The organism is Streptomyces sp. SD31 (assembly GCF_052068475.1).
Lineage (GTDB): Bacteria > Actinomycetota > Actinomycetes > Streptomycetales > Streptomycetaceae > Streptomyces.
Genome location: NZ_JBQHCX010000013.1, coordinates 170,219 through 282,794 on the forward strand (window position 1 = coordinate 170,219; position 112,576 = coordinate 282,794).

A 112,576-nucleotide genomic window follows, 5' to 3' on the forward strand; every position below is an offset into this window, starting at 1 on the left:
GAGGGCATGACCGAGGTGACCGCCGCCGACTTCGCCTCCGCGAAGAACATGGGCTGCACCATCAAGCTGCTCGCCATCTGCGAGCGGGCCGGGGACGGCCAGTCGGTCACCGCGCGCGTGCATCCCGCCATGATCCCGCTGACCCACCCGCTGGCCTCCGTGCGCGGCGCGTACAACGCCGTGTTCGTCGAGTCCGACGCCTCCGGGCAGCTCATGTTCTACGGCCCCGGCGCGGGCGGCTCCCCGACCGCGTCCGCCGTACTCGGCGACCTCGTCGCCGTATGCCGCAACCGGCTCAGCGGGGCAACGGGGCCCGGCGAGTCGGCGTACGCCGCCCTGACCGTGTCGCCGATGGGCGACGTCGTCACGCGCTACCACATCAGCCTCGATGTGGCGGACAAACCGGGTGTTCTCGCCCAGGTGGCGACCGTGTTCGCCGAGCACGGAGTCTCGATCGATACGGTTCGCCAGCAGGGCAAGGACGGCGAGGCCTCCCTTGTCGTCGTCACCCACCGTGCGTCCGACGCGGCCCTCGGCGGGACCGTGGAGGCGCTGCGCAACCTCGACACCGTGCGGGGTGTCGCCAGCATCATGCGGGTTGAAGGAGAGTAACCAGCAATGACCCACCAGTGGCGCGGAATCATCGAGGAGTACCGGGACCGGCTGCCCGTCTCCGACACCACGCCGGTCGTGACGCTCCGTGAGGGCGGCACGCCCCTCGTGCCCGCGCAGGTGCTCTCCGAGCGCACGGGCTGCGAGGTCCACCTCAAGGTGGAAGGCGCCAACCCCACCGGGTCCTTCAAGGACCGCGGTATGACCATGGCCATCACCAAGGCCAAGGAGGAGGGCGCGAAGGCGGTCATCTGCGCCTCCACCGGCAACACGTCGGCCTCCGCCGCCGCCTACGCCGTACGCGCGGGCATGGTTTCGGCCGTTCTCGTCCCGCAGGGCAAGATCGCGCTCGGCAAGATGGGCCAGGCTCTCGTGCACGGTGCGAAGATCCTCCAGGTCGACGGCAACTTCGACGACTGCCTCACGCTCGCCCGCGACCTGAGCGACAACTACCCCGTGGCGCTGGTCAATTCAGTCAATCCGGTGCGTATCGAGGGGCAGAAGACGGCCGCCTTCGAGATCGTGGACATGCTGGGCGACGCCCCCGACATCCACGTCCTGCCGGTGGGCAACGCGGGCAACATCACCGCGTACTGGAAGGGCTACACGGAGTACGCCGCCGACGGTGTCTCGAAGCAGACCCCGCGCATGTGGGGCTTCCAGGCCTCCGGCTCCGCGCCCATCGTGCGCGGCGAGGTCGTCAAGGACCCGTCGACCATCGCCACCGCCATCCGCATCGGCAACCCCGCGTCCTGGCAGTACGCGCTCGCCGCGCGGGACGAGTCCGGTGGCTTCATCGACGAGGTGACGGACCGTGAAATCCTGCGCGCCTACCGGCTGTTGGCCGCGCAGGAGGGCGTCTTCGTGGAGCCCGCGTCCGCCGCGTCCGTCGCCGGTCTGCTGAAGGCCGCCGAGCAGGGCAAGGTCGACCCGGGCCAGACGATCGTGTGCACCGTCACCGGCAACGGCCTGAAGGACCCCGACTGGGCCGTCGCCGGCGCCCCGCAGCCCGTCACCGTCCCGGTCGACGCGGTGACGGCGGCCGAGCGGCTCGGACTGGCGTAAGCGGGGCCACACCCCGTCGTAGCGGCGCCCGATCCCGTCGTACGGGGCTCGTGTCCGCGCGTAAGAGGGCGCTTACCCGGGGGACTTCCCTACGGGGGGTGCACAGGGGGTATACGACACGCATCGTGCGCCTCCTGTGCGCCCTATGTCGCCACAGAACCCACCTTCGATAGGCTGTACTGAACCCGCCCGCCGCATATGCCTCCGCATGGGGCGCGGTGCCGCGCCGTCTCCGCGGCCCGGAAGCGGCCCCAGGGGTCTTCGTACGTCATCGAATGTCGTCACCGAGTGTCTTCGACAATCACGCAGCTCAAGGAGAGTCATCGAGCGATGGCCGGTCCAGCCTTCCGCGCCGCCGCCGTCCGGGTGCGCGTCCCCGCCACCAGCGCCAACCTCGGCCCGGGCTTCGACGCCCTCGGCCTGTCGCTGGGGCTCTACGACGACGTGGTCGTCCGGGTGGCCGACTCCGGGCTGCACATCGACATCGCGGGTGAGGGCAGCGAGACGCTGCCGCGTGACGAAAAGCACCTTCTCGTACGGTCCCTGCGCACCGCCTTCGATCTGCTGGGCGGCCAGCCGCGCGGCCTGGAGATCGTCTGCGCCAACCGCATTCCGCACGGCCGGGGCCTCGGCTCCTCCTCGGCCGCCATCAGTGCCGGCATCGTCGCCGCCCGCGCCGTGACCATAGGCGGCGAGGCCAAGCTCGACGACACGGCCCTGCTGGAGCTCGCCACCGAGATCGAGGGCCACCCCGACAACGTGGCGGCCTGTCTGCTCGGCGGATTCACCCTGTCCTGGATGGAGGCCGGTGCCGCGCGGGCGATCAGGATGGATCCCGCCGATTCCATCGTTCCGGTGGTTTTCGTGCCCGGAAAGCCGGTCCTCACCGAGACCGCGCGCGGCCTGCTCCCGCGCACCGTGCCGCACGTGGACGCCGCCACCAACGCGGGCCGTGCCGCCCTGCTCGTCGAGGCCATGACCAGGCGCCCCGAGCTGCTGCTGCCCGCCACCGAGGACCGTCTCCACCAGGAGTACCGCGCGCCCGCGATGCCGGAGAGCGCGGCGCTGGTGGAGCGGCTGCGGGCCGACGGCGTCCCGGCAGTGATCTCCGGCGCGGGCCCCACCGTTCTGGCGTTGGTCGACGACGAAAGCGCCGACAAGGTGGCCCATCTGGCAGGAGAGGGGTGGGCCGCGAACCGGCTCGACCTCGACGCTCAGGGAGCGAGCGTGCTGCCGCTTGCACCCTCCGGTGACTTTTAAAAGCGTACGGTTGCCGGATTTCGAGAGGGGGAATGTTTGTTGGATCCGGTAGTGTTAACCTCAAGTCTGCACCCGACCCCACCATGGCGAGGTGCTTCGTGTCCCCGTCCGGGACAGACATTCTTCCGGGAGCCTCCCAAGCCGCACTGTGTTTCGTACGACGTACGCGGGCAGTACCTCGTACGCGGGCACTGAGCGACTTGCCGGGCACGCTCCGGAACCGGTGCGACCGAGCCCAGTGACACAGACACTCAGTGCCACGGCTCTGGGAAGCGCCATCACCAGCAGATATTTCCTCCGCCGCTTCGGCGGAACACCGCCCCGGCACGGTCCACACACCAAGGACCGAAGCCGGACAGCACAACCGGTCGCCGAGCCAGACAGGCCGACGTCCGCTCCAGGGAAGGACCCTTCGTGAGCGACACCACCGATCTGATGGGCGCACGTGTCGAGGAGACCGCTGCCGCGCCCGCCACGGACGCCTCCGCGCCTGCCACCGGTGCCGGCTCCCGGCGGCGCCGCGGTACCGGCCTCGAGGGCATGGTGCTGGCCGAGCTGCAGCAGGTCGCATCCGGCCTCGGCATCAGGGGCACCGCGCGTATGCGCAAGAGCCAGCTGATCGAGGTCATCAAGGAGGCGCAGGCCGGGGGAGGTGCCGCGGCTCCCAAGGCCGCGTCTTCCTCCGCCGGGGACGCCACCGAGACCAAGCCCAAGCGCCGCGCCACCTCCAAGGCCCGTACCGGCGAAGCCGCCGAGAAGAAGGCGGACAAGGCTGAGGCCCCCGCCGAGAAGGCCGTGGCCCAGCAGCAGATCGAGATCCCCGGCCAGCCGGCCAGCGACGAGGGCCCGGCCGAGCGCCGCCGTCGCCGCGCCACCGCCGACGCCGGTGCGCCCGCGGCGGCCCCCGAGACGGTTGCCGCCGAGGCGAAGAGCGAGCCGAAGGCCGAGACGCCCGCGCAGTCGCAGGCCCAGCAGGGCGATGCCAAGGGCGACGCCGGTGAGGGCGGCGAGGGCCGCCGTCGTGACCGCCGTGAGCGCGGCCGGGACCGCGACCGCGGTGACCGCGGTGACCGTGGCGACCGTGGCGACCGCCGCAAGGGCGACGACCAGCAGGGCGGCGGCCGTCAGGACCGTCAGCAGGGCCAGCAGCAGGGCGGTGGCCGTCAGGACCGTCAGCGCGACAACGCCCCGCAGGACGACGACGACTTCGAGGGCGGCCGCCGTGGCCGTCGCGGTCGTTACCGCGACCGCCGTGGCCGCCGTGGCCGCGACGAGATGGGCAGCGCGGAGCCGCAGATCAACGAGGACGACGTCCTGATCCCCGTCGCGGGCATCCTGGACATCCTCGACAACTACGCCTTCATCCGTACGTCGGGCTACCTGCCGGGCCCCAACGACGTGTACGTCTCCCTCGCCCAGGTCCGCAAGAACGGCCTGCGCAAGGGCGACCACATCACCGGTGCGGTCCGTCAGCCCAAGGAAGGCGAGCGGCGCGAGAAGTTCAACGCGCTGGTGCGTCTCGACTCCGTCAACGGCATGGCGCCCGAACACGGCCGTGGCCGCCCGGAGTTCAACAAGCTGACCCCGCTCTACCCGCAGGACCGCCTCCGCCTGGAGACGGACCCGGGCGTGCTGACCACCCGCATCATCGACCTCGTGTCGCCGATCGGTAAGGGCCAGCGCGGTCTGATCGTGGCCCCGCCGAAGACCGGCAAGACCATGATCATGCAGGCGATCGCCAACGCGATCACGCACAACAACCCCGAGTGCCACCTGATGGTCGTCCTCGTCGACGAGCGTCCGGAAGAGGTCACCGACATGCAGCGGTCGGTCAAGGGCGAGGTCATCTCCTCGACCTTCGACCGCCCGGCCGAGGACCACACGACGGTCGCCGAGCTCGCCATCGAGCGTGCGAAGCGGCTCGTCGAGCTGGGCCACGACGTGGTCGTCCTGCTGGACTCCATCACGCGTCTGGGCCGTGCCTACAACCTCGCCGCCCCCGCCTCCGGCCGCATCCTGTCCGGTGGTGTCGACTCGACCGCGCTGTACCCGCCGAAGCGCTTCTTCGGTGCCGCGCGCAACATCGAGGACGGTGGCTCGCTCACCATCCTGGCGACGGCTCTCGTCGACACCGGGTCCCGCATGGACGAGGTGATCTTCGAGGAGTTCAAGGGCACCGGCAACGCCGAGCTCAAGCTCGACCGCAAGCTCGCCGACAAGCGCATCTTCCCGGCGGTGGACGTCGACGCGTCCGGTACCCGTAAGGAAGAGATCCTGCTCGCCCCCGACGAGCTCGCCATCGTCTGGAAGCTGCGCCGGGTGCTGCACGCGCTCGACCAGCAGCAGGCGGTGGAGCTGCTCCTCGACAAGATGAAGCAGACGAAGTCGAACGCCGAGTTCCTGATGCAGATCCAGAAGACGACGCCGACGCCCGGCAATGGCGACTAAGACGTCGGGTCTGCGGGTTGTTCGTCGACTGCGGGTGGTTCGTGGTTGATCGCGCCCACGCGGCGGAGCCATAAATCGCTACAGTCCCGCGCCCCTTGGGGCGTAACGGCCGCTCCCTGTCACACAGTGACGGGGAGCGGCCTTTTGGCGCTGATAGGGACGGGCGTATCCATGCGCCCCTTCCTACTCTTGTGTCTCTGGGGGGACCTTCTTGACCACCACCCTGTCCGGCAGCGGTCGTCACAGACGCCGGATCCGTTTCGGGCTGCCCATCGCCGCCGCCGGCGTCGCCGCGGCCGTCGCCGCCGCGCTGCTGACCTCGTCCGCGGGCGCCGCGACCGCGCTGCCCCAGCCCACCGTGAAGCCCACCACCAGTTCGGCCTCGCTCGCCGAGCTGGAGCGGCGCGTCGCGGGGGCCATCGCCAGTGACGACACCGCGGGGGAGACGGCGAAGGAGTCGTCGTACAGCGCGAGCACCAGCAGCTCCTCCGGTGACTCCACCGCGAGCCCCATGGTCATCGGTGGCACCGACACCACCATCACCTCGGCGCCCTGGATGGCGCAGCTCTGGTACTACGACGACCGGGGCACCGCCGACGAGGCCGACGACCTCGGGTTCTTCTGCGGTGGCGCCGTCGTCGCGCCGACGAAGATCCTGACCGCCGCGCACTGCGTCAAGGGCCGCGACTGGTCCAACTACGGCGCCGTCATCACCGGCACCGCCCAGCTGCCCACCACCGACGACGCCGGCAACACCGACCTGCACGGCGGCACCGTCACGCTGCCGCACCGGCAGTGGAACCACCCGTCGTACAGCTCGACGACGATCGACAACGACATCGCCGTCATCACGCTGGCGAACGCGGTCAAGGCGACGCCGATCCGCATGACGACGTCCGGTGACACCGCCTCGTACGCCGCCGGGACGAGCGCCAAGGTCTACGGCTGGGGCCGTACCAGCTCCACCAGCCAGGACATCTCCGAGACGCTGAAGACAGCCACGCTGCCCGTCCAGTCCGACAGCACCTGCACGGGCTACTACGGCAGCAAGTTCATCAAGGGCCACATGGTCTGCGCGGGCCCGCCGGCGAGCGGCAGCGACAGTGGCACCACCTCCGCCTGCAACGGCGACTCCGGCGGGCCGCTCGTGGTGAACGGCCGGATCGTCGGTGTCGTCTCGTGGGGCATGCAGAACTGCGTCGCCGAGGGCGCGTACAGCGTGTTCGCCAAGGTCAGCAGCTATGTCGGTGCCGTCTACCCGCGGGTCGACGACACCAACATCAGCGGTGACCACCGGGCCGACATGTGGGTGCGCAACGCGTCCACGAAGACCGGCTACTCGAAGAACTCCAACGGCACCTCGTTCGCCGCGCGCGAGTCCTGGGGCGACTGGAGCGGAGTGAACCTCGTCCTGCAGACCGACCTCGACCGGGACGGCTACCAGGACCTGGTGTTCCGGCGCAGCTCCGACGGTGCCATGTTCTGGGCGCACTACGTGCAGTCCAGCGGCTCCTGGGCCACCAAGACGATCTTCAGCAACTGGAAGACCCGCACCCGCATCGTCGCCCCCGGTGACGTCACCGGCGACTACCGGCCCGACCTGATCTCGGTCGACTCGGGCGGCGCCCTGTGGATCTACCCGGGCAACGGCAACGGCACCTTCGCCAGCCCGGTGAAGTCCGGCACGGGCTTCAACCAGTACAACTCCCTGCGCGGCCACGGCGACTTCACCGGCGACGGCAAGACCGACCTGATCGCGCGCAGCTCGTCCGGCGGCTACATCTACCTGTTCAAGGGCACCGGCAAGGCCGGCACGGGCGCCTTCGCCACCCGCGTCAAGGTGCGCACCTGGCCGACGTACACCGGCTTTGACGCCGTCGGTGACGTCACCGGCGACGGAAAGGCCGACTTCCTGGCCCGCAACTCCTCCGGCACGCTCTACCTGTACCCGGGCACCGGAAAGGCCACGAGCGAGATCTTCAGCACACCGAAGTCCGTCGGTACCGACTTCAAGCAGTACGACATCTTCGGCTGAAAACGCAGGTGAGACGGGTATACCCGGTATCACCGAATACGCCCCGTGCCCACCGCTCCTCGGCGGTGGGCACGGGGCGTTGTGCAACCCTTCTCCGAGTTTCCCCGTCTGACCGGACGGGGTGACGATGGTGTGGTACGGGCCAAATGGTCACGCCTGACCCTGAAAACAGGGGGTAACCGACCGGACGAGAACCGAGGAGCATTGTGTCCGCCGAGAGCACGCCGGAGCCCGGCATACCGGGCGAGACCGGCACCACAGGTCCGCGCCACCGCGCCAAGGGCCGCCGTCGCAAGCCCCGTGACAAGCGCAAGAGCCTGCTGATCACGGCCTGGACGGCCGCCGGGATCGTGGTCCTGGGCGGCACCGGCGCCGGGTACCTGTACTTCAAGCTCAACGGCAACATCAAGAGCGTGAACATCGACCAGGCCCTCGGCACCAACCGGCCGCAGAAGGTCGACAACGGCTCGGAGAACATCCTCGTCCTCGGCTCCGACACCCGCTCCGGCAGCAACAAGGCGCTCGGCGGCGGCACCGACGACGGCAGCGCCCGCTCGGACACGGCGATGATCGTGCACGTCTACGAGGGCCACAAGAAGGCCAGCGTGGTCTCCATCCCGCGCGACACCCTCATCGACCGCCCCCAGTGCACCGACACCGACGGCAAGACGCACGACGCCGCGTCCGGGGTGATGTTCAACGAGTCGTACTCCACGGGCGGCGCCGCCTGCACCGTGAAGACCGTCGAGTCCGTCACCGGCATCCGCATGGACCACTTCCTGGAGGTCGACTTCTCCGGCTTCCAGAAGCTCATAGACGAGCTCGGCGGCGTCGAGGTCACGACGACCAAGGACATCAACGACCCCGACAGCCACCTCGACCTCAAGGCCGGCACCCACCAGCTCACCGGCAAGCAGGCCCTCGGCCTGGTCCGCACCCGGCACGGCGTGGGCGACGGCTCCGACCTCGGTCGCATCCAGCTCCAGCAGGCCTTCATCAAGGCGCTGATCAACCAGGTCAAGGACATCAACCTCTTCGGCAACCCCAAGAGGCTCTACGACCTGGCCGACACCGCCACGAACGCCGTCACCACCGACTCCGACCTCGGCTCGGTCAACAAGCTCATGTCCTTCGCCAACGGCCTGAAGGGCATCAGCTCCAAGAACATGAACATGGTCACGATGCCGGTCCGGTACGACCCCGCGGACCCGAACCGGGTCCTCGTGGCGAAGGCCAAGGCCCAGCTGGTGTGGGATGCCCTGAAGAACGACAAGGCGATCCCGAAGGCGGCCACCGAAGGCACGGCCACAGGTGATGCCAAGGGCGTGGTGAGCTAGTCGGGGGAGCCTCGGGGAATACCCCGCAGCCACCCCCGGTTTTGGCTGATGGACACCAGTCCTGGCAGACTGGTACGTCGGCTCCGGTTCACGCGGCAGCAATCCGCAGCTGCGACCCGGCGCCCTCCCGAAACTAGGAGACACCTTGAAGCGCGACATCCACCCCGAGTACGTCGAGACGCAGGTCAGCTGCACCTGTGGCGCGTCGTTCACCACCCGTAGCACGATCGAGAGCGGCACCATCCGTGCCGAGGTCTGCTCCGAGTGCCACCCGTTCTACACGGGCAAGCAGAAGATCCTCGACACCGGTGGCCGTGTGGCCCGCTTCGAGGCCCGCTTCGGCAAGGCAACTGCCGGCTCCAAGAAGTAGCGAGCTCCAATTCGCCGGTCCACGGTTCGCGTGCCCTCCCGCAAGGAGGAGCCCGCGCCGGGACCGGCGTTTTTGGTCGCCCGCCCTTCACCCACGTACGTACAGGAGCCCAAGATGTTCGAGGCCGTCGAGGACCTGGTCGTTGAGCACGCCGACCTGGAGACGAAGCTCGCCGACCCGTCGGTCCACGCCGACCAGGCGAACGCGCGCAAGCTGAACAAGCGCTACGCCGAGCTCACCCCGATCGTCGCCACGTACCGCTCCTGGAAGCAGACCGGCGACGACATCGAGACGGCGAAGGAATTCGCCGCCGCCGACCCGGACTTCGCCGCCGAGGTCAAGGAACTGGACAAGCAGCGCGAGGAGCTGACGGAGAAGCTCCGCCTGCTGCTCGTCCCGCGCGACCCCAGCGACGACAAGGACGTCATCCTCGAGATCAAGGCCGGCGCCGGCGGCGACGAGTCGGCGCTGTTCGCCGGCGACCTGCTGCGCATGTACCTGCGCTACGCCGAGCGCGTCGGCTGGAAGACCGAGATCATCGACTCCACCGAGTCCGAGCTCGGCGGCTACAAGGACGTCCAGGTCGCCGTGAAGACCAAGGGCGGCCAGGGTGCCACCGAGCCCGGTCAGGGCGTGTGGGCGCGGCTGAAGTACGAGGGCGGTGTGCACCGTGTGCAGCGTGTGCCGGCGACCGAGTCCCAGGGCCGTATCCACACCTCCGCGGCCGGTGTGCTGGTCACGCCGGAGGCCGAGGAGATCGACGTCGAGATCAACCCGAACGACCTGCGGATCGACGTGTACCGGTCGTCCGGCCCGGGTGGTCAGTCCGTCAACACCACCGACTCCGCCGTGCGCATCACGCACATTCCCACCGGAGTCGTGGCCTCCTGCCAGAACGAGAAGAGCCAGCTGCAGAACAAGGAGCAGGCTATGCGTATCCTGCGCTCCAGGCTGCTCGCAGCGGCGCAGGAGGAGGCCGAGAAGGAGGCCGCCGACGCCCGCCGCAGCCAGGTCCGCACGGTCGACCGCTCCGAGAAGATCCGCACCTACAACTTCCCGGAGAATCGGATCTCGGACCACCGCGTCGGCTTCAAGGCGTACAACCTGGACCAGGTCCTGGACGGCGACCTCGACTCGGTGATCCAGGCCTGCGTCGACGCGGACTCGGCCGCCAAGCTCGCGGCCGCGTAAGGCACGTACGAGTACGACCGGAGGACTTGCGTGCAGCAATTCATTGGGGGGCGATCCCCAAGCCCCCGCAGCGTGCTGCTCGCGGAGGTGGCACAGGCCACCCAGCGGCTGGCCGACGCCGGCGTGCCCTCGCCGCGCAACGACGCGGAGGAGCTCGCCGCGTTCGTGCACGGCGTGAAGCGGGGCGAGCTGCACTCCGTGAAGGACTCGGACTTCGACGCCCGCTACTGGGAGGTCATCGCCCGCCGTGAGCAGCGCGAGCCGCTCCAGCACATCACCGGGCGGGCCTACTTCCGGTATCTCGAACTCCAGGTGGGGCCCGGCGTGTTCGTGCCCCGCCCCGAGACCGAGTCGGTCGTCGGATGGGCCATAGACGCCGTGCGCGCGATGGACGTCGTCGAGCCGTGCATCGTCGACCTGTGCACCGGCTCCGGCGCCATCGCGCTCGCCCTCGCCCAGGAGGTCCCGCGCTCGCGCGTGCACGCCGTGGAGCTGTCCGAGGACGCCCTGAGGTGGACCCGCAAGAACGTGGAGGGGTCCAGGGTCGACCTGCGGCAGGGCAACGCCCTGGACGCCTTCCCGGACCTCGACGGCCAGGTCGACCTGGTCATCTCCAACCCGCCCTACATCCCGCTCACCGAATGGGAGTACGTCGCTCCCGAGGCGCGGGACTACGATCCCGAACTCGCCCTGTTCTCAGGGGAGGACGGCCTCGACCTCATCCGCGGCCTGGAACGGACCGCACACCGGCTCCTGCGCCCCGGCGGTGTCGTCGTCATCGAACACGCCGACACCCAGGGCGGGCAGGTGCCGTGGATCTTCACCGAGGAGCGGGGCTGGGCCGACGCGGCCGACCACCCCGACCTCAACAACCGCCCGAGGTTCGCGACCGCCCGCAAGGCGCTGCCGTGACCACCCCCCAGAGTCTTTTCCCGAAGTACGTGTACGAGGAGGCCCGCTAGATATGGCACGGCGATACGACACCAACGACGCGACCGACCGCACGACGGGTCTGCGTGAGGCAGCGTCCGCCGTCCGCCGTGGCGAGCTCGTGGTCCTCCCGACCGACACGGTGTACGGCATCGGCGCCGACGCGTTCTCCAAGGAGGCCGTCGGCGACCTGCTGGAGGCCAAGGGGCGGGGCCGCAACATGCCCACCCCCGTGCTGATCGGCTCCCCGAACACGCTCCACGGTCTCGTCACCGACTTCTCCGAGCTGGCCTGGGAGCTGGTCGACGCGTTCTGGCCGGGCGCGCTGACCCTGGTCGCCAAGCACCAGCCGTCCCTGCAGTGGGACCTGGGCGACACCCGGGGCACGGTTGCCGTGCGCATGCCGCTGCACCCGGTCGCCATCGAGCTGCTGACGGAGGTCGGCCCGATGGCGGTGTCGTCGGCGAACCTGACGGGCCACCCCGCCCCCGAGGACTGCGACGCCGCGCAGGAGATGCTCGGCGACTCGGTCTCCGTCTACCTGGACGGCGGCCCGACCCCCGGCAACGTCCCGTCGTCGATCGTCGACGTGACGGGCGAAGTGCCCCTCCTCCTGCGCGCGGGCGCCATTTCCGCGGAAGAGCTGCGGAAGGTCGTACCCGACCTCGAGGTGGCGAATTGACAGCCCCTGAGGCGGGGCGTGGCATAGGCAACGGGGAACGTGCCGCGGAGATCACGACGACGTTCGTCGGGCTTCCGCGCGACAGCTTCCGCATCCTCCACGTCAGCACCGGAAATGTCTGCCGCTCGCCGATCACCGAGCGGCTGACCCGTCATTTCGTGGCGCAGCGCCTCGGTGTGCTCGGCGGCGGGCTGATCGTGGAGAGCGCGGGCACCTGGGGCCATGAGGGCGCGCCCATGGAGGCCAACGCGGAGACGGTCCTCGCCGACTTCGGCGCGGACGCCGCCGGCTTCGTCGGCCGCGAGCTCCTCGACGAGCACGTCATCCGCGCCGACCTGGTCCTGACGGCGACCCGCGACCACCGTGCCCAGGTCATCTCCATGGGCCATTCGGCGGGCCTGCGCACCTTCACGCTGAAGGAGTTCACCCGCCTGGTCCGCGCGATAGACCCGGCGACCCTGCCGCCCCTGGAGGACGGAGTGGTGGCACGCGCGCGTGCACTGGTCCGGGCCGCGGCGGCTCTACGCGGGTGGCTCCTGGCGCCGACCGCGGAGGCGGACGAGGTGTACGACCCGTACGGCGCCCCGCTGCCCTTCTTCCGTTCCGTCGGGGACGAGATACACCAGGCGCTGGATCCGGTGGTGACGGCTCTGACCGGAGTACCCGCGAGGGCGTAACAACCGGGCGTCCCTGTCGCCCCGGGCCTACATTGGACGTACGTCACCGTCGACGCCCGGAGCCCACCATGACGGTTGCCCATGCCATCGAGGCCGACGTCCTGCGCCGCCAGGACCCGCAGCTCGCCGACATCCTGCTCGGAGAGCTCGACCGGCAGTCGACGACGCTCCAGCTCATCGCCGCCGAGAACTTCACCTCGCCCGCGGTGCTGGCGGCTCTGGGGTCGCCGCTCGCCAACAAGTACGCCGAGGGGTATCCGGGCGCCCGATACCACGGTGGCTGCGAGATGGTCGACGTCGCCGAGCGGCTCGCCGTGGAGCGGGCCAAGCTGCTGTTCGGGGCCGAACACGCCAACGTGCAGTCGCACTCGGGGTCTTCGGCCGTCCTCGCCGCGTACGCCGCCCTGCTGCGCCCCGGCGACACCGTGCTCGCCCTCGGGCTGCCGTACGGCGGACACCTCACGCACGGCTCGCCGGCCAACTTCTCCGGGCGCTGGTTCGACTTCGTGGGCTACGGCGTCGACGCCGAGAGCGGGCTCATCGACTACGACCAGGTGCGCACGCTGGCCCGCAACCACCGGCCCAAGGCCGTCGTCTGCGGGTCCATCGCCTACCCGCGCCACATCGACTACGCCCTCTTCCGCGACATCGCCGACGAGGTGGGCGCGTATCTCATCGCCGACGCCGCCCACCCGATCGGGCTCGTCGCCGGGGGAGCGGCGCCGAGTCCGGTGCCGTACGCCGATGTCGTGTGCGCCACCACCCACAAGGTGCTGCGCGGGCCCCGCGGCGGCATGATCCTGTGCGGCTCGGAGCTCGCCGAGCGGGTCGACCGCGCCGTGTTCCCGTTCACCCAGGGCGGCGCGCAGATGCACACCATCGCCGCCAAGGCCGTCGCGTTCGGCGAGGCGGCAACACCGGCGTTCACGGCGTACGCCCATCAGGTGGTCGCCAATGCGAGGACCCTGGCGGCGGGGCTGGCGGCGGAGGGGCTCGTCGTCACCACGGGCGGCACCGACACCCACCTCATCACCGCCGACCCGGCACCGCTCGGCGTCGACGGCCGTGCGGCGCGCGGGCGGCTCGCGGCGGCCGGGATCGTGCTGGACTGCTGCGCGCTGCCGCACGGCGACGCCCGCGGCCTGCGCCTGGGCACGGCGGCCGTGACCACCCAGGGCATGGGGGAGGAGGAGATGGTGTGGCTCGCCGCGTCGCTGGCGGGTGTGCTGCGCGGGGAGACCGAAAGTCAGAAGGTTCGTGAAGAAGTGCGGGAGCTGGCCGGTAGATTTCCCCCGTATCCCGGCTGAGGCGGGGTAGACGCACCGGAGCACACAGCCACGCGTGCAACCATCGTCGCTACCCGGAAGTCCCCGCACATATGCGTCGCGTATGTGTACGTCGCTAGGGTGTGGGGCTGAGATGGCCAGCGAGACTTGTGGGGAAGCCTGTGCGTGAATACCTGCTGACGCTCTGCATCACGGCCGCGGTGACGTATCTGCTGACTGGGCCGGTGCGTAAGTTCGCGATCGTGGCCGGAGCGATGCCGGAGATCCGGGCACGCGACGTGCACCGGGAACCCACTCCGCGGCTCGGCGGGATCGCGATGTTCTTCGGCCTGTGCGCGGGCCTGCTGGTCGCCGACCATCTCACCAACCTCAGTGCGGTCTTCGAGAAGTCCAACGAACCTCGGGCGCTGCTCTCCGGAGCGGCGCTCATCTGGCTGATCGGCGTCCTGGACGACAAGTTCGAGATCGACGCCCTGATCAAGCTGGGCGGCCAGATGATCGCCGCCGGCGTCATGGTCATGCAGGGTCTGACGATCCTGTGGCTGCCCATCCCGGGCTTCGGCTCGGTCGCGCTGACCCAGTGGCAGGGCACCCTGCTCACCGTCGCCCTGGTCGTCATCACCATCAACGCGGTCAACTTCGTCGACGGCCTGGACGGCCTCGCGGCCGGCATGGTGTGCATCGCCTCGGCCGCGTTCTTCCTCTACGCCTACCGGGTCTGGGTCTCGTACGGCATCGAGGCCGCCGCCCCCGCCACCCTGTTCGCGGCGATCCTGATGGGCATGTGCCTGGGCTTCCTGCCGCACAACATGCACCCGGCGCGGATCTTCATGGGCGACTCCGGCTCGATGCTGATCGGCCTGGTGCTGGCGGCGGGCGCCATCTCCATCACCGGGCAGGTCGACCCGGACGCGCTGAAGCTGTTCGCCGGCTCCGAGAAGGAGGCCGTGCACCAGACGGTGCCGGTCTACATCCCGCTGCTGCTGCCGCTGACGATCATCGCGATCCCGGCCGCCGACCTGGTGCTGGCGATCGTGCGCCGCACCTGGCGGGGCCAGTCGCCGTTCGCCGCCGACCGGGGGCACCTGCACCACCGGCTGCTGGAGATCGGCCACTCGCACAGCCGCGCGGTGCTGATCATGTACTTCTGGTCCGCGCTGATCGCCTTCGGTGCGCTCGCCTACTCCGTGAACTCGGCGTCGATGTGGATCGTGCTGAGCGTGGTGTTCCTCAGCGCCATCGGCCTCGGGCTGCTTCTGCTGCCCCGCTTCACGCCGCGCGCCCCGCACTGGGCCGAGGCCTTCGTGCCGCCGCGCTACCGCCGCCGCAACGCCGTCGCCGAGCCGGCGGCCACCACGCCGCAGACGGCTGCCGCCGAGGTACCGGCCGGCGTCGACTCCCTGGCCGAGGGGGCGCCGCGCACCCCGGTCGCCGCCGGTGTGGCCGGGGTCAATGGCGCGACCGCCATCGGCGCCCGTTCGCGTTTCCTGGACCGGCGCAAAGCCGGAACGTCGCGCTGACGGTCAGGGTAAGAGCGCGGCCAAGGTAAGAATCTGACTAGAGCATTGCCAAGTCATGGGGGAACGAAGTGCCCCTATACCAGACAAACCGGCCGCGTTTCTGCACAGACGCGCACTGTCACTCTCATGTGTGACACCGCGCACACCTCCAGGTAAAGACCTCATCAAATAGTTTGTGATACGGTTCACGAGAACCCCCGGATAGAGCCGAAGGGCCGCAGTGCGACGGCTCATTGGCGTGAGGTTCCCTCTCATCCCGGGACTACGCTCGTCCATGACGACACCCTGCCCCCACCGTGAAAGCGGAGTTGCCGCCATGCCGTCCAATGACGCCCGGATTCTCCTTCAGGCTGCCGTGCCCACGGCTGCCGTCGGCGCGATTGCCGCCGTCGTCAGCGGTGTGGTCGTCGGCGGCAAGGGGGCGATCGGGGCCGTCGTGGCGGCGGTGCTCACGATCCTCTTCATGGGTATCGGGCTCTATGTTCTGCAGCGCATTGCCAAATCGCTTCCGCATCTGTTCCAGATGATGGGCCTGATGCTCTACGCGGCGCAGATCCTGCTGCTGTTCATTTTTCTGAGCGTGTTCAAGAACACCACGCTGTTCCATCCCAAGGCTTTCGCGATCACTCTGATCGTCACCACCCTCGCGTGGATCGCAGCCCAGACCCGGGCCCACATGAAGGCCAAGATCCTCTACGTCGAACCCGACTCCTCGGGCGACAAGCCCGAAAAATCGGGGCACTCGTCGTGAGGGGTAGGGCTGAGATAAGTGCGTGTGAGAAGTCCTGCTATCGTCCGGTGCCAACTGCGGCATCGCGGGCGCGGGCATCTGAGCTGACGCCTGCTCATTCGCGAGGCTTGATGCCCCACAGCCGCCCCCACATCTGTAACACCAGTCCCGTGCCGAACCGCGGCTACGCGCCGCGCCGACACAACGAGGTTGCCGTACCCATGCGTCACGCCGAAGGAGCCCGCGGTGAGTGCTGACCAGACCCAGCTCGCCTTTGACTGGAGCTGTCGGATCATGTCCGACAACGGCTGTGGCTTCCCGGCTCCGGGCCTGCACTCGTTCCTCTTCAAGCCGATCGCCACGGTCGGCGGGTTCGAGTTCAACAAGGTGATGCTGCTTGCCATCATCACCACGCTCCTCGTCATCACCTTCTTCACGCTCGCCTTCAGCAAGGCGAAGGTGGTGCCGGGCAAGCTGCAGATGATCGGCGAAGCCGGCTACGACTTCGTGCGCCGCGGCATCGTCTACGAGACCCTCGGCAAGCGTGAGGGCGAGAAGTACGTCCCGTTCATGGTCTCGCTCTTCTTCTTCATCTGGATCATGAACATCTGGTCCGTGATCCCGCTGGCCCAGTTCCCGGTCTCGTCGATCATCGCGTTCCCGATGGTGCTGGCTGCCATCGTCTGGCTCATCTGGGTCTCGGTGACCTTCAAGCGGCACGGCTTCGTCGGGTTCTTCAAGAACGTCACCGGCTACGACAAGTCGCTGGGTGCGGTGCTGCCGCTCGTGATGGTCATCGAGTTCTTCTCGAACCTGCTGGTCCGCCCGTTCACGCACGCGGTGCGACTCTTCGCCAACATGTTCGCCGGCCACCTGATGCTGGTGATGTTCACCGTCGCCTCCTGGTACCTGCTGAACAGCTGGATGATCCCGGCGGCCGGTATCTCCTTCGTCATGACCATGGTCATGATCCTCTTCGAGCTCTTCGTGCAGGCCGTCCAGGCGTACGTCTTCGTGCTGCTGGCCTGCTCGTACATCCAGGGCGCTCTCGCCGAGCACCACTGAGCCCCGCCGCACCGCAAGCCCCCAAGAACGTCCGGTGGCCAACCCCCGCCGGTCCATGAAAGAGAAGGAAGAATCAGCATGGCTGCCCTTGAGACCCTCGCCGCCGTCGAAGGCAACATCGGTTCCATCGGCTACGGCCTGGCCGCCATCGGCCCCGGCGTCGGCGTCGGCATCATCTTCGGCAACGGCACCCAGGCCCTCGCCCGCCAGCCCGAGGCTGCCGGCCTGATCCGTGCCAACCAGATCCTCGGCTTCGCCTTCTGTGAGGCGCTCGCCCTCATCGGCATCGTCATGCCGTTCGTCTACGGATGATCGAGCCCTGACGAGCCAACCTTTCCACGAAAGGCACTGATGTGATCGACAACCTGGTGCGGCTTGCGGCGGAGGAGGAGCAGAACCCGCTCATTCCTCCGGGCCCCGAGCTGCTCGTCGGCACCATCGCCTTCGCCATCGTGTTCTTCTTCTTCTGGAAGAAGCTGCTTCCGAACATCAACAAGGTTCTGGAAGAGCGCCGCGAGGCGATCGAAGGTGGTATTGAGAAGGCCGAGGCGGCGCAGGTCGAGGCGCAGAGCGTCCTCGAGCAGTACAAGGCGCAGCTCGCCGAGGCCCGGCACGAGGCCGCGCGTCTGCGCCAGGAGGCGCAGGAGCAGGGCGCCACGCTCATCGCCGAGATGCGCGCGGAAGGCCAGCGGCAGCGCGAGGAGATCGTCGCCGCCGGTCACGCGCAGATCGAGGCCGACCGCAAGGCCGCCGCGTCCGCGCTGCGCCAGGACGTCGGCAAGCTCGCCACCGACCTGGCCGGCAAGCTCGTCGGTGAGTCCCTCGAGGACCACGCCCGGCAGAGCCGCGTCATCGACCGCTTCCTCGACGAGCTCGAGGAGAAGGCCGAGGCCGGACGATGAACGGAGCGAGCCGCGAGGCCCTGGCAGCCGCACGTGAGCGTCTCGACGCGCTGACGGACAACACGTCCGTCGACGCGGCCAAGCTCGCCGACGAGCTGGCCGCCGTCACCGCGCTGCTCGACCGCGAGGTGTCGCTGCGTCGGGTCCTGACCGACCCGGCGCAGGCCGGCGAGGCCAAGGCGGAGCTGGCCCAGCGCCTGCTCGCCGGCCAGGTCAGCGGCGAGGCCGCCGATCTGCTGGCCGGCATGGTGCGCTCCCGCTGGTCGCAGTCGCGCGACCTGGTGGACGCGCTGGAGGAGCTGGCGGCCACCGCCGACCTCACCGCCGCGCAGAAGGCGGGCACGCTCGACGACGTCGAGGACGAGCTGTTCCGGTTCGGCCGGATCGTCGCCTCGAACACCGGGCTGCGCGCCGCGCTGACCGACCGGTCCGCCACCACCTCGGCCAAGGGCGAGCTGCTGCGCAGCCTGCTCGGCGGCCGGGCCAAGGCGACCACCGAGCGTCTGGTGACGCGTCTTGTGACCGCGCCGCGTGGACGTAGCCTGGAGTCGGGACTGGAGTCCCTGTCCAAGCTCGCCGCCGAGCGCCGGGAGCGCATGGTGGCCGTCGTCACCTCGGCGGTACCGCTGAGCGGCCCGCAGAAGCAGCGCCTGGGCGCCGCCCTCGCGAAGCTCTACGGCCGCCAGATGCACCTCAACCTCGACGTGGACCCCGAGGTCCTCGGCGGAATCCGGGTGCAGGTCGGTGACGAGGTCATCAACGGCTCCCTCGCGGACCGCATCGAGGACGCCGGCCGCCGCCTGGCGAGCTGACCAGCAACTCAATAGGCAGTACGTACTTACGGCCCTGGTTGGGCCGTGCAGAAGAATCCTGGGGGTCGCCCCCAGACCCCCAAAGTGAAACTTCGGGCCCAACAAGGAGAGCAGGGAACCCAGATGGCGGAGCTCACGATCCGGCCGGAGGAGATCCGGGACGCGCTGGAGACGTTCGTCCAGTCGTACAAGCCGGACGCGGCCTCGCGCGAGGAGGTCGGTACGGTCACCCTTGCCGGCGACGGCATCGCGAAGGTCGAGGGTCTGCCCTCGGCCATGGCCAACGAACTGCTGAAGTTCGAGGACGGCACCCTCGGCCTCGCCCTCAACCTCGAGGAGCGCGAGATCGGTGCCATCGTCCTCGGTGAGTTCAGCGGCATCGAGGAGGGTCAGCCGGTCTCCCGTACCGGTGAGGTTCTCTCCGTGGCCGTCGGCGAGGGCTACCTCGGCCGCGTCGTCGACCCGCTCGGCAACCCGATCGACGGCCTCGGTGAGATCGAGACCAGCGGTCGTCGCGCCCTTGAGCTGCAGGCCCCCACGGTCATGCAGCGCAAGTCGGTGCACGAGCCGATGGAGACCGGCTACAAGGCCGTCGACGCGATGACCCCGATCGGCCGTGGCCAGCGTCAGCTGATCATCGGTGACCGCCAGACCGGCAAGACCGCCCTGGCCGTCGACACGATCATCAACCAGCGCGACAACTGGCGCACCGGCGACCCGAACAAGCAGGTCCGCTGCATCTACGTCGCCATCGGCCAGAAGGGCTCCACCATCGCGTCGGTCCGCCGCGCGCTGGAGGAGAACGGCGCGCTGGAGTACACGACCATCGTCGCCGCCCCCGCGTCCGACCCGGCCGGCTTCAAGTACCTGGCGCCGTACACCGGTTCGGCCATCGGTCAGCAGTGGATGTACGAGGGCAAGCACGTCCTCATCATCTTCGACGACCTCTCGAAGCAGGCCGACGCCTACCGCGCCGTGTCCCTGCTGCTGCGCCGCCCGCCGGGCCGTGAGGCCTACCCGGGTGACGTCTTCTACCTGCACTCCCGTCTGCTGGAGCGCTGCGCGAAGCTCTCCGACGACATGGGCGCCGGCTCGATGACCGGTCTGCCGATCGTCGAGACCAAGGCCAACGACGTCTCGGCGTTCATCCCGACCAACGTCATCTCCATCACCGACGGCCAGTGCTTCCTGGAGTCGGACCTGTTCAACGCCGGTCAGCGCCCCGCGCTGAACGTCGGTATCTCCGTCTCCCGAGTCGGTGGTTCCGCGCAGCACAAGGCGATGAAGCAGGTTTCCGGCCGTCTGCGCGTGGACCTCGCCCAGTTCCGTGAGCTGGAGGCGTTCGCCGCCTTCGGTTCCGACCTGGACGCCGCGTCGAAGGCGCAGCTGGAGCGCGGTCAGCGCATGGTCGAGCTGCTGAAGCAGGCCCAGTACGAGCCGATGTCCACCGAGGACCAGGTCGTCTCCGTCTGGGCCGGCACCACCGGCAAGATGGACGACGTGCCGGTCGTCGACATCCGCCGCTTCGAGAAGGAGCTCCTGGAGTACCTGCACCGCAAGGAGCAGGGCCTCATGACCTCCATCAAGGAGGGCGGCAAGATGTCGGACGACACCCTCACCGCCGTCGCCGACGCCATCGCGGAGTTCAAGAAGCAGTTCGAGACCGCGGACGGCAAGCTCCTCGGCGAAGAGGCTCCGGCCGCCCCGAAGGCGACCAGCGCCTCCAAGTGACGTAAGGAAGGGACCTGACTCATGGGAGCCCAGCTCCGGGTCTACAAGCGTCGCATCCGATCCGTCACCGCGACCAAGAAGATCACGAAGGCGATGGAGATGATCGCCGCCTCGCGCGTCGTCAAGGCGCAGCGCAAGGTGGCGGCCTCCACGCCGTACGCGACCGAGCTCACCCGCGCGGTCACGGCGGTCGGCACCGGCTCGAACACCAAGCACCCGCTGACCACGCAGGCCGAGACGGTCACGCGGTCCGCGGTGCTGCTCCTGACGAGCGACCGTGGCCTTGCCGGCGCCTTCAACTCCAACGCCATCAAGGCGGCGGAGCAGCTGACCGAGCGCCTGGAGCGCGAGGGCAAGCAGGTCGACACCTACATCGTCGGCCGGCGCGGTGTCGCCCACTACAACTTCCGTGAGCGCAAGATCGCGGAGTCGTGGAGCGGCTTCACCGACGAGCCCACGTACGCGGACGCCAAGAAGGTCGCGGCTCCGCTGATCGAGGCGATCGAGACGGAGACGGCCGAGGGCGGCGTGGACGAGCTCCACATCGTCTACACCGAGTTCGTGTCGATGATGACCCAGCAGGCGCTGGATGCGCGTCTGCTGCCGCTCAGCCTCGAAGAGGTCGCGGAGGAGGCCCCGACCAAGGGCGAGATCCTTCCGCTGTACGACTTCGAGCCCTCGGCGGAGGACGTCCTCGACGCCCTTCTGCCGCGCTATGTGGAGAGCCGTATCTACAACGCGCTTCTTCAGTCGGCCGCCTCCAAGCACGCCGCCACGCGGCGCGCGATGAAGTCGGCCACCGACAACGCCGGAGAGCTCATCGAGACGCTCTCCCGGCTTGCCAACGCGGCCCGCCAGGCCGAAATCACCCAGGAAATCAGCGAGATCGTCGGTGGCTCCGCAGCCCTGGCCGACGCGACCGCGGGGAGTGACCGCTAATGACCACCACTGTTGAGACCGCGACGGCTACGGGCCGCGTCGCCCGGGTCATCGGCCCGGTCGTCGACGTGGAGTTCCCCGTCGACGCGATGCCGGAGATCTACAACGCCCTCCACGTCGAGGTCGCCGACCCGGCGAACGCGGGCGAGAAGAAGATCCTGACCCTGGAGGTCGCCCAGCACCTGGGTGACGGCCTGGTCCGCACCATCTCCATGCAGCCCACCGACGGTCTGGTCCGCCAGGCCGCGGTGACCGACACCGGCAAGGGCATCACCGTCCCGGTCGGCGACTTCACCAAGGGCAAGGTGTTCAACACCCTCGGTGAGGTGCTGAACGTCGACGAGACCTACGACGGCGAGCGCTGGTCCATCCACCGCAAGGCGCCGAACTTCGACGAGCTCGAGTCGAAGACCGAGATGTTCGAGACCGGCGTCAAGTGCATCGACCTGCTCACCCCGTACGTCAAGGGTGGAAAGATCGGTCTGTTCGGCGGTGCCGGCGTCGGCAAGACGGTGCTCATCCAGGAGATGATCTACCGCGTCGCCAACAACCACGACGGTGTGTCGGTGTTCGCCGGTGTCGGTGAGCGCACCCGTGAGGGCAACGACCTCATCGACGAGATGAGCGAGTCCGGCGTCATCGACAAGACCGCGCTGGTCTTCGGTCAGATGGACGAGCCCCCGGGCACCCGTCTGCGCGTGGCCCTGGCCGGTCTGACCATGGCGGAGTACTTCCGCGATGTGCAGAAGCAGGACGTGCTGTTCTTCATCGACAACATCTTCCGCTTCACCCAGGCCGGTTCCGAGGTGTCGACCCTGCTCGGCCGTATGCCCTCCGCGGTGGGTTACCAGCCGAACCTGGCCGACGAGATGGGTCTCCTCCAGGAGCGCATCACCTCGACCCGTGGTCACTCGATCACCTCGATGCAGGCGATCTACGTCCCCGCGGACGACCTGACCGACCCGGCGCCGGCCACCACCTTCGCCCACCTCGACGCGACGACGGTTCTGTCCCGTCCGATCTCCGAGAAGGGCATCTACCCGGCGATCGACCCGCTGGACTCCACGTCCCGCATCCTGGACCCGCGCTACATCACGGCGGACCACTACAACACCGCCATGCGCGTCAAGGGGATCCTCCAGAAGTACAAGGACCTCCAGGACATCATCGCGATCCTCGGTATCGACGAGCTCAGCGAGGAGGACAAGCTGGTCGTCCAGCGTGCCCGCCGCGTCGAGCGCTTCCTGTCCCAGAACACGCACGTCGCCAAGCAGTTCACCGGTGTGGACGGCTCCGACGTGCCGCTGGACGAGTCGATCACCGCGTTCAACGCGATCTGCGACGGTGAGTTCGACCACTTCCCGGAGCAGGCGTTCTTCATGTGCGGTGGTCTCGAGGACCTCAAGAAGAACGCGAAGGAACTGGGCGTCTCCTGACGCACCGGTGCTCTTGAGCCATTGAGCTCTTGATGGAGGGGGCGGGGGTTCGTCCCGCCCCCTCTCTCACGCCTACTAGACTTGTAACCAACACCCGGCAGAACCGCCGGGTGGTGACCCGAGGAGCCACCTTGGCTGCTGAGCTGCACGTCGCGCTGGTCGCCGCCGACCGTGAGGTCTGGTCGGGCCAGGCCACCCTGGTCGTCGCGCGCACCACGTCCGGCGACATCGGCGTCATGCCCGGTCACCAGCCGCTGCTCGGTGTGCTGGAGTCGGGCCCGGTGACCATCCGTACGAGTGACGGTGGAACTGTCATCGCCGCGGTGCACGGCGGTTTCATCTCGTTCGCGGACGACAAGCTGTCGCTGCTGGCCGAGATCGCCGAGCTGTCGGACGAGATCGACGTCCAGCGCGCGGAGCGGGAGCTCGAGCGCGCGAAGGCGGAGGGCGACGACGCCGCCGAGCGCCGCGCGGAGGTCCGCCTGCGGGCGGCGACGGCGCGCTGACCCCTGGGGGTAGCGCCCAGTGCCCTTAGGCTCTGGGACAGTGCACGCGACGACGTCACTCAGCCGCGGCTGGGACCGGAGCAATCCGGTGCCGGTCGCGGCTGAGGCAGATATGGAAGTTTTTTCCGTTCCGTTACCTAGGAGACGAGGAGGTCGGTGTCGATGGTCCTCGCTCTGACTGTGTGCGGAATCGTTGTCGCCCTCGTGGTGCTGGGGCTGTTCGTCTTCGGCCTGCGCCGCAGGCTCATCCAGCGCTCCGGCGGCACTTTCGACTGTTCCCTGCGCTGGGACGTGCCGGAGAAACCCGACACCAGCGGCAAAGGCTGGAGCTATGGCGTCGCCCGCTACAACGGCGACCGCATCGAGTGGTACCGCGTCTTCTCCTACGCCTACCGCCCGCGCCGCATCCTGGAGCGCTCCGCGATCGAGGTGGCCGGCCGCCGGGTCCCCGACGGCGAGGAGGAGCTGGCGCTGCTCTCCGACGCGGTGATCCTCACCTGTCTGCACCGGGGCACGCGCCTCGAACTCGCCATGAGCGAAGACGCGCTGACCGGTTTTCTCGCGTGGCTTGAGGCAGCCCCGCCCGGTCAGCGCGTCAATGTGGCTTAGTACGCCGTACGCCGGTCAGTTGAGCCCGTTGTTGATGGCGCTCACCAGCTCGCCGTTGCCGGTATCACCGCTGAACTCCCAGAAGAACGCGCCGCCGAGCCCCTGGGTCTTGGCCCACGACATCTTCGTAACGATGGTGGCGGGAGTGTCGTACGACCACCAGTTGCTGCCGCAGTGCGCGTACGCCGTGCCCGCGATCGTTCCGGTGGCCGGGCAGGAGCTCTTGAGGACCTTGTAGTCCTCGATGCCGGCCTCGTAGGTGCCGGTCGCCGGGCCGGTGGCGGTGCCGCCGGGGGCGGACTGGGTGACGCCGGTCCAGCCGCGGCCGTAGAAGCCGATGCCGAGCAGCAGCTTGCTCGCCGGGACGCCCTTCGCCTTGAGCTTGGCTATGGCGGCGGCGGAGTTGAAGCCCTCCTTCGGGATGCCGGAGTACGACGTGAGCGGCGAGTGCGGGGCGGTCGGGCCGGTCTTGTCCCAGGCGCCGAAGTAGTCGTACGTCATCACGTTGTACCAGTCGAGGTACCGCGCGGCGCCGCCGTAGTCGGCCGCGTCGATCTTGCCGCCGGACGAGGCGTCGGCCGTGATGGCGGCGGTGATCAGGTAGTTCGCGCCGAACTCGGCACGCAGTGCCTGCGAGAGGTTCTTGAACGCCGCGGCGCCGGAGGTGTCGCAGGTCAGGCCGCAGGCGTTCGGGTACTCCCAGTCGATGTCGATGCCGTCGAAGACGTCGGCCCAGCGCGGGTCCTCGACCACGGCCTTGCAGGACTTGGCGAAGGCTGCGGCGTTGGCCGCGGCCTGGCCGAAGCCGCCGGAGTAGGTCCAGCCGCCGAAGGAGTACAGCACCTTGATGTGCGGGTACTTCGCCTTCAGCTGGCGCAGCTGGTTGAAGTTGCCGCGCAGTGGCTGGTCCCAGGTGTCGGCGGTGCCGCTGACGGACTGGTCGGCGGTGTAGGCCTTGTCGTAGGCGGCGTAGGTGTCGTCGACGACGCACTTGCCGTCCTTGACGTTGCCGAACGCGTAGTTGATGTGTGTGATCTTCGAGGCGGAGCCCGAGGTCACCAGGTTCTTGACGTGATAGTTGCGGCCGTAGACGCCCCACTCGGTGAAGTAGCCGAGCTTGACCTTGGCGCCGGGGTCCGGATCCGGATCCGGGTCCGGGTCCGGGTCGCCGCCCGTGGTGCGCACCGCGCGGGCGCCGCTGACCGGGCCGGTCTGGTCGGCGGTGTCGCGGGCCTGGACGGTGTAGGAGTAGTCGGTGCCGGCGGTCAGGCCGGTGTTGGTGTACGACGTCGTCGTCACGGTGGCGACCTTGGCGCCGTCGCGCAGGACGTCGTAGTTCTTGATGCCCTTGTCGTCCGTGGCGGCGCTCCAGGTCAGCTTCACCGAGGTGTTGCTGATGTCGGAGGCGGTGGGCGTACCGGGGGCGGATGGCGGGTTGTCGCCGGGGACGCTGCCGCCGTCGCAGCTGCCGCCGTTCAGCTTGCAGTTCGCGGGGGAGCCGGAGCCGGTGCCGTTGAAGCCGAAGGTGACGGAGGCGCCGGGGGCGAGGGTGCCGTTCCAGGACTTGTTCTTGGCGGTCCAGTGGGTGCCGGAGGAGGTGACGTCGGCGTCCCAGGCGGAGGTGACGGAGGTGCCGGACGGGAAGTCCCACTCGACGGTCCAGGAGCTGAGGGAGGTCGTGCCGGTGTTCTTCACCGTCCACTTGCCCTCGAAGCCGGAGCCCCAGTCCTGGGTCTTGGCGTAGGTGGCGGTGGCGGACGTCGCGGCCTCTGCGGGGCCCGCGAGGCCGACCAGGCCGGCGAAGGGGAGCAACAGGGTCGCGAACCCTGCCGCGGCTCTGTGTCTGAAGCGCATGCTGCGCCTCCTTGTTGGGGAGTTGGGGGGCATGCTGAGCCTCACGCCCACTCATGGTGCGGTGAGAATAGAAAGGTCTGGACCACGGGTCAATAGGTCTGGACCACTTGCCCCTCGCGGATTCGCTCCGTTCCGCTAGATCCCCAACTCCTGCGCCAATACGGCCGCTTGCACCCGGCTGCGCAGCTCCAGCTTCCCCAGCAACCGGCTGACGTGCGTCTTCACCGTCGCCTCGGCCATGTCGAGCCGCGTCGCGATGGCGGCGTTGGACAACCCCTCCCCGAGGCAGGCCAGCACCTCGCGTTCGCGGCGCGTGAGACTGTCCAGCACCGACGGGTCCGCCGTCGGCTCCCGTGCGGGCTTCGCGGCGAACTCGGCGATCAGGCGCCGGGTGACGGCCGGGGCGATGAGGCCCTCCCCGCGTGCCACCGTCCGGACGGCCTCGATCAGATCCCTCGCCTCCGTGTTCTTCAGCAGGAACCCCGCGGCCCCGGCCCGCAACGCCCCGAACACATATTCGTCGAGGTCGAAGGTGGTCAGCACGAGGACGTCCGCCAGCCGCTCGGCGACCACCTGCCGCGTCGCCGACACCCCGTCCAGGCGCGGCATCTGAACGTCCATCAGCACCAGGTCGGGCCGCAGCTCGCGTGTCAGGGCCACCGCCTGCGCGCCGTCCGCCGCCTCGCCGACCACCTCGATGTCGGGCGCGCTGCGCAGGATGAGGACGAGCCCGGCGCGGACGGCCGACTGGTCCTCGGCGACCAGGACGCGGATCATTCTCTGTCTCCTTCGGTCACGGGAAGGGTGGCGCGTACGGCCCAGATCTTGCCGTCGACCGAGTCCGGGTCCGGGACGGGCCCGGCCTCGAAATCGCCGCCCAGCAGCGCGACCCGCTCCCGCATCCCGACCAGCCCGGCACCCGAGCCGGGCGCGCGCGGGCCCTCGCGGTCGCCGCCGAACGGGCTGGTCACGGAGACGGTGAGGCAGCCGTCCCGCTGGGCCACCGCCACCCTGACCCGGCCGGGGGAGGCGTGCTTGAGGGCGTTGGTCAGGGACTCCTGGACGATGCGGTAGGCGGCGAGTTCGACCGGGGTGGGGACGGCGGGGCAGGAGGCGTCGAGCGTGACGTCGAGGCCGTTGGTGCGGGCGCCGTCGACCAGGGTGTCGAGGCCGTCGAGCGTGGGGGCGGCGACCGGCTCGGTGTCGCCGCTGGAGTCGCGCAGGATGCCGATGAGCCGGCGCATCTCGGCGAGCCCTTCGACGCTGTTCTCGCGGATGACGGAGAGGGCGTCCCGGGAGGTCTTCGGGTCGTCGAGGGAGAGTGCGGCCGTGGAGTGGATGGCGATGGCGGAGAGGTGGTTGGCGACCATGTCGTGCAACTCGCGGGCCATGCGGGCGCGTTCCGAGGTCACGGCCTGGGCGCGGTCCATCTCGGCCAGCAGCGCGGTCTGTTCGGCGCGCAGGCGGGCGGCCTCGGCGGCGTCGCGATGGTTGCGGACGATCCAGCCGGTGGCGGCGGGCGCGTACGCAACGACACCGACGACCACGCCGATCAGCAGCGCCTCCGGGACGCGCCACACCGCGAACGGCACCAGCGTCCCGGCCACCGTGAGCAGGCCGGTGATCCACTGGATACGGCGGGCCGCGGCGAGCGGGCCGTACAGCACGGCCGCGTAGACGAGGTCGGTGAACATCAGGACCGTGGCCAGGCTGCCCTGGGTGAAGACGTCCGCGCAGATCGCGGGCGTGCCGATCAGCAGGGCCGTGCGGGGCGCCGCCCGACGCAGCAGCTCGCAGCCGGCCATCACGGTGAGCGGTACCAGGATCGGCCAGGGACCGTCGAAGAACGTGATCGGGTCCTTGGCGGTCCGCGTGCCCAGGCCGATGCTCACCAGCAGCAGCCCGCCGGCCAGCCCGCCGAGGGCGATGTACACGTCGAAGCGGTGCGGGCGGGGGAGGGCCATGACTCCATCCAACACGGTGGCCGCGGCCGACGCCTGATTCCGGGGGAGGGTCCTGGACTGCATCTTTCGATGTACGGCGGTTTCGTCACCGCCGACGACGAAAGGGGGCGTGGCCGCCGGGAGCCTGGACAGGTGACCGAAGGGAGCAAGTCGTGATCGTCGCCCTCATCATCGCCTGCGAGGTCGGCTTCTGGGTGCTGCTGGCCCTGGGCCTGGCCGTGCGCTACCTGCTGAAGTGGCGCCGCACCAGCGTGGTGCTGTTGCTGTGCGAGCCGGTGCTGGAGCTGGTCCTGTTCGTCGCGACGGCGATCGACCTGAAGAACGGCGCCGAGCCGAGCTGGGAGCACGGCGTGGCGGCGCTCTACATCGGCTACACGGTGGCCTTCGGCCACTACACGATCCGCTGGCTCGACGGCCACGCCGCCCACCGCCTGGCCGGCGGCCCGCCCCCGCCGAAGCCGCCCCGCTACGGCCGCGCCCGCGCCCGGCACGAGGCGAAGCTGTGGCTGCGGGCGGTGTTCGGGGGAGCGGTGGCGCTGGGACTGCTCCAGCTCGCGGTCTGGTACGTCGGCGACTCCGGGGACGTCAGCTCCCTCCGGGCCTTCCAGTGGGTGGCGATCCGCACGGTCGGCATCTACGGCCTGATCGCCCTGGGGTACTGGATCTGGCCGAAGAAGGCCCCCGCCGACGCCGAGAAGGAGTCCCGGCTCACGAGCGGCGAGGAGCGTGTCCGGTCATGAGCCAGGCGTCGAAGAGTGTCGGCGGCGCCCTCGTCCTCGTGGGCCCGTATCAACGGGTGCGGGAGAACAGCTGAGCGCTCCGCTGGAAGCGCCGTGCTGGGCCGTTGTTCGTCCGCGGTTCGTCGAGGCTGGTCGCGCAGTTCCCCGCGCCCCTTCAGGGCGCTGCCGAACCGCGGTCGACTTCGCCAAGGCTGCTTCAGCGCTCCCCGCCGGGGACCCAGAGGACGTCGCCCTCGGACTTGTTCGCCGTCCGCGCCAAGATGAACAGCAGGTCCGACAGGCGGTTGAGGTAGGTCGCCGTCAGCGGGTTCATCGCCTCGCCATGCACCTCCAGCGCGGCCCACGTGGAGCGCTCGGCCCGGCGTACGACCGTGCAGGCCTGGTGCAGCAGGGCCGCGCCCGGCGTGCCGCCCGGAAGGATGAAGGACCGCAGCTTCTCCAGCTGCTCGTTGAAGCGGTCGCAGTCCGCCTCCAGCTTGTCGATGTAGAACTGCTCGACCCGCAGCGGCGGGAACTCCGGGTTCTCCACCACCGGCGTCGACAGGTCCGCACCCACGTCGAACAGGTCGTTCTGCACACGGGTGAGGACCTTGACGACCTCCTCGTCGAGCCCGCCCAGCGCGATCGCCGTGCCGATCACCGCGTTCGCCTCGTTGGCGTCGGCGTACGCCGAGATCCGCAGATCGGTCTTGGCGACCCGGCTCATGTCGCCGAGGGCGGTGGTGCCCTGGTCGCCGGTCCTGGTGTAGATGCGCGTCAGATTGACCATGTGGCCAGCGTAGTTACGCTCCGGCGGTTCGGAACACGCGTGTGCCGACTGTCACGGCCAGTGCGGTGAAGGCGAGCGCGACCAGGACGCCGTACAGCATGTGCGCCGTCGCGTACGAGCCGACGTAGGCGTCCCGTACCGCGTCCACCAGATAGCGGAACGGCACGAAGTGGGAGAGGACGTCCAGCCACCTCGGCCCCAGTGTCATCGGCAGCATCAGGCCCGACAGCAGCATCATCGGCATCGTCATGGCGTTGATCGCCGGCCCGAACTCCTGCGGTGTGCGGACCTTCATGGCGAGCGCGTACGACAGGGAGGCCAGCGACACCGTCAGCAGCGCGACGAACGCGAAGCCGATCAGCACGCCGGGCACGGGAGCCCTGAGGCCCATCGCCAACGCCGCCAGCACCAGCAGCACCGCCTGGAAGACGAAGACGGTGGCGTCGCGCAGGACGCGGCCCAGCAGCAGCGCCAGGCGGCTGACGGGCGTCACGCGCATGCGCTCCACCACGCCCTGGCCCTGCTCGATGATGACCGAGAAGCCCGCGAACGACGCCCCGAACAAGCCGAGTTGCAGCAGCAGGCCGGGCACCAGCAGCTGCCACGAGCTGCCGCGCCCGCCGAGCGGCAGGTCGGTCAGGAGCGGGCCGAAGAAGAGCAGGTACAGCAGCGGCATCAGCACGCCGAAGAGCAGGGCGAAGCGGGAGCGCAGGGACTGGCGGAGGTAACGGCCGTAGATGAGGGCCGTGTCCTGGAACAGCATCCGGGGATTCCTATACGGCTACGGGGGCGGCGTCGGCCGGCGTGGCGCTGCGGCCGGTGATGGCGAGGAACGTGTCCTGGAGGGAGGCGTCGATCGAGCCGCCGTACTGCAGCTTCAGCGCGCTCGGTGTGCCCTCCGCGACGACCACGCCCCGGTCGACGACGACCAGGCGGTCGGAGAGGGCGTCGGCCTCGTCGAGGTAGTGGGTGGTCAGGAAGACCGTGGTGCCGTGCTCGTCGCGCAGGCGGCGGATCAGGTCCCACAGGTCGGCCCGGCTGCCGGGGTCGAGGCCGGTCGTCGGCTCGTCGAGGAACAGCACCTTCGGGCGGTGCGTGAGCGCCATCGCGATGTCGAGGCGGCGCCGCTGGCCGCCGGAGAGGGCGCCCGCCTTGCGGTCGAGGAGGTCGGTCAGGCTCAGGTCGCTGGCCAGCTCCTCGGCCCGCCCGTTCGCCTGTGTCTTCGTCAGGCGGTACAGGCGGCCCTGCGTGACCAGCTCCTCCCGCACGGTGATCTGCGGGTCGACCCCGCCGGACTGGGCCACGTATCCGCACGCCCGGCGCACCCCGGCGGGATCGGTCGCGAGATCGCAGCCCGCCACGGTGGCCGCGCCCCCGGTGGGCGCCAGCAACGTCGTCAGCATCCGCAGGGTCGTCGTCTTGCCTGCCCCGTTCGGGCCCAGGAAGCCGAGGATCTCGCCCTCGCGGACGGCCAGGTCGATGCCGCGCACGGCCTCGACGGGGCCGAGCTTGGTCTGGAAGGTACGGGCCAGTGCGGCCGTACTGATGATGGGCATGGCACCAGAAAAACAGAGTCTCTTAAATTTTGCAATGACCCCAAAGTTTCAGAGAGTCCAGCGAAGTTAGGATGTGGACCATGGCTGAAGGGCTCAGGGAACGGAAGAAGCGCGAGACGCGACAGCGCATCTCGGACATCGCCACCGGGCTGTTCCTGGAGCACGGGTTCCTGACGGTGACCATCGCGGACGTGGCGGAGGCCGCCGACGTCTCCGTGAACACCGTCTACAACTACTTCCCGGCCAAAGAGGACCTCTTCTTCGACCGCTCCGCCGGCGTCGTCGAGCAGCTCTCCCGCTGGGTGCGCGGACGGGATCACGGGGAGTCGGCCGCCCGGGCCGTACTGCGCGAGCTGCGTGCCGAGGCCGAGGCGGTCTCCCCGCGGCTCGGCCTCATGGAGGGCTACGACCGCTTCATGCGCGTCATCCACGAGGCGCCGCCGCTGCGCTCGCGGCTCTGGAGCCTCCAGCAGGAGATCCACGACCACCTGGAAGCCACCCTCCGCGAGGAGGTCGGCGCGCCCGACGGCGACCCGCTGCCGGGTCTGATCGCCGGTCAGATCTCCTGGTGTCACCACACGGTCTTCGTCGCCGTCGGCCGCGAGATGCTCAAGGGGCGCAATCCGGACGAAGTGTCACGTGAGGCGCTCGTGCTTCTCGATGACATCGAGGAGCTGTTGAGCGAGAAGGTGCTCAACTACGCCGTCCGAGGCGCTCAATGACCCGTGCCGGTGTGATGTCCGTCAGGCGAGACGTGACTCGCGTTACTAACCGGTCACACAGTCCCTCACGACCGCTAAGGTCCGCCGAAGAGGCAACCTAAACAGGGTGTAAGGCGTTTCAAAGGGGAGTCGCAACAGTGGCACGGAAGCTTGCCGTCATCGGCGCCGGCTTGATGGGTTCCGGGATCGCCCAGGTCTCCGCTCAGGCGGGCTGGGACGTCGTCCTCAGGGACGTCACCGACGAGGCTCTCAAGCGTGGCACCGACGGCATCAAGGCGTCGTACGACAAGTTCGTCAGCAAGGGCAAGCTGGAGGCGCACGACGCCGACGCCGCCCTCGCCCGGATCACCGCGACCACCGACCTGGACGCCGCCGCCGACGCGGACGTCGTCGTCGAGGCCGTCTTCGAGAAGCTCGAGGTCAAGCACGAGATCTTCCGCGCGCTCGACAAGATCGTGCGCGAGGACACCGTGCTCGCCTCCAACACCTCCGCCATCCCGATCACCAAGATCGCGGCGGCCACCGAGCGCCCCGAGCGGGTCGTCGGTGTGCACTTCTTCTCACCGGTGCCGATGATGCAGCTGTGCGAGCTGGTCCGCGGCTACAAGACGAGTGACGAAACCCTCGCCACCGCGCGGGACTTCGCCGAGTCCGTCGGCAAGACCTGCATCGTCGTCAACCGGGATGTCGCCGGCTTCGTGACGACCCGGCTCATCTCGGCCCTCGTCGTCGAGGCCGCCAAGCTGTACGAGTCGGGCGTCGCCACCGCCGAGGACATCGACCTCGCCTGCAAGCTGGGCTTCGGTCACGCCATGGGCCCGCTCGCCACGGCTGACCTCACCGGCGTCGACATCCTGCTGCACGCCACCAGCAACATCTACACCGAGTCCCAGGACGAGAAGTTCGCCCCGCCGGAGCTGATGCGCCGGATGGTGGACGCGGGTGACATCGGCCGCAAGAGCGGGCAAGGCTTTTACAGCTACTGAGGTTTCGTAGATCACCGCACGGCCCCCGCGCCCATCACGCGATGGGGTGAATTCGGTATCGGTTCGCTCACAGACGGCAACCTCCGACGGCTCAACGCCGTCAGAGGTTGCATCACCCGTCACAGCGAAGACTCATAGCGAACACAGGCACAGCTACAGCAGCCACAGCTACAGCCACAGTCAACTCATCGCGGAGCACGAACGCACGCTTGGGGAGCGCATATGTACATCAGGGGCGACCACGCCGAACTGGTCGTCGGGGGCGTCCTCGACGTCCGCAGCGCGGCGGACGCCCGTACGGTCCTGCACTCGGCCGTCGACGACGGAGTCGGCGATCTGGTGCTCGACCTGTCCGAGCTGGACTCCTGGGACGCCACCGGACTCGGGGTGATCATGGGGGCCCACCGGCGGGCCGGCCGCTGCGGCCGGCGCCTGGTGCTGCGCGGCGTGCCGCCGCAGATGCAGCGCCTGCTGGTGGCCACCCGGCTGCACCGGATCCTGGCGATCGAGGGCGGCATCGGGGTGGAGTCCCTGCCCCGGGTGTGACACTGCGATCGGGCGGGACGCTGCATAGAAGTGAGGCGCCCCGGCACAGGTGGGGCGGGACAGTCGGGCGTTCCATCTGCGAAGCGTACGTCGGGCACAATCCTCACGAGACTGTGACGTCTCGGACGGCGCGGTACCCCGACCTGTCGTAGATACTGTGCGAAGGTTTAGGGTTCGGCTGCCCGCCGAGCAGACAAACCCCTTCGAGCGGGCCCGGACCAGAAGCGACAGCGCGGTGTGCAAAGGCCGGGAGGGGCCAGGACCCGCAGCACACGACGCTTTTGGGGGGCTTGAAGCTATGGACCCGAACAACCGGGGATCCGAGGAGTACGGACACGACGGCGACGGCCAGGCGTCGCGCCAGCGGCCGCCCAGGGATCCCCTCACACCCGACTTCGGACAGCACGCGCCCGGACTCGCCCGCACGGTGCAACTGGTCTCGGGCGACTTCCTGCTCACCGTCAACCCCGTCGACGGCAGCGAGATAGAGGTCTGCCCGCCCGCTGAGCGCCCCGGGCGGCCCGAGAAGCTCGGCCCGGCCGACCGCGCCGAGGCCGACCGCGCCGCCAGACCGCCCGTCCCGCCCGGCCCGAGCCGTCCCGCCCAGCCGCTGCTGGCCCGCCAGGACGAGCGCGAACAGCTGGTACGGCTGCTCGCCCGCGGCCGCTCCGTGCGCCTCGTCGGCTCCCCGGGCGCCGGCCGCACCAGCCTCCTCGACCTCGTCGCCGAGGACTGCGCGGACCTCGCCCCCGACGGCGTGGTCCGCCTCACCGGCTTCCACCGCACGCCCACCGACCTGCTGTACGACCTCTTCCACGCCGTATACAGGGCCCCCCTGCACCGCCCGGAACAGGACGAACTGCTCCCCTTCGTCCGTGAGATCGGCGCGGTCGTCGTCCTGGACGACCTGGAGTTCGGCGGCGCCGCCCTCGACGAGTTGCTGGACGCGACCCCCGAGTGCGCCTTCGTGCTCGGCGTCACGCCCGACGTGCCCGCGCCGTCCGTCGAGTCCGGCATCGAGGACGTCGCCCTCGGCGGTCTCGACCGTGCCGCGAGCGTGGAGCTCCTGGAGCGCCAGGTCGGCCGGGTCCTCACCGAGGACGAGTTGAACTGGGCGGGCGACCTGTGGTTCGAGTCGGAGGGCCTGCCGCTGCGGTTCGTCCAGGCCGGGGCGCTGCTGCGGCAGCGGGACCGACTGCGGGCCGGCGCGGACGCCGTCGACGAGTTCGGGGTCTTCGAGGACGCGCCGCCGCTGGTGGACGAGCCGGTCGACGCACCCTTCGACGCGCCGTTCGGCGGCGAGAGCGGCCGCGAGGAGGTGCCGCTGCCGTCGCTCGGCGAGGCGGCCGGCCCTGCGCCGCTGCTCGCCTCACGGCTCGGCGCCTCGGCCCGCGCCACCCTGAAGTTCGCCGTCGCGCTCGGCGGCGAGGTGCCGCACCAGGCCCATCTGCCGGCACTGGTCGGTGACACCCACGCCGACGCCGCACTGGGCGAGCTGGCCGAGTGCGGGCTCGTCTCGCCGGTCGGCTCCCGCTACCGGCTCGCCCCCGGCGTGCAGGCCCAGCTGGAGGCCGTCGGATACGCCGAGGACGTCCAGGACGGCGCCCTCACCGCCGCCCGGCACTACGCCTGGTGGGCCGGACACCCCTCGGTCACGCCGGAGCGCGTGTGTGCCGAGGCGGACGCCGTGCTCGCCGCCCTGGGCGTGCTGGTGCCGGCTACGACGCCGCCCGACGAGGACGACGAGAGCCCGACCGTGCAGCTGGCCCGTACGGCCGCGCCCGCGTTCGCCGCGGGGCTGCACTGGAGCGCCTGGGAGCGGGCGCTGCGGGCCGGCGCCGAGGCCGCTCGCCTCGCCGGTGACGTCTCCGAACAGGCCTACTTCCACCACGAGTTGGGCATCCTCGCGCTCTGCGGTGGCCGACTGGACCGGGCCCGAGCCGAGCTGGAGACCTCCATCGGCCTGCGCGGCGCCCTCGCCGACAAGCGCGGCACGGTCGCGGGCCGTCGCGCCCTCGCGCTGGTCTCGGACCGCTCCGGTACGACGCCGGGGGTGGCCGCGTTCGGTGCCACGGCGGGGGAGGAGGTGTCGGGCGCACGGTACGAGGAGTCGCAGTCGCCGCCGGGAGGAGTACCTGCCGTCGCCTTCCCGCCCGCCGGGGACGCCACGACGCTGGTCACCCACCGGGCGTCGTCGCCCTCCTCGCCGTCGTCCCAGGGGACCTCGCACAAGGGCCGCGGCGGCGTCCGGAACTTCGCCCGGCGCAACCTCGTCGCGGCCGGCTCGGGCGCGCTGCTCGTGGCCGTGCTCGGCACGGTGGTGACGCTCGGCGCGACCTCCGACAACGACCCGAGCACCCCGTCCACGCAGGTCGGCGTCAACCCGTCCGCCAGCCAGGGGATCGGCGACGACAGCATCGGCGCCGACAAGGCGGAGGGCGACGACGGGGAGAACTCCGGCGACACGGGCACGGCGACGAGCCGGCCCACGGACCCGGGTCCCGACGGCACGTACGGCACGTCGGACGACCCGACTCCGACGGAGACGGACGGGCCGTCGGACGACCCGACCGGTACGCAGGGCTCGGGCGGCGGTTCGAGCTCGCCGACGAAGCCGCCGTCGTCGACGACCAAGCCGCCGTCCACGACCAAGCCGCCGACGGACGACCCCACCGACGATCCGACGGACGATCCGACGACGACCCCGCCGACGGACGACCCGACGACGCCACCGACGGACGACCCGACGACGCCGCCGACGGAATCCCCCTCGACCTCCACGTCGGCCAGCGGCCCGGCCCCGTCCAGCCCGGCGGAGACCACCAGTTCCGCGAGCGCCCCGCAGAGCACCGACGCGGGTACGCCGAGCACCGGCTCGGACGCCGTGATCTGACCACCGATCAAGACAGAAGGGCCGGGTCCACCCTGCGGACCCGGCCCTCGTCGTCGTACAACCGCCCAAAGCGGGCGCGTCAGAACAGCCGCAGCTTGTCGTCCTCGATCCCGCGCATCGCGTCGTAGTCCAGGACCTGGCAGCCGATGCCGCGGTCCGTGGCGAGGACGCGGGCCTGCGGCTTGATCTCCTGTGCCGCGAAGATGCCCCGGACGGGTGCGAGATGGGGGTCCCGGTTCAGCAGCTCCAGATAGCGCGTGAGCTGCTCCACACCGTCGATCTCGCCGCGCCGCTTGATCTCGACGGCGACCGTCTGGCCCTCGGCGTCCCGGCACAGGATGTCGACCGGGCCGATGGCCGTCATGTACTCGCGGCGGATGAGCGTGTAGCCCTCGCCGAGCGTTTCGATGCGGTCGGCGAGCAGTTCCTGGAGGTGCGCTTCCACGCCGTCCTTGATCAGGCCGGGGTCCACGCCGAGTTCGTGCGAGGAGTCGTGGAGGATTTCCTCCATCGTGATGATGAGCTTCTCGCCCGCTTTGTTGGTGACCGTCCAGACGTCCTGCTGCTCGCCGTCCCCCTCCTTCAGGGTGCAGGGCGGCGACATCCAGTTCAGAGGCTTGTAGGCCCGGTCGTCCGCGTGGATCGAGACGCTGCCGTCCGCCTTGACCAGGATCAGACGGGGCGCCGAGGGCAGGTGAGCGGTGAGCCGGCCCGCGTAGTCGACGGAGCATCGGGCAATGACGAGACGCATGGTCGGCAACGCTACTCGACGGGTCCCGGTCGACGCGATTCGCCCTGGGGGAGTCCGTATGACCCCGGACTGCCCCTGTTCATTTCTGGCCGATTGTGTGCCTAACGAGGACTGCGCATGTACCCAATCTCCTGGTGCCGTCACCGTCTGTTGCCTACCGTATTAAACGGGAGGTCGCGAGGCGTGTACGCAGAGTGTCCGGCATCGCGAACTCCCTTATCTGTCCGGCAACCCCTGATGTTCTGGGGGTGCGAGAGGAGAACCCATGTCGCTCGACGTCTCACCGGCCCTACTCGAACAGGCCGAGCGAGGCGAGGTCGACGAAGCCGTCTTCGTCGACTGCGTCCGGACCTCCCTGCCTTATGCATGGGAGATGATCAGCTCACTGGTGGCTCAGCTGAAGGTCGACGGCGGTCAGTTCGCCGACAACCAGACGCCCCCGCCGGACGAGCAGGCACGTGGCCAGCTGCTGCGTGCGCTTGCGAGTGACGCGATACGCGGCGCGCTGCAGCGGCACTTCGGGGTGCGACTGGCCTTCCAGAACTGCCACCGGGTGGCGGTGTTCCCGCTTGACGCCTCGGTCGACGAGACGCATGCCCGCTTCACCTCGGTCCGCAGCCAGGTGCTGAACCAGTCCCCGGAATTCAGGGACTGCTGACGCGCTGAACCGCTTGCTTGCCGCTCCGTACGCGGGAGGTGCAATCAGTACCGGGGCGGCAAGCCCTTCTGGCGGAACGGCGTTCAGAGGTGAGGGAGCCGTGCATCCTCGGCCGGTCGGTTCAGCCGAGGTGCGGCAGTACTTCGGCGCCCAGTCGCCGTACGTTCTCCTCGGTCGCCGCCAGATCGCCCGAGCCCTCGACGAGCAGGGCGAAGCGGGAGATGCCGGTCCGCTCGCTGGTCGCCGCCAGCCGGTCGGCGCACAGGCGGGGGGTACCCACCGGGTGCAGCCCGCAGAGCAGTTCGGTGTAGGCGAGCGGGTCCCGCATCACGCGATGGCGGCCGTCCACCGTCACATGGGCCTCCAGGCCCTGACGGAGCCAGCCCGGCATCGCCTTCGTCAGCGTCTCGACCGCGTCCGTGCGCCGGTCGGCGATCTGGCAGACGCCGGCCGAGACATGGGCCGCGCCGAGGATCTCCTCAGCCGGGCGCCCGGCCGCGCGGGCGTGCTCCCGCCACAGGGCGACCATCTCCGCCTTCTCCTCGTCGCCCACATGCATCCCCAGCAGCATCGGCAGCCCGCGCTCGGCCGCGAGGCGCACGCTGGCCGGCGAGGTGCACGCGACGACGACCTCGGGCCCCTCGACCTCTGTGAGGCACTCCGACGGCCTTGGTACGACGGGGACTTCACGGAAACCGAAGCGGTCCCCGGAGGCCGCGACCGAGGGTTCGCGCAGCCAGCGCATGAGCAGATCGAGTGATTCCGGGAACCCCTCCTCGTACGCCTCGAGGCCCTGGCCGAACACCTCCAGGTCGACCCACGGCCCGCCGCGCCCGACCCCCAGCGAGAACCGCCCGCCGGAGGTGATGTGCAGCAGCGCGGCCTGTTCGCCGAGGGCCACCGGGTGGGCGGTGGGCAGCACGCTGACCGCCGTGCCGACCCGCAGGCGCTCGGTGCGGCCGAGCAGTAACGCGGCCAGCGTGATCGCGGACGGACAGGTGCCGTACGGCACGAAGTGGTGCTCGGCCAGCCAGACCGTGTCGAGCCCCGCTTCCTCGGCGACCTCGGCGGAGCGGACCGCGCGGTGCAGCGCCTCCCCGTCGCCCTGCCCCGGGAACCGGGCCGCCAACACGAAACTTCCTACGTGCATTGCCTTTTCCTGCTTCCTTGGCTCCGACGCGGAGCTCCCCCACCGGGCATAACCGTCTGACACGTGCCGAGGACACGGCTTGGCGAAGGGATTTGCGGATTGTCTGCAGAATCGAGCGCCGGAGCGAGGGGCTTGTGGGGGTTGGTGCCGTACGAATACCCCTGTCCGTGCCGCGTAGGCTGGACATGACCCGTGCATCCTGTATAGCCCCGAGAGGTGTTCCGTGTCCCCGCGTCGCAACCGACCCAACGGCCCCAAGGGAGCCGCCTCGTCCGGACGCAGTGCCGAGGACGACCGCCCCGGCCGTTACGGCGGCTGGCAGTCGGCCGAGAACTGGCAGGGCGAGGACTGGAACGTACGGCATGTCGCGGGCGCGAGCGCACAGGGCAAGGCGTACCGCTGCCCGGGCTGCGAACAGATGATCCCGGACGGCGTCCCGCACGTCGTCGCCTGGCCGGACCACGCGGGCGTCGACGACCGCCGCCACTGGCACAAGGCGTGCTGGAACGCGAAGGACCGCCGCACCACGCGGGTGCAGCGGTCCCGTAACGCGCCGAAGTTCTAGAGGGTCCGGCCGGACCGGCTCACACGTCCCGCTGCTCCAGCAGGGCGTAGGCGCCGGCGAACGCGGCGGCCGTCACGACGAGCATGATCCACAGCGGGTCCCAGCCGGACGGGCCGGAATCGCTGAGGGACTGCTCGTAGAAGACGCTGAGCTGGTTCGGGATCGAGTACTCGAACAGGGCCCGCTGCAGGTCCTCCAGCGACTGCGAGAACATGAACAGCGCGATGACCAGCGGCGCCAGCAGCACGCCGGTCATGATCGTGATCGCGCCCGCCGAGTGCCGGATCATCGACCCGACGACGAGCGAGAGCAGGCCGAGCAGCGCGATGTAGAGCGAGATGCCGACCGTGCCCTTCAGCCACTCCTGGACGGTGGGCTCCCGCGCGTCCAGCATGGCCACGTCCGCGAGGGCGACGAGGACGGCCGACACCAGCGTCACCACGAAGGCGACGACGAAGAACACGATCGCCTTCGCCGCCAGCACGCGGCCGCGGGACGGGCACGCGGTCATCGTGGTCCGGATCATGCCGGTGCCGTACTCCGAGGCGGTGGTCAGCACGCCGAGCGTGATGATGCACATGCTGCCGAGCAGCAGGCCGAAGAAGCCGAACGACAGCGGGTTCTCCTGGCTCAGGCTGCCGTCCGAGGAGTTGCCGGCGACCAGCGCGGCGGCCAGCAGACCGATGCCGACGACGAGCAGCACGAACACACCGAGCGTCCACATCGTGGAGCGCACCGAGCGGATCTTCGTCCACTCCGAGGCGAGCGCGTGGCCGAGGTGCGTGCGCACGACGGGGATCGGCGAGGTGTAGGTGGGGTACGACGAGCCGGGCGCCGCCTGCCAGTTCGGTGCGGCGCTCTGCGGCATCGGGGGCTGGGGCGTGCTCATCGGGCGTCCTCGGGCTTGGTCGGGGCGGCGGGGGTGGCAGGGGCGGAGGGGGTTTCGGGTGCGGCGGGAGGCTGGGCCGGGGCCTGCGGAGGAGCGGCAGGGGGCTGGGCCGGGGCCTGGGGCGCCTGCGGGGCCTGCTGGGCGTAGGGGTTGGGCGCACCCGCTCCGGGTGTCGCAGCGGGCGCGCCAGGGGCGCCGTACGGTCCCTGCCCACCCTGCGGCGGGGCGAACGGCTGTCCGCCCTGCTCGGGCGGCGGCGGGGCGTACCAGCCGGGCTGGCCCTGACCCGGGACCGGCACCGGGGGCTGCGCGCCCGGCGGCAGCGGCTGCATCAGCCCTGCCTTCTGGTCGGCCGTCGAGCGGTAGTCGACCGCGCCCTGCGTCATCCGCATGTACGCCTCCTCCAGCGAGGCCTGGTGCGGCGACAGCTCCCACAGCCGTACGTCGGAGTCGTGCGCGATGTCGCTGATGCGGGGGAGCGGCAGCCCGGTCACCCGGAGCGCGCCGTCCTGCTCGGGCAGCACGTGCCCGCCCGCCTCGGTGAGCGCGCCGGCCAGCTTCTCGCGCAGCTGCGGCTCGGTGTCCGGCGTACGGACCCGGGCGAAGCCGGCGGAGTTCGCCGCGATGAAGTCCTGCACGCTCATGTCGGCGAGCAGCTGGCCTCGCCCGATGACGATCAGGTGGTCGGCGGTCAGCGCCATCTCGCTCATGAGGTGCGAGGAGACGAAGACCGTCCGGCCCTCGGCAGCCAGCGACTTCATCAGGTTCCGCACCCAGAGGATGCCCTCGGGGTCGAGGCCGTTGACCGGCTCGTCGAACAGCAGCACCTGCGGGTCGCCCAGCAGCGCGGCGGCGATACCGAGGCGCTGGCCCATGCCGAGCGAGAAGCCCTTCGAGCGCCGCCTGGCCACGTCCTGGAGACCGACCACGCCCAGCACCTCGTCCACCCGGCGGGCCGGGATGCCGGACAGCTGGGCCAGGCACAGCAGGTGGTTGCGGGCGGCCCGGCCGCCGTGCACCGCCTTGGCGTCCAGCAGGGCGCCGACCTGGCGGGGGGCGTTGGGCAGCTTGCGGTACGGGAAGCCGCCGATGGTCACGTGGCCCGCGGTCGGGTTGTCCAGGCCGAGGATCATCCGCATCGTCGTCGACTTGCCCGAGCCGTTGGGGCCCAGGAAGCCGGTGACGGCACCGGGCCGCACATGGAAGGACAGGTTGTACACAGCGGTCTTGTCGCCGTAGCGCTTGGTCAGGCCGACTGCCTCGATCATGCTCCGCACCCATCGAAAGGTTCAGGACAGCGGGGCACACGCCCCCCGTAAGGGTTAGGAGGATACCGAGGCGCTGACGGTTCCACCCAAGGGCGAGTAAAGCTTGTCCGAGCCGCGGCGCCCCGTCGGCTACGCGTCCCGTTTCCTGAGCGTGGCGTAACCGCCCGCGAGCGCCACGATCACCCACAGCACCATGATGCCCAGCCCGCCCCACGGGCCGTACGGGGTGTCGTCGTCGACCGGGGTGACCACCTGCATGATCTTGCTGCCGGCCTGGTCGGGCAGATAGCGGCCGATCTTCTCGGTGGCCGGGACGTTGCCCAGGATGTTCGAGATCAGGAAGAAGAACGGCATCAGGATGCCCAGCGACAGCATCGGTGAGCGCAGCATCGCGGCGACGCCCATCGAGAACATCGCGATGAGGGTCATGTAGAGCCCGCCGCCGATCACCGCCCGCAGCACGCCGGGATCGCCGATGGCCGCCTTGTGCTCGCCGAGCATCGCCTGCCCGAGGAAGAACGTGACGAAGCTGGTGGCCATGCCGACCGCGAGCGCGAGGCCGGTCGCCACCGCGATCTTGCTGAACAGGAAGGTGCCGCGCCGAGGTACGGCGGCCAGCGAGGTGCGGATCATGCCGGTGCTGTACTCGTTGGAGACGACGAGCACCCCGAACACGATCAGCGCGAGCTGACCGAGGGTCATCCCGGCGAAGCTGACGAAGGTCGGATCGAAGGAGAGCCTGTCCCGCTCGCTCATGTTGTCGAACTCGTTCGCCGACAGGCCCGAGATCAGCATGCCGAGGGCGATCGTGACCACCACGGCGAGGGAGAGCGTCCACACGGTGGAAGCCACGGACCGGATCTTGGTCCACTCGGAGCGGATCACCTGGGTGGCTGCCATGATCAGCTCCTCCTCCAGCCTTCGCCCCACGGCCGCTGATCGGGGGGCGTCTGTCCGGGCGGCTGCGCCGCGGAGTGCGCGTGATACTCGACCGACTCCGCGGTCAGCTGCATGAACGCCTCCTCCAAGGACGCCTGTTGCGGGCTCAGCTCATGCAGCACGACCCCGTGCCGCGCCGCCAGCTCCCCGATCTGCTCCGCCTTGCCGCCGTCGACCTCCAGCGTGCCGTTGCCCGACTCGACGGCCGTGATCCCGGCCGTGTGCAGCACGTCGAGCAGCAGCTCCCGCTGCGGGGTGCGGATCCGGACGTACGACTTCGAGTTCCGCGCGATGAAGTCCGCCATGGACGTGTCGGCGAGCAGCCGGCCCTGGCCGATCACGACGAGGTGGTCTGCGGTCAGCGCCATCTCGCTCATGAGGTGCGAGGAGACGAAGACCGTACGGCCCTGCCCGGCGAGGGATTTCATCAGGTTGCGGATCCAGTGGATGCCCTCGGGGTCGAGCCCGTTGACCGGCTCGTCGAACATCAGGATCCGTGGATCGCCCAGCAGCGCCCCCGCGATGCCGAGCCGCTGCCCCATGCCCATCGAGAAGCCCTTGGTCTTCTTGCGGGCGACCGCCGTGAGGCCCACCGTCTCCAGTACCTCCCGCACCCGCCGCTTCGGGATGCCGTTGCTCTGCGCGAGGCACAGCAGGTGGTTGTAGGCGCTGCGCCCGCCGTGCCAGGCCTTCGCCTCCAGCAGGGCGCCGATGTACGTCAGGGGGTCCTTGAGCTCGCCGTAGTGCTTGCCGTCGATACGGACGTCGCCGGCCGTGGGGTGGTCGAGGCCGAGGACCATCCGCATCGTGGTGGACTTCCCGGCGCCGTTGGGACCGAGGAACCCGGTGACGATGCCAGGTCTGACGGTGAAGGTGAGGTTGTTGACCGCCACCTTCTCGCCGTACCGCTTGGTCAGCCCCTCGAGCTCGATCATGCCGACCACGCTAAAACGCCACAAAGCCCCCTGCCACCGGAGTGGCAGGGGGCTTCACAGATGTTCAGACGACGTACGCCGAACGGTTACCGGGTCTGCTGCGCCGGGACACCGCGGGAGATCGGCTCGTCCTCGGCCGGGGTGCCGGCGGCGGCCACCGCGGCGCCCGTGAGGGTCGCCAGCATCTCGCGGACGTTCGTCAGCTGAGCGTTGATGCTGTCGCGGCGGTTGGTGAGCGCCGCGAGCTCGCGCTCGGATTCCGAACGGATCCGGTCGGCCTTGGCGTTGGCGTCGGCCACGATGTCCTCGGCCTGGCGCTGAGCCGTCTCCACCGTCTGGCGGGCGCGGCGCTCGGCGTCGGTGCGCAGCTTCTCGGCCTCCAGGCGGAGCTGCTCCGCGCGGTGCTCGATCTCCGCGAGACGCTTCTCGGCCTTGGCCTGACGGGACGCCAGGTCGCGCTCGGACTGCTCGCGACGCTTGGCGAGGTTCGTCTCGAAGTCGGCGGCGGCCTGCGCGGCCTTGGCGCGGGTCTCCTCGAAGAGGGCGTCGGCCTCCTCACGCTTGGACTGCGCGTCCTTCTGCGCCTCGGAGCGCAGCTGGGACGCGTCACTCTTGGCCTTCTCGACGATCCGGACGCCCTCGTCCTCGGCCTTGGCCTTGCGCTCCGCAGCGAACGATTCTGCGTCGTTGCGGACCTGCTGGGCCGCCGATTCGGCGAGCTCGCGGTGCTGCTCGGCGGCGCGGCGGGCCTCCTCGCGCAGATCCTTGGCCTCTTCCTCGGCGAGGCGGAGGATCTTCTCGACACGCGCGCCGAGACCGGCGTACGACGGCTCTGCGTCGGTTACCTGGGCCTGGGCGTTCTGCGTTTCGAGGTGGAGCTCCTCGATGCGCTTTTCCAGAGCGGTGATGCGGGCGAGAGCGCTGTCACGGTCGGAGACGAGCTTGGAGATTCGTTCGTCCACCTGAGCGCGGTCGTACCCACGCCGCACAAGCTCGAAGCCGTAGGGGGAAGTGTCGCTCATGGGGTTCCTGTCGAATGAGACCGGTGAGGTGATAAGTGGAATCCTAGGGGCCGAAGCGGTGTGTCATCGAGCGGATACGTGTTTGATCTGGAGAATGAGACCCCTTTTGAGTGGCTAACCGTCGGACGGCTTGCCAAAAACTTGGTCAAAGGCCCCAGGAGACACCGGAACCCGCTCGCTGCGCTAGCTCTCTGACGACTTGCCACCCGATCGGGGGGCACCCACCGTCGCACCGGCCTTGACCCCGCCGTCCTTGCCCCCGGACGGTGCCTCGAAGGACTCCAACGCCTCCAGCACGTCCTGGACGCGCGAGATTTCGGCGTTGATGTCCTCGCGGCGCCGCACGAGCACCTCCAGCTCGCGCTTGCCCTCCTCGACCGTGCGCCTGGCCTCGCGGATCGCCTCGGCCTTGAGCTCCTCGGCCTCCTTGATCAGCGTCGACCGCTTCTGCTCGGCCTCCTTCAGGAGCCCCTCGGCCTTCTTCACGGCGGCGATACGGACCTTGCCCGCCTCGGAGTTGGCCTCCGAGACGATCTCCTTGGCCTTCGCCTGCGCCTTGGCCAACTGCTCCTCGGCGGCCTTGATGAGCGCGTCGCAGCGGTCGCCGGTCGACTTCATCGTCTCGGCGGCCTCGCGGCGGGCCCGCTCGTGCAGCGCCTCGATCTCGCTCGTGATGCGGTCGCGCAGCTCCTCCGCGCGCTCCCTGATCGCGGTGGCGTCCCGGCGGGCGCCGACGAGCAGCTCGTCCGCGTCGGTACGGGCCTTCTCCACCATGGAGTTGCCCTCGACCGTCGCCTCGGAGACGAGCCGGTCGGCCTCCTTGCGGGCGGCGCCGACCATGGTGTCGGCCTGTCCCTCGGCGTCCGCGGTCGTCTTGTGCGCCTGCTGCTGCGCCTCCGACAGCAGCTTGTCCGCCTCGGCCGTGGTCTCGCTGATGAGCTTGTCGACCTGCTCGGCCGCCTCGGAGCGCCGCTTGTTGGCGTCCTTGCGGGCCTCGTCGAGGGTGCGCTCGGCCTCCTCACGCGCGGACGTCACCAGCCGCTCGGCCTCCGCGGCCGCCTCGGCCTTGACCCGCTCCGAGTCGCTGCGGACCCGCTCGGCGTGCGCTTGCGCGGACCCGACCGTCTCCGCTGCCTCGGCGCGCAGCCGCTCCGCCTCCGACGTGGCGTCCCCGACCAGCTTCTCGGCCTTGGCGAGCGCGTCGGTGCGCACCCGGTCGGCCTCCGCGATCGTCTCCGACTGGAGCCGCTCGGCCTCCGAACGCGCCTCGGTGATGAGGGTGTCCGCCTGCGTCGCCGCGTCCGACCGGATCCGGTTGGCGTCCTCGCGGGCGTCGGCCCGGGTGCGCGACGCGGCCTGGTCGGCCTCGGCGATGGCGTCCGACGCCTCCGTACGCACCCGCTGGGCGTGCTCTGCGGCGTCCGACCGCAGCCGCTCCGCCTCGGCGATCGCCTCCGCGACCGTCCGCTCGGCGAGGGACTTGGCGGCCTGGGACTCCTCGTTCGCCTCGCGCCGGATGCGGCCCGCGTCCTCGCTGGCCCGTTCCCGCTCGGCGTAGGCGTCGGAGCGGACCCGGTCCGCCTCCTCCTGCGCCTCCCGGCGGGTCCGGTCCGCCGCGTGCTCGGCGGCACTGCGCAGCCCGGTGATCTCCTCCTGGGCCTGCTCGTGCAGCCCGGCCACGGAGTCGCGGACCTGCTGCGCGTGCTGCTCGGCCGCCGACACCATCTCGGTGGCGCGCCGGTCGGCCTCCTCGACCAGCCGCACCGCCTCGGCCTGCGCCTCCTCCACCCGCTTGCGGGCGGAGGCCAGCAGCTCCTCGCTCTGCTCGCGGGCCCGCTCACGCTCCTGGTCGGCCTCCTGGCGGGCGGAACCGAGGGTCTCCTCGGCCTCGCGGCGGCGCCGGGCGGCCTCCTCCTGGGCGGCGGCCAGCGTCTCGGACGCCTCGGTGGCGAGCCGCTCGGCGGCGGCCTGCGCCTCCGCACGGACCCGGTCGGCGGTGTCCTGCGCCTCCGACTTCAGCCGCTCGGCCTCGGCCGCCGCCTCCGACCTGAGGCGTACGGCGATGGCCTCGCCCTCGGCGCGCGACGCGGACGCGTCCGACGCGGCCTCGTTGCGCAGCCGGTCGGCCTCGGCCTCGGCCTGCTGCTGCAGCGTGCGGATCCGCTCGGCGGACTCGGCGCGCAGCCGGTCGGTCTCCTCGGCGGCCTCGCGCCGGATGCGTGCGGCCTCCTCGCGGGCGTCGGTGAGCGCCTGCTCGGCCGCGGCGAGCCGCTGCTCGGCGTCGGCGTGAAGCCGCGTCAGCTCCTCGGTGGCCTCCGCCCGGCGGGCCTCGACGCCGCGCTCGGTCTCCTCGCGCAGTTCACGGGCGGCGCGCTCGGCGTCGGCCTTGATGCCCTCGGCCTGCTCGACGACCTCGTCGCGGTGGCGCTCGGCCTCCTGACGGGTGCGCTGGAGGGTCTCCTCGGCCTGCCGGCGCAGCGTCGTCGCCCGCTCGATGGCCTCGGTGCGGACCTTCTCGCTGTCGGTCGTGGCCTTCTGGCGCAGCTCGTCCGCGTCCTGCTTGGCCTTGGACAGCAGCTCCTCGGCGGTCTTGGCCGCCTCCTCGATCTGCTGGACGGCCTCCTTGCGGGCCTCCGCGCGGATCTTCTCGCCCTCGGCGACCGCCTCGGAGCGCAGCTGCTCGGCCTCGCCGCGCAGCCGGCGGGCCTCCTCCTGCAGCTCGACCGTCTTGGCGCGGTACTCCTTGGTGTCGTCCTTCGCCGCGCCCTTGAGCTGCTCGGCGATGTCGTGCGCCTCGGCGCGCAGCCGGTCCGCCTCGGCCTCGGCCTCCGTGCGGATCCGCTCGGCCTCCTCGGCCGCGGCCTTGGTGGTGTTCCGGGCGTCCTCCTGCGCCTTGTTGAGGACGTCCTCGGCCGTCTTGGCCGCCTTGGACAGCTGGGTCGCGCTCTCCTCGGCGGTGATCGTGCGGGCCTTCTCGGCCGCCTCGGCGAGGAGCTTCTCGGCCTCGGCGCGGGCGTCGGCGACGATCTGCTCGGCGTCCGCCTTGGTGGACTCGGCCTCCTTGGTGGCCTCGCTGACCAGGCGGGCGACCTGCTCCTTGGCCGTACGCGTGCGCTGTTCGTTGGCCGACTCGGCGCTCGACAGGGCCTTCTCGGCGGCCGTCTTGGCCTCGGCGACCAGCTTCTCGGCCTCGGACTGCGCCTTGCGCAGCGCCTCCTCGGCCTCCGCCATGCGCTGCTCGGCGGCCCGGCTGAGCTCGGTGGCCTGCCGGCGGGCGGCGTCCGACTCGGTCGCGGTGGAGCTGCGCAGCTGCTCGGCGTGGTCGGTGGCCTCCTGGGCCTGGGTGGAGGCGGCGTTCAGCAGCCGCTCGGCGTCCGTGCGGGCGCGGCGCAGGATCTGCTCGGCCTCCGCGCGGGCCTCCTCGGCCGCGCTGGTGAGCCGCTGGCGGGCCTCGCCGGTGAGCCGCTCGGCCTCGGCGCGCGCGGCCGCCATGGCCTGGTCGGCCTCGGCACGCGACTCGTCGAGGAGGCGGCGGGCCTGCTGCTCGGTGCGGGCGCGCAGCTGCTCCGCCCACGCCACGTTCTCGTTGACGTGCGACTCGACGGTCTGCCGCCGCTCGGCCAGCTCCTGGTCCAGCTGCTGGCGGCGCGTGACCGCCTCCTGGTGCAGCTCGGCCTGGAGCCGGGCGGCCTGCTCGGCGTGCTCCTGGAGGATCCGCTGGGTCTGCGCGCGGGCCTGGCTCAGCTCCCGCTCCGCCTCCTGGCGCAGCTGGTCGGCCTGGACCTGGGCGTTGCGCAGCAACTGCTCGGCCTGATAGCCGATGTCGCCGCCGGCGAAGTCGGGCCGGGACATGATGGTGCGCCGCGCCTCGTGCAACTTGGCGCGCAGCACCTCGACCTGGTAGCCGAGGTCCTCGGCGTGCTGGATCGCCTTTTCCCGCTCGGTCTTCAGCCGATCCATCTCGGCCTCGAACCGAGAGAGGTGGTCGACGTCAGCCGCCGGCTCTCGCTCCTGGCGTTCGTAGCCCCGCACTGCGCGGTCCCATCCGTCCCCTGGTCGCAAGTCTCTCCATACGAGCACCGTCCATCCGCCGAACGGGGCCCCCGGGGAATGGTGTCAGATCAACGGCGAAGCACGGGCTGTCGCCCCACCCTCGTCCCCCGAAACCCGGACCCCGGACGGTCCCCCCGTCGGACGGAGGGGCCGGGTCGCCCTGGACTGAGCGGCGACCGCCCCCAACCCTACCGGCCCATATGTACGAGGGTCAGTGCTCAGGTGACTCAACAGGCGCCGAAGTGACCAGTTCTGTCAGTACGCCATGGCAATCCTTCGGGTGCAGGAAAGTGATTCGTGACCCCATGGAGCCGCGCCGGGGCTCTTCGTACAGAACGCGTACGCCCTTGTCCTTGATGTCGGCGGCGTCGCCGTCCACATCCGCCGTTCCGAAAGCGATGTGGTGGACGCCCTCGCCGTTCTTGTCGAGCCACTTCGCGACGGTCGAGTCCGGGCGGGTGGGCTCGAGAAGCTGCAGGTAGGAGGCGCCGCCGTCGGAGGTGTCGTTGATCTTGAGCATGGCCTCGCGGACGCCCTGCTCCTCGTTGACCTCGGAGTGGAACACCTCGAAGCCGTATGTGGCCCGGTAGAACTCGACGGTCTTGTCGAGATCGAAACAGGCGATTCCGATGTGGTCGATTCGCGTCAGCATGGAACTCAGTGCAGCGCCCCCGAGGTGGTTACGCAACGTGCGCGCGATCACACCGACGGCCCGGTGACGGCACGGAGTGCCACTCAGTACATTCGAAGTAAACCCTCGTTCACTCCTCGGCAGTGCAGCCGGAAGGGGATCGCACCTCATGTCTGGAACGAACAGCAGTACCTCGGTGATCGTCGCGGGCGCCCGTACGCCCATGGGACGCTTGCTGGGCTCGCTGAAGTCCTTCTCGGGAGCCGACCTCGGCGGCTTCGCGATCAAGGCCGCCCTCGACCGTGCGGGGATCGGCGGCGACCAGGTGCAGTACGTCATCATGGGCCAGGTCCTCCAGGCCGGCGCGGGCCAGATCCCGGCCCGCCAGGCGGCCGTCAAGGCCGGCATCCCGATGAACGTCCCGGCGCTCACCATCAACAAGGTGTGTCTGTCCGGCCTCGACGCGATCGCCCTCGCGGACCAGCTGATCCGCGCCGGCGAGTTCGACGTGATCGTCGCGGGCGGCCAGGAGTCCATGACCAACGCCCCGCACCTGCTGCCGAAGTCCCGCGAGGGCTTCAAGTACGGCGCGATCGAGATGATCGACGCGATGGCGCACGACGGTCTGACCGACTCCTTCGAGGGCATCGCCATGGGCGAGTCGACGGAGAAGCACAACACCCGCCTCGGCATCCAGCGCCCCGAGCAGGACGAGATCGCCGCCCTGTCCCACCAGCGCGCCGCGGCCGCCCAGAAGAACGGCCTCTTCGAGGCCGAGATCACCCCGGTCGAGATCCCGCAGCGCAAGGGCGATCCGGTCCTCTTCAGCAAGGACGAGGGCATCCGCGCGGAGACCACGGCCGAGTCGCTGGGCAAGCTGCGCCCGGCGTTCTCCAGGGACGGCACGATCACGGCGGGCTCGGCCTCCCAGATCTCGGACGGCGCCGCCGCGGTCGTCGTCATGAGCAAGGCCAAGGCGCAGGAGCTCGGCCTGGACTGGATCGCCGAGATCGGCGCGCACGGCAACGTGGCGGGCCCGGACAACAGCCTCCAGTCCCAGCCCTCGAACGCCATCCTGCACGCCCTGAAGAAGGAGGGCCTGGAGGTCTCCGACCTCGACCTGATCGAGATCAACGAGGCCTTCGCCGCCGTCGCGGTGCAGTCAATGAAGGACCTCGGAGTGTCATCGGAAAAGGTGAACGTCAACGGTGGAGCCATCGCCCTGGGTCACCCGATCGGTATGTCGGGTGCGCGGCTCGTCCTGCACCTGGCCCTGGAGCTCAAGCGGCGGGGCGGCGGCGTGGGCGCGGCCGCGCTGTGCGGTGGCGGTGGTCAGGGTGACGCGCTGATCGTGCGGGTACCCAAGGCCTGAGTTCTCCTTTTGTAGGACCTCTTCGCGAACGGAGCTGTGATGCAGGACGTCTCCACCCTGGTGGCCCAGGCCAGGGAAGGCCGGCCGCGGGCCGTGGCCCGGCTGATCTCCCTGGTGGAGGGGGCGTCCCCGCAGCTGCGGGAGGTCATGGCGGCGCTGGCCCCGCTCACGGGCAACGCGTACGTGGTGGGGTTGACGGGCTCACCGGGTGTCGGCAAGTCCACCTCGACCTCGGCGCTGGTGACGGCGTATCGCAAGCAGGGCAAGCGGGTCGGCGTCCTGGCCGTCGACCCGTCCTCGCCCTTCTCGGGCGGCGCCCTGCTCGGCGACCGGGTGAGGATGTCCGACCACGCCTCCGACCCCGGTGTCTACATCCGCTCGATGGCGACACGCGGTCACCTGGGCGGTTTGGCCTGGGCCGCCCCGCAGGCGATCCGCGTCCTGGACGCGGCGGGCTGCGACGTGATCCTGGTCGAGACGGTGGGTGTGGGCCAATCGGAGGTCGAGATCGCCTCGCAGGCGGATACGAGCGTGGTCCTGCTCGCCCCGGGAATGGGCGACGGTATCCAGGCGGCCAAGGCGGGCATCCTGGAGATCGGCGACGTGTACGTCGTCAACAAGGCCGACCGCGACGGCGCCGACGCCACCGCCCGCGAGCTCAACCACATGCTCGGCCTCGGCGAGTCCCGCGGCCCCGGCGACTGGCGCCCACCGATCGTCAAGACGGTGGCCGCGCGTGCCGAGGGCGTCGACGAGGTCCTGGAAGCCCTGGAGAAGCACCGCGCCTGGATGGAGGAGCACGGCGTCCTCACGGAACGCCGCCGCGCCCGCGCCGCCCGCGAGGTGGAGACCATCGCCGTCACCGCCCTACGCGAACGCATCGCCGACCTGCACGGCGACCGCCGCCTCGGCGCACTGGCGGAGAAGATCACCGCCGGGGAGCTCGATCCGTACCGGGCGGCGGACGAACTGGTGGCGGGGCTCACGCAGGGTTGAGGCCTCGCGGGGGCGGCGGGGGCCTTTCGTGAGGCGTGCCCTGGGCGGGCGGCTCGCACGTGCGGCGGGGTGCTGTCGTGAGGCCGGGTCCGGGCGGGCGGTCTGCGGGGGTGGCGGGGCTCTTTCGTGGGCCGGGCTTGGGCGGGCGGCTTCGGGTGTGCCGGGGCCAGTTCGTGTGGCCGGCTGGGAGTGCGGGCTTGCATGGGTCGGCGTCCCTTCATGTGCGCGGTCCTGGGCGGGGGCGCGGGTCTCGCGGGTTGTTTGGCGTGGCCCGCTGCGAGCGCGTGGTTCGGATGCGTCGGCGTCCTTTGCCCCGCGTGGCCCGACCGGGCAGCCGGCTCCCGGGATTTGGCGTGGTCAACTCCCGGGCCCCGCTGATAAGTTGATCCGCATGTACCTCCTCTTGGCATAGGGCGCGCCTCGCCCACGCACGGTGAACGGCCGGTCGGCCGTAACCGGCGTGGCGATCAGGTGTCCCCTTTTTCGCCTCGAGTCGAGGAACTCCCTTGTCTTCCATGCCTGTTGTGCGGCCTTCGTATGCCGCCGTTCTCCGGATCCCGTACGCCCGCCGCACCTTCGCCGCGGCCCTGCTCGGCAGGCTGTCGTACGGCATCGTCCCGCTGTCCGTGATGCTCGCCGTGACCCGGGCCTCCGGGTCGTACGCCGTGGCGGGCGTCGTGATGGCGCTGTTCTCCGGGACCAGCGTCTTCCTCTCGCCCGCGCGGGCGGCCCTCATCGACCGGCACGGCCCGCGCCGGGCGCTCGTGCCGATGACCGCGGCCTATACCGCGCTGCTCGGGCTGTTGACGGTGATTGTCTGGCGCCCGGGTGTCGCCTCGCCGCTCGTGCTGGGCGCCGTGACCGCCGCCGCGGGCGCCTGCACTCCGCCGCTGGGGCCGACCATGCGGGCCGTGTGGGGCAGGATCGCCGGTGACCGGGCGTCGGTGCAGCGCGCCTACAGCCTGGACGCCGTCGCCGAGGAACTGCTCTTCGTCTCGGGCCCGTTGCTGGTCGGCGTCGTCGTCGGGTTCGCTCCGCCGGCGCTCGGGATCGTCATCGGGGCGGTGCTGATCGCGGCGGGGACGGTGGGGTTCGTGTCGTCGCCCGTGGTGCGGGACGTGACGCCCGGCGACGCGAAGGCGAGGCCGCGCGGCAGGGGCCGGCGTCGGGTGCTGCGCGGGATCGGGCGGCCCGTGATCGCCGCGGCGGGCGTCGGGCTCGCGCTGGGCGCCGTCGAACTGCTGGTCGTGGCGTTCGCCGAGGGGCGCGGCCACGGCGGTGACAGCGTGGCCTGGGTGCTGGCCGCCCTGTCGGCCGGAAGCGCCGTCGGCGGGCTCGCCAACGGGGCCGTCGCGTGGCGCATTTCGGCGGGGCTACGGCTGCCGCTGCTGGCCGCAGGACTGGGGCTGGCGCTGCTCGGCGCGGGACTGGCACCGGGCCTCGGCACACTCGCCTCGGCCATGGCGGTCGCCGGGCTCTTCGTGGCTCCGGCCATCACCACCGCCTATCTCATCGCCGACGAGGCCGCCGCGCCCGAGGCCAGGGTCCAGGCCGGGGCCTGGGTGAACACGGCCGTCAACGCCGGGGGCACGGCAGGCACGGCGGCCGCCGGGCTGCTGGTCGGAGGGCTGTCGACGGGGTGGTGCTTCGCGGTGACCGGTGCGGTGACGCTGCTCGCGGCCGTGGCAGCGGCGAGGGGCGCCACCCGTGACGGGGGCGCCCCTGAGGAAGAGAAAGTGGGGGAGGCGGGGGACGGGGGTGCCGTGCGGGCGGCCTGATCTCCGTCGTCGCCGCGGTCATCGTGACCGTTCAGCTCGGCGGCGGCGGCGTCGGCGTCGGCGTGCGGGATGGTGCCTTCGTGGCGTCGGCCGGGCGGCCTCGCCGCGCTCGGGGCGCCCCCCGTGAATGACCGGGGGCGCCCCTGAGCAGTGCGGGATTCCGTGCGCGCGGCCCGGCGTCAGTCGTCGTCGCCGTCGCGGTCGTCCTGACCGTTCTGGTCGTCGTCGTGGTCCTGGGTGACCTTGCCCGTCTTGAGGTCCACCTTCCACTCGCCCTTCGTGGTCTCCACGCTCCAGGCCGCCGGACCGTCGTCGTCCAGGTCGACGTCGGTGACCGTGCCCTTCGTCGCAGCGGCCTGCGCGGCCTCGCGGGCGTCCACGCTCGCGCCCTTCAGCGCGGCGAGGTCCTCGCGGCCGTCGTTGTCGTCATCGTCGTCGCGCTGGGCGCCGAGGGCCTTGCCGTTGTCCGCGGAGACCCGGACGTCGTAGTCGGTGCCGTCGCCCTTCACGACGTTCACCTCCCAGACGTTCGAGCGGTCGTCGTCCAGGTCGGCGGCGACGGCCGTGCCCGGCGTGTGCTTCAGTGCGGCCGCGATCGCGTCGGCGGCGGTGACCTTGGCGGTGCCGGCCTGGGAGCGGACCTCGGTGAGGTCGTCGTCCCGGTCGTCGGCGGTGTTGTCCGCCCTGTCCGCCTTGTCCTCCGCGGCGTCCTCCGCGCTGTCGTCCCGGTCGTCTGCGACCCGTACGGTCGACCGCTGCTGCGTGGGCGCGTTGTCGTCACCGGACGCGTAGGCCGCGACGGTGCCGCCTCCGATCAGTGCCGCGGCGGCGACGGTGGCGATGACGATGTTGCGCTTCATGGGGTTCCCTCCCGGGTGATCACGTTTCACGTCGTTTCGACGGGAACCAATCTGCCGAACCGACGCTGAGAGGAACCTGAAGCCCCCTGAAGAGATCTTCAGCCTCGCTTTGCCACGCTGTACCCATGCGCCTGTTGATCGTGGAGGACGAGAAGCGGCTGGCCCTGTCGCTCGCCAAGGGCCTGACGGCCGAGGGGTACGCCGTGGACGTCGTCCACGACGGCCGCGAGGGGCTGTACCGGGCCTCGGAGGGGTCGTACGACCTCGTGATCCTCGACATCATGCTGCCCGGCATGAACGGCTACCGCGTCTGCGCCGCCCTGCGCGCCGGCGGCCATGACGTGCCGATCCTGATGCTCACCGCCAAGGACGGCGAGTACGACGAGGCCGAGGGGCTGGACACCGGCGCCGACGACTACCTCACCAAGCCGTTCTCGTACGTCGTCCTCGTCGCCCGCGTCAAGGCGCTGCTGCGGCGCGGGGGGCAGGGCACCGGGGCCTCGCCCGTGCACGTCCACGGAGATCTCAAGGTCGACACCGCCGCGCGCCGCGTCTTCCTCGGTGACGACGAAGTCTCCCTCACCGCCAAGGAGTTCGCCGTCCTGGAGCAACTCGTGGTGCGGGCCGGCGAGGTGGTGTCCAAGGCCGAGATCCTGGAGCACGTCTGGGACTTCGCGTACGAGGGCGATCCGAACATCGTCGAGGTGTACGTCAGCACTCTGCGGCGCAAGCTGCGCGCGGGGCTCATCCGCACGGTCCGGGGCGCCGGTTACCGGCTGGACAGAGCGGAGGCCGCGCGATGAGAGGCCGCCTGTTCGGCTCCGTCCGGTCCCGGGCGACGCTGGCCGCCACCCTCGTCGTCGCGGTGGCGCTGGTCGCCGCCGGGACCGCCGTACTGCTGTCGCTCCGGTCCAACCTGGTCGGACAGGCCGGCACGGAAGCGGAACACACCGCACGGGCCGTCGCCACGGACATCGCGCTCACGAGACCGGACCAGCCGCTGTCGGTGGACAACGACGACCCCGTCCAGGTCGTCGACGAGAACAACAAGCTGCTCGCGGCCAGCGAGAACCTGGAACGGATCAGCGGCACGGGCACCGCGGCGGTGCGGCCACAGCCGCAGAGCTCGCCCGGTGGGGCCGACAGCGGTGAGGACTCCGACGACGCGGACGACGACTCGGCCCTCGAATCCCTCGACCCGGGCGAGATCGGCGAGCACACCACCTTCACGAACGGCACCGCCACGCTCGACGGCGAGACCGACGACTACCGCTTCGCCAAGGTCCAGGTGGAGGTCGAGGGCAGGGGCACGCTCACCGTGTACGCGGGCGCCCCGCTCTCCGCCGAACAGGGCGCCGTCAGGACGGCGCTGACCGTCATGCTGATCGGCTTCCCGCTGCTGCTCGGCGTCGTCGCGGCCGTCACCTGGCTGGTCACCCGACGTGCCCTGCGCCCGGTCGAGGGCATCCGCGGCGAGATGGCCGCGATCACCGCCTCCGAGGACCTCGCGCGCCGCGTACCGGTGCCGGACACGCACGACGAGGTCGCCCACCTCGCGCTGACCACGAACGAGACGCTGGCCGCCCTGCAGACCTCGGTGGAACGCCAGCGCCGGTTCGTCGCCGACGTCTCGCACGAGCTGCGCAGCCCGATCGCGTCCCTGCGCACCCAGCTCGAAGTGGGCGCCGCCCACCCCGAGTTGCTCGACCTCGACGGGGCCGTGGAGGACACCGTACGGCTCCAGGGTCTGGCCGCGGACCTGCTGCTGCTGGCCCGCCTGGACGCGGGGGAGCGGCCCGGGGACACGCGGTTCGACCTGGGCGCGCTGGCCCGGGCGGAGGCGGAGGGGCGGGCCGGTGTGACGGTTCAGGCGCAGGTCGTTCAGGTGACCGGGTCGCGGGGGCAGGTCGGCCGGGTGCTCACCAACCTGCTGGACAACGCCCAGCGGCACGCCCGCTCGGCGGTCACCGTGACCGTCCGGAAGGACGGGGAGTGGGCCGTCGTGGCCGTCGCGGACGACGGGGACGGGGTGGCCGAGGCCGACCGGGAGCGGATCTTCGAGAGGTTCGTACGGCTCGACGAGGCCCGCAGCCGCGACGACGGCGGCGCCGGGCTGGGTCTGGCCATCGCCCGCGACGTGGCCGTACGGCACGGTGGCACGCTCACCGTGGGCCGGGCGCCGGCGGGCGGAGCCCTGTTCGAACTCCGCCTGCCGCAGGCTCAGTAGGTACCGGGCGGGTCCGCCCGGGTCACGGGCGCCCGCGCTGACCGCGCAGGTGCTCCGCGATCGGCTTGAGGGCCTTGTCGAGCTCCGTCAGGGACTCGAGGGGCAACAGGTCGATGAAGTGCCTCCGCACGGACGCCACATGATGCGGCGCGACCTTCTGCATCGTCTCCATGCCGTGCTCGGTGAGCACCGCGTAGAGCCCGCGGCGGTCGGACTCGCAGTTCTCCCGCCGGACCAGGTTCGCGTTCTCCATCCGGGTGATCTGGTGGGAGAGGCGGCTCTTGGACTGGAGGGTGGCCGACGCGAGGTCGCTCATCCGCATCCGTACGTCGTCCGACTCGGAGAGATTCACCAGGATCTCGTAGTCGTTCATGGTCAGGCCGAACGGCTGCAGGTCCCTCTCGAGCTGGTACGTCAACAGCCTGTTGACCTCCAGGTGGGTGCGCCAGGCGCACTGCTCCGCATCGCTCAGCCAGCGGGTGGCCGTCTCGGTCTCCATAAATGAAGTCTACCTAAAATGTTGAAAGGCGAACTAGTGAGGGTTTTCTGTGACATCCCTGTGTGCGCACACGTTCGATGTCACACTCCGCAGACTACCGCTCACAGCCCGAAGCGACGCTGGAGGTCTCCCAGCTGTCCGGGAAGGCGCGGTGTCCCGGCCACTTGTGAAGGGCCTGTGTGCGTCCCGCCGGCGCCGGGCACTCCGGCGTCCGGTGGAACCGCCCCTGTGGCCTGCTCGGCCATGAGGGTCTCGGTCGACTGGAGCAGCACGGTCCCGGCTCCGACGAACTCGAACTGATGCTCCTCTCCGGAGGCCCCGCCGAGGCCCGTCAGTGCACGTAGACCGCCCATTACGCCGGTCATGTAGCCATGGTCGTAGTGGTGGCACGGCGACGGGCAGTCGGCCCAGCCGACGAGGGCCTGCGGGTCCACCCGGATCGGGGGTTCCATGAACACCACCGGACCGTTAGATGCGGCCACGAACTTTCCGGTTCCGATCAGTGTCAGAAAACCCGGCACAATCGATTGCTTGAGCGCGAGACTTGGCTGAAAAGCGAGCAGGTTGCCCGAGCGAATGGTCAGGTTGCCGTCTTCGAGGTCGTACGAGTTCACATCAAAGGCCCGGTCGGCCAGCAGCATCTTGCCCGAGCCCTCGGCCACGACCCAGTCGCTCGCGTGCAGAGGCGAATGAAAGGACGTACGGACAAGTCGGTCGAGTCGCCCGTGCCCGATGCCGTTGAACTCCATCGAGCCGTAGTAGGCGATCATCTTCCCCTTCTGCAGGAACCACTGGCTCCCTTTGAGCTCCACGCAGAAGGTGTAGGCGTTGACGTTGTCGTCGGAGGGCAGCGTCATGGGGTCGTACACGGTCGGACCCGCGCCCGGGTAGTGGCTCACAGCTTCTCCTCCGACGCCTGGACGTACACCGCACCGCTCCCGCTCAGCTCCAGCTGGAAGGCCTCGCCGGAGCCGCGGCCCACCATGTCCCGCCAGCCGAGCGCGGTGGACAGCTTGTTGCGCACGTCGCCGTGATGGGCCACATACGCCTGGGGGTCGACATGGACGGGCCGCTGCGGGGTGATCGGAATCTCGAAGACACCGCCGTGCGCCATGACCGCCACAGCCCCATGCCCCTTGAGGGTCGTGGTGAACAGCCCCTGCCCGCTGATCTGTCCCCGGACCATGCCCATGACGCCGCCCTGCGAGCCGAGGAACATCGTGCCCTGCTGGAGGGTGCCCTCGAAGGCGAGGAGACGGTCCGCCTCGACGCACAGGGTGTCGCCGGAGAGGTTGATCACCTGGACGTGATGGCCGCCGTGCCCGAAGAGCACGGTGCCGCTGCCCTCGACGGTCATCAGCGGAGTGTCCTCGTCGGCCACCCGGCGCCCGATCATCGACATGATCCCGCCCTGGCCACCGCCCATATTGGGCGTGAAGGACACCTCGCCCTGGTAGGCGAGCATCGCACCCCGCTGACTGAACAGCCGCTGCCCGGGCACGACCGTCGCCTCGACCATCCTGGAGTTGATCTCACGGAAGCCCATGTCACACGTCCCCCGCGATCGTGTTCCGCTCGCTCGGCTGTACGTACACCAGTCCGTCCCCCTCGAACCGGATCTGGAAGGCCTCGCCACCGCCCTCACCCATCAGAGTGCGGAAGGTCACACCGGACTGGAAGGACTGCCGCAGATTCCCCTGATGGGCCACATAGGCCCCCGGATCGACGGTCAACGGGTACTGCGAGCTGACCCGCAGCACCACCGCCGGCCCGTCCGACATGATCGCCGCCTGTCCGTGCCCCTCGACGGTGGTGGTGAACAGCCCGTTGCCCTGCGAGGCGCCGCGCATCCCCGTAAAGCTGGTCCCGGTCCGCAGCCCCGCGTCGGTCGCGAGCAGATTGCTCGACTCCACATACAGCTTGTCCCCCTGGAGATTCACCAGGTTGATCTCCGAGGCCCGGTCCGCGAACCAGCACGTCCCGTGCCCTTTCACCTCCATCAACGTCATCTGCTCGCCGGTGAGCCGCCGGGTCACCATGCCCCGGATGCCCTCCCCGCCACCGCTCATCTTCTTGAAGGCCATCTGCCCGTCGTACGCGACCATCGAGCCGTTCTTCGCCTTCACGGCGTCCCCGGTCATGTCGACGGCGAGCACCTTGCTGCCCTGAAGTCGGAACATCGCCACGCAGCGAAAGGTAGCCCGCGGTGCCATCCGCCAAAAGGTCCTGAAGGTGGACATCACCCCTGACGGCACCCCGAGCCACACGCGCTCCCGGCGTTTGCCACAATGGGCGAGCGTTTGTGCTTGCGTTCACAAGCTGAATCCGAGCCGACCCACGTCTCTCCCGCCGAACCCACCGAAGGTGACCCGTGGACATCAAGACCGCCACCGCCCTCCGCCGCCTCCGTCTCGTCTCGGGCCCCGAGGCGGTGTCGTTCCTGCTCCTGCTCGTCTGCTCGGTGCTGAAGCGGACCACCGACTTCAACGCGGTGCCCGTGATGGGCATGGTCCACGGCGTTCTCTTCATCCTGTACGTGATCTTCTGGGCGGACGCCTGGAATCGCACCAAGTGGTCCCTGAAGACTGCGGCCCTCTACTTCGTCCTCTCCGTCCTGCCGGCCGGCGGCTTCTTCGCCGAGCGCAAGCTCAAGCGCGAGGCCGAGGACGCGGTCATCGCTGCCCGCGCCCGCAGGGAAGGCAAGGTCAACGCATGATCGTCGCCTTCTCCGTGACCCCGCTCGGCGTCGGCGAGGACGTGGGGGAGTACGTAGCCGACGCCGTCCGGGTGGTCCGCGAGTCCGGCCTGCCCAACCGCACCGACGCGATGTTCACCTCCATCGAGGGCGAGTGGGACGAGGTCATGGACGTCGTCAAGCGCGCCGTAGCCGCCGTAGAGGCCCGGGCACCGCGCGTCTCACTGGTCCTCAAGGCCGACATCCGCCCCGGCGTGACCGACGGCCTCACCTCCAAGGTGGAGACGGTGGAACGCCACCTGGCCGACTAAGCGCTCCGCTTGAAGTGCCGCGATGTGTCGTCGGTCGTCTGCGGCGCCATCGCGGCTGGTCGCGCAGTTCCCCGCGCCCCTTTGGGGCGCTGCCGAACCGCAGCGGACTTCGCCCGACCTGCTTAGCCGCCGTACCCAAGTCCCCGCCCCGAACGGACCTTCGACACCCGCCCTCCAGACGATGGCCCCCGCGGCGCCGCAGACGCGTACGGCGGCGAGGGGACGCGTCGGGGGGTGTCCGCCCGCAGAGTCCGGTGTCAACAAACGGCACCTCTCGCGCAAGGCCCACCACCGGACCGAGGACGGACACCCCCCGACGCGGCCCCGCCCCACCCCCCACCCGCAGGCGCTACGCGAACCCCCACCCATCGCAACGGGCCGCCGCAGGCATGGACGCGCACTCACCGCGCCTCCCAACCCGCGCCCCCGCGACGGCACCCACCGCGCCTCCCCAACCCGCGCCCCCGCGACGGCACATACCGCGCCCCCCGCCTCCCCTGACACGCCGTCGGCCCCAGCGAGCACCCCCTCGCGGCCAGTTCCCTCAATTGGCCCGCGCGGCTCGCGGTCCCCGTAGCCCTGACCCACGATGAAGGCTCAGGGCCGAAACCCGCGTTCCCGCAGGTGAACACGGACGGCCGCCGCTTGCTCCCGCGAAGGAAGGGTCCGCCGGATGACCACTTCGCCCTATACATCCCAGTCGGCATTCGACGGTTCCAGGATGCGCGTCATCCTGCTCGTCGATCTCCACGAAGGCGCCCAGCAAGAGTTCCTCGACGCGTACGAGCACATGCGTGACCGAGTCGCGTCGGTTCCCGGTCACCTCGGTGACCAGTTGTGCCAGTCCCTGGAGAACCCGTCCCAGTGGGTCATCACGAGCGAATGGGCCACCGCCCCGCCGTACCTCGCCTGGGTGAACAGTGAAGAGCATCTCGAGACGGTCAGGCCCCTGCAGAACTGCGTCCGTGAGCTGCGGTCGATGCGTTACGGCGTCGTCCGTGAGACCGGCCGCGCCCGCCCGGACACCGGCGGACTCCAGACGACCGTACGGGTGGGCGACGGTGTGACACGCCACGCCCTGACCTTCACCGTCAAGCCCGGCTCCGAGTCCAAGGTCACGGAGATCCTCGCCGGCTACGCGCCGCCCCAGGCCCGCGTCGACGACTCCACGCGGCTGCGCCGCACCACCCTGTTCCTCCACGGCAACCGGGTCGTCCGCACCGTCGAGGTGGAGGGCGACCTGATGGCCGCCCTGCGCCACGTCTCGCGGCAGCCCGAGGTACGGGCCGTCGAGGAGGCCCTCAACCCCCACCTGGAGCAGCACCGCGACCTGTCCGACCCCGAGTCCGCGAGGGCCTTCTTCGCCCGCGCCGCCATGCCGGCCGTCCATCATGTGGCACGCGGCGGACCGGAACCGGACGGCCTCACCCGGCACGCCCTGTACTACCCGGCCCGCCCGGGCTGCGGGATGGCGCTGGCCCGGCTGCTCTCCCGGCAGGACGAGACCGCGGCCGCCGACCCGGCCGGCCCCGTCCACCGCAGCACCGTCTTCCAGCGGGAGGACATCGTCGTCCGCCTCGTCGACGTACGCGGTGACCCCGAGGCCGATCCGGTCAGGGTGCTCGGCATCCACGGCCCGCGCAAGGCCGCCGTGCTGGCCCGGCTGCTCGACGGCGACGCGCTCGGCGTGGCGGGACCGCCCGCGGGCGAGCGGGAGGCGACCCGCCTCCTGACGCACGCCGACATGGCGCTGATCACCGACCGCAGGGCTGCGCAGTCCTGACGGCGCAGCGCAGGGACCCACACCCCACCGAACGACCTGGAGACAGACCATGGAGAAGATGCGCCCGCGCGTCGTGGACGTGAACGAGATCGAGCCCAACCGCAAGCGTGGTGGCGACCTGCGCACCCTGCTCACCCCGGTCACGGTGGGAGCCACGAGCGGGTTCATGGGCCTCGCCATCATGCGGCCCGGCGAACGCATCAGCGAGCACTACCACCCGTACTCCGAGGAGTTCGTGTACGTCGTCGAGGGCAGGCTGGAGGTCGACCTGGACGGAGAAACGTTTTCCCTCCGTGCCGACCAGGGCCTCATGATCCCCATCGACATGCGGCACCGCTTCCGCAACGTCGGTGACGAGGAAGCCCGGATGGTCTTCCACCTGAGCCCGCTGGCCCCCAAGCCGAGCCTCGGCCACGTCGACACGGAGGCCCCGGAGATCAGCGACGACCTCAAGCCGTACCCGCTCGTCCAGGAGGAGAGCGGGCGGCCCGAACGGCGCGGGGTCCTCTCATGACCCGGCGGGTGGCGGTCACCGGCATAGGCGTGGTCGCTCCGGGAGGCATAGGGGTGCCCGCGTTCTGGGACCTCCTCGCGAGCGGCCGTACCGCGACACGTGGCATCACCCTGTTCGACCCCGAGGGACTGCGGTCCCGCATAGCCGCCGAGTGCGACTTCGACCCGCTCGCCCACGGACTCGAACCCGAACTGGTCCAACGCGCCGACCGGTACATCCAGTTCGCCCTCGTCGCCGCGACAGAGGCCGTCACCGACAGCGGAGTCGACTTCGGCGCCGAGGACCCCTGGCGCGTGGCCGTGTCCCTGGGCAGCGCGGTGGGCGGCACGACCCGGCTGGAGCACGACTACGTCCTGGTCAGCGAAGGCGGGCAGCGCTGGGACGTCGACCACCGCGCCGCGAACCCGTACCTGCACCGCGCCTTCTCGCCCAGCACGCTGGCGTCGGACGTCGCCGAGCGGTTCGGCGCCCAGGGACCGGTGCAGACCGTCTCCACCGGCTGCACCTCCGGGCTCGACGCCGTGGGCTACGCCTTCCACACCATCGAGGAGGGCCGCGCCGACCTCTGCATCACCGGAGCGTCGGACTCGCCGATCTCCCCGATCACCATGGCCTGCTTCGACGCCATCAAGGCCACCTCGCCCAACAACGACGACCCGGAGCACGCCTCCCGCCCCTTCGACGCCCACCGCGACGGATTCGTCATGGGCGAGGGCGCCGCCGTCCTCGTCCTGGAGGAACTGGAGCACGCCCGCGCGCGCGGCGCGCACGTGTACTGCGAGATCGGCGGCTACGCCACCTTCGGCAACGCCTACCACATGACCGGGCTGACCAGTGAGGGACTGGAGATGGCCCGGGCCATCGACGCCGCGCTCGACCACGCGCGCGTGGACCCCACCGACATCGACTACGTCAACGCCCACGGCTCCGGCACCCGCCAGAACGACCGTCACGAGACCGCCGCGGTCAAGAAATCCCTCGGCTCCCACGCCTACGACACACCCATGAGCTCGATCAAGTCCATGGTGGGCCACTCGCTCGGGGCGATCGGCGCGATCGAGGTCGTCGCCTGTGTGCTCGCCCTGGCCCGGCAGGTGGTGCCGCCCACGGCGAACTACGAGACCCCGGACCCCGAGTGCGACCTGGACTACGTACCGCGCACCGCACGCCCGCGCAGGCTCGACCACGTGCTCTCCGTGGGCAGCGGCTTCGGCGGTTTCCAGTCCGCGGTGCTCCTCACGGGGCCGGGTGGGAGGACGAAATGAGTGGTAGTGGCATACGCCCCCGGCACACCGCCGTCACGGGCATCGGAGTGGTCGCGCCCAACGGCCTGCACGCCGACACCTACTGGAAGTCCGTCAAGGAGGGCGCGAGCGTCCTGGACCGCATCACCCGGGACGGCTGCGAGCACTTTCCGCTCCGCGTCGCCGGCGAGGTCCGCGGATTCGACGCGTCGGCCCTCATCGAGGAGACCTTCCTCGTCCAGACCGACAAGTTCACCCACTTCGCCCTGGCCGCCGCCGACGCCGCCCTGCAGGACGCGGGACTGAGCAGCACCGCCGCCGACTCCCCGTACTCCGTCGGTGTGGTCACCGCGGCCGGCTCCGGCGGCGGTGAGTTCGGTCAGCGGGAACTGCAGAAGCTGTGGGGACAGGGATCCCGGTTCGTCGGGCCCTACCAGTCCATCGCCTGGTTCTACGCGGCCAGCACCGGCCAGATATCCATCCGCAAGGGCTTCAAGGGCCCCTGCGGGGTCGTGGCCAGCGACGAGGCGGGCGGTCTGGACGCCGTCGCGCACGCCGCGCAAGCCGTGCAGCGGGGAACGGACGTGGTCGTGGTCGGGGCGGCCGAGGCGCCGCTTGCCCCCTACTCGGGGGTCTGCCAGCTCGGATACCCCGAGCTCAGCACCGTCGAGGACCCGGCGCGCGCCTACCGTCCCTTCACCGCGGCGGCCTGCGGCTTCGTGCCCGCGGAGGGCGGCGCGGTGCTGATCGTGGAGGACCTGGAGCGGGCCCAGCGCCGTGCCGCGACCGTCCGGGCCACCGTGGCCGGACACTGCGCCACCTTCACCGGCGCCTCGCACTGGGAGCAGTCACGGGAGGGGCTCGCGCACGCCATCCGCGGCGCCCTCGACGAGGCCGGCTGCGCACCGGAGGAGATCGACGTGGTCTTCGCCGACGCGCTGGGCGTCCCGGAGGCGGACCGCGCCGAGGCCCTCGCCCTCGCCGACGCCCTCGGCCCGCACGGCACCAAGGTGCCCGTCACGGCCCCCAAGGCCGGCATCGGGCGGTCCTACTGCGGGGCACCCCTGCTGGACATCGTGGCCGCGGTGCAGGCCATGGAGCACGGGCAGATACCGCCGACCCCGAACGTCTTCGACGTCTGCCACGACATCGACCTGGTGACCGCCACGGCACGCCCGGCCGAGCTCCGCACGGCCCTGGTCCTCAGCCGGGGCCTCATGGGCTCCAACGCGGCGCTCGTGCTACGCCGCGGCCCCGGATCCGCTGCATAGAACGACAAGGAGAACAGGCATGACCACTGAAGTGACCCAACTGACCGTAGAGGAACTGGCCGCGCTGATGAAGCAGGCCGCCGGCGTGACCGTCGACCCGCAGGAACTCGAGCGCCGGGCGGACGCCCCGTTCGCCGAGTTCGGGCTGGACTCGCTCGGCCTCCTCGGCATCGTGGGCGAGCTGGAGAACCGGCACGGCCGGGCGCTCCCCACCGACGCGGAGCGCTGCAAGACCCCCCGCGCCTTCCTCGACCTCGTCAACGGCGCACTCACGACGGGAGCCTGAGGTGGCCGGACACACGGAGAACGAGATCACCATCGCCGCACCCGTCGACCTCGTCTGGGACATGACGAACGACCTGGACCGATGGCCGCAGTTGTTCAGCGAGTACGCCTCCTGCGAGGTGCTGTCCCGCGAGGGCGACACGGTGACCTTCCGCCTGACCATGCACCCCGACGAGAACGGCAAGGTGTGGAGCTGGGTCTCGGAACGGGTCGCCGACCGCGAGAAGCTCATCGTCCGCGCCCGCAGGGTCGAGACGGGGCCCTTCGAGTACATGAACATCGTCTGGGAGTACGAGGAGACCCCCGACGGCACGCGGATGCACTGGACACAGGACTTCGCCATGAAGCCCGACGCCCCGGTCGACGACGCCGGGATGACCGACATCATCAACCGCAACTCGCCCATCCAGATGGCCCTCATCCGCGACCGCATCGAGGAGGTCTCATGCACCACGCCCTGATCGTCGCCCGGATGGCGCCGCAGTCGGCACCGGACATCGCCGACGTCTTCGCGGCCTCCGACCGCGGCGAACTCCCGCACCTCGTCGGTGTGACCCAGCGCTCCCTCTTCCAGTTCGGCGATGTGTACATGCACTTCATCGAGGCCGAGCAGGACCCGGGCCCCGCCATCGCGAAGGTGGCCGGGCACCCCGAGTTCGTCGACATCAGCAGGAGGCTCGAAGCGTTCGTCAGCCCGTACGACCCGCAGACCTGGCGGAGTCCGAAGGACGCGATGGCGCGGCGCTTCTACCACTGGCAGCGGGACTGAACGACGTACGAACGCCGCCGCCCGCGCTGAACCAGGCGCGGGCGGCGGCGTTCCGGTGACAGTCGGTCACAGACGCGCGTAGCCGGTCACTGCCGCGCGAGCCCCGGCATCAGCCGAAGCGCGTTCTCCCGGTTGATGCCCTCGAGTTGCTCCTCCGACAGAAACGGGTCGCTGTCCAGGGCGGGCGTCACGCTGTCGGCGATGACATGCGCGGGGGTGGGCGGCCAGTCCGTGCCGAAGAGGATGCGGCCGGGGTCCACCGTCGTCAGCAGGGTGGGCGTGGCGGAGGGGGACATGGGGCCCGCCGTGTCGAAGTAGAACCGGTGCAGGTAGTCACGGACCCGGCCGGGCTCGATGGCGGGGGTGATGCGCCCGCCGAAGAGTTCTAGCCGGGTGGCCATGTAGGGGAGGAAGCCCCCTCCGTGCGGCAGGATGAAGCTGAGGTTCGGATAGCGGTCCAGGGTGCCGTTCCTGATGAGGTTGATGGCCGCACGCGTGGTGTCCATGAGGAAGTCGCACACGAAGGGCGGCATTCCCGGCAGTCCCGCAGCACCGTCCTTCCCGGCCGGTACGTCCATGGGGTGCGTGCTGATGACCGCGGACCGGTCGTTCAGCTCCTGCAGCAGGCGGTCGTGCGACTCGTCGCCGAGCACCACGCCGTCCATGCTCGTGCGCGTGCTCACCCCGATGGCTCCGAGCTCGTCGAGACCGTGGCGCAGGCTCCACGAGGAGAGCTCCAGGTCGTCGAGGAACACGGGCGTGAAGAAGGCGAAGCGCGCGGGGTGGCTCTCGACGACGTCGGCCGCCGCCCGCAGGGCGACGCGTGCGCTCTCCTGGCGCTCCGCGCGCTCACGGAGCCGGCCGAGCATCGCGACGGTCATGACGGACGTACCGATGCCGTTCTTGTCCATGACCTCCAGTGCCGTGTCCAGGTCCCAGCGTGTCCACCAGGGCAGCTTCTCGCGGTTGACCACGCCTCGTTCCTCCGCCCAGTCCAGCCAGGCGGGGGCGGTGAAGTGGTGGTGGACGTCGACGCGTCCGGCAAGGGTCATAACAACGTCCTAGGGGTGGGTCGTTCAGTGGGAGGGGGCAGGCGGGGTGCGGTCGGGCAGGGTGGCGTCAGTCAGGGGAGGCGGGGCTTCAGTCGCGGCAGAGCACGGACTGCAGCACCTTGGTCAGCACGCGATCGGCGTCCGGCATGGCGGCGTCCGCACGCCAGGCGACGAAACCGTCGGGGCGTACGAGTACGGCACCGTCCTCGGCCGTGCCGTGCAGCTCCGCCCAGTCGGCGTCCGCGTCGGGGGCGAGGTCGTGGTCGGGGCCCGTGCCCACGAGGTACACCTCGACCGGGAGGCCCAGGTTCGAGGAGGCCTTCTCCGCCGCGGTCCGCCACTTCTGCCCGCCGGACCCGGCGAGCAGCACGAAGGAACGCTCGTACAGGTCGAGCGTGGAGATCCTGCCGCCCCCTCTCGTCACCCACATGTGCGGCGCACGGCTCCCCGGCTCGCCGCCCAGCTGGAAGGCGTCGGGGACGATCGGCCGGTCCGCGGGGGCGTCCAGCACGGCAGGGGACGCGTACCGGTAGCACAGGGCGACGGTCATCAGGTCCGCCGGGTCGTCGTTGCGTCCCGCGGCGGGACTGAATCCCGGGTGCTGCTCGTCGGCCGCCTGGACGCACGCGCGCGTGCCCGTCGCGAGGGCGATGGGCCGTCGTTCACGCTCGTAGGTGTCGAGCAACGGCAGGCCCGCCCAGCCGCGGAGCACCGAGGCCAGTTTCCAGGCGAGGTTGTGGGCGTCCTGGATCCCGGTGTTGGAGCCGAACGCCCCGGTGGGCGGCATCTCGTGGACCGCGTCGCCGGCCAGGAAGACCCGGCCCTCGCCGTAGCTGTCCGCGACCCGCTTCGACGCGTGCCAGGGCGCCTTGCCCGTGATCTCGACGTCGATGTCCGCGACGCCGACGGCGGCACGGATGTGCGCCGCCAGCCTCTCGTCGGTGAAGTCCTCCAGCTCTTCGCCCCGGTCGGGATGCCAGGGGACGTGGATCACCCAGCGCTCCTCGTTGTCCACCGGCAGCAAGGCACCTTCGCCCTGGGGGTCGGTGACATAGCAGACGACGAATCGTTTCTCTCCGACGTGGTGCTTCAGCGCCCTGCTGCGGAAGGTGACGCTGACGTTGTGGAACAGCTCGCCCGGCCCCGACTGGCCGATCCCCAACTGGTTGCGGACGGGGCTCCTCGGGCCGTCCGCGGCCACCAGGAAGTCGGCGTTCACCGTGTACGTCTCACCGGTCTCCCGGTGCCTGATCCGGGCCCGCACGCCCTCGCCGTGCTGGGTGAAGGAGAGCATCTCCGAGTTGAAGCGGATGTCGGCACCCTGCTCGGTGGCGTAGCTCAGCAGGACCGGCTCCAGATCGTTCTGACTGCACAGGCACCAGTCCGAGGAGCTGACCCGCGAGACGTCCATGCCCCCGGCGATGTCCCCGATGATCCAGCGGCGCTCCTTCCCGATGAGGGTGTCCACCTGGAGAATGCCGTCGTTTCCGGCGAGCACGCGAGCCGCGTCCCGAATACGTGATTCGAGGCCGGCGGTCCGGTAAATCTCCATGGTGCGCACGTTGTTGCCGCGGCCACGCGGATGCGTCGACGTCGCGGCATGGCGCTCCACGAGCATGTGCTCGATACCGAGGCGCCCCAGGAAAACCGAAGTGGAAAGACCCACCAGGGATCCGCCGACGATGAGAATTGGTACAGATTCCGCTTCGTGTCCGCTCACGTCGACGATGTTTACCAAGCCGGACTGTCACACACACGTCGTACGACGAGCCGACCCGTATGGCGCAGTGCCGTTTGCGGCGTGGTGTCGCCCGGGAAACGGTGGCTCTGACCGACGGAATCCGACCGCCGGAATCCACGCCTACCCCGGGGATCCAGTCATGACGCAAGCGTTCGCATCCGAGGAATCCGAGGCACTGTCGCCCGAGGAGGCCGCGACCGCGGCCTCGAACTGCACCCGGGAGTTTCGGGCCAACCCGCACCCCGTGTACGCCGCGCTCAGGGAGACGGCGCCCGTCTGCCCACTGTCTCCGCCGCACGGTGTCGAGACGTACCTCATCACGCGATACGACGACGCGCGTGCCGCCCTGGCCGACCCCCGGCTGAGCAAGGACATGTACGGCGCCATCGACGCCTACCACCGCATCTTCGGTGACTCGTCGATCGCGCTGGACGACAACATGCTCTTCTCGGACCCTCCGAAGCACACCAGGCTCAGGAGGATCGTCGGCAGCACTTTCACGCCGAAAAGGGTGGAGTCGCTGCGTACGCGCGTCCAGGAGATCACCGATGACCTACTGGACCAATGTCCCACCTCGGGTCCGGTGAACCTGCTCCCGGAGTTCTGCTTCCCGCTGCCGCTGCACGTCATCTGTGAACTCCTGGGCGTTCCGGAAAACGAACGCAAACAGGCTCAGGAATGGTCCGCCACCGTCGCGCAGACCGGTTTCGGACCGGAGGCGCGAAAGGCGCTGGAAATCGCCGAGGGAAACCTGCGCGACTATCTCGCGGAGCTGTGCACACGGAAGCGGAGTGAGCCGGACGGAGGTCTGCTCAGCGCCCTCGTCACGGCCCAGGACCAGGAGGGCTCGCTCACCGACCACGAACTCGTCTCGACGGCGTGGGTGCTCCTCTTCGCGGGCCACAAGTCGACGGCGTACCAGATCGGAAACGCCGTCTACCACTTGCTCAGCAGGCCGGATCAGAAGGAACTGGCGCTCCGGGACGCGAGCGCCATGAACGCGGCGATCGAGGAGATCTTCCGGTTCGAGACCTCCGTGGAGAACTCCACCTTCCGTCACGCGAAGGAAGACATCGTGATCCGTGACCAGCTCATCCCCAAGGGAGCGCTCGTCCAGATCTCGATCACCGGGGCCAACCGGGACCCGGAGATGTTCGCGGCGCCGGACGAGATGGATGTCCAGCGGCCGAACGTCCAGGCGACGCATCTCGCCTTCGGGTACGGCCCGCACTACTGCATCGGCGCGCCGCTGGCACGGCTGGAGATGCAGACCGCCCTCACCTCGCTCTTCGCGCGCTTCCCCCGCATGGAGCTGGCCGTGGCGCCGGAGGACGCGCGCTGGCTGACCGTGCCGTTCCCCGCCTTCCGCGGGCTCGCGGAACTCCCGGTCGTCCTCGACCCGTCATGACGGGCGGCCCCTCGGCCCCGGAGCGGGTGCGGGTGATCCGACTGCTGCGCGTGCGCGCCGGGATGGAAGCGGACTTCGTGCAGTCCTACAAGGACGTACTCGCGGGGGCCGCGCGATTCCCCGGACACCTCGGCGAACAGTTGTGCCGTTCCCTGGACGATCCCGCGCAATGGCTGCTCACCAGCGAGTGGGACAGCTTCGAAGCCGTCCAGCGGTGGCGCACCGACCCCGAGCACCGGACCCTGGTCGAGCCGATGAATGCCTGCCTGCACGACGACCGGTGGACGGCGGTCTTCCAGGTGAAGGAGACAGTGGCCGCCTGAGCGGCCGGACCGAAAGACGAGACGGGGCTGACCAGCATGTGACCGGCCGGTAAGGTCGGTCCCGTGCCGAAGCCGCTCAGTCTTCCCTTCGATCCCATCGCCCGCGCCGACGAACTCTGGAAGCAGCGCTGGGGCAACGTGCCGTCGATGGCGGCCATCACCTCGATCATGCGCGCGCACCAGATCCTGCTCGGCGAGGTCGACGCGGTGGTCAAGCCGTACGGCCTGACGTTCGCGCGGTACGAGGCGCTGGTGCTGCTCAACTTCTCCAAGGCCGGCGAACTGCCGATGTCCAAGATCGGCGAGCGGCTCATGGTGCATCCCACGTCCGTGACGAACACGGTCGACCGGCTGGTCAAGTCGGGCCTGGTCGACAAGCGCCCCAACCCCAACGACGGGCGTGGCACGCTCGCCTCCATCACCGACAAGGGCCGCGAGGTCGTCGAGGCGGCCACCCGTGACCTGATGGCCATGGACTTCGGCCTCGGGGTGTACGACGCCGAGGAGTGCGCGGAGATCTTCGCCATGCTGCGCCCGCTGCGGGTGGCGGCGCACGACTTCGAAGAGGGCTGACCTCCGGAAAGCCGACCCGGGGCCCCGGGCAAGATCTCCCGGAACGGGTGGTTACGCTCGTACGCATGAAGAAGAGCGTCCTGACCCGCTACCGGGTGATGGCTTACGTCACCGCCGTCATGCTGCTCGTGCTGTGCACCTGCATGGTGTTCAAGTACGGCTTCGACATGGGCGAGGACGTCACCTTCGCCGTCTCCCAGGTCCACGGCTTCCTCTACATCATCTATCTGGTCTTCGCCTTCGACCTCGGCTCCAAGGCCAAGTGGTCGTTCGGCAAGCTGCTGTGGGTGCTGCTCTCCGGGACGATCCCCTTCGCGGCCTTCTTCGTCGAGCGCAAGGTCACCCGCCAGGTCGAACCCCTGGTCAGCGAGCCGGTCCCGGCTGTCGCCAAGGCCTGACGAAGCCTGACGCAACCGCCGTACGGACGCGTACGGCGGTTCTGCCATCGACATTTACTTGGACGCCCTAGTAAATTCGAAGGTATGGACGCTGACGCCATCGAGGAGGGCCGCCGTCGCTGGCAGGCCCGGTACGACGCCGCACGCAAGCGCACGGCAGACTTCACCACGCTCTCCGGGGACCCCGTGGAGCCCGTGTACGGACCCCGACCCGGGGACAGGTACGAGGGCTTCGAGCGGATCGGCTGGCCCGGGGAGTACCCCTACACCCGCGGGCTGTATCCGACCGGCTACCGAGGGCGGACGTGGACCATCCGGCAGTTCGCCGGGTTCGGGAACGCCGAGCAGACCAACGAGCGGTACAAGATGATCCTCGGCAACGGCGGCGGCGGTCTCTCGGTCGCCTTCGACATGCCGACGCTCATGGGCCGCGACTCCGACGATCCGCGCTCGCTCGGCGAGGTCGGGCACTGCGGGGTCGCCATCGACTCGGCCGCCGACATGGAGGTCCTGTTCAAGGACATCCCGCTGGGCGATGTGACCACGTCCATGACGATCAGCGGGCCGGCCGTCCCCGTCTTCTGCATGTACCTGGTGGCGGCGGAGCGGCAGGGCGTCGACCCGTCCCTGTTGAACGGCACCCTCCAGACCGACATCTTCAAGGAGTACATCGCCCAGAAGGAGTGGCTCTTCCAGCCCCAACCGCACCTTCGCCTCATCGGCGACCTCATGGAGTACTGCGCGGCCGGCATCCCCGACTACAAGCCGCTGTCCGTCTCCGGCTACCACATCCGCGAGGCCGGATCGACGGCCGCGCAGGAGCTGGCGTACACGCTGGCGGACGGGTTCGGGTACGTCGAACTGGGCCTGTCGCGGGGACTGGACGTCGACGTCTTCGCCCCCGGCCTGTCCTTCTTCTTCGACGCGCACGTCGACTTCTTCGAGGAGATCGCCAAGTTCCGTGCCGCGCGCAGGATCTGGGCGCGCTGGATGCGCGACGTGTACGGGGCGCGGAGCGACAAGGCGCAGTGGCTGCGCTTCCACACGCAGACCGCCGGCGTCTCGCTGACCGCGCAGCAGCCGTACAACAACGTGGTGCGTACGGCCGTGGAGGCGCTCGCGGCCGTGCTCGGCGGGACCAACTCGCTGCACACCAACGCCCTCGACGAGACCCTCGCGCTGCCCTCCGAGCAGGCCGCGGAGATCGCCCTGCGCACACAGCAGGTCCTCATGGAGGAGACCGGGGTCGCCAACGTGGCCGATCCGCTGGGTGGTTCGTGGTACGTCGAGCAGCTGACCGACCGGATCGAGGCCGACGCCGAGAAGATCTTCGAGCAGATAAAGGAGCGGGGGCTGCGGGCGCATCCCGACGGGCGGCACCCGATCGGGCCGATCACGTCCGGGATTCTGCGGGGGATCGAGGACGGGTGGTTCACCGGGGAGATCGCGGAGTCGGCGTTCCGCTATCAGCAGGCGCTGGAGAAGGGTGACAAGAGGGTCGTGGGGGTCAACGCCCACACCGGTTCCGTCACCGGCGACCTGGAGATCCTGCGGGTGAGCCATGAGGTGGAGCGGGAGCAGGTGCGGGTGCTGGGTGCCCGCAAGGACGCGCGGGACGACGGTGCCGTGCGGGCCGCGCTCGACGCGATGCTCGCCGCCGCGCGGGACGGCGGCAACATGATCGAGCCGATGCTGGACGCGGTCCGGGCCGAGGCGACCCTGGGCGAGATCTGCGGGGTGCTGCGCGACGAGTGGGGGGTGTACACGGAGCCGGCAGGGTTCTGAATGTGCTGAGCTAGGAGGCTCCGGTGAGGCCCAGGAGCAGGACGCGCGTGAAGCTGCGTACCCACTCCTCATCCGCCGGCTCCGCGCTCACCAGGGTGCGGTGGACCACCGCGCCCGCCACCACGTCGAAGATGAGGTCGGCTGTGCGTGCGGCTTCCTCCGGATCCGTCTCCGGGGGGAGTTCGCCGCGTCTCTGGGCCCGGGAGCGGCCCTGGAGGACCAGGCGTTTCTGGCGGTCGACGATGGACCGGCGGATGCGCTCGCGCAGCGCCTCGTCCCGCGTCGACTCCGCCACCACCGCCATCAGTCCGCTCCTGGCCTCGGGGCGGGCCAGGATCGCCGCGAACTGCAGGACCACGCCCTCGATGTCGGCGGCGAGGCTCCCGCTGTCGGGGAGTTCCAGTTCGTCGAAGAGTTCCGCGACTGCGTCCACCACCAGCTCGTTCTTGCCGGACCAGCGGCGATAGAGGGTCGTCTTCGCAACCCCGGCGCGCGTCGCCACGTCTCCCAGGGTGAGCTTGGACCAGCCCACCTCTACCAGCGCCTCCCGCGTCGCGGCCAGGATCGCCGGGGCCGCGGCGGCGCTGCGCGGGCGGCCGGGGCGGGCGGCGGAGGTGCGGCTCTGCATCCCACGACCATATCCCCGCGATATCGGGGGATTCCGTGAGGTCGTGAGGGAGATCACCGGGGCGTGGTGTCGCGGAGGCACTCGATGCCATTACGCTACGACTCGTAGCGAAAGCTTGCGATGGACGTACGCGAGCGACCGCACGCTCGGCGTGGGTGGGGACCCGGCGTCGGAACAGCATCAGGGAACAGCATCAGGCCCGACCGGCTTTCACGGTGCTTTTCACGTGTGCGCGGGGTACGGGGGAGGATAGACGCATGCAGCCACGGAACATGTCCATGAGCGGAGTCGTCGACCTCGCCGCGGTGAAGGCGGCCCAGGAGGCCAAGGCGAAGGCGGAGCAGGCGCGTGTCGAGGCCGCCCGGCAGGGCGGGGGCACCGGCGCCGTATCGCCCGCCGATCTTGTTATCGATGTGGATGAGGCGGGATTCGAGCGGGACGTCCTCCAGCGGTCCGCCGAGGTGCCCGTCGTCATCGACTTCTGGGCCGAGTGGTGCCAGCCCTGCAAGCAGCTGAGCCCGGTACTGGAACGGCTCGCGGTCGAGTACAACGGCCGTTTCCTCCTCGCCAAGATCGACGTCGACGCCAACCAGATGCTGATGCAGCAGTTCGGCGTGCAGGGGATCCCCGCCGTCTTCGCCGTCGTCGCGGGTCAGGCGCTGCCGCTCTTCCAGGGGGCGGCCGGCGAGGCCCAGATCCGTCAGACGCTCGACCAACTCGTCACCGTCGCCGAGCAGAGGTTCGGCCTCACCGGCCTCACCGTCGACCCGGACGCCGAGCCCGGTGACGCCCAACCCGCTCCCACAGCGCCGTCCGGTCCGTACGACGCGCTGCTCGAGGCCGCCGTACAGGCGCTGGACGCGGGCGACTTGGGCGGTGCCGTCCAGGCGTACAAGAACGTACTGAGCGAGGACCCGGCGAACACGGAGGCCAAACTCGGGCTCGCCCAGGCCGAGTTGCTCCAGCGGGTGCAGGGCGCCGACCCGCAGCAGGTGCGCAAGGACGCCGCCGAGAAGCCCGCCGATGTGCGGGCGCAGATCGCCGCCGCCGACCTGGATCTGGTGGGCGGGCATGTCGAGGACGCTTTCGGGCGACTCATCGACACCGTGCAGCGCACGGTGGGTGACGACCGGGACGCCGTACGGCTTCGGCTGCTGGAGCTGTTCGAGGTCGTGGGCGGCGAGGATCCGCGCGTGGCGGCGGCTCGCAGGGCCCTGGCGCGCGCGTTGTTCTGACCGTGGTCGCGGGCGGGGCGGCGGCCCCGTTCTGACCAGTCACTAAACGCGCAGGCGCGTGTTGCCTGAGTGAAAGATCTGCCGACAGGGCATCAAAGCGGCCGCGCTTTACCAAATCTTGGTAATCGCGGCCGCAGTTACTCGGGGTAAGTCACAGGCGTCGTTCTGTCAGATTCTGTCCGGTGATTACTGGACTTGTCCGGTCACTGGGCACCACCCTGTGTCGCTGATCGAGACCGGCGGGTCGTTGTTCGGTTATCCCGCCGTTACTACCGAGTAACGAAGCCCCTTGTGCGGGCGGCGAGAATGCACCACGATCGGCCACGCTCGGTCCATTCCCGTACCCCGACAGCCGGTTGGGTCGCGGGAGTTCCTGGGTCCCCACCGAGCAGAGTCGGCGGCAGTGGCGCCGGCTCTTGGACAGGGGGGTCTTCGCCCACCCGGCGAAGCCTGTCCAGCAAGGTTGTGCGTGATGCGTGTCAGGCGCGACCAGTGGTTGTCGCTCGGGGGTGATCGCCGGTGATTCGGGCGCGTTTTGCGCCACCGAGCGCAGGCGCTCTCCTTCCCGAGGACGTAGCACTTCTCCCATCCCTGCCCGGCTGAGCCGTCGAACTGACAGTGGCAGCCAGGGCCAGGAGATGTACGTCCGAGAAGGAGGAAATATGGAGTCCCAGGTGCGTGGCGGGACCAGATGGAAGCGGTTCGCTGTGGTCATGGTGCCCAGCGTCGCCGCCACGGCTGCGATAGGTGTCGCCCTCGCGCAGGGCGCTCTCGCCGCGTCGTTCAGTGTCTCCGGCCAGTCGTTCAAGGTCACGACCGACAAGCTCGTCGGTACGGGTTTCTCGCAGTACGGCGCTCTTGACGAGGGTTACACGCTCACCGGCAAGAAGACGGTTCACCCCGTCGCCGTCTCGGGCTTCAAGTCCGCGACGATCAACAGCCTGTGCCAGTCCGTGGTCACCCCCGACGTCCCGATCCTCGGGAGCGTCAGCCTGATCCTGCGGGCGGGCCAGGACCCGAACAAGCCGGTCGAGGCCAAGAACCTCTACATCGACGTCGCCGACCTCGAGGCCGACGCGACGTTCGAGAACATCGACATCGGTGTGGCCGCCAAGGACGCCAACAAGGGTCCGGGCATGAAGGGCGGCGGCGAGCAGGCCAACCCCTTCGGGTTCGCCCAGCAGGCCGACAAGGCCACGCTGGTCGGCGTGAAGCAGACGGCGTGGGCGACCACCGCCGGAACCTTCAAGCTCAGCGGTCTGAAGATGTCGCTGTCGACGGGTGTCAAGGAGTGCTACTAAGCACTCTGTGACGGGCGGGGGAGCCGATGGCGCCCCCGCCCGTCCACTCTCCGCCCGCTTTCTTCACAAGTGGTCACATGCACCACAACTCACCACCACAGCACCACCATCACAGCAACGCCGTACCAGGGAGCTGTTTTCGATGAGCGCCGAAACTCCTGCCGCGCCCGGCCGTGACGAGCACTACCTCCGGGTCTTTCGGCGGAACTTCCGCGCCTGGCGGGGCACGAGGCCGTTCTGGGCCGGTCTGTTCGTCATGTTCGGCGGACTCCCGATCGCCTACTTCCCGTACGCGAACCTCCAGATCGGCCACTTGACGCTGGCGATGCAGACCGCGGGAGGCTCCAGCTCCCTGATCATCGGTGTGCTGCTCGTCGTCCTGGGCTTCACTCTGTGGTTCCAGAAGCACGTCCGCACCTTCGCGGGCGTAGCGGCGATCCTGCTGGCGCTCGTCTCCATCCCGCTGTCCAACCTCGGTGGCTTCCTCATCGGCTTCCTCTTCGCCCTCGTCGGCGGAGCGATGGCCGTGTCGTGGGTCCCGGGCACGCCGCCCGACGCGGAGCAGGTGCAGCAGGGCACGACGGGAACGGGTGGCGCTCCTGAGGGCCTGGACCCCGACACCACGGTCCTCAAGCCCGTGCAGGACACGGACGCGTGGGGCAAGTCGAACGATCTGTCAGGAACGAGCCCGGCGAACGGGGCGAACGGGAGGCACAGTGCCGGCTGACGAGGTGACCCACGGGACTGAGGTGGACAAGTCCCGTGCGAGAACCGGGCCGCGTCACGCGGCGCCCAAGAAGCCGCTGTTCACCAGGTTCCACATGCCGGCCGGCAAGGCGATAGCCCTGGCGGCGATGCCCACGGCGGTCCTCATGGGGATGGGCTTCACACCCACCCTCGCCCAGGCCGACAGCAACAACGCGACGAAGCCGACGTCCAACAGCCTGACGGCCGACGAGTACAAGGAGTGCGTGGCGGCCCTGGAGGGCGATGCCTCCGCGTCCCCGGGCGCCGACGCGTCCACGGACAGCGACGAGGCGACGGAGCCGACCCCGTCGGCGTCGGCCTCCACCGGCGAGGACTCCTCCGACTCCTCGGACGGTTCGGGGTCTTCGGACTCTTCGGGTTCTTCTGGCTCCGCGGGCGACTCATCTTCGTCGGATTCAGGTTCCGGCGACGGGACCGAGCCCACGCCGACGCCCTCCCCGAGCAGGACGAGCGAGGCCCAGTCCGGCGGCACCGCCACGCCGAGCCCCTCGGCGTCGGAGAGCGGCGGCAACCTGCTGGAGGACATCGGTGACGCGATCACCGGCGTCTTCACGGGTGGCTCCGCCGCCGAGGAGAGCGCGAGCCCGACGCCGACGCCCTCCGCGAGCGCGAGCGAGGAGGCGCCCTCCGGCTCCTCGGACTCCGCCGACTCCGCGGGCAAGGACACCACCGAGGCCTCCGACCCCGTCAAGGACACCGCCGAGAAGGTCACCGACACGGTGAAGGACACCGTCGAGGGCGCCACCGACAAGGCGTCCGAGGCGGCGCAGGACGCCACCGAGGCGGCCGGCGAGGCCACCGCCTCGCCCAGCCCCTCCGCGAGCTCCACCACGGATCCGGAGGACTGCCCGGCCGCCACGGACGAGGAGGGCGGCGTCGACAACACCGTGCCGCTGCCCGACGACCCCTGGTTCCTGGACGCCAGTTCGCTGCTGCTCAAGGGCGCCGACTACCAGGGCGTCGTCAAGGTGAAGACGGCCAACGGCTCCACCAAGAAGGTGCTGAAGTACGTCGTCTCCGACGGGGTCGACATCGGCGACCTGCACCAGACGGTGAAGGACAAGCAGTCCGGCAAGACCTACCACGTGCAGGCGGCCGAGGGTTCGACGTCCACCTTCCGCAACGGCAAGGTCGTGATGTACACGGAGAGCATCTCCGGCAACCTGCTGGGCCTGATCCCGCTGACGTTCAGCCCCGAGAGCCCGCCGCCGCTGAACATCCCGCTGATCTACTTCACGAAGGTGAAGGTCGTCCAGGCCGGCCAGTTCGGCGGCACCCTGCACGTGCCCGGGCTGCACTCCTACATCACCGACTGAGCCGACCGAGCCGACCGAGCCGACCGAGCCGACCGAGCCGGGCGTCTCGAGCGGACGCCTCCCAAGCCTGTTCGGGAGCCGCGAAAACGCCGAGGGCGCCCCCTGGATCACAGGGGGCGCCCTCGGCGCCGTACGGGGCCTCGCAGGCCCTTCTCGGGATCAGTCCCGCGCGCCGCCGCCGAGGTGGTGGACGCGGACCATGTTGGTGGTGCCGGGAACGCCGGGCGGGGAACCGGCGGTGATGACCACGATGTCGCCCTCGTTGAACAGGCCCATCTTGACGATCTCCTGGTCCACCAGGTCGACCATCTCGTCGGTGCTGTTGACGAACGGCACGACGTGCGGCTCCACGCCCCAGCTGAGCGTCATCTGGTTGCGGGTCGACTCGTCCGTGGTGAACGCGATGATCTGCTGGGCGGCGCGGTAGCGGCACAGCCGGCGGGCGGTGTCGCCGGACTGGGTGAAGGCGACCAGGCCCTTGCCGCCGAGGAAGTCGGCGATCTCGCAGGCCGCGCGGGCGACCGAACCGCCCTGCGTGCGCGGCTTCTTGCCGGGGACGAGGGGCTGCAGGCCCTTGCTCAGCAGCTCCTGCTCGGCCGCGGTGACGATCTTCGACATCGTCTTGACGGTCTCGATCGGGTAGGCGCCGACGGAGGACTCCGCCGACAGCATGACCGCGTCGGCGCCGTCCAGGATCGCGTTGGCCACGTCGGAGGCCTCGGCGCGGGTCGGGCGGGAGTTGGTGATCATCGACTCCATCATCTGGGTCGCCACGATCACCGGCTTGGCGTTGCGACGGCACAGCTCGATGAGCCGCTTCTGCACCATCGGGACCTTCTCGAGCGGGTACTCGACGGCCAGGTCGCCACGCGCGACCATCACGCCGTCGAACGCCATCACGACGTCCTCCATGTTGGCGACCGCCTGCGGCTTCTCCACCTTGGCGATGACCGGGACGCGGCGGCCGACCTCGTCCATGACCTTGTGCACGTCCTGCACGTCGTTGGCGTCCCGCACGAAGGACAGGGCGACCAGGTCGCAGCCCATGCGCAGCGCGAAGCGGAGGTCCTCGACGTCCTTCTCGCTCAGCGCCGGGACGTTCACGGCCGCGCCCGGCAGGTTGATGCCCTTGTGGTCGGAGACGACGCCGCCCTCGATGACGATCGTCTTCACCCGGGGGCCGTCGACCTCGGTGACCTTCAGCTCGACGTTGCCGTCGTTGATGAGGACCTGGTCGCCCTTGGTGACGTCGCCCGGCAGGCCCTTGTAGGTGGTCCCGCAGATCTGCTTGTCGCCCGGGACGTCCTCGGTCGTGATGACGAACTCGTCACCGCGCTCCAGCTCCACCGGGCCCTCGGCGAAGGTCTCCAGACGGATCTTCGGACCCTGGAGGTCGGCGAGCACACCGATGGCCCGGCCGGTCTCCTCGGCGGCGGCCCGCAGGCGCTCGTACCGCCCCTGGTGGTCTTCGTGGGTGCCGTGGCTGAAGTTGAAGCGGGCCACATTCATGCCCGCCTCGATCAGGGCGACGAGCTGTTCATGGGAGTCGACCGCGGGGCCGAGAGTACAAACGATTTTCGAACGGCGCATGGGACGATCCTATCGGTTTGTTTCGCTACGGAATATTCCGTCTGGCGGAAGATACAAATGAGCTGCGCTTTGCTCAGCCGTGTTACTCAGGCGTTCTCTTCGACCAGTGCGTAGGTCTGCGTCGCGATCTCCAGTTCTTCATCCGTGGGCACCACGGCGACCGCCACCCGCGCGCCCGCGGGCGAGATCAGCCGCGGCGCGTCACCGCGTACGGCGTTCAGTTCGGCGTCCACCACGAGGCCCAGCTGTTCCAGGCCCGCCACAGCGGCCTCCCGCACCGGCGCCGCGTTCTCGCCGACCCCGGCCGTGAACGCGATCGCGTCCACCGTGCCGAGCACCGCGTAATAGGCGCCTATGTACTTCTTCAGCCGGTGAATGTAGATGTCGAAGGCCAATTGCGCCCGCTCGTCACCTTCGTCGATCCGTCGGCGGATCTCCCGCATGTCGTTGTTGCCGCACAGGCCGATCAATCCGCTCTTCTTGTTGAGAAGAGTGTCGATTTCCTCGATGGACATTCCTCCAACACGCGCCAAATGGAAGATGACGGCGGGATCCATGTCACCGGAGCGCGTACCCATCACGAGCCCCTCCAAAGGCGTCAGCCCCATGGAGGTGTCCACGCAGCGACCGCCCCGCACGGCCGACGCGGACGCGCCGTTGCCCAGGTGCAGCACGATGACGTTCACGTCCTCGGGCGCCTTGCCCAGCAGCTTCGCGGTGGCCCGGGAGACGTACGCGTGCGAAGTGCCGTGGAAGCCGTACCGGCGTATCCGGTGCCGGTCGGCGGTCTCGACGTCGATCGCGTAGCGGGCGGCCGACTCCGGCATCGTCGTGTGGAACGCCGTGTCGAAGACGGCGACCTGCGGCAGGTCCGGGCGCAGCGCCTGGGCCGTGCGGATCCCGGTGAGGTTGGCCGGGTTGTGCAGCGGGGCGACCGGGATCAGCCGCTCGATCTCGGCGAGCACGGCGTCGTCGATGACGGTCGGCTCGGTGAAGTGCTTGCCGCCATGCACCACCCGGTGCCCGATCGCGGCCAGCTCGGGCGAGTCCAGTCCGAGGCCGTCCCTGGCGAGCTCCGCCGACACGGCCTTCAGGGCGGCCTCGTGATCGGCCATCGCCCCGGTCCACTCACGGGTCTCGCCGCCGCTCGCCAGCGGGGTGTGCCTGAGCCGGGAGGAGTCCTCGCCGATGCGCTCGACGAGCCCGACGGCCAGCCGACTGCTGTCGCGCATGTCGAGCAGCTGGTACTTCACCGACGAGGAGCCGGAGTTGAGGACGAGGACGCGGGACGGGCTCACTGGGCGGTTGCCTTCTCGGTGGGGGACTGGGCGGGGGACAGGGCGGGGGACTGGGCCTGGATCGCCGTGATGGCGACGGTGTTGACGATGTCCTGGACCAGGGCGCCCCGGGACAGGTCGTTGACCGGCTTGCGCAGACCCTGCAGCACCGGTCCGACGGCGATGGCGCCGGCCGAGCGCTGCACCGCCTTGTAGGTGTTGTTGCCCGTATTGAGGTCCGGGAAGATCAGAACCGTTGCCTGCCCGGCGACCTCGGATTCCGGCAGCTTGGTCGCGGCGACGGACGGCTCCACGGCGGCGTCGTACTGGATGGGCCCCTCGGTCTTCAGGTCGGGCCGCCGCTGGCGCACCAGCTCGGTCGCCTCGCGCACCTTGTCGACGTCGGCGCCCGAACCGGACGTACCCGTCGAGTACGACAGCATCGCGATCCGCGGCTCCACGCCGAACCGCTGGGCGGTGGCGGCCGACTGGATGGCGATGTCGGCCAGCTGCTCGGCGTTCGGGTCGGGGTTCACGGCGCAGTCGCCGTAGACGAGGACCCGGTCGGCGAGGCACATGAAGAAGACCGAGGAGACGATGTCGGCGTCCGGGTTGGTCTTGATGATCTCGAAGGCGGGCCGGATGGTCGCGGCGGTCGAGTGGACGGAGCCGGAGACCATGCCGTCCGCGAGGCCCTCCTGCACCATCAGCGTGCCGAAGTAGTTCACGTCGGAGACGACGTCGTACGCCAGCTCCACCGTGACCCCCTTGTGGGCGCGCAGCCTCGCGTACTTCTCGGCGAAGGCGTCGCGCAGCTCGCTGGTCGCGGGGTCGATCAGCTGGCAGTCACCCAAATCGATGCCGAGGTCGGCGGCCTGCTTGCGGATCCGGTCCACCGGCCCCAGGAGGGTGAGGTCGCAGACGTTCCGTCGCAGCAGGACCTCGGCGGCGTGCAGGACGCGCGGCTCGGTGCCCTCGGGCAGCACGATGCGGCGCATGTGCGAGCGGGCCTGTTCCAGCAGCTTGTGCTCGAACATCATCGGCGTGACCCGGTCGCTGTTCGGCGTCGAGACCCGCTTCAGCAGGTCACCGGTCTCGACGTACCGCTCGAACAGGCCGAGGGCGGTCTCCGCCTTGCGTGGGGTGACCGCGCTCAACTTCCCCTCCAGGGAGAAGAGTTGCTCGGCGGTGGGGAAGCTGTAGCCGGGCACCGAGAGCACCGGGGTGCCGGGGGCGAGGCGGGCGGCGAGGGTGAGGATCTCGTCGCCGGGACGCTCGTCGAGGGTGAGCAGCACACCGGCTATCGGCGGGGTGCCGGCGCTGTGCGCGGCCAGGGAGCCCACGACCAGATCGGCGCGGTCGCCCGGCGTGACGACCAGGCAGCCCGGGGTCAGGGCGGTCAGGAAGTTCGGCAGCATCGCGCCGCCGAACACGAAGCCGAGGGCGTCGCGGGCGAGCCCCGAGTCGTCGCCGAGCAGGACCTTAGCGTCCAGGGACTGGGCGATCTGCGAGACGGTCGGCGCGGCCAGGGCGGGCTCGTCCGGCACGACGTAGCAGGGCACGGGCAGCCGCGCCTGGAGCCGCTGGGCGATCTCGTCCCGGTCGTCCCGGGCGACCCGGTTGGTGACCATGGCCAGCACGTCGCAGCCGAGGCCCTCGTACGCCCGGTAGGCGTTGCGCGTCTCGGCCAGCACGGACTCGGCGGTCTGCCTGCGTCCGCCCACGACCGGTATCACGGACGCGCCGAACTCGTTGGCGAGCCGGGCGTTGAGGGACAGCTCGTCCGGGAGCTGGGTGTCGGCGTAGTCGGTGCCGAGGACGAGGACGACGTCGTAGTCGCGGGCGACGAGATGGAACCGGTCGACGAGCGTGGACACCAGCTCATCCGTCCCGCGCTCGGCCTGGAGGGCGGACGCCTCGTGGTAGTCCATGCCGTAGACCGTCGCCGGATCCTGGGACAGCCGATAGCGGGCGCGCAACAACTCGAACAGGCGGTCGGGGGCGTGGTGCACCAGCGGCCGGAACACCCCCACCCGGTCGACCTGCCGGGTCAGGAGCTCCATGACCCCCAGTTCGACGACCTGGCGGCCGTCTCCGCGGTCGATGCCGGTCACGTACACGCTGCGCGTCACGCGTGCTCTCCGTTTCGTCTGTCGTCTGTTGACTGTCGTCCGTTGGCTGTCGGCGGCTTGGCGGAGCCTTTGGTCTGTTCCCGTCAAGGGTCGCAAAATCGCCCAGTGAGGTGAGCGAAACCCTCTTGACAATACCCTTGCCGCTGGATAAGGCGCCCGTCAGGATCCAGGGTCGGACAGGGCCCTCGGGAACGTGAAACAATCGGATTGGCTCACCGATATCAACAGCGAGCAGGAGACACAGCACGATGCGTATCGGAGTTCTCACCGCAGGCGGCGACTGCCCCGGCCTGAACGCCGTGATCCGGTCGGTCGTGCACCGGGCGGTCGACAACTACGGCGACGAGGTCATCGGCTTCGAGGACGGCTACTCGGGCCTGCTGGACGGTCGCTATCGTGCCCTCGACCTGGACAGCGTGAGCGGCATCCTGGCCCGCGGCGGCACCATCCTCGGCTCATCCCGGCTGGAGCGCGACCGGCTGCGCGAGGCCTGCGAGCGGGCCGAGGACATGGTCGCGGACTTCGGCATCGACGCGCTGATCCCGATCGGCGGCGAGGGCACCCTGACGGCGGCGCGCATGCTGTCGGACGCGGGCCTGCCGGTGGTGGGCGTCCCGAAGACGATCGACAACGACATCTCGTCGACGGACCGGACGTTCGGCTTCGACACGGCGGTCGGTGTCGCCACCGAGGCCATGGACCGACTGAAGACGACGGCGGAGTCCCACCAGCGGGTGATGGTCGTGGAGGTCATGGGCCGCCACGCGGGCTGGATCGCGCTGGAGTCCGGCATGGCGGCGGGCGCGCACGGCATCTGCCTCCCGGAGCGCCCGTTCGACCCGGCCGACCTCGTGAAGATGGTCGAGGAGCGCTTCGCGCGCGGCAAGAAGTTCGCGGTGATCTGCGTCGCCGAGGGCGCCCACCCTGCCGACGGCACCATGGACTACGGCAAGGGCGAGATCGACAAGTTCGGCCACGAGCGCTTCCAGGGCATCGGTACGGCGCTGGCGTTCGAGCTGGAGCGCCGGCTCGGCAAGGAGGCCAAGCCGGTCATCCTCGGCCATGTCCAGCGCGGCGGCGTGCCCACGGCGTACGACCGCGTCCTCGCCACCCGCTTCGGCTGGCACGCGGTGGAGGCCGCGCACCGGGGCGAGTTCGGCCGGATGACCGCACTGCGCGGGACCGACGTCGTGATGGTGCCGCTGGCGGAGGCGGTGACCGAGCTGAAGACGGTGCCGAAGGACCGGATGGACGAGGCGGAGTCGGTGTTCTAGACCGGTCTTCCAGGCCGGTCTGAACTGAGGATGCCGGGCCGGATCCTCATGCGGCGCCTCCCCCGACCGTCGCCCAGAAGCGCTCCACGATCCGCTCCAGGTACTCGCGGCCGGCCGCGCTGGAGTCGCTGCCGCCGCCGCCCCAGCTCAGCGTGGCGGTCATCTGCCCCTGGTAGTCCTGGTGCAGCTGCTGGAGGGCGTTCTCCAGGAGCCGCCGGTCCAGGGGCACCATCTTGCCCACCGGCCGTACGTACGCCTGCCAGCGCGTCGACACGGCACTGCGCAGCAGCTCGCCGAGCTTCGCGTCACGGCCGGTGACGGTGATGAAGTCGGGGAGCGTCAGCCCGAGGACATCCGCGAGGGCGGCGGACTGACGGTCGTTGCCGTGCCAGTCCTCGTTCTCCTCCATGCGGAGATACGCGACGAGCTCGTGCCCGACGGCACGGGCCACGTCCTCCGGCGCCAGTCCACGGGCGATGCGATGCTCGCGCAGCGTCCTCGGCTTGCCGAGCAGCTCACTGGGCGAGCACCACAGCACGCCCGCGAGGGCGGTGAGCTCATTGCTGTTCGGGGAGGCGAGCTCACGTTCCCAGGCGACGACGAGGTCCTCGGTGACGTAGGGGAGCCCGTAGGAGGCCCGCATGCCGTAGGCGACATGTTCGGGCCCCATGTTGAGCCCGGCACGCAGGCGGCGGGCGGCGGGGGCGTTGAACGGGGGAGTGGGCGGGGTCCGGCGGCTCGAGCGGTTGGGGGGCTGGTTCGGTTGGGCTGGGGGTCGGCGCACGGGGCACAACGTAGGCCGGGCGGAGTGGGGTGACTACGGTCTGTTCGGCCAGGATCACGGATTGTAGGAAACTACGGCTACTGGCGGGTTCGTTGACGGGCGAGATCGTCTCGGGGGGCGGGCGGGGTAGTCGGGACGGGCCTTGGGACTGGTCCCCGGATGGGACGGGGCGAGGTCGGTGGGCGGCGACCGTCGGTGAACGGCAAGGCCAAGGGGCATATTCGCGGGCGCTTTCGGGTGTCGATCTCTTGGTGGCCGGCGGAGGGGGTGCTGCGGCTGTGGGGCGCATGAGCGGATATGGAACAGGCGTACGGCGTGGCGGATGCGCTGATCCGTCGCCGAGAGGTGGGCGAGGGGCGGCTCAATCCCGACGTCGGGTCACCCCTTGACCGCCCCACCCAACGCGAACCCCACACCCAGCCGCCTCGCCACCAGCACATAAAGCAGGATCACGGGCGTCGAGTAGAGGATCGAAAACGCCGCCAGCTGCCCGTACACCACGGTCCCCCGGTTTCCGAAGAACTCATTGATGCTCACGGCGGCCGGCATCTGGTCCGGGGTGAGGAGCAGCATGAAGGGGACGAAGAAATTGCCCCACATCATCACGAACGAGAACACGGTCACCACCGCCACTCCCGGCCCCATCAGCGGCAGCACGACCCGGATCAGCGACTGAAGTGATGAAGCGCCGTCCGTCCAGGCCGCCTCCTCCAGCTCCCTCGGTACTCCGTCCATGAAGTTCTTCATCAGCCAGATGGCGAACGGCAGTTGAGAGGCGGCGAAGAAGAAGATCGTGCCCTGCATGGTGTCGATCAGGTTCACCCGCACGAACAGGGCGTACACCGGGACCATGATCGCCGTGATCGGCAGGCTCGTCGCGAAGAGGATCGTGAGGAGGAACGGGCGGTTGAGCCGCGAGCGGAACCGCGACAGGGGGTACGCCGCCAGCGCCGCGCACACCACCGTCAGGGCCGTCCCCCCGCCGCACAGGAGCAGGCTGTTGAGCAGGGGGGTGAAGGTGATGTCCGGCGTCAGGACCGCGTCGAAGTTGTCCAGGGTCACGCCGTCGGGAAGCTTCACCCGGAGGTCCGCGTCCGTGTCCAGGGAGGAGAGGAGCACCCAGGCGAGCGGGAGCACGAAGGCCGCGGCCACCGCCAGGAGGCCGGCGTCGGCGGCCAGGCGGTGGGTGGTGCGTCGGGAGGAGAGAGTGCGGGGCATCGGTGTCAGACCTCCGTTCGCAGCAGACGCAGGTAGACCACCGAGAACAACGAGCCCACCACCAACAGCAGCAGGGCGACCGCCGTGCCGTAGCCGATCATGCTCTTCTGGAACGCCTCCTCGTACATGAAGAGCGGGAGGGTCTGGCTCTTGCCGCCGGGGCCGCCCCTCGTCATCACCCAGATCAGGCCGAAGACCGACAGGGTCTGGAGGGTGATCAGCATGAGGTTCGTGCCGATGGAGCGGCGGATCATCGGGAGGGTGATGTGCCACATACGGCGCCAGCCGCCGGCGCCGTCGACCTCGGCCGCCTCGGTGATCTCCTTGGGGATCTCGCCCAGGGCCGCCGAGTAGACCAGCATCGAGAAGGCCGTACCCCGCCATACGTTCGCGAACGACACCGCGAGGATCGGGAGCGTGAACAGCCAGTTCTGGGTGGGGAGTTGGAGCCAGTCCAGGATGGCGTTCAGGGTGCCCTCGCGGCGGAAGAAGGCGTAGAGGAGGAATCCGGCGACGACCTCCGGCAGGACCCACGCCGCGATGACGATGCCGCCGGTGAGCGTGCGGACGGGCTTCGAGGCGCGCTGCATCAGCACGGCCAGGCCCAGGCCCAGGGTGTTCTGGCCGAGCAGGGCCGAGATCACGGTGAAGACGAGGGTCAGCCAGACCGCGTTGAGGAACGCCTCGTCCCCGAACGCCGTACGGAAGTTGTCGAAGCCGACGAACGAGTCCTCGGCCTGGCCGGTGAGCTGGAGGTCGGTGAAGGCGATGTAGGCGCAGTAGGCGATGGGGCCGGCGAGGAAGAGGAGCAGGAGGAGGACGGCGGGGGTGACGGTGAGGGCGCGGGTGAGGGTGCGGGCGTTCCTCATGGGCGGGCGGTCATTTCTCGATCACCTGGTCGTCCGTCGCGGACTTCAGCTCCTCGTCGTAGCCCTTCGCCGCCTCGTCCACGGACATGTCACCCGTCGTCACACCCTCCATCGCCTCTTGGACCGCGGTGGAGACCTTCGGATACGCCGGGTAGGCGGGGCGGTAGTGAGTGCTGGCGACGAGGTCCGTGAAGAACTTGATGCCGGGTTGGGCGTCGACGTACGCGGGGTCGGCGGCCACGTCCTCGCGTACCGCGATGCCGGAGTTGGCGATGTACCACTTCTGGGCGTTCGCCTTCGTCTGCATCGTCTTGATGAACTCGAAGGCCAGGTCGGGGTTGCCCGCCTTGGCCGGGATGGACCAGGTCCAGCCGCCGGACATGCTCACCTTGCCGGGTGCCTGGCCGTTCTGGGTGGGCATGGCGGCGAGGCCGAGTTCCTCGGACCACTCGGGCCATTCGTGGCCGCTGCCGGGGAGCCAGTCCTGCGGGAGCCAGGAGCCGTCGAGGGCGATGGCGAGTTCGCCCTGCGGGAGCCACTCGCCGCGGACCCGGGTCATGACGTTGGGGTCGAGGGCGTCGGACACGTCCGGGCCGAGTTTCTCCTTGTACACGGTCTCCACGAAGGTGAGGGCGTCCTTGAAGCCCTGGCCGGCGGCGACCCACTTCTTCGCGGATCTGTCGTACAGGGGGTCCGACTTGCCGTCGTTGGTGCCGTACAGCAGCATCTCGAAGGTCTGCATGGTGGCGGCCTCGCCGACGGGTTTGCCCGTGTAGACGTTCAGGGGGATGACGTCGGGGACTTTCCGCTTGATGGCGCGGGCGGCGTCCAGTACGTCGTCCCAGGTCTTCGGCTGCCAGTCGGCGGGCAGGCCGGCCTTCTTGAAGATGTCCTTGCTGAACCACAGGCCCCGGGTGTCGGTGCCGTCCGGGATGCCGTACGTCTTGCCGTCCTCGCCCTTGGCGGCCTCCTTGGCCGTGTCGATGAACCGGTCCCAGTCCCGCCACTTGGCGAGGTACGGGTCGAGTGGCTTCAAGTACCCGCTGGTGATGTCCGAGTTGATGAGGAAGGTGTCCTCGTAGACCAGGTCGGGGGCGGTCTTGGGGGAGCGGAGCATCTGCTGGAGCTTGGTGTAGTACTCCGAGTCCGGGGCCTTGATGGGGACGAACTCGACCTTCTTGCCGGGGTTCGCCTTCTCGAACTGCTTCTTGATGTCCGCGAGGTAGGTGTCCATCACCTTGATGGAGTTGTCCGTGGACTGTTTGAAGGAGACCTTGACGGTGTCCGGGTCGCTGCCGGAGCCGGTGCCGCAGGCGGTGAGAGTGGCTGCGGCGGTGAGGGTCAGGGCGATGAGGGGGGTGAGGGCGGCGGTGGGGCGCACGGGCATGACCTCCTGCGGGCTCACTTCGTTGTGGCGCGGGGATGGCTGCCTGGTGAACGTAGGTTGAGTGGTCTAGTCAGGTCAATGTGTCTGCGGCGGATTGGGTGCGGGCGGCCTCGGCGGGGGCGTCGGCTCGGGTGTAGGCGTCGGCGGCTTGGAGCAGGCAGGCGCGGAATTCTGCGGCGCGGTTGATGCTCCGGTGGGCGAGGGCCAACTTCTCGAAGGTCTGGCCTGCCCCATACCAGTCCTCGAACTCGTGGCAGATGTCCAGGTCCTTGCCGTACGCCTCGATGGCCTCCTTCACCTGGCCTGTCTCCCACAGGGCGAGGCCGAGGTTGTGCCATGCCGTGCCCTCGCGGTGTCGGTCCCCGACGGTTCGGTAGAGGTCGCGGGCGCGGGTGTGGGCGTCGATCGCTTCCTCCGCCCGGCCCGTCGTCCGCAGGGCGTTGCCGAGGTTGTTCCACGCGTGGGCCTCGTCGTGGCGGTTCCCGACGGTTCGGTAGAGGTCGCGGGCGCGGGTGTGGGCGTCGATCGCTTCCTCCGCCTGGCCCGTCGCCCACAGGGCGTTGCCGAGGCTGTGCCATGCGATGGCCTCGCCGTGGCGGTTCCCGACGCTTTGGCAAAGGTCGCGGGCGCGGGTGTGGGCGTCGATCGCTTCCTCCGCCCGGCCCGCCTCTTGCAGGGCGTTGCCGAGGCTGACCTCCGCTCTGGCCTCGAGGAGCCGGTCCACGGCGCGGTGGGCGGCCTCCCTGGCGGCAAGCGCGACGGTAAGCCCGTCGTCGAAGTGGCGTCGCCAGCGCAGGTACTCCGACAGGCATGCTGCCAGTTCCACCGCGTTCTGCCCGTACCGCTCCTCACCCGCCCACTGCACGGCGGCGACCAGCGCCGCGCGCTCCCGGTCCAGCCACGCCAGAGCACTCCTCCGGTCCGTGAACTGCGGCTCCGGCATCCCCGGCAGCCACTTCAACCGAGCATGTGCCTCATAGGCCCAGAGCCAGTAGAAGTGCAGCAGCCGCTCCCGCGCCGCCTCCCCCTCCTCCCGCAAGTCCGCATCCCTTGCCACCATGCCGACCGCGAACGCTCGCACCAGGTCGTGCAACCGCCACCGCACATGCCCTCCCGCCGACACCGGCGTCACCAGACCGGCGGAGGCCAAGTCCTCCAGCAGCCGCACGGCGACATCCGTGTCCAGGGCGGTCAGAGACGCCACGGTCTCCGTGCTCGCGTCGGAGCCGGGGGCCAGGGCCAGCAGACGCAGCAGCCGGGCCCGCTCGGGAGGCAGACGGCGGTATGAGGTCTCCAGCACAGGGCGGAGAGCGAGCGAGCGGCCGTACAGGTCGGTGCCTGGGCTGCCGCTGTCCAGGACAGCGGTGGGGTCCTCCGCCTCGGTGATCTCGGCAACCAGCGAGGCGATGCCACGGTGCCGACGCCGACGGAGCATGGCGGCGGCGATATGGAGGGCGAGCGGCAAGTGGCCGCACAGCGCGGTCAGTTCGCGCAACGCCTGCGGTTCCCGAGTCGCGCGGTCGTCGCGTTCGTCGGCGCCCTGAAGGGCACGGGTCACGAGGGCGACCGAGTCGTCCGGAGTGAGAGTCTCAAGGTCGATGAGACGTACGGGGAGGGCGTCCGGGCGATCCCGGGAGGTGATCAGTACCCGGTGGTGGCCCGTACCAGGCAGAAGAGGCAGGAACTGGGACGCATCCGAGGCGTTGTCCAGGATCAGCAACGCCCGGTTCTCCCGCTCGGAGAGGAGCGTGCGGTATGCGTCGTACTGACGCGCAGCCGACTGCGGCAGATCCGCGCCCTCCACCCCCATCGCATCGAGCAGCGCCAGCACCGCCTGATCCGCCGTCACCGGATTGTCGTCGTACCCCCGCAGATCCACGAACAGCGTTCCGCCGGGAAACCACCCCTGCGCACAAGCCCGATGCGCCGCCTCCACCGCCAGCGTGGTCTTGCCGATCCCGCCCATCCCGGTGACGGCGAAGATGAGTACCGGAGGCGCGGCCGAATCACCTGAACGGGGGGCGAGTTGGGCAAGCAGCCGGTCGAGTTCCGCCGACCGTCCCGTGAACCCCAGTGGCTGAGGCGGCAGCGTCGTACTCGCCCGCGGCACCGGACCATGGGCGGTCCCCCTACCGCCGCCCTCCGGTCTGCTTGCCGATGACAGGCCCGTAGAAGGTGCCGCCCCGGAAGTCGATGTGGTCTCCGCCGTACGCCGCTCCGCCGTCCCCGCGTCGATGGGGACCCTCCTCGGCGTCGGAGGAACCGGAGGAACCGGCGGAGCCCGTGCGGGGCCGGTGCTTGTGCAGCACCGCCACCGTCACCGCGGCCGCCTGCTTGGCGGCGAGCTCCTGTGAACCCGCGGCGTCGGCAGCGCGCTTGCCGGCATCGGCGCGGTCGCTGATGCCCCGGATCACCAAGGCATGCAACTGGCCGTTCAGATGGGCCGCGTGGGCCGCTCCGGAGCCCTCCATCTCGATCGCGCCCGCGTCGTTGTAGCTGCTCCGGATGAACCGGGCGATCTCGGACTCGGCGTCCGCCAGGACCACGTCCCCCGTGGCGATCGGCATGAAGTGCGCCCGTACGTCGGGCATGTCCCGCACGGCGGAACGGGCCGCCTGTTCGAGCGCGTGCGAGCCCGGCAGGGCCTTCGGCCGGACCAGGAAACCCTCGGGTGTCTGCTTGCCGCCGTGGATCTCGTACACGTGCGTACCCACGACGACATCGCCGATCCCGACGTCGTCCTTCAGGCTGCCGGCGACACCGACGAAGAACACGGCCTCGGGACGCAGCCAGTTGATGAGCTGTGTGGTGAGAGCTGCGGCCCGTTCGGCGCCCATGCCCAGCTCGGCGATGGCAACATGCCAGTCCGTGCCGGGTAGTTGGCCCTTCTCGACTCGGGTCCCGTCAGGGTGCACGAGCTCCCGCCGCTTCTCGACGTGCGCGCGGACGGCCGCGTATTCGAGGGGGAGTGCGGTCAGAGCGAGAACAGTGGGCTGGGTCTCCGGCACACTCATAACGTACAGCCGGGGGAAGGGAATCGAGTGCCGGATCAGGACGTCACCGCGGGGCAGCTGCTGCTCGCCGAGTACCAGAGCGTGAAGGACGAGCAGAAGGCGCGGATCGGGTTCCGGGACAACCTCCTCTACGTCACCCTCGCGGTCGTCGCCGCCGTCATCGCCGCGGCGGCGCAGGCCAAGCAGACGTCGATGCTGCTGGCGTTGCCGCCGGTGTGTGTCGTGCTCGGATGGACGTACCTGGTGAACGACGAGAAGATCTCGGCGATCGGGAGGTATGTGCGGGGCGAGCTGGGGCCTCGGCTCGCTCGACTCGCGGGTGCGGAAGGCGCCTTCGGGTGGGAGGACTTCCATCGCGGGGACGCCAGGAGGGTGTCGCGGAAGGCCGTGCAGCTCGTGGTCGACCTGCTCGCCTTCTGCGTCGTACCGCTGAGCGCGCTCGTCGTGTACTGGGCGGGGGGCGGGACCTCGACGGGGCTCGTGATCCTGTCCGTGGGTGAGGCGCTCGCGGTCGCGGGCTTGGGGGCGTACATCGTTCTGTACGCGGTGCCGTTCAGGTCGACGGGAGACGGCGTGGGATGAGCGGCCGGGATCACGTCGACTTCCGGGGCGGCTGCTTCCAAGGGACCGTCATCGGGAAGGCGGACTACCACCAGTCGGCTCCCGCGCCCACCGCGCTGGACTCCCTGCCTGCCAGAACGGCGGGGTTCACCGGGCGGGACGCGGAACTGGCCCGGCTGCTGGAGGCCCTAGACCCGACGGCGGCGGCCGACGCCCCGCAGCCCGTGCTCGTCACCGCCGTCTCCGGGCTCGGGGGCGTGGGGAAGACGGCGCTGGCCGTGGAGGCGGCCTACGCGGCCCGGGCGCAGGGGTGGTTTCCGGGTGGGGTGCTGTTCCTGGACCTGCACGGGTACGACGACGTACCGGTCACGGCGGACCAGGCGCTCCAGTCCCTGTTGCGGGCTCTGGGCGTCCAGCCGGAGCACATCCCCAGCACGGCCGACGAGCGCGCGGTGCTCTACCGGTCGCTCCTCGCCGAGCGGGCGAGCCGACGGGGCTCGGTGCTGATCCTGGCCGACAACGCCTCCTCGCCCGAACAGGTACGGCCCCTCCTCCCGGGCGGCGCCGTGCACCGCGTGCTGATCACATCCCGCGACCGGCTGCCCCAACTCGGTGCGCGACTCGTGCCGCTGGACCAGTTGACGCCCGAGGACGCCGGGGAGCTTCTCGACGTCGCCCTGCGGATCGCCGAGCCGCAGGACAGCCGTATCCGGGACGACGCCGACGCGGCCGAGCGGCTCGCCGCCCTCTGTGGGTACCTGCCGCTGGCTCTGCAGATCGCGGTCGCGCTGCTGGCCGAGGACCGGGACATGCCGGTGGCGGAACTCGTGGGCGAACTCGCCGAGTCCCGTGATCGTCTCGACCACCTCGACGACGGTGAGCGCAGCGTCCGTGCCGCCTTCGATCTGTCCTACCGTCGGCTTCCGCCCGGGCCGGCCCGGCTGCTGCGGCTGCTCGCCCTCGCGCCGGGGCCCGAGGCGAGCCCTGTGGTCATCGACACGCTCGCCGTGGGCGGTACTCCTACCGCGCGTGACCTGAAGATCCTGGCCCGGGCGCATCTTGTCGAGCGGGGCAGCCGACGCGGGTGGTGGCGGTTGCACGACCTGGTCCGGGTGTTCGGGGCGGGGCTGGCCGCGGCCCCTGACGTGCGGGACGAGGGGGAGATGGCGCGAGGGCTGGTGCTGGTCTACTACCTGTGGTCCGCCGGGGCGGCCGACGAGTGGCTGCGGTGGCTGCCGGGGGATCCGGTGCCGGAGAGGTTCGAGGACCGGGCCGAGGCGCTGGCGTGGCTGGACGCCGAGCGGGCGGGGCTGCTGGAGGCCGTGCAGTGGGGGCGGGAGGAGTATCACGCGGAGGCGGCGGGGTGGCTCGGGCGATGTCTGATGAGGTACCTGTCCTGGCGACGTTACTTCGAGGACTTGTTCACCGTGGCCACCGTCGCACAGGAGGTGGCTCACCGCGCAGGGGGTCACCACGACGAGGCCCTCGCCTGGGACTCCATCGGGAACGCTCTGCGGGAGACGGGGCGGGTGGAAGAGGCGATCGACGCCCTGACGCGCGCCCGTGCCCTGTATCAGGCTGCCGGGAACCGCAGGGGTGAGGCCGGTGTGTGGGATCACCTCGGTCTCGCATGGTCGGAGGCCGGCCGGGTGGACGACGCGATCGATGCGTATCTCCAGGCCGACGACCTGTACCACGCCATCGGAGACCAGCACGGTCAGGCCTTCGTGTGGGAGCACTTCGGCAAGCTCGCGTTGAAGGCCGGCCTTGCGGAGGTGGCGGTCGAAGCGTTGACCCATGCCTGCGATCTGTACCGGGCCACCCAAGAACGCCATGGCGAAGGCTCGGCTTGGATCAACCTCGGCGCTGCCCTGTGCGAGGCGGGCCGGCCCGAGGAGGCCGAGGCGGCTTTCCGTAACGCGGTCGAGGCGTGCGAAGAGGCCGAGGACTGGTACATGGTCGGCCTGGCCCTCGAGAACATCGCCTTCGCCCGCGATGCCGCCGGCCAACCCGCGCATCCCCGTACCCCAAGGCCTCGGGTCGGCATGGCCCTCAGCCTGCTCCGGGCCGCCGAGGCCTTCGAACGAGCCGATGCCCCCGACCGGGCGGTCAGGGCCCGCGGCCGGGCCGACGAGATTTTCAGCGAGCTCAGGGCCCTCAGGGCTACCGCCCCGCCCCCGCCCCCCGAACCCACCGATACACCAACTCCGGCCTGCCCACCTGCCCGTAAACGGGCTTCCGCTCCGCCCTCCCCGCCTCCACCAGGTGCTCCAAGTAGCGCCGAGCCGTGATCCGGGAGATCCCCACGGCCTCCGCGACCCCCGCCGCCGTGAGCCCCTCATCGGCCTCCCGCACCACACCGGTCACCCGCTCCAGCGTCGGCCCGCTCAGCCCTTTCGGCAGCGCTGCGGGGCCGGGTGCCCGCAGTGCCGCCAAGGCGCGGTCCACCTCGTCCTGTCCGCTCGCCTCCCCGACGGCCGCGTGGAACTCGGCGTACCGCACCAGCCGATCACGCAGCGTCGCGAAGGTGAAGGGCTTCAGTACGTACTGCACGACCCCCAGCGACACCCCCTCGCGCACCACCGCCAGATCCCGTGCCGACGTCACCGCGATCACGTCCGCGTGGTGCCCGGCCGCCCGCAACGACCGTGCCAGCTGCAGCCCGTGCACATCCGGCAGGTGCAGGTCCAGCAAGAGCAGGTCCACCGGCGTCCGCTCCAGCGCACGCCGCGCCTCCGCGCCCGTGTGCGCCTTGCCGACCGCGACGAACCCCGGCACCCGGCCGACGTACATCACATGCGCGTCCGCCGCGACCGGATCGTCCTCCACGACCAGGACGCGAATCGCCTGCTCGGCCGCCCCCGTCATACGTCACCTCTCGAAACCGCCGCGCCCTCGGAGCCCCGCACAGGGTCGGCGCCCCGCACCGGGTCGGCCTGCCGCGAAGGCCCGCCGCCTGATGTGGCTTCGGCACCCGGCGCGAGTCCGGCGCCCGACGCGGCCCCGGCACCGGGCTCGCGCCTCACACCCTCTCCCAACGGCAACCGCACCTCGAACTCCGCCCCACCCCCGGCGGCCTCCGCCACCGACAGCGTCCCGTCGTGCCGATGTGCCGCCTGCCGTACCAGCGCCAGCCCCAGCCCCCGCCCGCCCGGCCCCGCCGGCTTCGTCGAGAAGCCGCGCTCGAACACCGCCTCCGCGTGCGCGGGGTCCACCCCGGCCCCCGTGTCCGACACCCGCAGCACCAGCTCCGCACCCTCCGTGTACGCCGTCACCGTCACCCGCCCCCGCACGCTCCCCTGCGCGGCGTCCACCGCGTTGTCGATCAGGTTGCCGAGGATCGTCACCAGGTCCCGGGCCGGCAGGGAGGGCGGCAGCAGGTGGTCGTCCAGTCGGCTGTCCTGCGATACGACGAGTTCGACGCCCCGCTCGTTGGCCTGCGCCGTCTTCCCCAGCAGCAGTGCCGCCAGCACCGGCTCGCTGACCGCCGCGACGACCTGGTCCGTCAGCGCCTGTGCCAGCTCCAGCTCGGCGGTCGCGAACTCCACCGCCTCCTCGGCGCGTCCGAGTTCGATCAGTGAGACGACCGTGTGGAGGCGGTTCGCCGCCTCGTGCGCCTGGGAGCGCAGCGCCTGGGTGAAGCCCCGCTCGGAGTCCAACTCGCCCATCAGGGACTGGAGTTCGGTCACGTCCCGCAGTGTCACGACCGTTCCGCGCCGCTCGCCGCCCGACACGGGGGAGGTGTTCACCACCAGGACGCGCTGCGCCGTCAGATGCACCTCGTCGACCCTGGGCTCGGATGCCAGCAGGGCCCCGGTCAGCGGGGCGGGCAGGCCGAGGTCCGCGACCGACCGCCCCACCACATCGCCGCCCACCCCGAGCAGCTCCCGCCCGCCGTCGTTGATCAGCGCCACCCGGTACTGCCCGTCCAGCATCAGCAGCCCCTCGCGCACCGCGTGCAGCGCGGCCTGGTGGTAGTCGTGCATCCGGCTCAGCTCGGCCGCGTTCATGCCGTGGGTGTGGCGGCGCAGGCGGGCGTTGACGACGTACGTGCCGATCGCGCCCAGCGCGAGCGCGCCCGCCGCCACACTGAGCAGGGCCGTCAGCTGTTCCTGCACCCGCTTGCTGATCTCCTCGACCCTGATGCCCGCGCTGACCAGCCCGACGATGTCCTTCGGGGTCGTACCACCGTCGTAGATCGGCACGACCGCGCGGACGGACGGGCCCAGCGTGCCGGTGTACGTCTCGGTGAACGGCTCACCCCGCAGGGCGGCCTCGGTGTGGCCGCGGAAGTGCTGGCCGATCTGCTTCTCGTCGGGGTGCGTCCAGCGGATGCCCTGGGGGCTCATGATCGTGACGAAGTCGACGCCGGTGTGGTGCTGGACGCGCAGCGCGTACGGCTGGAGTTCGGCCGTCGGGTCGGGGGTGCGGATCGCCTCCCGTACGGACGGGGCGTCGGCTATCGACTGGGCCACCGCCATTGCCTGGCGGCGCGCCGCGTCCTCGGCCTGGCCGCGGTCGCTGACGTAGGTGAACACCGCGTACCCGGCGACGAGCACCGCTATCAGCACGGCCTGCATCGCGAAGAGCTGGCCGGCCAGGCTGCGGGGCCTCGGGACGGAGATGCGCATGCCGTCAGTCTGCCCCATGGCCGATTTTGACTGCTCCCCCCTGTGGACGACTGCTTTCTCCTGTGGACGAGGGGCGGCACCGCCCGGTGAACAGCGGTGCTCGCCGGGCGGTGCTCGCCGCGTTCATCGCAGGGTGATGCTCGCCGCATGCCTCGTCATCGCAGCGTGAGCGGGGTCTCCGACTCCACGCGGGTCAGCTTCTCGGGGTTGCGGACGTAGTAGAGGCCGGTGATGCGGGCGTCCTCCATGCGGATCGCCATGACGCCGTCGATCTCGCCGTCCAGGCGCAGGACGAGTGCCGGGCTGCCGTTGACCACGGTGAGGCCGGTGGTGAGCGTGGCGTCGAGCTTGCCCGTGCCGCCGACGATGAAGCGGGCCACCTTGTCGGCGCCGACCACCGGCCGCGGTGCGGCCTGTTTGACGCCGCCGCCGTCGCTGACCAGGACCACGTCGGGGGCGAGCACGTCGAGGAAGCCCTGCAGGTCCCCGGTGGCGAGCGCGCGCTGAAACGACTCCAGGGCCGCCCGGGTCGCGCTCGCGGAGACCGACGCGCGAGGTCGGCGGGCGTCGACGTGCCGGCGGGCGCGGTGCGCGATCTGCCGGACGGCCGCGGGGGTCTTGTCGACGGCGGCCGCGATCTCGTCGTAGTCGACGTCGAAGACCTCGCGCAGCACGAAGACGGCGCGCTCCGTGGGGGAGAGGGTCTCCAGGACGAGCATGAGCGCCATCGACACGCTCTCGGCCAGCTCGACGTCCTGGGCCACGTCCGGCGCGGTGAGCAGCGGCTCGGGCAGCCAGGGGCCGACGTACGCCTCCTTGCGGCGCGTCATCGTGCGCAGCCGGTTGAGCGACTGGCGGGTCGTGATCCGGACCAGGTAGGCGCGCTGGTCGCGCACCTGCCCCAGGTCGACCTCCACCCACCGCAGCCAGGTCTCCTGCAGGACGTCCTCGGCGTCGGCCGCCGAGCCGAGCATCTCGTAGGCGACGGTGAAGAGCAGGTTGCGGTGGGCGACGAAGGCCTCGGTCGCCGGATCGGTGGCGTGATCACTCATGCCCAGGTCTCTCCCCTGTTCGTGCGCGGGCTAGGCCACGCGTTCGACGGCGGCCGGAGTCTCGCCCGCAGCTGTGGCCGGGGTCCCGCCCGCGGCCGTTGCCCGGGTCCCGCCGTGCCCAGCCCGCAGCAGTTCCTGACGCCTGACACTCCCCGAGACGCGGTGCAGGCGGAACGAGCCGGGCTTGCGCGACTCGTCGGACAGATGCTTGACGATGGCCTTGCAGACGAACTCCTTGAGCCTCGCGGCGGGGCGGCCGTCGATGTGGAACCACAGCGCGAGGTCGTTCCGGTGGGCGAACTGGAAGATGCCGGCGCCGCGGCCCAGGCTGATGCACTGCCCGGCGAAGAACTGGCTGAGGGGCGAGGGCTGCTCACCCGCGATCCGGCTGAGCAGCGTGTCGGCGGCCCGCGCGCCCAGCGGTATCGCGGCCTGGCAGCTCATCCGCAACGGCAGGCCCGACGGAGCCGCCGAGTCGCCGGCCGCGACGATGTGCGGGTCGTCCACGCTGGTCAGCGTCTCGTCGGTGAGCAGCCGGCCCAGGGCATCGGTGCTCAGCCCGCTGCGCGCGGCCAGGTCCGGCACGCCGAAGCCGGCGGTCCAGATGGTCACCTCGCTCGGCACCGTACGGCCGCCATCGAGCCGTACGGCGTCCCGGGTCACGGCCGTCACCTTCGTGTCGGCGCCCTCCAGCACGGTCACCCCGAGTGCGGCCAGCCGCCCGGCGACCGAGCGCCGCCCCCGCGGATGCAGATACGGGCCGAGCACCCCACCGCAGACCAGGGTCACGCTGCGGCCGGCCTCCGCCAGCTCGGCGGCGGTCTCGATACCGGTCGGACCGGCTCCGACGACCGTCACCGGCGCCTTCGCGGACGCGGCGTCGAGAACCGGCCGCAGTCGCTGCGCCTCCTCCAGGTCGGCGATGGGGTAGGCGAACTCGGCCGCTCCGGGCACGCCCGGGTCGGCGCTGCCGCTGCCCACCGCGTAGACCAGGTAGTCGTAGCCGACCGTGCCGCCGGTCGACAGCGTCACGCTGCGCTCGGCCGCGTCGATCCGCGTCACGCTGTCGACCACCAGCCGGACGTCCTCGGCCAGGACCTCCCGGTAGTCGACGACCGCGTCGTCGGACCCGCCCACCAGCTGGTGCAGACGGACCCGGTGGACGAACGTCGAGCGCGGGTTGATCAGGGTCACGGTCACGTCGTCGCGCAGGGTCAGGCGATTGGCCGCCATGACGCCCGCGTATCCGCCGCCGATCACGATGACGTTGCTGTTCTCGGTCACGGTGCCTCCTCCGGTTCCAGGGGGTTCGACCTCAAGACACCGGGGCCTCGATCGCTGTGACAGGACGTGACCCAGATCACTCCAGCAGGGCTCGGCCGGTGGCGGCCGACGCGATGCGGCGACGCGTGGGCATGCGCGGTGAACTCAATGAACGGAAGGGTGACCGCCCTCACACGGCAAGGGATAGTCACCGCATCGCTGGAGTACGACCCCCGCTCCCCGGGGCGCGCTTCCCCGTCAGCGAACCCCCACCCCGGACGTGAGCCGCACGCCGGTGATACCGACGAAGACGTCAAGGAGGGCAGCCGTGGCCGCCGCCAAATCCCCCGATACGGCACCTGCCGCACCCGTCGCCAAGCGGGACCGCACGCACTACCTCTACATCGCGGTGATCATCGCGGTGGCCCTCGGTATCACCGTGGGCCTGGTCGCGCCCGACTTCGCGGTCGAGCTGAAGCCCATCGGAACGGGCTTCGTGAACCTGATCAAGATGATGATCTCGCCGATCATCTTCTGCACGATCGTCCTCGGCATCGGCTCGGTACGGAAGGCCGCCAAGGTCGGTGCCGTCGGCGGTATCGCGATGGGCTACTTCCTCGCGATGTCGCTGGTCGCCCTCGGCATCGGACTCGTCGTCGGCAACATCCTGGAGCCGGGCACGGGTCTGCAGATCACCGACGCCATCAAGAACGCCGGTCACGAGCAGGTCGACGCGGAGGCCAAGGACACCACCGAGTTCCTGCTCAGCCTCATCCCGACCACGATGGTCTCCGCCTTCACCTCGGAAACGGTCCTGCAGACCCTGCTCGTCGCACTGCTCGCCGGTTTCGCGCTCCAGGCCATGGGCTCGGCCGGGGAGCCGATCCTGCGCGGCGTGCAGCACATCCAGCGGCTCGTCTTCCGCATCCTGGCCATGGTGATGTGGGCCGCCCCCATCGGTGCCTTCGGCGCCATCGCCGCCGTCACCGGGTCCGCCGGCGTCGACGCGCTCAAGCAGCTCGCCATCCTGATGGTCGGCTTCTACGTCACCTGTTTCCTCTTCGTCTTCCTCGTGCTCGGCGCGCTGCTGCGGATCGTTGCCGGTCTCAACATCTTCACGCTCTTCAAGTACCTGGGCCGCGAGTTCCTGCTGATCCTGTCCACCTCCTCCTCCGAGTCCGCGCTGCCGCGGCTCATCGCGAAGATGGAGCACCTGGGTGTCAGCAAGCCGGTGGTCGGCATCACCGTCCCGACCGGCTACTCCTTCAACCTCGACGGCACCATGATCTACATGACCATGGCGTCCCTGTTCATCGCCGACGCCATGGGTACGCCGATGTCCATCGGCGAGCAGATCCCGCTGCTGCTCTTCCTGCTGGTCGCCTCCAAGGGCGCCGCCGGTGTCACCGGTGCGGGTCTGGCCACGCTGGCCGGTGGCCTCCAGTCGCACAAGCCCGCCCTGGTGGACGGCATCGGCCTCATCGTCGGTATCGACCGCTTCATGAGTGAGGCCCGTGCCCTGACGAACTTCGCGGGCAACGCCGTCGCCACCGTCCTGATCGGCACCTGGACCAAGGAGATCGACCGCGGGCGCGTCGACCAGGTGCTCGCCGGTCAGCTCCCGTTCGACGAGGCGACCCTCCAGGACGACGGCCACGGCGCCCCGGCTGCCGAGCCGTCGGAACAGGGCGACGAGAAGGAACTCGCCAAGGCGTAGGCGCGACGCCGGGCGAGCCGCGGACGACTCGGGGCTCACCGCCCCGACACCCCTCGGCACCTCCCGCCCCTCCTCACTCCGGACGTCCGGCCCCTCCTGAACCGGGGCCGGGCGTCCGGCCGTCGCACTCCGGGCGGCTGGGATGCTCCCCCGTCTCCCAGCCGCCCGGTCCGCGTCTGTCCACCCCGGCCCCGCATCAGGCGCACGGCAACCGCCGTGCGCCTGAGGGCATGACCGGAAGCTTGCGTGCCTGGTCCCGGGGCCGTGCTCCTCACGACCGACGTCGCTCCGGCTCAGCCGGCCATGGGGCGTGCCTACGAGAGCATGGCCCGCCCCCGAGCGTGGCCCAGGGCCGATCGTGCCGCGCGGCGGGAGTCGACCGTGCGGTCCCGTACGTCAGCCGGCCCTTCCGAGGGTCTCGGCGACGGCCTTCGGGAGCCACTGTCGGGCGGGTGTGAAGCGGAACCCCAGGCGTGTGGCACGGGAGTTGTCCATGCCGTAGGCGCGGGTGAAGGAGAGCGGCGAGACTTCGCCGACCTCGACGTGCCGGAAGACCGCCGTGCCGTCCGGGATGTGCGCGGCGATCGCGTCGCACAGGTCGCCGGTGGTCAGCAGGCCGTGCGAGGCGGCGTTGACCGGGCCCGTGAAGTCCTGGCCCACCGCCCAGAACAGGAAGTCGGCGATCTCCTCGACATGGATGTACGTCGCCGGCTGGTTCACCACCGGCACGGCGATCGGCGCGCCGGCGCGGATGCGGTCCGCGTAGTACGTCATGCGGCCCGTGAAGTCGTCGTCGCCGCCCAGCACATGGGCGACCCGCACCGCCGCGTACGGCAGGTCCGGGCCCGCGGCGAGGACGGCCTCCGCCTGCCGTTTCCCCTCGCCGTAGTGGCGGTCGAGGAACTCCGGGTCGTCCCAGGGCAGTTCGAGGTCGACGGTCACGTCCAGCGGATCCACGTCCGTCTCGCGCACGGGGGCGATCGAGTCCTCGTACTCGTACACCTCCACCGTCGACGTCAGCACGTAACGACGGGTGCGGCCGGCGAGGACCCGGCGGGCGATCTCCGCCTGGCGCGGTGTGTAGCAGACCTGGTCGACCACGACGTCGAACGTCCGTGAACCCAGCGCCGCCGTCAGGGACTTCTCGTCGCTGCGGTCGGCGACGAGATGGACGGCGCCCGGCGGTGGCGCCGACGATCCACGATTGAGAACCGTCACCCGGTCCCCGGCCGCCAGCAGTCGCGCGATCAGCCGCTTGCCGAAATAGCGGTTGCCGCCGATGACCAGTACCTCTCGTCCCTTTCGCATGACCATAATTCTCCTGGCCCCGCACCGCGTCCTGAAGGGGAAGACATGGGAGATCAGGCCACCGTGCCGAAAGAACCACGGCATCTGCGCCCAGCCACCAGCGAAACACCGGTGGCCTTCGACGCCCTGGACCGGCAGATCCTCGAACTGCTCCAGACCGACGGCCGGATCAAGCTGAGCGAACTGGGCCGCCGGGTGCGACTGAGCCCGGCAGCCGTCACCGAGCGCGTACGGCGGCTGGAGGCGGCGGGCGCGATCACCGGATACGGCGCCCAGGTCGCCCCCGCCCGGCTCGGCTACGGCATCCAGGCCTTCATCCGCGTCAACCCGCACGGCGGCTACACCCTCAAACACCCCCGCACCCTGGAGCTGCTCGACCGCCCGGAGATCATCGAGGTGCACCACGTCGTCGGCGAGGACTGCTGGGTCCTCAAGGTCGCCGTCGAGGACACCGTCCACCTGGAGGAGGTCCTCGAACAGACCTCGGCACTGGGCCGTACGACGACGTCGATCGTGCTGTCCTCCCCGGTGCGCGGAAAGCCGCTCCTGCCGCGGTTGCCCTGACGTCGGCGTCAAGGATTACGTTCGTACGCATGCGAATCGGCGAGCTGGCCGCACGGGCCGGGACCACGACGCGCACGTTGCGCTATTACGAGTCGCGAGGGCTGCTGCCCGCGCGGCGCAGCGGCAACGGCTACCGGACATACGACGAGAGCGACCTGAAGCTGCTCCGGCAGATCCGGACGTTGCAGGACTTCGGGTTCGACCTGGAGGAGACGCGGCCGTTCGTGGAGTGTCTGCGGGCCGGGCACCCGGAAGGCGACACATGCCCCGCCTCGCTCGCGGTCTACCGGCGCAAGCTGGACGAACTCGACGCGTTGATCGGGGAGTTGCAGACCGTGCGCGCCAAGATCGGGCTGCGGCTCGCGCTCGCCGAGGGGGAACCACCGTTGTGCGAACTGGGAGGGCAGGAGCTGTGATCAAGGCGGCGGGCGTGGCAGAGGTGACGGACGCGGACTTCGAAGCGGAGGTGATCGGCTCCGAACTGCCGGTGCTGGTGCAGTTCACGGCCGAGTGGTGCGGCCCGTGCCGCCAGCTCGCGCCGGTCCTGAGCGCCATCGCCGGCGAGGAGGGCGACCGGCTGAGGATCGTCCAGCTGGATGTGGACCGCAATCCGAACACCACGATCGCGTACGGCGTGCTGTCGACGCCGACGCTGCTGGTGTTCCGGGGCGGTGAGCCGGTGAAGTCGATGGTGGGCGCGCGGCCCAAGCGCAGGCTCCTGGAGGAGCTCGCCGACGTGCTGTGACCCGGCCACCGCTCACTTCGGATGCAAAGAAATCCCCCGGGCAATTGCGCCCGGGGGATTTCTCTGCGTATATTCAATGGTTCGCGACTTCCAGTCGGATTGGGCCCGACGAAGTCGCGGTGAAGTCCAGTGAGCACACTATATCCGGGCGGGAGCGGAATTGTCAAACACCGAATTGCACGACGGTGAAATGCGACGCGAGCAGGAATTCATCGACTTCCTGTACACGCGCGTGGACGCGCTGCGCGGCGACACCGAGGCCTCCGTCGGGGACGCGCTCGCCCAGGGCGACACGCCCATGCAGGCCCGGCTGGAGCGGGACATCCTCGTCGCCGAGCGCTCGGGGCTGCTCGCCGCGCTGAACGCGGTGGACGGCTCGCTCTGCTTCGGCCGGATCGACCTCGCCTCGGGCGCCCACCACCACATCGGCCGCATCGGCCTGCGCACCGACGACGCCGAGCGCACACCGATCCTGATCGACTGGCGGGCCGATGTCGCCCGCCCCTTCTACCTGGCCACCGGCCACACCCCGATGGGCATCAGGCGCAGGCGGCACATCACCACCAGCGGCCGTACGGTCACCGCCCTGCACGACGAGATCCTCGACCTGGGGGACCAGGAGCGGACCGGCCACGAGGACCCGACCGGCGACGCCGTGCTGCTGGCCGCCCTCGACGCCGCGCGCACCGGCCGCATGCACGATATCGTGCAGACCATCCAGGCCGAGCAGGACGAGATCATCCGGGCACCGCACCGCGGAGTGCTGGTGGTGGAGGGCGGCCCCGGCACGGGCAAGACTGCGGTCGCCCTGCACCGCGCCGCGTATCTCCTCTACGAGCACCGCGAACTGCTCGCCAAACGCGCCGTCCTGATCGTCGGCCCCAACCCCGCCTTCCTCGGCTACATCGGCGAGGTCCTGCCCTCGCTCGGCGAGACCGGCGTCCTGCTGGCCACGGTCGGCGAACTGTTCCCCGGCGTGAAGGCGACCGCGACGGACACCCCGCAGGCGGCCGCCGTGAAGGGGCGGGCGGAGATGGCCGACGTGCTCGCCGCCGTCGTACGCGACCGGCAGCGGCTGCCCGACCCGGTGATCGCGATCGAGCACGACCGCGAGGTCCTGATGCTCGACGACGACCTGGTGAACGTGGCGCGCGAGCGGACGCGGGCCGCGAAGCTCCCGCACAACGTGGCGCGCGAGCACTTCGAGGGCTACATCCTCAACACGCTCACGGACATGGTCGCCGAGCGCATCGGCACGGACCCGTACGACGGCGGCAACCTCCTCGACCCGAGCGACATCACCCAGATCCGCGACGAGCTCGCCGAGAACCCCGAAGTCTGGTCCGCCATCGACCAGTTGTGGCCGGTGCTCACCCCGCAGCGGCTGGTCGCGGACTTCCTCGCCGACCCCGAGGGATACGTCCGTGACGAGGACGCCGCCGCCATCCGCCGCCCGGTGACGCGGGCATGGACGGTCGCGGACGTGCCGCTGCTCGACGAGGCGGCCGAACTGCTCGGCGAGGACGACCGGGTCGCGCGGGCGCGTGCCGAGCGCGAGCGGGAGACCCAGATCGCCTACGCCCAGGGCGTGCTGGACGTGTCGTACGCCTCCCGGACGTACGAGTTCGAGGACAAGGAAGACAGCGATCCCGACAGCTCCGAGGTGCTGTCGGCGCACGACATCATCGACGCCGAGCGCTTCGCCGAACGCCAGGAGGAGGACGACCACCGCAGCGCCGCCGAGCGTGCGGCGGCCGACCGTACCTGGGCGTTCGGGCATATCATCGTGGACGAGGCGCAGGAGCTGTCGCCGATGGCGTGGCGGCTGCTCATGCGGCGCAGCCCGACCCGCTCGATGACGCTGGTCGGCGACCCGGCGCAGACGGCCGAGGCGGCCGGTGTCGGCTCCTGGGCCGGGATCCTGGAGCCGTACGTCGAGGACCGCTGGGACCACACCCGCCTCGGCGTCAACTACCGCACGCCGGCCGAGATCATGGAGCTGGCCGCGGCGGTGGTCCGTGCCGAGAACCCCGGGTTCGAGCCCCCGAGTTCGGTGCGCTCCACCGGCGTACGGCCGTGGATCCGCGCCACCGACGACCTGCCCGGCGCCGTGGCCAAGGCGGTCGTGGAACTGACCCCGGCGGAGGGGCGGCTGGCGGTCATCGCCCCGCGCGATCTCCACCGGTCGCTGGCCGCGCGGCTGGACGGCGTGACGGCGGGCGCGGAACCCGACCTGACGCGGGCGGTCGTACTCCTCGATCCGCGCCAGGCGAAGGGGCTGGAGTTCGACTCGGTGCTGGTGGTGGAGCCTGGGCTGTACGGCACGGCGGACCTGTACGTGGCGCTGACACGGGCCACACAGCGGCTGGGGGTGCTGCACACGGGGCGGTTGCCGAAGGCGCTCGCCACCACCTGAATTGACCTCGCCCCCGCCGCCCCTACCCGTCCCATCCCAGGGGGCTCTGCCCCCTGGACCCCCGCTCCTCAAACGCCGGAGGGGCTGGATTTCAGCCTGTCCGGCGTTTGAGGACGAGGCCCGTTCAGGGCCGAAGCGGGGGTCTGGGGGCGGCAGCCCCCAGGGGACGGTGGGGGTCCCCCCTCTGGGGGAGGGTAGGGGCGGCGGGGGCGAAGAACTAGGCGGGGCGCAGCCACACCGTCGCCAGCGGGGGCAACGTCAGGCGGATGCTCGCCGCGCGGCCGTGCCACGGCTGGGCCTCCGGCTTGATCGCGTCGGGGTTGATGACATCACTGCCGCCGTACTTCGCCGCGTCGGTGTTCAGCGACTCGTGCCAGGCCGGGACGTCGTCCGGAACCCCGAGACGGTAGTCGTGCCGGACGACCGGCGACAGATTCGACACCGCCAGCAGCGGAGCGCCCTCGGCGTCGTAACGCAGGAACGCGAACACGTTGTCGTCGGCCGCGTCGCCGACCACCCACTGGAAGCCGGACGGGTCGGTGTCCCGCTGCCAGAGGGCAGGGGTGTGGCGGTAGACCGTGTTCAGGTCGCGGACCAGGTCCCGCACGCCCCGGTGGTCGGGCTCCGCCCCGTACGCCGGGTCCAGCAGCCACCAGTCCGGGCCGTGCGCCTCGGACCACTCGGCGCCCTGCGCGAACTCCTGCCCCATGAAGATCAGTTGCTTGCCGGGGTGCGCCCACATGAAGCCCAGGTACGCGCGGTGGTTGGCGCGCTGCTGCCACCAGTCGCCCGGCATCTTCGACACCAGCGACCGCTTGCCGTGGACGACCTCGTCGTGGGAGATGGGCAGGACGTAGTTCTCGCTGTAGGCGTACACCATCGAGAACGTCATCTCGTTGTGGTGGTACTTGCGGTGCACCGGCTCCTTGGCCATGTACTCCAGCGAGTCGTGCATCCAGCCCATGTTCCACTTCAGCCCGAAGCCCAGGCCCCCGAAACCGCCCGGCCCCGCCACATGCGTCGGGCGTGTCACACCGTCCCAGGCCGTGGACTCCTCCGCGATCGTCACGACCCCCGGCACCCGCCGGTACAGGGTGGCGTTCATCTCCTGGAGGAACGCCACCGCGTCCAGGTTCTCCCGGCCCCCGTGCTCGTTCGGCACCCACTGGCCCGGCTCGCGCGAGTAGTCCAGGTAGAGCATGGAGGCGACGGCGTCGACCCGCAGCCCGTCGATATGGAACTCCTCGCACCAGTACGTGGCGTTGGCGACCAGGAAGTTGCGCACCTCACGGCGACCGAAGTCGAACTCCAGCGTCCCCCAGTCGGGGTGCGCGGACCGCAGCGGATCCTCGTGCTCGTACAGCGGACGGCCGTCGAACTCGGCCAGCGCCCAGTCGTCGCGCGGGAAGTGCGCCGGCACCCAGTCCATCAGCACGCCGATCCCGGCCTGGTGCAGGGCGTCGACGAGGAACTTGAAGTCGTCCGGTGTGCCGAGGCGGGCCGTGGGCGCGTAGAAGCCGGTGACCTGGTAGCCCCAGGAGCCGCCGAAGGGATGCTCGGCGACCGGCATCAGCTCGACGTGGGTGAAGCCCAGATCCTTGACGTAGGCCGGGAGCTGCTCGGCCAGTTGACGGTACGTCAGCCCCGGTCGCCAGGACGCCAGGTGGACCTCGTAGACCGAGAACGGCGCCTCGTGCGTCGGCACCGACCCGCGCCGCTCCAGCCACGCCGCGTCACCCCACTCGTGCTGCGAGGCGTGCACGATGGACGACGTGTCGGGCGGGGCCTGCGTACGGCGGGCCAGCGGGTCGGCGCGCAGTGTCTTCGAGCCGTCGGGCCGGGTGATCTCGAACTTGTACAGCTCGCCCTCGCCGATGGCGGGCACGAACAGCTCCCAGACGCCGGAGCCGCCGAGCGAGCGCATCGGATATCCCGTGCCGTCCCAGAAGTTGAAGGTGCCGGCCAGGGACACGCCGCGTGCGTTGGGCGCCCACACCGTGAACCGGGTGCCGGTCACGCCCTGGTGCGTCATCGGCTCGGCGCCGAGCGCCCGCCACAGCTCCTCGTGCCGTCCCTCGCCGATCAGATGCAGGTCGAGCTCGCCCAGCGCGGGCAGGAAACGGTACGCGTCCTCGGTCTCCTGGACAGCCCCCTCGTACTCCACGAGGAGCCGGTAGTCCTCCGGTACGTCCCGCAGCGGCAGCAGCCCCGAGAAGAACCCCTCCGCGTCGTCGTGCAGCTCGGCCCGCAGGCTGCCCGCGACGACGGTGACCGACAGGGCGTACGGCCTGAAGGCCCGGAAGGCGACACCGCCGGGCACGGGGTGCGCGCCGAGGACGGAGTGCGGGTCGTGGTGGGTGCCGGTGAGGAGCCGGTCGCGGTCGACGGCGTCGAGGGCCGGGGATACGGCCACGTCGACGGGGGCGGACGGCTCGACGGGGGGCGACGGCTCGACGGGGGCGGCCTTCTGCGCGGGGATCTTCTTGGGCGCCGTCGCCTTCTGCGCGGGGATCTTCTTGGCGGCGGCCTTCTTCGGCGCCGTGCTCTTCGATGCGGCCGTGCTCTTCGGCGTCGTCGTGCTCTTCGCGGTGGTGGTCTTCGCGGCCGTCTTCTTGGCCACGGCCTTCTTCGCGACGGCCTTCTTGGCGGCGGCCTTCTTCGCCGGCGCCTTCTTCGCGGCGGCTTCCTTCGCGGCCGTCTTCTTGGCAGCCGTCTTCTTCGCCGCGCCGGCCTTCGTCGTCGCCTTCTTCGCTGTCCCCTTCTTCATGGCCTCCGCGGCCTTCTCGGCGGCTTTCACCGTCTTCGTCGTCGCCTTCTTCGCGACGCTCGTCTGCTCAGCCGGCTTCTCGGCCGTCTTCTTCGAATCCGAACCGCTGGAGGGAGTGGAGCGGGGGGTCACGGGCGGGGCCTCCTAGGCGAAGGTGGGGATGGGGGCGTGGCGGGGGACGGGATCGCGGAGTCCGCGGCGAGGCGACGTATCGCGGACAGCGGTACGGGGAGCCAGTCGGGGCGGTGGCGGGCCTCGTAGACGACCTCGTAGATCGCCTTGTCGGTCTCGTACGCGCGCAGCAGCACCGGATCGGTCCGCGGATCGGCGCCGCCGGCCTGCGCGTACCCGGAGCAGTACGCGGCCCGGCAGGCGTCGGCCCAGCCCGGTACCGGAGGGTCGGCCGAGTGGGCGGCGTAGTCGAAGGAGCGCAGCATTCCCGCGACGTCCCGCACCGGCGGCTGCGGCATCCGCCGTTCGGCCAGCGGCTTCGACGGCTCGCCCTCGAAGTCGATCAGCCACCACTGCCCCGCGGGCGAGCGCAGGCACTGCCCGAGGTGCAGGTCGCCGTGGATGCGCTGGGCGGTCCAGGTGCAGCCCTCGGCGGCCAGGTCGGCCAGCGCCGCGAAGGCGGAACGCAGACCGGGCGCGTACGGCCGCAGCGCGGGCACCGCCTGGGTGGCCTCGTCCAGCCGCTCGACCATGCCGTCGACCAGCTGCTGCACCTGCGCGTGCCCCAGGGTCACGGTCGGCAGCGTGCGGGCCAGCGCCATGTGCACCTCGGCCGTGGCGCGCCCGAGCGCCCGCGCCGCGGCGGCGAAGTCCTCGCCCTTGGCCAGCTCGCGCAGCGCCAGCTCCCAGCCGTCCGCCGCGCCCTGCACGAAGGGCTGGAGCACGCCGAGGACGTACGAGTCGCCGGACAGTTCCGCCCGGATCCACGCCGTCGGCGCGGGCACCCGGTCGCAGCTCTCGCGGGCCAGCGCCAGCGGCAGCTCCAGATCGGGATTGACGCCGGGCACGATGCGGCGCAACAGCTTCAGGATGAACGTATCGCCGTAGACGACCGACGAGTTCGACTGCTCGGAGGTGACCAGGCGCGGCACCAGGCCGGACCGGATCTCCTGGCTCTCGTCCCGCTCGAAACGCAGCGTGCCGATCCGGGCCCCGGTGCGCAGCGCCTCCAGGAGCAGCTCGGTGGGGCGGGTGTCGTACAGGGCGTCGTACACCGTGCGTCCGGCGAGCGGGCCCTCGGCCACGTGTCCGATCAGCGCGGGCGCGAGCCGCGGCGGCAACGCCTCGCGCTCTCCTATGAGGAGCTGGTAGCAGTCCGCGGGCTGCTCGGGGGCGCCCGGCAGGGGCGCGAGCGGCTGATGGGCGCGCACCAGCAGGTGGTACAGGCCCAGCTTGCCGCCGGGCGGCAGCAGCTCGGTGGCCGCCACCAGCGAGAACCCGGTGACCGGACGCCCCTTGCCGGCGAACCATCGCTGCCGTGGCAGCCACTCCCGCAGAAGTGGGTCCAGCGACGCGAGGAGGCTGGGAGGGGTGGTAAGGGTGCGGGTGACGGCTTTCGACATGGCGTCACGTCCTTTCCCCGGGCCGGTCGGGGTGTCACTGATGCGTGCCCCGGGCGGGGCGGGAGAAACCGCCCCGCCGGGCTGTCAGGCGGCGTCCTTGCGGAGCCGGAACCAGTAGAAGCCGTGGCCTCCGAGGGTCAGCAAGTACGGCAGCTCACCGATGGCCGGGAATCGCACCCCGCCGAACAGCTCCACCGGATGCCGCCCGTTGAACCGCCGGAGATCCAGCTCCGTCGGCTGGGCGAACCGCGAGAAGTTGTTCACGCAGAGGACGAGGTCGTCCTCGTATTCGCGCAGGAAGGCGATCACGGCCGGATTCGACGACTGGAGTTCGGTGTAGGAGCCGAGTCCGAATGCCGTGTTCTGCTTGCGGATCTCGATCATGCGGCGGGTCCAGTGCAGGAGCGAGGACGGGGAGGCCATGGAGGCCTCGACGTTCGTCACCTGGTAGCCGTAGACGGGGTCCATGATCGTGGGCAGGAACAGCCGCCCCGGGTCGCTCGACGAGAAACCCGCGTTGCGGTCCGGGGTCCACTGCATCGGCGTGCGGACGGCGTCGCGGTCACCGAGCCAGATGTTGTCACCCATGCCGATCTCGTCGCCGTAGTACAGGATCGGCGAGCCGGGCAGTGACAGCAGCAGGGCGGTGAACAGCTCGATCTGGTTGCGGTCGTTGTCCAGCAGCGGGGCCAGCCTGCGCCGGATGCCGATGTTGGCGCGCATTCGCGGGTCCTTGGCGTACTCCGCGTACATGTAGTCGCGCTCTTCGTCGGTGACCATTTCCAGGGTCAGCTCGTCGTGGTTGCGCAGGAAGATGCCCCACTGGCAGCCGGAGGGGATGGCCGGGGTCTTGGCGAGGATTTCCGAGACCGGGTAGCGGGATTCCCGCCGTACGGCCATGAAGATCCGCGGCATCACCGGGAAGTGGAAGGCCATGTGGCATTCGTCGCCACCGCTTTGGAAGTCGCCGAAATAGTCGACGACGTCTTCAGGCCATTGGTTCGCTTCCGCCAGCAGCACCGTGTCGGGGTAGTGGGCGTCGATCTCCTTCCGCACCCGCCTGAGGAACTCATGGGTCGCGGGAAGGTTCTCGCAGTTCGTGCCCTCTTCCGCGTACAGATAGGGCACGGCGTCGAGCCGGAATCCGTCGATTCCCAGGTCCAGCCAGAACTTCAGCGCGGAGAGGATCTCCTCCTGCACGGCCGGGTTCTCGTAGTTGAGGTCCGGCTGGTGGGAGAAGAAGCGGTGGAAGAAGTACTGCTTGCGGACCGGGTCGAAGGTCCAGTTGGAGGCCTCCGTGTCGACGAAGATGATGCGGGCGTCGGCGTACTGCTTGTCGTCGTCGGCCCACATGTAGTAGTCGCCGTAGGGGCCGTCGGGGTTTTTCCTCGATTCCTGGAACCACGGGTGCTGGTCGCTGGTGTGGTTCATGACGAAGTCGATGATGACGCGCATGCCCCGCTGGTGGGCGGAGTCCACGAAGTCCACGAAATCGGCGAGGTCACCGAATTCGGGCAGCACGGAGGTGTAGTCGGAGACGTCGTAGCCGCCGTCCCTGAGCGGTGATTTGAAGAAGGGCGGCAGCCACAGGCAGTCGACGCCGAGCCATTGCAGGTAGTCGAGTTTTGCGGTGAGGCCTTTGAGGTCGCCGACACCGTCGCCGTTGCTGTCCTGGAAGGAGCGGACCAGGACCTCGTAGAAGACGGCGCGCTTGAACCAATCCGGGTCACGATCCTTGGCAGGCGTGTCCTCGAAGGTGTCCTGAACGGGCTCGTTGACGATCATTTTGTGGGTGACCCTCCGATCTGCGGGGTGGACGGTCGCAGGACGGTGAGGATGTGCGCGGGACGAGTGCCCGGTTCGAGACGCACGTAATTCGCCCTGCCCCAGTGATAGGTCTCGCCGGTGAGCTCGTCGCGCACCGGCACCGACTCGTGCCAGTCCAGGCCGAGTTGCGGCATGTCCAACGAGACCGTGGCCTCCTGGGTGTGGTGAGGATCGAGGTTGGCGACCACCAGAACCGTGTTCGAACCGCTGCGCTTCGAGTACGCGATCACCGCTTCCTGGTCCGCGTGATGGAAGTGGAGGTCGCGCAATTGCCGCAGGGCCGGATTGGCTCGCCGAATGGCGTTGAGCTGGGTGATCAGGGGGGTGATGGTGCGACCTTCGCGTTCGGCGGCGGCCCAGTCGCGGGGGCGCAGCTGGTACTTCTCCGAGTGGAGGTATTCCTCGCTGCCGTCGCGCAGGGGGGTGTTCTCGCACAGTTC

At 70.1% G+C, this 112,576-nt stretch carries 101 protein-coding genes (1 of these 101 only partly in view); 60 read left to right on the forward strand and 41 right to left on the reverse strand.

The genetic code is table 11. From position 1 onward, the window contains the following. From ACTMVF_RS27195 to ACTMVF_RS27305, 23 genes are all read left to right on the forward strand, one after another. Nucleotides 1-612, forward strand: the 3' end of a protein-coding gene (locus tag ACTMVF_RS27195) for a homoserine dehydrogenase (RefSeq protein ID WP_302003570.1). 678 nt of this gene lie to the left of the window's left edge; the window shows 612 of its 1,290 coding nt (coding positions 679-1,290); its start codon lies off the left edge, out of view; its stop codon occupies nucleotides 610-612. A gap of 6 nt (nucleotides 613-618) precedes the next feature. Further along, entirely contained in the window at nucleotides 619-1,677 is a 1,059-nt protein-coding gene (thrC, locus tag ACTMVF_RS27200; protein WP_441273731.1) for a threonine synthase, read from the forward strand. A 330-nt stretch (nucleotides 1,678-2,007) separates the two neighbouring features. After that, on the forward strand, nucleotides 2,008-2,937 hold the full coding sequence (gene thrB / locus ACTMVF_RS27205; RefSeq protein ID WP_441273732.1) for a homoserine kinase: 930 nt from the start codon (nucleotides 2,008-2,010) through the stop codon (nucleotides 2,935-2,937). Between the two features lie 414 nt (nucleotides 2,938-3,351). After that, nucleotides 3,352-5,385: a transcription termination factor Rho gene (rho, locus tag ACTMVF_RS27210; protein ID WP_441273733.1), complete on the forward strand. Its 2,034-nt coding sequence runs from the start codon at nucleotides 3,352-3,354 to the stop codon at nucleotides 5,383-5,385. Between the two features lie 253 nt (nucleotides 5,386-5,638). Next, nucleotides 5,639-7,420, forward strand: coding sequence for a trypsin-like serine protease (locus ACTMVF_RS27215; RefSeq protein ID WP_441273816.1), 1,782 nt, complete (start codon nucleotides 5,639-5,641; stop codon nucleotides 7,418-7,420). A gap of 206 nt (nucleotides 7,421-7,626) precedes the next feature. After that, nucleotides 7,627-8,757, forward strand: coding sequence for an LCP family protein (locus ACTMVF_RS27220; protein WP_441273734.1), 1,131 nt, complete (start codon nucleotides 7,627-7,629; stop codon nucleotides 8,755-8,757). A gap of 145 nt (nucleotides 8,758-8,902) precedes the next feature. Next, the gene (rpmE, locus tag ACTMVF_RS27225) at nucleotides 8,903-9,127 is read left to right on the forward strand and encodes a 50S ribosomal protein L31 (RefSeq protein WP_062709720.1); all 225 of its coding nucleotides are present in this window, start codon (nucleotides 8,903-8,905) and stop codon (nucleotides 9,125-9,127) included. A 114-nt stretch (nucleotides 9,128-9,241) separates the two neighbouring features. Further along, nucleotides 9,242-10,318, forward strand: coding sequence for a peptide chain release factor 1 (prfA, locus tag ACTMVF_RS27230; protein ID WP_441273735.1), 1,077 nt, complete (start codon nucleotides 9,242-9,244; stop codon nucleotides 10,316-10,318). Between the two features lie 72 nt (nucleotides 10,319-10,390). After that, nucleotides 10,391-11,230 carry a peptide chain release factor N(5)-glutamine methyltransferase gene (gene prmC / locus ACTMVF_RS27235; protein ID WP_441273736.1) on the forward strand — a complete coding sequence of 280 codons (840 nt, stop codon included), beginning with the start codon at nucleotides 10,391-10,393 and terminating at the stop codon, nucleotides 11,228-11,230. Between the two features lie 52 nt (nucleotides 11,231-11,282). After that, nucleotides 11,283-11,930 carry an L-threonylcarbamoyladenylate synthase gene (locus tag ACTMVF_RS27240; RefSeq protein WP_128434678.1) on the forward strand — a complete coding sequence of 216 codons (648 nt, stop codon included), beginning with the start codon at nucleotides 11,283-11,285 and terminating at the stop codon, nucleotides 11,928-11,930. Then, nucleotides 11,927-12,607, forward strand: coding sequence for an arsenate reductase/protein-tyrosine-phosphatase family protein (locus tag ACTMVF_RS27245; RefSeq protein WP_441273737.1), 681 nt, complete (start codon nucleotides 11,927-11,929; stop codon nucleotides 12,605-12,607). Before ACTMVF_RS27240 ends, ACTMVF_RS27245 begins: the two co-directional genes overlap by 4 nt. A gap of 68 nt (nucleotides 12,608-12,675) precedes the next feature. After that, entirely contained in the window at nucleotides 12,676-13,914 is a 1,239-nt protein-coding gene (gene glyA, locus ACTMVF_RS27250; protein WP_441273738.1) for a serine hydroxymethyltransferase, read from the forward strand. Nucleotides 13,915-14,054: 140 nt separating this feature from the next. Beyond that, complete coding sequence (locus ACTMVF_RS27255; RefSeq protein ID WP_441273739.1) at nucleotides 14,055-15,413, forward strand: MraY family glycosyltransferase; 1,359 nt, start codon at nucleotides 14,055-14,057, stop codon at nucleotides 15,411-15,413. Nucleotides 15,414-15,729: 316 nt separating this feature from the next. Then, nucleotides 15,730-16,164 (forward strand): hypothetical protein, encoded by a 435-nt coding sequence (locus tag ACTMVF_RS27260; protein ID WP_441273740.1) that lies wholly within the window; start codon nucleotides 15,730-15,732, stop codon nucleotides 16,162-16,164. A 273-nt stretch (nucleotides 16,165-16,437) separates the two neighbouring features. Continuing rightward, nucleotides 16,438-17,208 carry a F0F1 ATP synthase subunit A gene (gene atpB / locus ACTMVF_RS27265; RefSeq protein ID WP_441273817.1) on the forward strand — a complete coding sequence of 257 codons (771 nt, stop codon included), beginning with the start codon at nucleotides 16,438-16,440 and terminating at the stop codon, nucleotides 17,206-17,208. A gap of 78 nt (nucleotides 17,209-17,286) precedes the next feature. Then, entirely contained in the window at nucleotides 17,287-17,520 is a 234-nt protein-coding gene (gene atpE, locus ACTMVF_RS27270; protein ID WP_031485821.1) for an ATP synthase F0 subunit C, read from the forward strand. A 41-nt stretch (nucleotides 17,521-17,561) separates the two neighbouring features. After that, nucleotides 17,562-18,110 carry a F0F1 ATP synthase subunit B gene (locus ACTMVF_RS27275; RefSeq protein ID WP_128434683.1) on the forward strand — a complete coding sequence of 183 codons (549 nt, stop codon included), beginning with the start codon at nucleotides 17,562-17,564 and terminating at the stop codon, nucleotides 18,108-18,110. After that, nucleotides 18,107-18,922 (forward strand): F0F1 ATP synthase subunit delta, encoded by an 816-nt coding sequence (locus tag ACTMVF_RS27280; RefSeq protein ID WP_441273741.1) that lies wholly within the window; start codon nucleotides 18,107-18,109, stop codon nucleotides 18,920-18,922. Before ACTMVF_RS27275 ends, ACTMVF_RS27280 begins: the two co-directional genes overlap by 4 nt. A 123-nt stretch (nucleotides 18,923-19,045) precedes the next feature. Further along, complete coding sequence (gene atpA, locus ACTMVF_RS27285; RefSeq protein ID WP_441273742.1) at nucleotides 19,046-20,653, forward strand: F0F1 ATP synthase subunit alpha; 1,608 nt, start codon at nucleotides 19,046-19,048, stop codon at nucleotides 20,651-20,653. Nucleotides 20,654-20,674: 21 nt separating this feature from the next. Further along, the gene (locus ACTMVF_RS27290; protein ID WP_441273743.1) at nucleotides 20,675-21,592 is read left to right on the forward strand and encodes a F0F1 ATP synthase subunit gamma; all 918 of its coding nucleotides are present in this window, start codon (nucleotides 20,675-20,677) and stop codon (nucleotides 21,590-21,592) included. Next, nucleotides 21,592-23,028 carry a F0F1 ATP synthase subunit beta gene (gene atpD / locus ACTMVF_RS27295; protein WP_441273744.1) on the forward strand — a complete coding sequence of 479 codons (1,437 nt, stop codon included), beginning with the start codon at nucleotides 21,592-21,594 and terminating at the stop codon, nucleotides 23,026-23,028. Before ACTMVF_RS27290 ends, atpD begins: the two co-directional genes overlap by 1 nt. A gap of 131 nt (nucleotides 23,029-23,159) precedes the next feature. Next, a complete protein-coding gene (locus tag ACTMVF_RS27300) occupies nucleotides 23,160-23,534 on the forward strand; it encodes a F0F1 ATP synthase subunit epsilon (RefSeq protein ID WP_441273745.1) in 375 nt (124 codons plus the stop codon). A gap of 162 nt (nucleotides 23,535-23,696) precedes the next feature. Continuing rightward, a complete protein-coding gene (locus tag ACTMVF_RS27305) occupies nucleotides 23,697-24,143 on the forward strand; it encodes a DUF2550 domain-containing protein (protein ID WP_062709764.1) in 447 nt (148 codons plus the stop codon). Between the two features lie 15 nt (nucleotides 24,144-24,158). Here the strand turns inward: ACTMVF_RS27305 and ACTMVF_RS27310 are convergent, their stop codons facing one another. The 3 genes from ACTMVF_RS27310 to ACTMVF_RS27320 all read right to left on the reverse strand — a co-directional run bounded on the left by ACTMVF_RS27310 (nucleotide 24,159) and on the right by ACTMVF_RS27320 (nucleotide 27,961). After that, complete coding sequence (locus ACTMVF_RS27310; RefSeq protein ID WP_441273746.1) at nucleotides 24,159-25,997, reverse strand: glycosyl hydrolase family 18 protein; 1,839 nt, start codon at nucleotides 25,995-25,997, stop codon at nucleotides 24,159-24,161. A 135-nt stretch (nucleotides 25,998-26,132) separates the two neighbouring features. Then, nucleotides 26,133-26,774, reverse strand: coding sequence for a response regulator (locus ACTMVF_RS27315; RefSeq protein WP_441273747.1), 642 nt, complete (start codon nucleotides 26,772-26,774; stop codon nucleotides 26,133-26,135). After that, the gene (locus ACTMVF_RS27320; RefSeq protein ID WP_441273748.1) at nucleotides 26,771-27,961 is read right to left on the reverse strand and encodes a sensor histidine kinase; all 1,191 of its coding nucleotides are present in this window, start codon (nucleotides 27,959-27,961) and stop codon (nucleotides 26,771-26,773) included. The genes ACTMVF_RS27315 and ACTMVF_RS27320 overlap by 4 nt, the downstream gene beginning before the upstream one ends. 152 nt (nucleotides 27,962-28,113) lie before the next feature. Here ACTMVF_RS27320 and ACTMVF_RS27325 point away from each other — a divergent pair, with 152 nt between their 5' ends. After that, on the forward strand, nucleotides 28,114-28,701 hold the full coding sequence (locus ACTMVF_RS27325) for a hypothetical protein (protein ID WP_441273749.1): 588 nt from the start codon (nucleotides 28,114-28,116) through the stop codon (nucleotides 28,699-28,701). 196 nt (nucleotides 28,702-28,897) lie between these two features. Here the strand turns inward: ACTMVF_RS27325 and ACTMVF_RS27330 are convergent, their stop codons facing one another. The 3 genes from ACTMVF_RS27330 to ACTMVF_RS27340 are packed head-to-tail and all read right to left on the reverse strand — an operon-like array spanning nucleotide 28,898 to nucleotide 31,026. Then, a complete protein-coding gene (locus tag ACTMVF_RS27330; protein WP_301996847.1) occupies nucleotides 28,898-29,470 on the reverse strand; it encodes a cob(I)yrinic acid a,c-diamide adenosyltransferase in 573 nt (190 codons plus the stop codon). 13 nt (nucleotides 29,471-29,483) lie between these two features. Continuing rightward, entirely contained in the window at nucleotides 29,484-30,233 is a 750-nt protein-coding gene (locus ACTMVF_RS27335) for an ABC transporter permease (RefSeq protein WP_441273750.1), read from the reverse strand. Between the two features lie 10 nt (nucleotides 30,234-30,243). Beyond that, nucleotides 30,244-31,026, reverse strand: coding sequence for an ABC transporter ATP-binding protein (locus ACTMVF_RS27340; RefSeq protein WP_441273751.1), 783 nt, complete (start codon nucleotides 31,024-31,026; stop codon nucleotides 30,244-30,246). Nucleotides 31,027-31,106: 80 nt separating this feature from the next. On the opposite strand from ACTMVF_RS27340, the gene ACTMVF_RS27345 reads away from it, so the two are divergent. The 4 genes from ACTMVF_RS27345 to ACTMVF_RS27360 all read left to right on the forward strand — a co-directional run bounded on the left by ACTMVF_RS27345 (nucleotide 31,107) and on the right by ACTMVF_RS27360 (nucleotide 36,173). Then, complete coding sequence (locus ACTMVF_RS27345; protein ID WP_441273752.1) at nucleotides 31,107-31,748, forward strand: TetR/AcrR family transcriptional regulator; 642 nt, start codon at nucleotides 31,107-31,109, stop codon at nucleotides 31,746-31,748. A 137-nt stretch (nucleotides 31,749-31,885) separates the two neighbouring features. After that, the gene (locus ACTMVF_RS27350; protein ID WP_441273753.1) at nucleotides 31,886-32,734 is read left to right on the forward strand and encodes a 3-hydroxyacyl-CoA dehydrogenase family protein; all 849 of its coding nucleotides are present in this window, start codon (nucleotides 31,886-31,888) and stop codon (nucleotides 32,732-32,734) included. A gap of 222 nt (nucleotides 32,735-32,956) precedes the next feature. After that, complete coding sequence (locus ACTMVF_RS27355) at nucleotides 32,957-33,280, forward strand: STAS domain-containing protein (RefSeq protein ID WP_441273754.1); 324 nt, start codon at nucleotides 32,957-32,959, stop codon at nucleotides 33,278-33,280. Nucleotides 33,281-33,578: 298 nt separating this feature from the next. Beyond that, nucleotides 33,579-36,173 carry an ATP-binding protein gene (locus ACTMVF_RS27360; RefSeq protein ID WP_441273755.1) on the forward strand — a complete coding sequence of 865 codons (2,595 nt, stop codon included), beginning with the start codon at nucleotides 33,579-33,581 and terminating at the stop codon, nucleotides 36,171-36,173. A gap of 79 nt (nucleotides 36,174-36,252) precedes the next feature. Here ACTMVF_RS27360 and nucS read toward each other — a convergent pair whose 3' ends face one another. Then, nucleotides 36,253-36,924 carry an endonuclease NucS gene (gene nucS / locus ACTMVF_RS27365; protein WP_403454297.1) on the reverse strand — a complete coding sequence of 224 codons (672 nt, stop codon included), beginning with the start codon at nucleotides 36,922-36,924 and terminating at the stop codon, nucleotides 36,253-36,255. A gap of 265 nt (nucleotides 36,925-37,189) precedes the next feature. Between nucS and ACTMVF_RS27370 the strand changes: the two genes are divergently transcribed. Next, nucleotides 37,190-37,582: an SCO5389 family protein gene (locus ACTMVF_RS27370; RefSeq protein ID WP_128434698.1), complete on the forward strand. Its 393-nt coding sequence runs from the start codon at nucleotides 37,190-37,192 to the stop codon at nucleotides 37,580-37,582. A 121-nt stretch (nucleotides 37,583-37,703) separates the two neighbouring features. On the opposite strand, the gene ACTMVF_RS27375 is transcribed toward ACTMVF_RS27370, so the two are convergent. After that, the gene (locus ACTMVF_RS27375) at nucleotides 37,704-38,732 is read right to left on the reverse strand and encodes an LLM class flavin-dependent oxidoreductase (RefSeq protein WP_441273756.1); all 1,029 of its coding nucleotides are present in this window, start codon (nucleotides 38,730-38,732) and stop codon (nucleotides 37,704-37,706) included. 223 nt (nucleotides 38,733-38,955) lie between these two features. On the opposite strand from ACTMVF_RS27375, the gene ACTMVF_RS27380 reads away from it, so the two are divergent. Then, entirely contained in the window at nucleotides 38,956-39,297 is a 342-nt protein-coding gene (locus tag ACTMVF_RS27380) for an ATP/GTP-binding protein (protein WP_441273757.1), read from the forward strand. A gap of 19 nt (nucleotides 39,298-39,316) precedes the next feature. Here the strand turns inward: ACTMVF_RS27380 and ACTMVF_RS27385 are convergent, their stop codons facing one another. From ACTMVF_RS27385 to mce, 7 genes are all read right to left on the reverse strand, one after another. Further along, complete coding sequence (locus ACTMVF_RS27385; RefSeq protein WP_441273758.1) at nucleotides 39,317-40,186, reverse strand: ABC transporter permease; 870 nt, start codon at nucleotides 40,184-40,186, stop codon at nucleotides 39,317-39,319. Next, complete coding sequence (locus tag ACTMVF_RS27390) at nucleotides 40,183-41,454, reverse strand: ABC transporter ATP-binding protein (RefSeq protein ID WP_441273759.1); 1,272 nt, start codon at nucleotides 41,452-41,454, stop codon at nucleotides 40,183-40,185. Before ACTMVF_RS27390 ends, ACTMVF_RS27385 begins: the two co-directional genes overlap by 4 nt. Before the next feature lie 129 nt (nucleotides 41,455-41,583). Beyond that, on the reverse strand, nucleotides 41,584-42,354 hold the full coding sequence (locus ACTMVF_RS27395) for an ABC transporter permease (RefSeq protein ID WP_441273760.1): 771 nt from the start codon (nucleotides 42,352-42,354) through the stop codon (nucleotides 41,584-41,586). 2 nt (nucleotides 42,355-42,356) lie between these two features. Further along, on the reverse strand, nucleotides 42,357-43,328 hold the full coding sequence (locus ACTMVF_RS27400; RefSeq protein ID WP_441273761.1) for an ABC transporter ATP-binding protein: 972 nt from the start codon (nucleotides 43,326-43,328) through the stop codon (nucleotides 42,357-42,359). 86 nt (nucleotides 43,329-43,414) lie between these two features. Beyond that, entirely contained in the window at nucleotides 43,415-44,350 is a 936-nt protein-coding gene (locus ACTMVF_RS27405) for a hypothetical protein (RefSeq protein ID WP_062709803.1), read from the reverse strand. Nucleotides 44,351-44,533: 183 nt separating this feature from the next. Beyond that, the gene (gene scy / locus ACTMVF_RS27410) at nucleotides 44,534-48,382 is read right to left on the reverse strand and encodes a polarized growth protein Scy (RefSeq protein WP_441273762.1); all 3,849 of its coding nucleotides are present in this window, start codon (nucleotides 48,380-48,382) and stop codon (nucleotides 44,534-44,536) included. A gap of 232 nt (nucleotides 48,383-48,614) precedes the next feature. Continuing rightward, nucleotides 48,615-49,055: a methylmalonyl-CoA epimerase gene (mce, locus tag ACTMVF_RS27415; RefSeq protein ID WP_048582912.1), complete on the reverse strand. Its 441-nt coding sequence runs from the start codon at nucleotides 49,053-49,055 to the stop codon at nucleotides 48,615-48,617. Nucleotides 49,056-49,203: 148 nt separating this feature from the next. Here mce and ACTMVF_RS27420 point away from each other — a divergent pair, with 148 nt between their 5' ends. From ACTMVF_RS27420 to ACTMVF_RS27430, 3 genes are all read left to right on the forward strand, one after another. Then, a complete protein-coding gene (locus tag ACTMVF_RS27420) occupies nucleotides 49,204-50,406 on the forward strand; it encodes an acetyl-CoA C-acetyltransferase (protein ID WP_441273763.1) in 1,203 nt (400 codons plus the stop codon). Nucleotides 50,407-50,445: 39 nt separating this feature from the next. Continuing rightward, nucleotides 50,446-51,402, forward strand: a complete 957-nt coding sequence (gene meaB / locus ACTMVF_RS27425) for a methylmalonyl Co-A mutase-associated GTPase MeaB (RefSeq protein ID WP_403332775.1) — start codon at nucleotides 50,446-50,448, stop codon at nucleotides 51,400-51,402. Nucleotides 51,403-51,917: 515 nt separating this feature from the next. Next, nucleotides 51,918-53,180, forward strand: coding sequence for an MFS transporter (locus tag ACTMVF_RS27430; protein WP_441273764.1), 1,263 nt, complete (start codon nucleotides 51,918-51,920; stop codon nucleotides 53,178-53,180). Nucleotides 53,181-53,359: 179 nt separating this feature from the next. Here ACTMVF_RS27430 and ACTMVF_RS27435 read toward each other — a convergent pair whose 3' ends face one another. Further along, nucleotides 53,360-54,040 (reverse strand): PepSY domain-containing protein, encoded by a 681-nt coding sequence (locus ACTMVF_RS27435; protein WP_441273765.1) that lies wholly within the window; start codon nucleotides 54,038-54,040, stop codon nucleotides 53,360-53,362. A gap of 125 nt (nucleotides 54,041-54,165) precedes the next feature. Between ACTMVF_RS27435 and ACTMVF_RS27440 the strand changes: the two genes are divergently transcribed. Next, nucleotides 54,166-54,843, forward strand: coding sequence for a response regulator transcription factor (locus tag ACTMVF_RS27440; protein WP_441273766.1), 678 nt, complete (start codon nucleotides 54,166-54,168; stop codon nucleotides 54,841-54,843). After that, on the forward strand, nucleotides 54,840-56,267 hold the full coding sequence (locus ACTMVF_RS27445; RefSeq protein WP_441273767.1) for a sensor histidine kinase: 1,428 nt from the start codon (nucleotides 54,840-54,842) through the stop codon (nucleotides 56,265-56,267). The genes ACTMVF_RS27440 and ACTMVF_RS27445 overlap by 4 nt, the downstream gene beginning before the upstream one ends. 22 nt (nucleotides 56,268-56,289) lie before the next feature. On the opposite strand, the gene ACTMVF_RS27450 is transcribed toward ACTMVF_RS27445, so the two are convergent. The 4 genes from ACTMVF_RS27450 to ACTMVF_RS27465 form a co-directional block, all read right to left on the reverse strand. Further along, a complete protein-coding gene (locus tag ACTMVF_RS27450) occupies nucleotides 56,290-56,766 on the reverse strand; it encodes a MarR family winged helix-turn-helix transcriptional regulator (RefSeq protein ID WP_441273768.1) in 477 nt (158 codons plus the stop codon). A 101-nt stretch (nucleotides 56,767-56,867) separates the two neighbouring features. Beyond that, entirely contained in the window at nucleotides 56,868-57,665 is a 798-nt protein-coding gene (locus tag ACTMVF_RS27455) for an AIM24 family protein (protein WP_441273769.1), read from the reverse strand. Continuing rightward, a complete protein-coding gene (locus ACTMVF_RS27460) occupies nucleotides 57,662-58,312 on the reverse strand; it encodes an AIM24 family protein (RefSeq protein ID WP_441273770.1) in 651 nt (216 codons plus the stop codon). Before ACTMVF_RS27460 ends, ACTMVF_RS27455 begins: the two co-directional genes overlap by 4 nt. 1 nt (nucleotide 58,313) lies before the next feature. Then, nucleotides 58,314-58,946 (reverse strand): AIM24 family protein, encoded by a 633-nt coding sequence (locus ACTMVF_RS27465; RefSeq protein ID WP_441273818.1) that lies wholly within the window; start codon nucleotides 58,944-58,946, stop codon nucleotides 58,314-58,316. A gap of 191 nt (nucleotides 58,947-59,137) precedes the next feature. Here ACTMVF_RS27465 and ACTMVF_RS27470 point away from each other — a divergent pair, with 191 nt between their 5' ends. The 9 genes from ACTMVF_RS27470 to ACTMVF_RS27510 all read left to right on the forward strand — a co-directional run bounded on the left by ACTMVF_RS27470 (nucleotide 59,138) and on the right by ACTMVF_RS27510 (nucleotide 65,638). Next, entirely contained in the window at nucleotides 59,138-59,482 is a 345-nt protein-coding gene (locus tag ACTMVF_RS27470) for a DUF3817 domain-containing protein (RefSeq protein ID WP_441273771.1), read from the forward strand. Continuing rightward, nucleotides 59,479-59,772 (forward strand): MTH1187 family thiamine-binding protein, encoded by a 294-nt coding sequence (locus ACTMVF_RS27475; protein ID WP_328750594.1) that lies wholly within the window; start codon nucleotides 59,479-59,481, stop codon nucleotides 59,770-59,772. The genes ACTMVF_RS27470 and ACTMVF_RS27475 overlap by 4 nt, the downstream gene beginning before the upstream one ends. Before the next feature lie 673 nt (nucleotides 59,773-60,445). After that, nucleotides 60,446-61,555: a SchA/CurD-like domain-containing protein gene (locus ACTMVF_RS27480; protein ID WP_441273772.1), complete on the forward strand. Its 1,110-nt coding sequence runs from the start codon at nucleotides 60,446-60,448 to the stop codon at nucleotides 61,553-61,555. Between the two features lie 49 nt (nucleotides 61,556-61,604). Then, nucleotides 61,605-62,069, forward strand: a complete 465-nt coding sequence (locus ACTMVF_RS27485; protein ID WP_369172428.1) for a cupin domain-containing protein — start codon at nucleotides 61,605-61,607, stop codon at nucleotides 62,067-62,069. Next, nucleotides 62,066-63,334 carry a beta-ketoacyl-[acyl-carrier-protein] synthase family protein gene (locus ACTMVF_RS27490; RefSeq protein ID WP_441273773.1) on the forward strand — a complete coding sequence of 423 codons (1,269 nt, stop codon included), beginning with the start codon at nucleotides 62,066-62,068 and terminating at the stop codon, nucleotides 63,332-63,334. Before ACTMVF_RS27485 ends, ACTMVF_RS27490 begins: the two co-directional genes overlap by 4 nt. Beyond that, on the forward strand, nucleotides 63,331-64,584 hold the full coding sequence (locus ACTMVF_RS27495) for a ketosynthase chain-length factor (RefSeq protein ID WP_441273774.1): 1,254 nt from the start codon (nucleotides 63,331-63,333) through the stop codon (nucleotides 64,582-64,584). The genes ACTMVF_RS27490 and ACTMVF_RS27495 overlap by 4 nt, the downstream gene beginning before the upstream one ends. A gap of 19 nt (nucleotides 64,585-64,603) precedes the next feature. After that, on the forward strand, nucleotides 64,604-64,870 hold the full coding sequence (locus tag ACTMVF_RS27500; RefSeq protein WP_441273775.1) for an acyl carrier protein: 267 nt from the start codon (nucleotides 64,604-64,606) through the stop codon (nucleotides 64,868-64,870). A 1-nt stretch (nucleotide 64,871) separates the two neighbouring features. After that, entirely contained in the window at nucleotides 64,872-65,330 is a 459-nt protein-coding gene (locus ACTMVF_RS27505) for an SRPBCC family protein (protein WP_441273776.1), read from the forward strand. Then, nucleotides 65,315-65,638 (forward strand): TcmI family type II polyketide cyclase, encoded by a 324-nt coding sequence (locus ACTMVF_RS27510; RefSeq protein WP_062715235.1) that lies wholly within the window; start codon nucleotides 65,315-65,317, stop codon nucleotides 65,636-65,638. Before ACTMVF_RS27505 ends, ACTMVF_RS27510 begins: the two co-directional genes overlap by 16 nt. An 86-nt stretch (nucleotides 65,639-65,724) precedes the next feature. Here the strand turns inward: ACTMVF_RS27510 and ACTMVF_RS27515 are convergent, their stop codons facing one another. Beyond that, a complete protein-coding gene (locus ACTMVF_RS27515) occupies nucleotides 65,725-66,690 on the reverse strand; it encodes an amidohydrolase family protein (RefSeq protein WP_441273777.1) in 966 nt (321 codons plus the stop codon). Between the two features lie 88 nt (nucleotides 66,691-66,778). Beyond that, on the reverse strand, nucleotides 66,779-68,410 hold the full coding sequence (locus ACTMVF_RS27520; RefSeq protein ID WP_441273778.1) for an FAD-dependent oxidoreductase: 1,632 nt from the start codon (nucleotides 68,408-68,410) through the stop codon (nucleotides 66,779-66,781). Between the two features lie 160 nt (nucleotides 68,411-68,570). Here ACTMVF_RS27520 and ACTMVF_RS27525 point away from each other — a divergent pair, with 160 nt between their 5' ends. From ACTMVF_RS27525 to ACTMVF_RS27545, 5 genes are all read left to right on the forward strand, one after another. Further along, nucleotides 68,571-69,839 (forward strand): cytochrome P450 family protein, encoded by a 1,269-nt coding sequence (locus ACTMVF_RS27525; protein ID WP_441273779.1) that lies wholly within the window; start codon nucleotides 68,571-68,573, stop codon nucleotides 69,837-69,839. After that, entirely contained in the window at nucleotides 69,836-70,162 is a 327-nt protein-coding gene (locus ACTMVF_RS27530) for an antibiotic biosynthesis monooxygenase family protein (protein ID WP_441273780.1), read from the forward strand. The genes ACTMVF_RS27525 and ACTMVF_RS27530 overlap by 4 nt, the downstream gene beginning before the upstream one ends. 63 nt (nucleotides 70,163-70,225) lie before the next feature. After that, nucleotides 70,226-70,735 (forward strand): MarR family winged helix-turn-helix transcriptional regulator, encoded by a 510-nt coding sequence (locus ACTMVF_RS27535; protein WP_441273781.1) that lies wholly within the window; start codon nucleotides 70,226-70,228, stop codon nucleotides 70,733-70,735. Nucleotides 70,736-70,800: 65 nt separating this feature from the next. Further along, nucleotides 70,801-71,133, forward strand: a complete 333-nt coding sequence (locus tag ACTMVF_RS27540; protein WP_128434727.1) for a DUF3817 domain-containing protein — start codon at nucleotides 70,801-70,803, stop codon at nucleotides 71,131-71,133. An 84-nt stretch (nucleotides 71,134-71,217) separates the two neighbouring features. Then, the gene (locus ACTMVF_RS27545) at nucleotides 71,218-72,918 is read left to right on the forward strand and encodes an acyl-CoA mutase large subunit family protein (protein ID WP_441273782.1); all 1,701 of its coding nucleotides are present in this window, start codon (nucleotides 71,218-71,220) and stop codon (nucleotides 72,916-72,918) included. Between the two features lie 10 nt (nucleotides 72,919-72,928). On the opposite strand, the gene ACTMVF_RS27550 is transcribed toward ACTMVF_RS27545, so the two are convergent. After that, nucleotides 72,929-73,546 carry a TetR/AcrR family transcriptional regulator gene (locus ACTMVF_RS27550; protein ID WP_441273783.1) on the reverse strand — a complete coding sequence of 206 codons (618 nt, stop codon included), beginning with the start codon at nucleotides 73,544-73,546 and terminating at the stop codon, nucleotides 72,929-72,931. Nucleotides 73,547-73,803: 257 nt separating this feature from the next. On the opposite strand from ACTMVF_RS27550, the gene ACTMVF_RS27555 reads away from it, so the two are divergent. The 4 genes from ACTMVF_RS27555 (at nucleotide 73,804) to ACTMVF_RS27570 (ending at nucleotide 78,166) form a co-directional block, all read left to right on the forward strand. After that, nucleotides 73,804-74,781, forward strand: coding sequence for a tetratricopeptide repeat protein (locus ACTMVF_RS27555; protein WP_441273784.1), 978 nt, complete (start codon nucleotides 73,804-73,806; stop codon nucleotides 74,779-74,781). A gap of 662 nt (nucleotides 74,782-75,443) precedes the next feature. Continuing rightward, a complete protein-coding gene (locus ACTMVF_RS27560) occupies nucleotides 75,444-76,082 on the forward strand; it encodes a DUF6230 family protein (RefSeq protein ID WP_441273785.1) in 639 nt (212 codons plus the stop codon). 142 nt (nucleotides 76,083-76,224) lie between these two features. Further along, the gene (locus ACTMVF_RS27565; protein ID WP_441273786.1) at nucleotides 76,225-76,809 is read left to right on the forward strand and encodes a DUF6114 domain-containing protein; all 585 of its coding nucleotides are present in this window, start codon (nucleotides 76,225-76,227) and stop codon (nucleotides 76,807-76,809) included. Next, nucleotides 76,799-78,166, forward strand: a complete 1,368-nt coding sequence (locus ACTMVF_RS27570; protein ID WP_441273787.1) for a hypothetical protein — start codon at nucleotides 76,799-76,801, stop codon at nucleotides 78,164-78,166. The genes ACTMVF_RS27565 and ACTMVF_RS27570 overlap by 11 nt, the downstream gene beginning before the upstream one ends. 159 nt (nucleotides 78,167-78,325) lie before the next feature. Here ACTMVF_RS27570 and pyk read toward each other — a convergent pair whose 3' ends face one another. The 3 genes from pyk to pta all read right to left on the reverse strand — a co-directional run bounded on the left by pyk (nucleotide 78,326) and on the right by pta (nucleotide 83,165). After that, nucleotides 78,326-79,756, reverse strand: coding sequence for a pyruvate kinase (pyk, locus tag ACTMVF_RS27575; RefSeq protein WP_301996798.1), 1,431 nt, complete (start codon nucleotides 79,754-79,756; stop codon nucleotides 78,326-78,328). A gap of 86 nt (nucleotides 79,757-79,842) precedes the next feature. Further along, nucleotides 79,843-81,054 (reverse strand): acetate kinase, encoded by a 1,212-nt coding sequence (locus ACTMVF_RS27580; RefSeq protein WP_441273788.1) that lies wholly within the window; start codon nucleotides 81,052-81,054, stop codon nucleotides 79,843-79,845. Beyond that, a complete protein-coding gene (pta, locus tag ACTMVF_RS27585; RefSeq protein WP_441273789.1) occupies nucleotides 81,051-83,165 on the reverse strand; it encodes a phosphate acetyltransferase in 2,115 nt (704 codons plus the stop codon). The genes ACTMVF_RS27580 and pta overlap by 4 nt, the downstream gene beginning before the upstream one ends. A gap of 248 nt (nucleotides 83,166-83,413) precedes the next feature. Here pta and ACTMVF_RS27590 point away from each other — a divergent pair, with 248 nt between their 5' ends. Continuing rightward, nucleotides 83,414-84,439: an ATP-dependent 6-phosphofructokinase gene (locus ACTMVF_RS27590; protein ID WP_441273790.1), complete on the forward strand. Its 1,026-nt coding sequence runs from the start codon at nucleotides 83,414-83,416 to the stop codon at nucleotides 84,437-84,439. Nucleotides 84,440-84,485: 46 nt separating this feature from the next. Here the strand turns inward: ACTMVF_RS27590 and ACTMVF_RS27595 are convergent, their stop codons facing one another. The 6 genes from ACTMVF_RS27595 to ACTMVF_RS27620 all read right to left on the reverse strand — a co-directional run bounded on the left by ACTMVF_RS27595 (nucleotide 84,486) and on the right by ACTMVF_RS27620 (nucleotide 91,711). Next, nucleotides 84,486-85,223, reverse strand: coding sequence for an XRE family transcriptional regulator (locus ACTMVF_RS27595; protein ID WP_441273791.1), 738 nt, complete (start codon nucleotides 85,221-85,223; stop codon nucleotides 84,486-84,488). 378 nt (nucleotides 85,224-85,601) lie between these two features. Continuing rightward, nucleotides 85,602-86,441: a carbohydrate ABC transporter permease gene (locus ACTMVF_RS27600; protein ID WP_441273792.1), complete on the reverse strand. Its 840-nt coding sequence runs from the start codon at nucleotides 86,439-86,441 to the stop codon at nucleotides 85,602-85,604. A gap of 5 nt (nucleotides 86,442-86,446) precedes the next feature. Beyond that, on the reverse strand, nucleotides 86,447-87,310 hold the full coding sequence (locus tag ACTMVF_RS27605; protein WP_441273793.1) for a carbohydrate ABC transporter permease: 864 nt from the start codon (nucleotides 87,308-87,310) through the stop codon (nucleotides 86,447-86,449). 10 nt (nucleotides 87,311-87,320) lie between these two features. Continuing rightward, nucleotides 87,321-88,697 carry an extracellular solute-binding protein gene (locus ACTMVF_RS27610; protein WP_441273794.1) on the reverse strand — a complete coding sequence of 459 codons (1,377 nt, stop codon included), beginning with the start codon at nucleotides 88,695-88,697 and terminating at the stop codon, nucleotides 87,321-87,323. Between the two features lie 70 nt (nucleotides 88,698-88,767). Continuing rightward, on the reverse strand, nucleotides 88,768-90,663 hold the full coding sequence (locus ACTMVF_RS27615) for a tetratricopeptide repeat protein (protein ID WP_441273819.1): 1,896 nt from the start codon (nucleotides 90,661-90,663) through the stop codon (nucleotides 88,768-88,770). Between the two features lie 163 nt (nucleotides 90,664-90,826). Continuing rightward, the gene (locus ACTMVF_RS27620) at nucleotides 90,827-91,711 is read right to left on the reverse strand and encodes a 5'-methylthioadenosine/S-adenosylhomocysteine nucleosidase family protein (RefSeq protein WP_441273795.1); all 885 of its coding nucleotides are present in this window, start codon (nucleotides 91,709-91,711) and stop codon (nucleotides 90,827-90,829) included. A gap of 27 nt (nucleotides 91,712-91,738) precedes the next feature. Between ACTMVF_RS27620 and ACTMVF_RS27625 the strand changes: the two genes are divergently transcribed. Then, nucleotides 91,739-92,293: a hypothetical protein gene (locus ACTMVF_RS27625; RefSeq protein ID WP_441273796.1), complete on the forward strand. Its 555-nt coding sequence runs from the start codon at nucleotides 91,739-91,741 to the stop codon at nucleotides 92,291-92,293. A gap of 2,142 nt (nucleotides 92,294-94,435) precedes the next feature. Here ACTMVF_RS27625 and ACTMVF_RS27630 read toward each other — a convergent pair. The 4 genes from ACTMVF_RS27630 to ACTMVF_RS27645 all read right to left on the reverse strand — a co-directional run bounded on the left by ACTMVF_RS27630 (nucleotide 94,436) and on the right by ACTMVF_RS27645 (nucleotide 99,239). Next, on the reverse strand, nucleotides 94,436-95,140 hold the full coding sequence (locus ACTMVF_RS27630) for a response regulator (RefSeq protein WP_441273797.1): 705 nt from the start codon (nucleotides 95,138-95,140) through the stop codon (nucleotides 94,436-94,438). Then, nucleotides 95,137-96,903, reverse strand: coding sequence for a sensor histidine kinase (locus ACTMVF_RS27635; RefSeq protein WP_441273798.1), 1,767 nt, complete (start codon nucleotides 96,901-96,903; stop codon nucleotides 95,137-95,139). The genes ACTMVF_RS27630 and ACTMVF_RS27635 overlap by 4 nt, the downstream gene beginning before the upstream one ends. Before the next feature lie 155 nt (nucleotides 96,904-97,058). Next, nucleotides 97,059-97,955 carry an RNA polymerase sigma-70 factor gene (locus ACTMVF_RS27640; protein WP_441273799.1) on the reverse strand — a complete coding sequence of 299 codons (897 nt, stop codon included), beginning with the start codon at nucleotides 97,953-97,955 and terminating at the stop codon, nucleotides 97,059-97,061. A 30-nt stretch (nucleotides 97,956-97,985) separates the two neighbouring features. Continuing rightward, nucleotides 97,986-99,239, reverse strand: coding sequence for an NAD(P)/FAD-dependent oxidoreductase (locus tag ACTMVF_RS27645; RefSeq protein ID WP_441273800.1), 1,254 nt, complete (start codon nucleotides 99,237-99,239; stop codon nucleotides 97,986-97,988). Nucleotides 99,240-99,546: 307 nt separating this feature from the next. On the opposite strand from ACTMVF_RS27645, the gene ACTMVF_RS27650 reads away from it, so the two are divergent. Continuing rightward, nucleotides 99,547-100,935: a cation:dicarboxylate symporter family transporter gene (locus tag ACTMVF_RS27650; protein ID WP_441273801.1), complete on the forward strand. Its 1,389-nt coding sequence runs from the start codon at nucleotides 99,547-99,549 to the stop codon at nucleotides 100,933-100,935. 396 nt (nucleotides 100,936-101,331) lie between these two features. Here ACTMVF_RS27650 and ACTMVF_RS27655 read toward each other — a convergent pair whose 3' ends face one another. Beyond that, on the reverse strand, nucleotides 101,332-102,243 hold the full coding sequence (locus ACTMVF_RS27655) for an NAD-dependent epimerase/dehydratase family protein (protein ID WP_441273802.1): 912 nt from the start codon (nucleotides 102,241-102,243) through the stop codon (nucleotides 101,332-101,334). A gap of 45 nt (nucleotides 102,244-102,288) precedes the next feature. Between ACTMVF_RS27655 and ACTMVF_RS27660 the strand changes: the two genes are divergently transcribed. The 4 genes from ACTMVF_RS27660 to ACTMVF_RS27675 all read left to right on the forward strand — a co-directional run bounded on the left by ACTMVF_RS27660 (nucleotide 102,289) and on the right by ACTMVF_RS27675 (nucleotide 105,968). Then, nucleotides 102,289-102,807, forward strand: coding sequence for an Lrp/AsnC family transcriptional regulator (locus ACTMVF_RS27660; protein WP_441273803.1), 519 nt, complete (start codon nucleotides 102,289-102,291; stop codon nucleotides 102,805-102,807). A 29-nt stretch (nucleotides 102,808-102,836) separates the two neighbouring features. Then, nucleotides 102,837-103,223, forward strand: a complete 387-nt coding sequence (locus ACTMVF_RS27665) for a MerR family transcriptional regulator (RefSeq protein WP_403332913.1) — start codon at nucleotides 102,837-102,839, stop codon at nucleotides 103,221-103,223. Continuing rightward, on the forward strand, nucleotides 103,220-103,552 hold the full coding sequence (gene trxA / locus ACTMVF_RS27670) for a thioredoxin (protein ID WP_441273804.1): 333 nt from the start codon (nucleotides 103,220-103,222) through the stop codon (nucleotides 103,550-103,552). The genes ACTMVF_RS27665 and trxA overlap by 4 nt, the downstream gene beginning before the upstream one ends. A 190-nt stretch (nucleotides 103,553-103,742) precedes the next feature. Further along, complete coding sequence (locus ACTMVF_RS27675; protein WP_441273805.1) at nucleotides 103,743-105,968, forward strand: HelD family protein; 2,226 nt, start codon at nucleotides 103,743-103,745, stop codon at nucleotides 105,966-105,968. A gap of 217 nt (nucleotides 105,969-106,185) precedes the next feature. On the opposite strand, the gene glgB is transcribed toward ACTMVF_RS27675, so the two are convergent. The 4 genes from glgB to ACTMVF_RS27695 form a co-directional block, all read right to left on the reverse strand. Next, nucleotides 106,186-108,867, reverse strand: a complete 2,682-nt coding sequence (glgB, locus tag ACTMVF_RS27680; RefSeq protein ID WP_441273806.1) for a 1,4-alpha-glucan branching enzyme — start codon at nucleotides 108,865-108,867, stop codon at nucleotides 106,186-106,188. Then, entirely contained in the window at nucleotides 108,864-110,309 is a 1,446-nt protein-coding gene (locus tag ACTMVF_RS27685) for a maltokinase N-terminal cap-like domain-containing protein (RefSeq protein WP_441273807.1), read from the reverse strand. The genes glgB and ACTMVF_RS27685 overlap by 4 nt, the downstream gene beginning before the upstream one ends. 84 nt (nucleotides 110,310-110,393) lie before the next feature. Further along, nucleotides 110,394-112,094, reverse strand: a complete 1,701-nt coding sequence (gene treS / locus ACTMVF_RS27690; protein ID WP_441273808.1) for a maltose alpha-D-glucosyltransferase — start codon at nucleotides 112,092-112,094, stop codon at nucleotides 110,394-110,396. Further along, a partial coding sequence (locus ACTMVF_RS27695) for an alpha-glucosidase C-terminal domain-containing protein (protein ID WP_441273809.1) occupies nucleotides 112,091-112,576 on the reverse strand: 486 nt, incomplete at its 5' end. The genes ACTMVF_RS27695 and treS, both read right to left, overlap by 4 nt.

Bases quoted from the DNA above. Each gene is read 5' to 3' on its own strand.
- ACTMVF_RS27620 (WP_441273795.1), bottom strand. From the start codon at position 91,711: ATGAGTGTGCCGGAGACCCAGCCCACTGTTCTCGCTCTGACCGCACTC.
- ACTMVF_RS27290 (WP_441273743.1), top strand. From the start codon at position 20,675: ATGGGAGCCCAGCTCCGGGTCTACAAGCGTCGCATCCGATCCGTCACC.
- thrC (WP_441273731.1), top strand. From the start codon at position 619: ATGACCCACCAGTGGCGCGGAATCATCGAGGAGTACCGGGACCGGCTG.
- ACTMVF_RS27330 (WP_301996847.1), bottom strand. From the start codon at position 29,470: ATGGTCAATCTGACGCGCATCTACACCAGGACCGGCGACCAGGGCACC.
- atpA (WP_441273742.1), top strand. From the start codon at position 19,046: ATGGCGGAGCTCACGATCCGGCCGGAGGAGATCCGGGACGCGCTGGAG.
- ACTMVF_RS27500 (WP_441273775.1), top strand. From the start codon at position 64,604: ATGACCACTGAAGTGACCCAACTGACCGTAGAGGAACTGGCCGCGCTG.
- ACTMVF_RS27370 (WP_128434698.1), top strand. From the start codon at position 37,190: ATGTCGCTCGACGTCTCACCGGCCCTACTCGAACAGGCCGAGCGAGGC.
- ACTMVF_RS27305 (WP_062709764.1), top strand. From the start codon at position 23,697: ATGGTCCTCGCTCTGACTGTGTGCGGAATCGTTGTCGCCCTCGTGGTG.
- thrB (WP_441273732.1), top strand. From the start codon at position 2,008: ATGGCCGGTCCAGCCTTCCGCGCCGCCGCCGTCCGGGTGCGCGTCCCC.
- ACTMVF_RS27475 (WP_328750594.1), top strand. From the start codon at position 59,479: ATGATCGTCGCCTTCTCCGTGACCCCGCTCGGCGTCGGCGAGGACGTG.
- ACTMVF_RS27550 (WP_441273783.1), bottom strand. From the start codon at position 73,546: ATGCAGAGCCGCACCTCCGCCGCCCGCCCCGGCCGCCCGCGCAGCGCC.
- ACTMVF_RS27465 (WP_441273818.1), bottom strand. From the start codon at position 58,946: ATGTTCCGACTTCAGGGCAGCAAGGTGCTCGCCGTCGACATGACCGGG.
- ACTMVF_RS27335 (WP_441273750.1), bottom strand. From the start codon at position 30,233: ATGCTGTTCCAGGACACGGCCCTCATCTACGGCCGTTACCTCCGCCAG.
- ACTMVF_RS27610 (WP_441273794.1), bottom strand. From the start codon at position 88,697: ATGCCCGTGCGCCCCACCGCCGCCCTCACCCCCCTCATCGCCCTGACC.
- ACTMVF_RS27590 (WP_441273790.1), top strand. From the start codon at position 83,414: ATGCGTATCGGAGTTCTCACCGCAGGCGGCGACTGCCCCGGCCTGAAC.
- ACTMVF_RS27495 (WP_441273774.1), top strand. From the start codon at position 63,331: ATGAGTGGTAGTGGCATACGCCCCCGGCACACCGCCGTCACGGGCATC.
- ACTMVF_RS27280 (WP_441273741.1), top strand. From the start codon at position 18,107: ATGAACGGAGCGAGCCGCGAGGCCCTGGCAGCCGCACGTGAGCGTCTC.
- ACTMVF_RS27320 (WP_441273748.1), bottom strand. From the start codon at position 27,961: ATGGCCCTCCCCCGCCCGCACCGCTTCGACGTGTACATCGCCCTCGGC.
- prfA (WP_441273735.1), top strand. From the start codon at position 9,242: ATGTTCGAGGCCGTCGAGGACCTGGTCGTTGAGCACGCCGACCTGGAG.
- ACTMVF_RS27435 (WP_441273765.1), bottom strand. From the start codon at position 54,040: ATGAAGCGCAACATCGTCATCGCCACCGTCGCCGCCGCGGCACTGATC.
- ACTMVF_RS27405 (WP_062709803.1), bottom strand. From the start codon at position 44,350: ATGAGCGACACTTCCCCCTACGGCTTCGAGCTTGTGCGGCGTGGGTAC.
- ACTMVF_RS27375 (WP_441273756.1), bottom strand. From the start codon at position 38,732: ATGCACGTAGGAAGTTTCGTGTTGGCGGCCCGGTTCCCGGGGCAGGGC.
- atpE (WP_031485821.1), top strand. From the start codon at position 17,287: ATGGCTGCCCTTGAGACCCTCGCCGCCGTCGAAGGCAACATCGGTTCC.
- ACTMVF_RS27660 (WP_441273803.1), top strand. From the start codon at position 102,289: ATGGGAGATCAGGCCACCGTGCCGAAAGAACCACGGCATCTGCGCCCA.
- atpB (WP_441273817.1), top strand. From the start codon at position 16,438: ATGTCCGACAACGGCTGTGGCTTCCCGGCTCCGGGCCTGCACTCGTTC.
- ACTMVF_RS27605 (WP_441273793.1), bottom strand. From the start codon at position 87,310: ATGAGGAACGCCCGCACCCTCACCCGCGCCCTCACCGTCACCCCCGCC.
- ACTMVF_RS27640 (WP_441273799.1), bottom strand. From the start codon at position 97,955: ATGAGTGATCACGCCACCGATCCGGCGACCGAGGCCTTCGTCGCCCAC.
- ACTMVF_RS27390 (WP_441273759.1), bottom strand. From the start codon at position 41,454: ATGATCGAGGCAGTCGGCCTGACCAAGCGCTACGGCGACAAGACCGCT.
- ACTMVF_RS27675 (WP_441273805.1), top strand. From the start codon at position 103,743: ATGCGACGCGAGCAGGAATTCATCGACTTCCTGTACACGCGCGTGGAC.
- ACTMVF_RS27360 (WP_441273755.1), top strand. From the start codon at position 33,579: ATGGACCCGAACAACCGGGGATCCGAGGAGTACGGACACGACGGCGAC.
- ACTMVF_RS27315 (WP_441273747.1), bottom strand. From the start codon at position 26,774: ATGATCCGCGTCCTGGTCGCCGAGGACCAGTCGGCCGTCCGCGCCGGG.
- glyA (WP_441273738.1), top strand. From the start codon at position 12,676: ATGACGGTTGCCCATGCCATCGAGGCCGACGTCCTGCGCCGCCAGGAC.
- atpD (WP_441273744.1), top strand. From the start codon at position 21,592: ATGACCACCACTGTTGAGACCGCGACGGCTACGGGCCGCGTCGCCCGG.
- ACTMVF_RS27240 (WP_128434678.1), top strand. From the start codon at position 11,283: ATGGCACGGCGATACGACACCAACGACGCGACCGACCGCACGACGGGT.
- ACTMVF_RS27490 (WP_441273773.1), top strand. From the start codon at position 62,066: ATGACCCGGCGGGTGGCGGTCACCGGCATAGGCGTGGTCGCTCCGGGA.
- ACTMVF_RS27460 (WP_441273770.1), bottom strand. From the start codon at position 58,312: ATGGGCTTCCGTGAGATCAACTCCAGGATGGTCGAGGCGACGGTCGTG.
- ACTMVF_RS27655 (WP_441273802.1), bottom strand. From the start codon at position 102,243: ATGCGAAAGGGACGAGAGGTACTGGTCATCGGCGGCAACCGCTATTTC.
- ACTMVF_RS27440 (WP_441273766.1), top strand. From the start codon at position 54,166: ATGCGCCTGTTGATCGTGGAGGACGAGAAGCGGCTGGCCCTGTCGCTC.
- ACTMVF_RS27345 (WP_441273752.1), top strand. From the start codon at position 31,107: ATGGCTGAAGGGCTCAGGGAACGGAAGAAGCGCGAGACGCGACAGCGC.
- ACTMVF_RS27385 (WP_441273758.1), bottom strand. From the start codon at position 40,186: ATGAGCACGCCCCAGCCCCCGATGCCGCAGAGCGCCGCACCGAACTGG.
- ACTMVF_RS27600 (WP_441273792.1), bottom strand. From the start codon at position 86,441: ATGCCCCGCACTCTCTCCTCCCGACGCACCACCCACCGCCTGGCCGCC.
- ACTMVF_RS27545 (WP_441273782.1), top strand. From the start codon at position 71,218: ATGGACGCTGACGCCATCGAGGAGGGCCGCCGTCGCTGGCAGGCCCGG.
- treS (WP_441273808.1), bottom strand. From the start codon at position 112,094: ATGATCGTCAACGAGCCCGTTCAGGACACCTTCGAGGACACGCCTGCC.
- ACTMVF_RS27485 (WP_369172428.1), top strand. From the start codon at position 61,605: ATGGAGAAGATGCGCCCGCGCGTCGTGGACGTGAACGAGATCGAGCCC.
- nucS (WP_403454297.1), bottom strand. From the start codon at position 36,924: ATGCGTCTCGTCATTGCCCGATGCTCCGTCGACTACGCGGGCCGGCTC.
- ACTMVF_RS27540 (WP_128434727.1), top strand. From the start codon at position 70,801: ATGAAGAAGAGCGTCCTGACCCGCTACCGGGTGATGGCTTACGTCACC.
- ACTMVF_RS27430 (WP_441273764.1), top strand. From the start codon at position 51,918: ATGCCTGTTGTGCGGCCTTCGTATGCCGCCGTTCTCCGGATCCCGTAC.
- ACTMVF_RS27635 (WP_441273798.1), bottom strand. From the start codon at position 96,903: ATGCGCATCTCCGTCCCGAGGCCCCGCAGCCTGGCCGGCCAGCTCTTC.
- ACTMVF_RS27630 (WP_441273797.1), bottom strand. From the start codon at position 95,140: ATGACGGGGGCGGCCGAGCAGGCGATTCGCGTCCTGGTCGTGGAGGAC.
- ACTMVF_RS27340 (WP_441273751.1), bottom strand. From the start codon at position 31,026: ATGCCCATCATCAGTACGGCCGCACTGGCCCGTACCTTCCAGACCAAG.
- ACTMVF_RS27400 (WP_441273761.1), bottom strand. From the start codon at position 43,328: ATGATCGAGCTCGAGGGGCTGACCAAGCGGTACGGCGAGAAGGTGGCG.
- ACTMVF_RS27615 (WP_441273819.1), bottom strand. From the start codon at position 90,663: ATGGGCGGGATCGGCAAGACCACGCTGGCGGTGGAGGCGGCGCATCGG.
- pyk (WP_301996798.1), bottom strand. From the start codon at position 79,756: ATGCGCCGTTCGAAAATCGTTTGTACTCTCGGCCCCGCGGTCGACTCC.
- ACTMVF_RS27450 (WP_441273768.1), bottom strand. From the start codon at position 56,766: ATGGAGACCGAGACGGCCACCCGCTGGCTGAGCGATGCGGAGCAGTGC.
- ACTMVF_RS27310 (WP_441273746.1), bottom strand. From the start codon at position 25,997: ATGCGCTTCAGACACAGAGCCGCGGCAGGGTTCGCGACCCTGTTGCTC.
- mce (WP_048582912.1), bottom strand. From the start codon at position 49,055: ATGCTGACGCGAATCGACCACATCGGAATCGCCTGTTTCGATCTCGAC.
- ACTMVF_RS27510 (WP_062715235.1), top strand. From the start codon at position 65,315: ATGCACCACGCCCTGATCGTCGCCCGGATGGCGCCGCAGTCGGCACCG.
- ACTMVF_RS27665 (WP_403332913.1), top strand. From the start codon at position 102,837: ATGCGAATCGGCGAGCTGGCCGCACGGGCCGGGACCACGACGCGCACG.
- ACTMVF_RS27555 (WP_441273784.1), top strand. From the start codon at position 73,804: ATGCAGCCACGGAACATGTCCATGAGCGGAGTCGTCGACCTCGCCGCG.
- ACTMVF_RS27525 (WP_441273779.1), top strand. From the start codon at position 68,571: ATGACGCAAGCGTTCGCATCCGAGGAATCCGAGGCACTGTCGCCCGAG.
- ACTMVF_RS27445 (WP_441273767.1), top strand. From the start codon at position 54,840: ATGAGAGGCCGCCTGTTCGGCTCCGTCCGGTCCCGGGCGACGCTGGCC.
- ACTMVF_RS27565 (WP_441273786.1), top strand. From the start codon at position 76,225: ATGAGCGCCGAAACTCCTGCCGCGCCCGGCCGTGACGAGCACTACCTC.
- ACTMVF_RS27260 (WP_441273740.1), top strand. From the start codon at position 15,730: ATGCCGTCCAATGACGCCCGGATTCTCCTTCAGGCTGCCGTGCCCACG.
- ACTMVF_RS27420 (WP_441273763.1), top strand. From the start codon at position 49,204: ATGTCTGGAACGAACAGCAGTACCTCGGTGATCGTCGCGGGCGCCCGT.
- ACTMVF_RS27530 (WP_441273780.1), top strand. From the start codon at position 69,836: ATGACGGGCGGCCCCTCGGCCCCGGAGCGGGTGCGGGTGATCCGACTG.
- ACTMVF_RS27515 (WP_441273777.1), bottom strand. From the start codon at position 66,690: ATGACCCTTGCCGGACGCGTCGACGTCCACCACCACTTCACCGCCCCC.
- ACTMVF_RS27355 (WP_441273754.1), top strand. From the start codon at position 32,957: ATGTACATCAGGGGCGACCACGCCGAACTGGTCGTCGGGGGCGTCCTC.
- meaB (WP_403332775.1), top strand. From the start codon at position 50,446: ATGCAGGACGTCTCCACCCTGGTGGCCCAGGCCAGGGAAGGCCGGCCG.
- ACTMVF_RS27480 (WP_441273772.1), top strand. From the start codon at position 60,446: ATGACCACTTCGCCCTATACATCCCAGTCGGCATTCGACGGTTCCAGG.
- ACTMVF_RS27685 (WP_441273807.1), bottom strand. From the start codon at position 110,309: ATGTCGAAAGCCGTCACCCGCACCCTTACCACCCCTCCCAGCCTCCTC.
- ACTMVF_RS27560 (WP_441273785.1), top strand. From the start codon at position 75,444: ATGGAGTCCCAGGTGCGTGGCGGGACCAGATGGAAGCGGTTCGCTGTG.
- ACTMVF_RS27395 (WP_441273760.1), bottom strand. From the start codon at position 42,354: ATGGCAGCCACCCAGGTGATCCGCTCCGAGTGGACCAAGATCCGGTCC.